At 64.9% G+C, this 115,343-nt stretch carries 110 protein-coding genes and 1 tRNA gene (1 of these 111 only partly in view); 93 read left to right on the top strand and 18 right to left on the bottom strand.

Annotated features, from left to right (window positions below):
* Positions 1–59 precede the first annotated feature (59 nt).
* The 14 genes from thrS to IWX81_RS03360 all read left to right on the top strand — a co-directional run bounded on the left by thrS (position 60) and on the right by IWX81_RS03360 (position 13,831).
* Positions 60–1,967 (top strand): threonine--tRNA ligase, encoded by a 1,908-nt coding sequence (gene thrS / locus IWX81_RS03425; protein ID WP_334593324.1) that lies wholly within the window; start codon positions 60–62, stop codon positions 1,965–1,967.
* Position 1,968: 1 nt separating this feature from the next.
* Positions 1,969–2,538 (top strand): HIT family protein, encoded by a 570-nt coding sequence (locus IWX81_RS03420; RefSeq protein WP_334592905.1) that lies wholly within the window; start codon positions 1,969–1,971, stop codon positions 2,536–2,538.
* A 77-nt stretch (positions 2,539–2,615) separates the two neighbouring features.
* Complete coding sequence (pdxS, locus tag IWX81_RS03415) at positions 2,616–3,530, top strand: pyridoxal 5'-phosphate synthase lyase subunit PdxS (RefSeq protein ID WP_199279839.1); 915 nt, start codon at positions 2,616–2,618, stop codon at positions 3,528–3,530.
* Entirely contained in the window at positions 3,520–4,119 is a 600-nt protein-coding gene (pdxT, locus tag IWX81_RS03410; protein WP_199279838.1) for a pyridoxal 5'-phosphate synthase glutaminase subunit PdxT, read from the top strand. The genes pdxS and pdxT overlap by 11 nt, the downstream gene beginning before the upstream one ends.
* A 33-nt stretch (positions 4,120–4,152) precedes the next feature.
* Positions 4,153–4,758: a hypothetical protein gene (locus IWX81_RS03405; RefSeq protein WP_199279837.1), complete on the top strand. Its 606-nt coding sequence runs from the start codon at positions 4,153–4,155 to the stop codon at positions 4,756–4,758.
* A 38-nt stretch (positions 4,759–4,796) separates the two neighbouring features.
* On the top strand, positions 4,797–5,555 hold the full coding sequence (locus tag IWX81_RS03400; RefSeq protein WP_199279836.1) for a YebC/PmpR family DNA-binding transcriptional regulator: 759 nt from the start codon (positions 4,797–4,799) through the stop codon (positions 5,553–5,555).
* Positions 5,556–5,579: 24 nt separating this feature from the next.
* Positions 5,580–6,143: a crossover junction endodeoxyribonuclease RuvC gene (gene ruvC, locus IWX81_RS03395; protein ID WP_199279835.1), complete on the top strand. Its 564-nt coding sequence runs from the start codon at positions 5,580–5,582 to the stop codon at positions 6,141–6,143.
* Positions 6,140–6,757, top strand: a complete 618-nt coding sequence (gene ruvA, locus IWX81_RS03390) for a Holliday junction branch migration protein RuvA (protein WP_199279834.1) — start codon at positions 6,140–6,142, stop codon at positions 6,755–6,757. The genes ruvC and ruvA overlap by 4 nt, the downstream gene beginning before the upstream one ends.
* Positions 6,754–7,791 (top strand): Holliday junction branch migration DNA helicase RuvB, encoded by a 1,038-nt coding sequence (gene ruvB, locus IWX81_RS03385; RefSeq protein ID WP_199279833.1) that lies wholly within the window; start codon positions 6,754–6,756, stop codon positions 7,789–7,791. The genes ruvA and ruvB overlap by 4 nt, the downstream gene beginning before the upstream one ends.
* 68 nt (positions 7,792–7,859) lie before the next feature.
* Positions 7,860–8,306, top strand: a complete 447-nt coding sequence (locus tag IWX81_RS03380; protein ID WP_199279832.1) for a preprotein translocase subunit YajC — start codon at positions 7,860–7,862, stop codon at positions 8,304–8,306.
* A 100-nt stretch (positions 8,307–8,406) separates the two neighbouring features.
* Entirely contained in the window at positions 8,407–10,170 is a 1,764-nt protein-coding gene (secD, locus tag IWX81_RS03375; RefSeq protein WP_199279831.1) for a protein translocase subunit SecD, read from the top strand.
* Complete coding sequence (gene secF, locus IWX81_RS03370) at positions 10,170–11,183, top strand: protein translocase subunit SecF (protein WP_199279830.1); 1,014 nt, start codon at positions 10,170–10,172, stop codon at positions 11,181–11,183. The genes secD and secF overlap by 1 nt, the downstream gene beginning before the upstream one ends.
* A gap of 4 nt (positions 11,184–11,187) precedes the next feature.
* Positions 11,188–11,544 (top strand): rhodanese-like domain-containing protein, encoded by a 357-nt coding sequence (locus tag IWX81_RS03365; protein ID WP_334592900.1) that lies wholly within the window; start codon positions 11,188–11,190, stop codon positions 11,542–11,544.
* A 37-nt stretch (positions 11,545–11,581) separates the two neighbouring features.
* Positions 11,582–13,831 carry a RelA/SpoT family protein gene (locus tag IWX81_RS03360; RefSeq protein WP_199279829.1) on the top strand — a complete coding sequence of 750 codons (2,250 nt, stop codon included), beginning with the start codon at positions 11,582–11,584 and terminating at the stop codon, positions 13,829–13,831.
* Here IWX81_RS03360 and IWX81_RS03355 read toward each other — a convergent pair.
* The 3 genes from IWX81_RS03355 to IWX81_RS03345 all read right to left on the bottom strand — a co-directional run bounded on the left by IWX81_RS03355 (position 13,818) and on the right by IWX81_RS03345 (position 16,595).
* Complete coding sequence (locus IWX81_RS03355) at positions 13,818–14,378, bottom strand: type IV toxin-antitoxin system AbiEi family antitoxin (protein ID WP_199279828.1); 561 nt, start codon at positions 14,376–14,378, stop codon at positions 13,818–13,820. The two genes, IWX81_RS03360 and IWX81_RS03355, sit on opposite strands and share 14 nt — an antisense overlap.
* Positions 14,379–14,463: 85 nt before the next feature.
* Complete coding sequence (locus IWX81_RS03350; RefSeq protein ID WP_199279827.1) at positions 14,464–15,696, bottom strand: DUF349 domain-containing protein; 1,233 nt, start codon at positions 15,694–15,696, stop codon at positions 14,464–14,466.
* Positions 15,697–15,794: 98 nt separating this feature from the next.
* Positions 15,795–16,595, bottom strand: coding sequence for a peptidylprolyl isomerase (locus IWX81_RS03345; protein WP_334592896.1), 801 nt, complete (start codon positions 16,593–16,595; stop codon positions 15,795–15,797).
* Positions 16,596–16,706: 111 nt separating this feature from the next.
* On the opposite strand from IWX81_RS03345, the gene IWX81_RS03340 reads away from it, so the two are divergent.
* From IWX81_RS03340 to IWX81_RS03260, 17 genes are all read left to right on the top strand, one after another.
* Positions 16,707–18,038 carry a replication-associated recombination protein A gene (locus IWX81_RS03340; RefSeq protein ID WP_199279825.1) on the top strand — a complete coding sequence of 444 codons (1,332 nt, stop codon included), beginning with the start codon at positions 16,707–16,709 and terminating at the stop codon, positions 18,036–18,038.
* 229 nt (positions 18,039–18,267) lie between these two features.
* Positions 18,268–18,897: a 30S ribosomal protein S4 gene (gene rpsD / locus IWX81_RS03335; RefSeq protein ID WP_334592893.1), complete on the top strand. Its 630-nt coding sequence runs from the start codon at positions 18,268–18,270 to the stop codon at positions 18,895–18,897.
* 90 nt (positions 18,898–18,987) lie between these two features.
* Positions 18,988–19,365, top strand: a complete 378-nt coding sequence (locus tag IWX81_RS03330; protein ID WP_199279824.1) for a DUF948 domain-containing protein — start codon at positions 18,988–18,990, stop codon at positions 19,363–19,365.
* Between the two features lie 47 nt (positions 19,366–19,412).
* On the top strand, positions 19,413–19,604 hold the full coding sequence (locus tag IWX81_RS03325) for a hypothetical protein (RefSeq protein WP_199279823.1): 192 nt from the start codon (positions 19,413–19,415) through the stop codon (positions 19,602–19,604).
* Between the two features lie 81 nt (positions 19,605–19,685).
* Positions 19,686–22,340 carry an alanine--tRNA ligase gene (gene alaS / locus IWX81_RS03320; protein WP_199279822.1) on the top strand — a complete coding sequence of 885 codons (2,655 nt, stop codon included), beginning with the start codon at positions 19,686–19,688 and terminating at the stop codon, positions 22,338–22,340.
* Entirely contained in the window at positions 22,340–22,801 is a 462-nt protein-coding gene (gene ruvX, locus IWX81_RS03315; RefSeq protein ID WP_199279821.1) for a Holliday junction resolvase RuvX, read from the top strand. The genes alaS and ruvX overlap by 1 nt, the downstream gene beginning before the upstream one ends.
* A gap of 4 nt (positions 22,802–22,805) precedes the next feature.
* Positions 22,806–24,179, top strand: a complete 1,374-nt coding sequence (mltG, locus tag IWX81_RS03310; protein ID WP_199279820.1) for an endolytic transglycosylase MltG — start codon at positions 22,806–22,808, stop codon at positions 24,177–24,179.
* Position 24,180: 1 nt separating this feature from the next.
* Positions 24,181–25,011 (top strand): shikimate dehydrogenase family protein, encoded by an 831-nt coding sequence (locus IWX81_RS03305; protein WP_334592887.1) that lies wholly within the window; start codon positions 24,181–24,183, stop codon positions 25,009–25,011.
* 37 nt (positions 25,012–25,048) lie between these two features.
* Positions 25,049–26,254: a chorismate synthase gene (aroC, locus tag IWX81_RS03300; RefSeq protein WP_199279818.1), complete on the top strand. Its 1,206-nt coding sequence runs from the start codon at positions 25,049–25,051 to the stop codon at positions 26,252–26,254.
* A 9-nt stretch (positions 26,255–26,263) separates the two neighbouring features.
* Entirely contained in the window at positions 26,264–26,779 is a 516-nt protein-coding gene (locus IWX81_RS03295; RefSeq protein WP_334592885.1) for a shikimate kinase, read from the top strand.
* Positions 26,776–27,849: a 3-dehydroquinate synthase gene (gene aroB, locus IWX81_RS03290; RefSeq protein WP_199279817.1), complete on the top strand. Its 1,074-nt coding sequence runs from the start codon at positions 26,776–26,778 to the stop codon at positions 27,847–27,849. The genes IWX81_RS03295 and aroB overlap by 4 nt, the downstream gene beginning before the upstream one ends.
* A gap of 40 nt (positions 27,850–27,889) precedes the next feature.
* Positions 27,890–28,345, top strand: a complete 456-nt coding sequence (locus tag IWX81_RS03285) for a type II 3-dehydroquinate dehydratase (RefSeq protein ID WP_199279816.1) — start codon at positions 27,890–27,892, stop codon at positions 28,343–28,345.
* Between the two features lie 106 nt (positions 28,346–28,451).
* Positions 28,452–29,015 carry an elongation factor P gene (gene efp, locus IWX81_RS03280; RefSeq protein ID WP_199280425.1) on the top strand — a complete coding sequence of 188 codons (564 nt, stop codon included), beginning with the start codon at positions 28,452–28,454 and terminating at the stop codon, positions 29,013–29,015.
* 30 nt (positions 29,016–29,045) lie between these two features.
* Positions 29,046–29,459 carry a transcription antitermination factor NusB gene (nusB, locus tag IWX81_RS03275; protein ID WP_199279815.1) on the top strand — a complete coding sequence of 138 codons (414 nt, stop codon included), beginning with the start codon at positions 29,046–29,048 and terminating at the stop codon, positions 29,457–29,459.
* A gap of 85 nt (positions 29,460–29,544) precedes the next feature.
* A complete protein-coding gene (locus tag IWX81_RS03270) occupies positions 29,545–30,381 on the top strand; it encodes an ABC transporter ATP-binding protein (protein WP_199279814.1) in 837 nt (278 codons plus the stop codon).
* 8 nt (positions 30,382–30,389) lie between these two features.
* Positions 30,390–31,430, top strand: a complete 1,041-nt coding sequence (locus IWX81_RS03265) for an aliphatic sulfonate ABC transporter substrate-binding protein (RefSeq protein WP_199279813.1) — start codon at positions 30,390–30,392, stop codon at positions 31,428–31,430.
* 58 nt (positions 31,431–31,488) lie between these two features.
* Positions 31,489–32,313, top strand: a complete 825-nt coding sequence (locus IWX81_RS03260; protein ID WP_442977626.1) for an ABC transporter permease — start codon at positions 31,489–31,491, stop codon at positions 32,311–32,313.
* A 30-nt stretch (positions 32,314–32,343) separates the two neighbouring features.
* Here IWX81_RS03260 and lysE read toward each other — a convergent pair whose 3' ends face one another.
* On the bottom strand, positions 32,344–32,949 hold the full coding sequence (lysE, locus tag IWX81_RS03255) for an L-lysine exporter (protein WP_199280423.1): 606 nt from the start codon (positions 32,947–32,949) through the stop codon (positions 32,344–32,346).
* Positions 32,950–33,023: 74 nt separating this feature from the next.
* Here lysE and IWX81_RS03250 point away from each other — a divergent pair, with 74 nt between their 5' ends.
* From IWX81_RS03250 to IWX81_RS03160, 19 genes are all read left to right on the top strand, one after another.
* Positions 33,024–33,908 (top strand): LysR family transcriptional regulator ArgP, encoded by an 885-nt coding sequence (locus IWX81_RS03250; RefSeq protein ID WP_199279812.1) that lies wholly within the window; start codon positions 33,024–33,026, stop codon positions 33,906–33,908.
* A 56-nt stretch (positions 33,909–33,964) separates the two neighbouring features.
* Entirely contained in the window at positions 33,965–34,492 is a 528-nt protein-coding gene (gene pyrR, locus IWX81_RS03245) for a bifunctional pyr operon transcriptional regulator/uracil phosphoribosyltransferase PyrR (RefSeq protein ID WP_199279811.1), read from the top strand.
* Complete coding sequence (locus IWX81_RS03240; protein ID WP_199279810.1) at positions 34,489–35,457, top strand: aspartate carbamoyltransferase catalytic subunit; 969 nt, start codon at positions 34,489–34,491, stop codon at positions 35,455–35,457. The genes pyrR and IWX81_RS03240 overlap by 4 nt, the downstream gene beginning before the upstream one ends.
* Positions 35,454–36,764, top strand: a complete 1,311-nt coding sequence (locus IWX81_RS03235; protein WP_199279809.1) for a dihydroorotase — start codon at positions 35,454–35,456, stop codon at positions 36,762–36,764. The genes IWX81_RS03240 and IWX81_RS03235 overlap by 4 nt, the downstream gene beginning before the upstream one ends.
* Positions 36,757–37,245: a PH-like domain-containing protein gene (locus IWX81_RS03230; RefSeq protein WP_199279808.1), complete on the top strand. Its 489-nt coding sequence runs from the start codon at positions 36,757–36,759 to the stop codon at positions 37,243–37,245. The genes IWX81_RS03235 and IWX81_RS03230 overlap by 8 nt, the downstream gene beginning before the upstream one ends.
* Positions 37,242–38,378 carry a glutamine-hydrolyzing carbamoyl-phosphate synthase small subunit gene (gene carA / locus IWX81_RS03225; RefSeq protein ID WP_199279807.1) on the top strand — a complete coding sequence of 379 codons (1,137 nt, stop codon included), beginning with the start codon at positions 37,242–37,244 and terminating at the stop codon, positions 38,376–38,378. Before IWX81_RS03230 ends, carA begins: the two co-directional genes overlap by 4 nt.
* On the top strand, positions 38,378–41,695 hold the full coding sequence (carB, locus tag IWX81_RS03220) for a carbamoyl-phosphate synthase large subunit (RefSeq protein WP_199279806.1): 3,318 nt from the start codon (positions 38,378–38,380) through the stop codon (positions 41,693–41,695). Before carA ends, carB begins: the two co-directional genes overlap by 1 nt.
* Positions 41,688–42,536, top strand: coding sequence for an orotidine-5'-phosphate decarboxylase (pyrF, locus tag IWX81_RS03215; protein ID WP_199279805.1), 849 nt, complete (start codon positions 41,688–41,690; stop codon positions 42,534–42,536). The genes carB and pyrF overlap by 8 nt, the downstream gene beginning before the upstream one ends.
* Entirely contained in the window at positions 42,533–43,441 is a 909-nt protein-coding gene (gmk, locus tag IWX81_RS03210; protein WP_199279804.1) for a guanylate kinase, read from the top strand. Before pyrF ends, gmk begins: the two co-directional genes overlap by 4 nt.
* Positions 43,442–43,481: 40 nt before the next feature.
* Positions 43,482–43,742, top strand: coding sequence for a DNA-directed RNA polymerase subunit omega (rpoZ, locus tag IWX81_RS03205; protein WP_199279803.1), 261 nt, complete (start codon positions 43,482–43,484; stop codon positions 43,740–43,742).
* A gap of 89 nt (positions 43,743–43,831) precedes the next feature.
* Positions 43,832–45,043, top strand: coding sequence for a bifunctional phosphopantothenoylcysteine decarboxylase/phosphopantothenate--cysteine ligase CoaBC (gene coaBC, locus IWX81_RS03200; protein ID WP_334592871.1), 1,212 nt, complete (start codon positions 43,832–43,834; stop codon positions 45,041–45,043).
* Between the two features lie 21 nt (positions 45,044–45,064).
* A complete protein-coding gene (gene metK, locus IWX81_RS03195; protein ID WP_199279802.1) occupies positions 45,065–46,261 on the top strand; it encodes a methionine adenosyltransferase in 1,197 nt (398 codons plus the stop codon).
* Between the two features lie 31 nt (positions 46,262–46,292).
* Positions 46,293–48,311 carry a primosomal protein N' gene (locus IWX81_RS03190; RefSeq protein ID WP_334592868.1) on the top strand — a complete coding sequence of 673 codons (2,019 nt, stop codon included), beginning with the start codon at positions 46,293–46,295 and terminating at the stop codon, positions 48,309–48,311.
* A gap of 43 nt (positions 48,312–48,354) precedes the next feature.
* Entirely contained in the window at positions 48,355–49,317 is a 963-nt protein-coding gene (gene fmt, locus IWX81_RS03185; protein ID WP_199279801.1) for a methionyl-tRNA formyltransferase, read from the top strand.
* A complete protein-coding gene (locus IWX81_RS03180; RefSeq protein ID WP_199279800.1) occupies positions 49,314–50,672 on the top strand; it encodes an RsmB/NOP family class I SAM-dependent RNA methyltransferase in 1,359 nt (452 codons plus the stop codon). The genes fmt and IWX81_RS03180 overlap by 4 nt, the downstream gene beginning before the upstream one ends.
* Before the next feature lie 204 nt (positions 50,673–50,876).
* A complete protein-coding gene (locus IWX81_RS03175) occupies positions 50,877–52,271 on the top strand; it encodes a hemolysin family protein (protein ID WP_199280420.1) in 1,395 nt (464 codons plus the stop codon).
* Positions 52,268–53,284 (top strand): CNNM domain-containing protein, encoded by a 1,017-nt coding sequence (locus tag IWX81_RS03170; RefSeq protein ID WP_199279799.1) that lies wholly within the window; start codon positions 52,268–52,270, stop codon positions 53,282–53,284. The genes IWX81_RS03175 and IWX81_RS03170 overlap by 4 nt, the downstream gene beginning before the upstream one ends.
* 18 nt (positions 53,285–53,302) lie before the next feature.
* Entirely contained in the window at positions 53,303–53,956 is a 654-nt protein-coding gene (rpe, locus tag IWX81_RS03165; protein ID WP_199279798.1) for a ribulose-phosphate 3-epimerase, read from the top strand.
* Positions 53,957–53,998: 42 nt separating this feature from the next.
* Positions 53,999–54,373 carry an FKBP-type peptidyl-prolyl cis-trans isomerase gene (locus IWX81_RS03160; protein ID WP_199279797.1) on the top strand — a complete coding sequence of 125 codons (375 nt, stop codon included), beginning with the start codon at positions 53,999–54,001 and terminating at the stop codon, positions 54,371–54,373.
* Between the two features lie 61 nt (positions 54,374–54,434).
* On the opposite strand, the gene IWX81_RS03155 is transcribed toward IWX81_RS03160, so the two are convergent.
* The 4 genes from IWX81_RS03155 to mobA are packed head-to-tail and all read right to left on the bottom strand — an operon-like array spanning position 54,435 to position 56,470.
* A complete protein-coding gene (locus IWX81_RS03155) occupies positions 54,435–55,097 on the bottom strand; it encodes a molybdopterin-binding protein (RefSeq protein ID WP_199279796.1) in 663 nt (220 codons plus the stop codon).
* Positions 55,067–55,612 (bottom strand): hypothetical protein, encoded by a 546-nt coding sequence (locus IWX81_RS03150; RefSeq protein ID WP_199279795.1) that lies wholly within the window; start codon positions 55,610–55,612, stop codon positions 55,067–55,069. Before IWX81_RS03150 ends, IWX81_RS03155 begins: the two co-directional genes overlap by 31 nt.
* Positions 55,609–55,893 (bottom strand): DUF6457 domain-containing protein, encoded by a 285-nt coding sequence (locus tag IWX81_RS03145; RefSeq protein WP_199279794.1) that lies wholly within the window; start codon positions 55,891–55,893, stop codon positions 55,609–55,611. Before IWX81_RS03145 ends, IWX81_RS03150 begins: the two co-directional genes overlap by 4 nt.
* Positions 55,886–56,470: a molybdenum cofactor guanylyltransferase gene (mobA, locus tag IWX81_RS03140; RefSeq protein ID WP_199279793.1), complete on the bottom strand. Its 585-nt coding sequence runs from the start codon at positions 56,468–56,470 to the stop codon at positions 55,886–55,888. The genes IWX81_RS03145 and mobA overlap by 8 nt, the downstream gene beginning before the upstream one ends.
* A gap of 86 nt (positions 56,471–56,556) precedes the next feature.
* Between mobA and fdhD the strand changes: the two genes are divergently transcribed.
* Both fdhD and IWX81_RS03130 read left to right on the top strand, forming a co-directional pair.
* Complete coding sequence (fdhD, locus tag IWX81_RS03135; RefSeq protein ID WP_199279792.1) at positions 56,557–57,432, top strand: formate dehydrogenase accessory sulfurtransferase FdhD; 876 nt, start codon at positions 56,557–56,559, stop codon at positions 57,430–57,432.
* Positions 57,429–59,747 (top strand): FdhF/YdeP family oxidoreductase, encoded by a 2,319-nt coding sequence (locus tag IWX81_RS03130; protein ID WP_334592860.1) that lies wholly within the window; start codon positions 57,429–57,431, stop codon positions 59,745–59,747. The genes fdhD and IWX81_RS03130 overlap by 4 nt, the downstream gene beginning before the upstream one ends.
* Positions 59,748–59,783: 36 nt before the next feature.
* On the opposite strand, the gene IWX81_RS03125 is transcribed toward IWX81_RS03130, so the two are convergent.
* Complete coding sequence (locus IWX81_RS03125; protein WP_199279791.1) at positions 59,784–60,317, bottom strand: GNAT family N-acetyltransferase; 534 nt, start codon at positions 60,315–60,317, stop codon at positions 59,784–59,786.
* Positions 60,318–60,376: 59 nt separating this feature from the next.
* Between IWX81_RS03125 and IWX81_RS03120 the strand changes: the two genes are divergently transcribed.
* From IWX81_RS03120 to IWX81_RS03045, 16 genes are all read left to right on the top strand, one after another.
* Positions 60,377–60,640, top strand: coding sequence for a phosphoribosyl-ATP diphosphatase (locus tag IWX81_RS03120; protein ID WP_199279790.1), 264 nt, complete (start codon positions 60,377–60,379; stop codon positions 60,638–60,640).
* Positions 60,641–60,680: 40 nt separating this feature from the next.
* Positions 60,681–61,520, top strand: coding sequence for an ATP phosphoribosyltransferase (gene hisG, locus IWX81_RS03115; protein WP_199279789.1), 840 nt, complete (start codon positions 60,681–60,683; stop codon positions 61,518–61,520).
* A complete protein-coding gene (gene hisF, locus IWX81_RS03110) occupies positions 61,517–62,269 on the top strand; it encodes an imidazole glycerol phosphate synthase subunit HisF (RefSeq protein WP_199279788.1) in 753 nt (250 codons plus the stop codon). Before hisG ends, hisF begins: the two co-directional genes overlap by 4 nt.
* Complete coding sequence (gene hisI / locus IWX81_RS03105; protein WP_199279787.1) at positions 62,266–62,640, top strand: phosphoribosyl-AMP cyclohydrolase; 375 nt, start codon at positions 62,266–62,268, stop codon at positions 62,638–62,640. The genes hisF and hisI overlap by 4 nt, the downstream gene beginning before the upstream one ends.
* Positions 62,633–64,156 carry an anthranilate synthase component I gene (locus tag IWX81_RS03100; RefSeq protein ID WP_199279786.1) on the top strand — a complete coding sequence of 508 codons (1,524 nt, stop codon included), beginning with the start codon at positions 62,633–62,635 and terminating at the stop codon, positions 64,154–64,156. Before hisI ends, IWX81_RS03100 begins: the two co-directional genes overlap by 8 nt.
* Positions 64,153–64,731 carry a Trp biosynthesis-associated membrane protein gene (locus IWX81_RS03095; protein ID WP_199279785.1) on the top strand — a complete coding sequence of 193 codons (579 nt, stop codon included), beginning with the start codon at positions 64,153–64,155 and terminating at the stop codon, positions 64,729–64,731. The genes IWX81_RS03100 and IWX81_RS03095 overlap by 4 nt, the downstream gene beginning before the upstream one ends.
* Before the next feature lie 72 nt (positions 64,732–64,803).
* Complete coding sequence (locus IWX81_RS03090; protein WP_199280418.1) at positions 64,804–65,034, top strand: DUF6704 family protein; 231 nt, start codon at positions 64,804–64,806, stop codon at positions 65,032–65,034.
* On the top strand, positions 65,034–65,807 hold the full coding sequence (trpC, locus tag IWX81_RS03085; protein ID WP_199279784.1) for an indole-3-glycerol phosphate synthase TrpC: 774 nt from the start codon (positions 65,034–65,036) through the stop codon (positions 65,805–65,807). The genes IWX81_RS03090 and trpC overlap by 1 nt, the downstream gene beginning before the upstream one ends.
* Positions 65,804–67,060 carry a tryptophan synthase subunit beta gene (gene trpB / locus IWX81_RS03080; RefSeq protein ID WP_199279783.1) on the top strand — a complete coding sequence of 419 codons (1,257 nt, stop codon included), beginning with the start codon at positions 65,804–65,806 and terminating at the stop codon, positions 67,058–67,060. The genes trpC and trpB overlap by 4 nt, the downstream gene beginning before the upstream one ends.
* Complete coding sequence (trpA, locus tag IWX81_RS03075; RefSeq protein ID WP_199279782.1) at positions 67,057–67,839, top strand: tryptophan synthase subunit alpha; 783 nt, start codon at positions 67,057–67,059, stop codon at positions 67,837–67,839. The genes trpB and trpA overlap by 4 nt, the downstream gene beginning before the upstream one ends.
* Before the next feature lie 86 nt (positions 67,840–67,925).
* Complete coding sequence (gene lgt, locus IWX81_RS03070; RefSeq protein ID WP_334592854.1) at positions 67,926–69,008, top strand: prolipoprotein diacylglyceryl transferase; 1,083 nt, start codon at positions 67,926–67,928, stop codon at positions 69,006–69,008.
* A gap of 87 nt (positions 69,009–69,095) precedes the next feature.
* Positions 69,096–73,670, top strand: a complete 4,575-nt coding sequence (gene gltB, locus IWX81_RS03065; RefSeq protein WP_199279781.1) for a glutamate synthase large subunit — start codon at positions 69,096–69,098, stop codon at positions 73,668–73,670.
* Positions 73,663–75,120, top strand: coding sequence for a glutamate synthase subunit beta (locus tag IWX81_RS03060; protein WP_199279780.1), 1,458 nt, complete (start codon positions 73,663–73,665; stop codon positions 75,118–75,120). Before gltB ends, IWX81_RS03060 begins: the two co-directional genes overlap by 8 nt.
* A gap of 55 nt (positions 75,121–75,175) precedes the next feature.
* Positions 75,176–76,630, top strand: a complete 1,455-nt coding sequence (pyk, locus tag IWX81_RS03055) for a pyruvate kinase (protein WP_199279779.1) — start codon at positions 75,176–75,178, stop codon at positions 76,628–76,630.
* 212 nt (positions 76,631–76,842) lie between these two features.
* Entirely contained in the window at positions 76,843–77,037 is a 195-nt protein-coding gene (locus IWX81_RS03050; protein WP_334593320.1) for a hypothetical protein, read from the top strand.
* Positions 77,034–77,903: a hypothetical protein gene (locus IWX81_RS03045; protein WP_199279777.1), complete on the top strand. Its 870-nt coding sequence runs from the start codon at positions 77,034–77,036 to the stop codon at positions 77,901–77,903. Before IWX81_RS03050 ends, IWX81_RS03045 begins: the two co-directional genes overlap by 4 nt.
* A 25-nt stretch (positions 77,904–77,928) precedes the next feature.
* Here the strand turns inward: IWX81_RS03045 and IWX81_RS03040 are convergent.
* A tRNA-Leu gene (locus IWX81_RS03040) sits at positions 77,929–78,011 on the bottom strand.
* 39 nt (positions 78,012–78,050) lie between these two features.
* On the opposite strand from IWX81_RS03040, the gene IWX81_RS03035 reads away from it, so the two are divergent.
* Positions 78,051–78,656, top strand: a complete 606-nt coding sequence (locus IWX81_RS03035) for an ANTAR domain-containing response regulator (protein WP_199279776.1) — start codon at positions 78,051–78,053, stop codon at positions 78,654–78,656.
* A 195-nt stretch (positions 78,657–78,851) separates the two neighbouring features.
* On the opposite strand, the gene IWX81_RS03030 is transcribed toward IWX81_RS03035, so the two are convergent.
* On the bottom strand, positions 78,852–79,244 hold the full coding sequence (locus IWX81_RS03030; RefSeq protein WP_442977625.1) for a hotdog fold thioesterase: 393 nt from the start codon (positions 79,242–79,244) through the stop codon (positions 78,852–78,854).
* Between the two features lie 85 nt (positions 79,245–79,329).
* Between IWX81_RS03030 and polA the strand changes: the two genes are divergently transcribed.
* From polA to rpsA, 12 genes are all read left to right on the top strand, one after another.
* The gene (gene polA / locus IWX81_RS03025) at positions 79,330–81,999 is read left to right on the top strand and encodes a DNA polymerase I (RefSeq protein ID WP_199279775.1); all 2,670 of its coding nucleotides are present in this window, start codon (positions 79,330–79,332) and stop codon (positions 81,997–81,999) included.
* Positions 82,000–82,145: 146 nt separating this feature from the next.
* Entirely contained in the window at positions 82,146–82,907 is a 762-nt protein-coding gene (locus IWX81_RS03020; protein WP_199279774.1) for a DeoR/GlpR family DNA-binding transcription regulator, read from the top strand.
* Positions 82,904–83,857, top strand: a complete 954-nt coding sequence (locus IWX81_RS03015; RefSeq protein WP_199279773.1) for a 1-phosphofructokinase family hexose kinase — start codon at positions 82,904–82,906, stop codon at positions 83,855–83,857. The genes IWX81_RS03020 and IWX81_RS03015 overlap by 4 nt, the downstream gene beginning before the upstream one ends.
* 46 nt (positions 83,858–83,903) lie before the next feature.
* Positions 83,904–85,163: a PTS transporter subunit EIIC gene (locus tag IWX81_RS03010; protein ID WP_199279772.1), complete on the top strand. Its 1,260-nt coding sequence runs from the start codon at positions 83,904–83,906 to the stop codon at positions 85,161–85,163.
* A gap of 31 nt (positions 85,164–85,194) precedes the next feature.
* Entirely contained in the window at positions 85,195–85,503 is a 309-nt protein-coding gene (locus IWX81_RS03005) for a PTS lactose transporter subunit IIB (RefSeq protein WP_199279771.1), read from the top strand.
* Positions 85,503–85,973 carry a PTS sugar transporter subunit IIA gene (locus tag IWX81_RS03000; RefSeq protein ID WP_199279770.1) on the top strand — a complete coding sequence of 157 codons (471 nt, stop codon included), beginning with the start codon at positions 85,503–85,505 and terminating at the stop codon, positions 85,971–85,973. The genes IWX81_RS03005 and IWX81_RS03000 overlap by 1 nt, the downstream gene beginning before the upstream one ends.
* Positions 85,970–87,010 (top strand): zinc-dependent dehydrogenase, encoded by a 1,041-nt coding sequence (locus IWX81_RS02995; protein ID WP_199279769.1) that lies wholly within the window; start codon positions 85,970–85,972, stop codon positions 87,008–87,010. Before IWX81_RS03000 ends, IWX81_RS02995 begins: the two co-directional genes overlap by 4 nt.
* Positions 87,011–87,018: 8 nt before the next feature.
* Positions 87,019–87,288, top strand: coding sequence for an HPr family phosphocarrier protein (locus tag IWX81_RS02990; protein ID WP_199279768.1), 270 nt, complete (start codon positions 87,019–87,021; stop codon positions 87,286–87,288).
* A gap of 36 nt (positions 87,289–87,324) precedes the next feature.
* Complete coding sequence (locus tag IWX81_RS02985) at positions 87,325–89,046, top strand: DUF885 domain-containing protein (protein ID WP_199279767.1); 1,722 nt, start codon at positions 87,325–87,327, stop codon at positions 89,044–89,046.
* Entirely contained in the window at positions 89,043–89,672 is a 630-nt protein-coding gene (locus IWX81_RS02980) for a DUF4166 domain-containing protein (RefSeq protein ID WP_199279766.1), read from the top strand. Before IWX81_RS02985 ends, IWX81_RS02980 begins: the two co-directional genes overlap by 4 nt.
* Positions 89,665–90,633: an epimerase gene (locus IWX81_RS02975; protein WP_199279765.1), complete on the top strand. Its 969-nt coding sequence runs from the start codon at positions 89,665–89,667 to the stop codon at positions 90,631–90,633. Before IWX81_RS02980 ends, IWX81_RS02975 begins: the two co-directional genes overlap by 8 nt.
* A 147-nt stretch (positions 90,634–90,780) precedes the next feature.
* A complete protein-coding gene (gene rpsA, locus IWX81_RS02970; protein WP_199279764.1) occupies positions 90,781–92,244 on the top strand; it encodes a 30S ribosomal protein S1 in 1,464 nt (487 codons plus the stop codon).
* A gap of 104 nt (positions 92,245–92,348) precedes the next feature.
* On the opposite strand, the gene IWX81_RS02965 is transcribed toward rpsA, so the two are convergent.
* On the bottom strand, positions 92,349–92,951 hold the full coding sequence (locus tag IWX81_RS02965) for a DUF4126 domain-containing protein (protein ID WP_199279763.1): 603 nt from the start codon (positions 92,949–92,951) through the stop codon (positions 92,349–92,351).
* 56 nt (positions 92,952–93,007) lie between these two features.
* Here IWX81_RS02965 and coaE point away from each other — a divergent pair, with 56 nt between their 5' ends.
* The 12 genes from coaE to IWX81_RS02905 all read left to right on the top strand — a co-directional run bounded on the left by coaE (position 93,008) and on the right by IWX81_RS02905 (position 107,237).
* The gene (gene coaE, locus IWX81_RS02960) at positions 93,008–93,625 is read left to right on the top strand and encodes a dephospho-CoA kinase (RefSeq protein ID WP_199279762.1); all 618 of its coding nucleotides are present in this window, start codon (positions 93,008–93,010) and stop codon (positions 93,623–93,625) included.
* A 31-nt stretch (positions 93,626–93,656) separates the two neighbouring features.
* Entirely contained in the window at positions 93,657–95,729 is a 2,073-nt protein-coding gene (gene uvrB / locus IWX81_RS02955) for an excinuclease ABC subunit UvrB (RefSeq protein ID WP_199279761.1), read from the top strand.
* 126 nt (positions 95,730–95,855) lie between these two features.
* Positions 95,856–98,738 (top strand): excinuclease ABC subunit UvrA, encoded by a 2,883-nt coding sequence (uvrA, locus tag IWX81_RS02950; RefSeq protein ID WP_199280415.1) that lies wholly within the window; start codon positions 95,856–95,858, stop codon positions 98,736–98,738.
* 27 nt (positions 98,739–98,765) lie between these two features.
* On the top strand, positions 98,766–100,649 hold the full coding sequence (uvrC, locus tag IWX81_RS02945; protein WP_199279760.1) for an excinuclease ABC subunit UvrC: 1,884 nt from the start codon (positions 98,766–98,768) through the stop codon (positions 100,647–100,649).
* Between the two features lie 26 nt (positions 100,650–100,675).
* Positions 100,676–101,551, top strand: coding sequence for an RNase adapter RapZ (gene rapZ / locus IWX81_RS02940; RefSeq protein ID WP_199279759.1), 876 nt, complete (start codon positions 100,676–100,678; stop codon positions 101,549–101,551).
* 51 nt (positions 101,552–101,602) lie between these two features.
* Positions 101,603–102,580 carry a DNA-binding protein WhiA gene (gene whiA / locus IWX81_RS02935; RefSeq protein ID WP_199279758.1) on the top strand — a complete coding sequence of 326 codons (978 nt, stop codon included), beginning with the start codon at positions 101,603–101,605 and terminating at the stop codon, positions 102,578–102,580.
* A 125-nt stretch (positions 102,581–102,705) separates the two neighbouring features.
* A complete protein-coding gene (locus IWX81_RS02930; protein ID WP_199279757.1) occupies positions 102,706–103,332 on the top strand; it encodes a superoxide dismutase in 627 nt (208 codons plus the stop codon).
* Between the two features lie 97 nt (positions 103,333–103,429).
* Entirely contained in the window at positions 103,430–104,437 is a 1,008-nt protein-coding gene (gene gap, locus IWX81_RS02925) for a type I glyceraldehyde-3-phosphate dehydrogenase (protein WP_199279756.1), read from the top strand.
* 14 nt (positions 104,438–104,451) lie between these two features.
* Entirely contained in the window at positions 104,452–105,669 is a 1,218-nt protein-coding gene (locus tag IWX81_RS02920) for a phosphoglycerate kinase (RefSeq protein ID WP_199279755.1), read from the top strand.
* Positions 105,657–106,454, top strand: coding sequence for a triose-phosphate isomerase (gene tpiA, locus IWX81_RS02915; protein WP_199279754.1), 798 nt, complete (start codon positions 105,657–105,659; stop codon positions 106,452–106,454). The genes IWX81_RS02920 and tpiA overlap by 13 nt, the downstream gene beginning before the upstream one ends.
* Before the next feature lie 98 nt (positions 106,455–106,552).
* On the top strand, positions 106,553–106,801 hold the full coding sequence (gene secG, locus IWX81_RS02910; protein WP_199279753.1) for a preprotein translocase subunit SecG: 249 nt from the start codon (positions 106,553–106,555) through the stop codon (positions 106,799–106,801).
* A 73-nt stretch (positions 106,802–106,874) separates the two neighbouring features.
* Positions 106,875–107,237: an RNA polymerase-binding protein RbpA gene (locus IWX81_RS02905; protein ID WP_199279752.1), complete on the top strand. Its 363-nt coding sequence runs from the start codon at positions 106,875–106,877 to the stop codon at positions 107,235–107,237.
* Between the two features lie 47 nt (positions 107,238–107,284).
* Here IWX81_RS02905 and pgl read toward each other — a convergent pair whose 3' ends face one another.
* The 6 genes in view from pgl to tkt are tightly spaced (at most 44 nt apart) and all read right to left on the bottom strand, a layout consistent with a single transcriptional unit that may run on beyond the window.
* Positions 107,285–108,091, bottom strand: a complete 807-nt coding sequence (pgl, locus tag IWX81_RS02900) for a 6-phosphogluconolactonase (RefSeq protein WP_199279751.1) — start codon at positions 108,089–108,091, stop codon at positions 107,285–107,287.
* Entirely contained in the window at positions 108,088–109,062 is a 975-nt protein-coding gene (locus IWX81_RS02895) for a glucose-6-phosphate dehydrogenase assembly protein OpcA (RefSeq protein ID WP_199279750.1), read from the bottom strand. Before IWX81_RS02895 ends, pgl begins: the two co-directional genes overlap by 4 nt.
* The gene (zwf, locus tag IWX81_RS02890; RefSeq protein WP_199279749.1) at positions 109,059–110,600 is read right to left on the bottom strand and encodes a glucose-6-phosphate dehydrogenase; all 1,542 of its coding nucleotides are present in this window, start codon (positions 110,598–110,600) and stop codon (positions 109,059–109,061) included. Before zwf ends, IWX81_RS02895 begins: the two co-directional genes overlap by 4 nt.
* Before the next feature lie 44 nt (positions 110,601–110,644).
* Complete coding sequence (locus tag IWX81_RS02885) at positions 110,645–112,243, bottom strand: glucose-6-phosphate isomerase (protein WP_199279748.1); 1,599 nt, start codon at positions 112,241–112,243, stop codon at positions 110,645–110,647.
* A complete protein-coding gene (gene tal, locus IWX81_RS02880; protein ID WP_199279747.1) occupies positions 112,240–113,352 on the bottom strand; it encodes a transaldolase in 1,113 nt (370 codons plus the stop codon). Before tal ends, IWX81_RS02885 begins: the two co-directional genes overlap by 4 nt.
* A 24-nt stretch (positions 113,353–113,376) precedes the next feature.
* Positions 113,377–115,343: the 3' portion of a transketolase gene (gene tkt, locus IWX81_RS02875; RefSeq protein ID WP_199279746.1), read on the bottom strand. 127 nt of this gene lie beyond the right edge of the window; 1,967 of the gene's 2,094 nt are visible here — the last part of the coding sequence; its start codon lies off the right edge, out of view; the stop codon is at positions 113,377–113,379.

Genomic DNA, 115,343 nt, shown 5'->3' with positions numbered 1-115,343 from the left:
ACTAAAGTTGTGGGGTGAGTACAGGATTCGAACTTTTCACCGACCGGTCCGTTGTCGCCATGCGCGTCAATGGTGAGTTGAAAGATCTCGCGGCGTCGACGAGCGAGACCGACACGGTCGAGCCGGTCACGATCGAATCGCCTGACGGTCTCGCCATCCTGCGCCACTCTGCTGCGCATGTCGCGGCTCAGGCCCTTCAGTCGATCAACCCCGAGGCGAAACTCGGAATCGGCCCGCCCGTGACCGACGGGTTCTACTACGACTTCGATGTCGCCGAACCTCTCACTCCCGACGACCTCAAGGCCGTCACGAAGGCCATGGACCGGATCATCCGCCAGGGCCAGCGCTTCCAGCGCCGGGTGGTGACGGAGGCCGAAGCTCGCGCAGAGCTCGCCGACGAGCCCTACAAGCTCGAGCTCATCGGGCTCAAGGGCGGCGACGCCGAAGACGGCCAGGATGGTGAATCCGTCGAGGTGGGCGGCGCCGAGCTGACCATGTACGACAACGTCGACGGCAAGACAGGCGAGGTCTACTGGAAAGACCTGTGCCGCGGGCCGCACCTTCCCAATACCCGCATGATCGGCAACGGCTGGGCGCTGACCCGCACCGCCGCCGCATACTGGCGCGGCTCGGAGAAGAACAAACAGCTCCAGCGCGTTTATGGCACGGCCTGGGCATCCAAAGACGACCTGCGCACCTACCAGGCTCGCCAGGAGGAGGCGCTCAAGCGCGACCACCGCAAGCTCGGTGCCGAGCTGGATCTCTTCTCGTTCCCCGAGGAGATCGGCTCGGGGCTGGCTGTGTTCCACCCGAAGGGCGGCATCATCCGGCGCGAGATGGAGGACTACTCCCGCAAGCGCCACGAGGAGGAGGGGTACGACTTCGTCTACACCCCGCACATCACGAAGTCCCAGCTCTTCGAGACCTCTGGGCACCTCGGCTGGTACGCCGACGGCATGTTCCCTCCCATGCACCTCGATGAGGCTCGCAACGATGAGGGGGAGATCACGCGCCAGGGCGCCGACTACTACCTCAAGCCCATGAACTGCCCGTTCCATATCCTCGTGTATCGCTCCAGCGCGCGCTCGTACCGCGATCTGCCGCTGCGGTTCTTCGAGTTCGGCACCGTGTATCGCAACGAGAAGTCCGGCGTCATCCACGGCCTCACTCGCGTTCGCGGCCTGACGATGGACGACGCCCACATCTTCACCACGAAGGAGAGGATGAAGGAGGAGCTCACCAACACGCTCAACTTCGTGCTCTCCCTGCTGCGCGACTACGGTCTCACCGACTTCTACCTCGAACTGTCGACCAAGGACCCGGAGAAGTACGTGGGTGACGACGCGATCTGGGACGAAGCGACAGACACCCTGCGTGAGGTGGCCACGGAATCCGGCCTCGAACTCGTGCCGGATCCCGGTGGAGCGGCGTTCTACGGCCCCAAGATCTCGGTCCAGGCAAGGGATGCCATCGGCCGCACCTGGCAGATGTCCACCGTGCAGCTCGACTTCAACCTCCCCGAACGTTTCGATCTCGAGTACACGGCCGCCGACGGATCCCGCCAGCGACCGGTCATGATCCACCGCGCGCTGTTCGGCTCGATAGAGCGGTTCTTCGGGGTGCTCACCGAGCACTACGCCGGCGCATTCCCGGTCTGGCTGTCGCCGGTCCAGGTCGTCGGAATCCCGGTGGCAGAGGCGTACGAGGAGTATCTCGGCGATGTCATCTCGCGATTGAAGGCAGCCGGAGTCCGGGCCGAGCTCGATGCGTCGAGCGAGCGGATGCAGAAAAAGATCCGCACCCACACCAAGCTGAAGGTGCCGTTCCAGCTCATCGCGGGCGAGGAGGATGCCGCGAACGGATCGGTGAGCTTCAGGTTCCGCGACGGAAGCCAGGAGAATGGCGTGCCGATCGCAGACGCTATCGCGCGCATCACGGAATCCATCGCCACTCGCGCGCAGGTCTAGCGTGAAGGACTACGACGGCACAGAGCTCGGAGAGGGCGAACCTGCGAGCGGATTCGCGGCCGTCCCTGACGCCTTCCAGCGGTTGTGGACGCCGTACCGGATGGCCTACATCTCGAGCAATTCTGAGCAGGCGCCGCAGCAGCACGATTGCCCCTTCTGCGAGGCTCCCGGTCTCGACGACGAGAAAGCCCTGATCGTGGCGCGCGGAACCCTCGCGTACGTGCTGTTGAACCTGTATCCATACAACACCGGGCATCTGCTCGTATGCCCCTACCGGCATGTCGCGACGTATGACGAAGCCACCCCGGAAGAAATCGCCGAGATCGGCGAACTCACGCAGATCGCCATGCGGGTCTTGAGGCACACGGCGAAAGTCGACGGCTTCAACATCGGCATGAACCAGGGCAGGATCGCGGGGGCCGGCATCGCGGAACACCTGCACCAGCACGTGGTGCCGAGATGGGCCCTCGACTCCAATTTCTTCCCCATCATCGCCGGAACGAAGGCCGTTCCGAGACTCCTCGGCGAAGTGCGGGCAGAGATCGCCGACGCCTGGCCGCAGCACGGCTGACGACCTCAGCCGAGCAAGCCACGGCATGTCCATTGGCCGCAGCCGCGGCATCCACTCCAGACGTAGAATTGACCATCATGACTAACAGCACAGCGGACGAATCAGGACAGGGCCAGCTCGGTACGAGCCGGGTCAAGCGTGGACTTGCAGAAATGCTCAAGGGTGGCGTCATTATGGACGTTGTCAACGCCGACCAGGCGAAGATCGCCGAAGACGCCGGGGCCGTCGCGGTTATGGCACTCGAGCGTGTTCCGGCAGACATCCGATCGCAGGGTGGAGTGGCTCGCATGAGCGACCCCGACCTGATCGACGGCATCATCGAGGCCGTGTCCATCCCGGTCATGGCGAAGGCGCGCATCGGCCATTTCGTCGAGGCGCAGATCCTGCAGTCGCTCAAGGTCGACTACATCGACGAGTCCGAGGTGCTGAGCCCCGCCGACTACGTGAACCACATCGACAAGTGGAACTTTTCCGTGCCCTTCGTCTGTGGCGCCACCAACCTCGGTGAGGCTCTCAGGCGCATCACCGAAGGCGCGGCGATGATCCGCTCGAAGGGCGAGGCCGGCACCGGTGACGTCTCCGAGGCGACCAAGCACATCCGCACCATCCTCGGCGAGATCCGCGCGCTCAAGGGCAAGTCGAAAGATGAGCTCTATGTCGCGGCGAAGGAGCTGCAGGCGCCGTACGACCTCGTGCGCGAAGTCGCCGAGGCCGGCAGGCTTCCCGTGGTGCTGTTCACCGCAGGGGGAGTCGCTACTCCCGCCGATGCCGCGATGATGATGCAGCTCGGCGCCGACGGTGTGTTCGTCGGATCCGGTGTCTTCAAGTCGGGCAATCCGGTCGAGCGAGCGGCTGCGATCGTCAAGGCGACCACGTTCTACGACGATGCCGACGTCATTGCGCAGGCATCACGTGGGCTCGGCGAGGCCATGGTCGGCATCAACGTGTCTGACCTGCCAGCTCCTCACCGCCTGTCTGAGCGTGGCTGGTAACACGAGCCCGACGGTCGGAGTTCTCGCTCTCCAGGGCGACTTCCGTGAGCACATCGCTGTGTTGCGGTCCCTCGGGGCCGCCGCGATCCCGGTGAAGCGACCTGAAGAACTCGAGCGGGTCGACGGGCTCGTCATCCCCGGGGGCGAGTCGAGCGTGATGGACAAGCTCAGCCGGATGTTCGGGCTGGCCGAACCGCTGAAAGCCGCCATGGCATCCGGTCTGCCGGTGTACGGCACGTGTGCCGGGCTGATCATGCTGGCCGACACCCTGCTCGACTCGATCAACGGACAGCAGACTCTCGGGGGTTTCGACCTCGTGGTTCGACGGAACGCCTTCGGTTCGCAGCTCGACTCCTTCGAGACCGACCTGGATGTGCCCGTGCTCGGCAAACCTCCGATGCATGCGGTCTTCATCCGGGCGCCCGTGGTGGAGTCGGTCGGCGCGAAGGCCACCGCACTCGCGTCACTCTCCGACGGACGCGTGGTGGCCGTGGAGCAGGAGAACCTGCTCGGCACGTCCTTTCATCCCGAGATGACGGGGGACACCCGGTTCCACCGGTATTTCCTCGACAAGGTCGCGGCCGCGTAGCTCGCACGACAGGTGCTGCGGGATCATGGGTGGATGAACCTCTACTCGGATTTTGCTCCCCAACGCTCCCGGCAGGTCGTCGGGGACGTGCTTGCGCTTCTCGCGATCGGAGCCTGGGCCTGGCTCGGCGTGACGGTGTTCCAGCTGGTCTCGAACCTGTCGACCTTCGGCGCGCAGATGGAGGCCGCTGGTGCGGGGTTTACAGAGACGATGGTCGACATCGGCAGCACCCTGGGGGGAATTCCGCTGATCGGTGGCGGAATCAGGGTGCCCTTCGATGGAGCGAGCGATGCCGGACAGTCTCTCCAGGACGCCGGGCAGAGCCAGCAGGTGGCGGTGTCGCAGCTCGCGACCGGCCTGGGGGTCGGGATCGCGGTTCTGCCGATCCTGATGATTCTCATCCTGTGGCTGGTTCCCCGGGTGCGGTTCGCCCGGAATTCCGCACACGCCCGGACGATGCTGGATGCCAGCGCCGGAGTCGATCTGCTCGCGCTTCGGGCGTTGGCCAACCAGAAGATCTCCGCGCTCTCGACTGTGAGCCCGAACGCGATGGAGGCCTGGCGCAGGGGGGATGAGACCGTGATGATGGCTCTCGCGCGGCTCGAACTGAAGTCGGCCGGGGTCAGGCTCGACCGGTAGGGGAGCCGTGCATCCGGTGCTTGGTTAGGATGTTGTTCATGTCAGGCCACTCCAAATGGGCAACCACCAAGCACCAGAAGGCGATCAAGGATTCGCGTCGTGCAAAGTCGTTCGCCAAACTCATCAAGAACATCGAAGTCGCGGCAAAGATGGGCGGGGCCGATCTTTCGGGTAACCCCACCCTCGTCGACGCCATCCAAAAGGCGAAGAAGACCTCGGTTCCGAACTCGAACATCGACTCGGCGGTCAAGCGTGGTTCGGGCCAGCTCGGCGACGCTGTCGACTACATGACGATCATGTACGAGGGGTACGGACCCGGTGGAGTCGCACTCCTGGTCGAATGTCTCACGGACAACAAGAACCGTGCGGCAGCCGACGTACGCACGCTCATGAACCGCAACGGCGGAAACCTCGCCGACCCCGGGAGCGTCGCGTACAACTTCACTCGCAAGGGCGTCATCTCCATCACGAAGGTCGATGGCGTCACGGAAGACGACATCCTCGTCGCCGTGCTCGATGCTGGTGCCGAAGAAGTCAATGACCGTGGCGAGGGATTCGAGGTCGTCACCGACACCGCGCACCTCGTCGCCGCCCGCGAGGCACTGCAGGCTGCAGGCATCGACTACGACTCGTCAGAGGCCGAGTTCGTGCCCAACCTCACCGTCGACGTCGACGCCGACATCGCGCGCAGGGTGATGAAGCTCATCGACGCCCTCGAAGATTCCGACGATGTGCAGAACATATATTCGAATTACGACGTGTCGCCCGAGGTTCAGGCCGAATTGGACGAAGACTAGGGGCATGACGTTTTCGGTGCCCGAATGAGAGTGCTGGGCATCGACCCCGGGTTGACCCGGTGTGGAGTGGGAGTGGTGGATGTCTCATCCACCCGATCGGTCAGGCTCGTCTACGTCGGGGTGATCGAGACCGCTCCCGACCTTGCGCTCGAGCGGCGACTGCTCGCGATCTCGACAGGCATCGCCTGGGTTCTCGACGAATTCGAACCTGACGCAGTCGGACTGGAACGGATGTTCGCGCAACACAACCTGCGCACGGTCATGGGCACGGCCCAGGCGAGCGGTGTCGCCCTTCAGGTGGCGGCGTCGCGTGGCCTCGCCGTCGGCCTGCACACTCCGAGCGAAGTGAAGGCAGCGATCACCGGATACGGTTCGGCCGATAAGAAGCAAGTGGGCGCGATGGTGGCGAGGGTGCTCGGACTGGATGCCGTGCCGAAGCCCGCGGACGCAGCGGATGCGCTGGCCATCGCCATCTGTCACGCGTGGAAGGGGCCGGCGATCCTGACCGGAAGCGCGACTCTCACACCGGCTCAGCGGGCCTGGCGGGATGCCGAAAAGTCGGCGACTGCTCGTAGGGTGACCTCATGATTTCGTCTCTTCGCGGCACTGTGCTGTCGGCGATGGGCACGACGGTGGTGATCGAGGTCGGCGGTGTCGGCCTCGCGCTGCACGTCACGCCCCAGTTCGCCCTCTCGCTGAGGGTCGGAGCCGAGACATCGGTGCGTACCGCGCTCATCGTGAGGGAAGACGATCTTTCGCTCTACGGATTCTCCGAGACGGATGAACTCGCGGCCTTCGACCTGCTTCGTGGCGTCACCGGGGTCGGCCCGAAGAGCGCGATGGGAGTGCTCGCGGCGATGGGCCCAGCCGAGATCGCGCAGGCCGTCTCGCTCGAGGACGACGCGGCATTCCGCAAGGTCTCCGGAATCGGACCCAAGACCGCGAAACTCATAGTCCTCTCGCTCGCCGGCAAGCTCGAGGGCATGGTGTCGACTCGCGCCGCTGCGTCGTCGAGGCCATCGACCGTCAGCCAGAGCGTGACTGTCGCCCTGGTCGGGCTGGGGTGGCCTGAGCGCGTCGCTGTCCAGGCGACCGAGGACGCGCTGGCCCAGGCCACCGAAACCGAGCGGCAGGTCGTGTCGGCGTTGCTGCGCCTTGCGCTGGCCAACCTCGGTCCGCAGTTGGCGGGATCGTCCGCATGACCGATCCACTCGTCTGGCTCGCGCCCGAATCTGAAGCTGAGGTCGCCTTCGAGGGAGCGCTTCGCCCGAAATCCCTCGCGGAGTTCGTCGGCCAGTCCAAAGTGCGCGGACAGCTGCAGTTGTTGCTGCAGGCGGCCGGGATGCAGAACCGCACCCCGGATCACATCCTGCTGGCGGGCCCGCCCGGGCTCGGCAAGACCACACTCGCGATGATCGTCGCCCACGAGAGCAACCGGCCCTTGCGCATGTCCAGCGGGCCGGCGATCCAGCATGCCGGCGATCTGGCGGCCGTGCTGTCTTCTCTCGTGCCCGGGGAAGTGCTGTTCATCGATGAGATCCACCGCATGGCTCGTTCGGCGGAAGAGATGTTGTACCTCGCGATGGAGGATTTCCGCATCGACATCATGGTGGGCAAGGGTGCCGGCGCGACATCCATTCCTCTCGATCTCGCGCCGTTCACCCTGGTCGGCGCGACCACGAGGTCGGGACTGCTGCCGAATCCGCTCAGGGACAGGTTCGGATTCACCGCGCACCTCGAGTTCTACGACACCGCCGAGCTCGAACTCGTGCTCGAACGCGCGGCTGCGCTGCTGGAGCTGGACATCGATAGAGCGGCTCTCGCCGAGATCGCGGGACGGTGCCGGGGGACCCCGCGCATCGCCAACCGGCTGCTGCGTCGGGTTCGGGACTATGCCCTCGTCAAGGGCTCAGGCGCGGGCATCGACGCCGTTCACGCTGCACTGAACCTCTACGACGTGGATGAACTCGGTCTCGACCGACTCGACCGTGCGGTCATGCAGACCGTGCTGACGAGGTTCGACGGGGGACCGGTCGGGCTCAACACCCTGGCCGTCTCCGTCGGTGAGGAATCAGAGACTGTGGAGTCCGTCGTCGAGCCATTCCTGGTGCGGATCGGCCTCCTGACGCGCACCCCGCGAGGGAGGGTCGCGACGAGGGCTGCCTGGAAGCACTTCGGTCTCACTCCCACCGTCGAACCGCTCACCAAAACTCCCCTCTTCGGGGATGACCTATAATTCTGGGGTGGCCTCTCAGGCAGTCTGTTTAGACTTGCCGGCCTACAGACTCCCTTGGGAAGGTAATCATGGATCCGTTGACTATCGGAATGCTCGCCATCCTGGCGGTACTCATCTTCTTTATGTTCCGCAACTCGCGTAAGCGCAAAGCGCAGATGGAAGAACTTCGCACCCAGATCGTTCCCGGCGCCGAGGTGATGACCAACTTCGGTCTTTACGGCACGCTCGTCTCCATCGATGAGACCACCAAGGTCGCGGAGCTCGAGGTCGCGCCCGGAAACATCGTGCGCGTGCACAGCCAGACCATCGCCAAGGTCGTCGGCGATGAGGCTGGCACCCCCGGTGAGCCCCGTTCCGTCGAGGAGGCCATGGCCATCGCGAACCGTGAGGCAGCCGAGCGTGATGGCGTCGTGCGCGACGACAGTTCCTCAGATCTGACCGAGCCGGAATTCGGCGAGCGTGTCGATGGCGATGCGAAGTCGTCGACTGAGTCGGCAAAGAAGGCCTCAGAGTAGGCACTACTCTTGGTGCTGGCCCGCGTCACAGGACGTGTGGCCAGCACCTTTTTGGGTGCCTGCACTGTTTGCGGGCCACAGAGAAAGCTGAGTTCCACTGGTGGCAAGATCTACTCCCGTGAAGAAAGCGTGGCGCTCACTCGCGTGGCTGCTCGCCATCACTGCGGGACTCACCGGCATCCTCGCTTACGGGGTCATCTTCGACAACGCGTCGTGGGCTCCGAAGCTCGCCCTCGACCTCGAGGGTGGAACGCAGATCACCCTCGCGCCGAAGCTGGGCGAAGGCCAGGCCTCTCCGTCCGGTGAGCAGCTCGACCAGGCCGTGGCGATCATCCGCCAGCGCATCGACGCCAGCGGCGTGTCTGAAGCCGAAATCGCCACCCAGGGTGCTGCGAACATCGTCGTCTCCATTCCGGGAACACCGGATCAGGAGACACTGCGTCGCATCGAGTCGTCGGCCAAGCTCGAATTCCGTCCCGTGATCTTCACCGATGTCGCCGCGTCGAGCGCTGTCGGATCTACGGAGACCCCGGCGCCCACGGATGGTGCGACTCCGACTCCGACCCCATCGCTCGCAACGACGTCGACCGCAGAGCCCACCGACGCCAGTGACCCGAACTGGGTGAGCCCGGCGCTGTTCGACGAGTACACGAACTTCGATTGCGCGACGCTCGACGTCGCCGAAACCAACGTCGCACCGGAGGACGAGCCGCTCATCACCTGCGAGGCGGCTCCCGACGGTACGTACACCTACAAGTACATCCTCGGCCCGGTGGAGGTCTCAGGAGACACGATCTCCGACGCATCAAGCGGCCTCATCTCGAACAGCCAGGGTGCCAGCACCGGCACCTGGGGCGTGTTCATCACGTTCAACGACCAGGGGACCGGCCAGTTCGCGACCGTCACCCAGCGCCTCAGCGGATTCGACCCGAACAGCGATTCCCGCAACAGGTTCGCCATCGTGCTCGATGGCAAGGTCATCTCGGCTCCCACGACCCAGGCGATTATCACGGATGGAAAGCCGCAGATCAGCGGATCGTTCACCCAGGAGAGCGCGAAAACGCTCGCCGACCAGCTGAAGTTCGGTGCGCTGCCGATCAGCTTCGTGGTTCAGTCGAACGAGACGATCTCGGCGACTCTCGGAGCGTCACAGCTCAACAGCGGGATCATCGCCGGCCTGATCGGCCTCATTCTCGTCGTCATCTACTCGCTGTTCCAGTACCGGCTCCTGGGCATGGTGACCGTCGCCTCGCTCGTCGTAGCCGGTGTGCTTACCTACCTCATGATCGCCATCCTGTCGTGGCGCCAGGGCTACCGGCTGTCACTCGCCGGGGTCGCAGGACTCATCGTGGCCATCGGATTTACGGCCGACTCGTTCATCGTCTACTTCGAGAGAATTCGAGACGAGTTGCGTGACGGCCGTGGCCTTCCCGGCGCCGTCGAAGCCGGATGGAAGCGTGCTCTGCGCACCATCTTCGCTGCCAAGGCCGTGAACCTGCTGTCTGCCGTCGTGCTGTTCATTCTCGCGGTCGGTAACGTCAGGGGCTTCGCGCTGACACTCGGGCTTACGACGATCATCGACGTGCTCATCGTCATCCTGTTCACCCACCCGATCCTGCAGCTGCTCGCCTCGACGAAGTTCTTCGCGAGCGGACACCCCCTTAGCGGGCTCGACCCGAATGCCCTCGGCGCGGTCTATCGCGGTCGTGCCCAGTTCAGGGCCCCCGTGCTTCCCGCAGCGAAGTCGGGAGCCGGCCGTGAGGCCGCGAAGCGCCAGACGATCGCCGAGCGCAAGGCCGCCGCCCTCACGGGAGCGGATACGCGCACGAATACCAAACCCAGCACCGATGGGAAGGATTCCTGATGGCCAGTTTCGCGAAATTCGGAAACGACCTCTACACGGGCGAGCGCTCGATCAACTTTGTCGGTCGCCGCAAGCTCTGGTACGCCATAGCCGGCGTCATGGTCCTGCTGTCTGTGCTGTTGCCGCTGGCTCGCGGCGGCTTCGTCTTCGGTATCGAGTTCAGGGGCGGCTCGGAGTTCCAGGTCGCTGGCGTTGCCGACCTCAACCAGGATGGCCCGCGGGCAGATGCCCAGACCCTCGCCGCCGATACCGTCACGGGAATCGATGCCGAGGCGTCGCCTCGAGTGTCCATCGTCGGAGCCGACTCGGTGCGAGTGCAGACCGAGCAGTTGCTTCCGGAGGAGTCCAACCAGGTACGTGATGCACTCGCAACGGCGTTCGACGTCGACGTCACAAGCGTGACCGCGTCATTCATCGGCCCATCATGGGGTGCGGATATCACCGGTTCGGCCATCCGCGCACTTATCGTGTTCCTCGCGCTGGCAGCCATCCTGATGGCCCTCTACTTCCGGACATGGAAGATGTCAGTCGCGGCGATCGCGGCACTGGTGCATGACATCGTCATCACCGCCGGCGTCTACGGGGCCCTGGGCTTTGAGATCACACCGTCTGCCGTGATCGGATTCCTGACGATCCTCGGCTTCTCGCTCTATGACACCGTGGTGGTCTTCGACAAGATCCGCGAGAACACCACGGAGGACGCCAACTCGTCTCCGCGAACCTTCGCCGGCTCGGTGAACCTCGCGGTCAACCAGACGCTGGTGAGGTCGATCAACACCGGTGTGGTTGCGGCGCTGCCCGTCGCGGCCATCCTGTTCATCGGTGCCGTGGTGCTGGGTGCAGGGACTCTCAAGGACATCGCGCTGTCACTGTTCATCGGAATCATCGTGGGAACGTATTCCACGATCTTCATCGCCGCCCCGATCTATTCGCAGTTGCGTGAAAACGAGCCAGCGATTCTCGCCCACAGCAAGAAGCTCGAGGCTTCCAGGCTCGCAGCGAGCGAGAAGTAGCATCGTGAGCACTTCGGACTCAACCGAACTGCCCGGTGTCTCTGTCGAAGAGGCCATGAAGGAACTCTCCGAGGGTGTCGTTCTCGTCGATGTGCGTGAACAGGATGAATGGGATGCCGGGCATGCGCCCGGGGCCATCTTCCTTCCGCTCTCTGCCCTGCAGGAGCGCGTGACCGAGCTTCCCGTCGACACCAGGTTGCTGATCGTCTGTCACAGCGGCGGGCGTTCGCTGCGGGCGACGGGGTTCCTGCGCGCGCAGGGGCTCGATGCCGTGAACGTCGAGGGCGGAATGTCAGCCTGGAGCGCGGTGGGTGGCCAGATCGTCGTCGATTCGCACACAGCGAACGCGGACGAAGACTGAACCGCAGCGGCTTAGAGTTGCAGCAGGAGGTGGTCGTGTGACCGAGACAACGCAGAACACCGCCTCGCTGCGCACTCTGCTTCCCCGCATCTTCTCCCGGGCGCAGCCCACGGGTGCCGTCGACCGGCTTATCAAGACAGTCCGGGCGCACCATCCCAAAGCCGATATCGCGCTTCTCGAGCGCGCGTATGCGGCTGCGGAAAAGGCGCACCGTGGCCAGAAGCGTAAGAGCGGTGAGCCGTACATCACGCATCCGGTCGCTGTCGCGCAGATCCTGGCCGAGTTGGGGATCGGATCGAAGACCCTCGCCGCGGCGCTGCTCCATGACACCGTCGAGGATACCGAGTACAGCCTCGAGCAACTCCGCGAAGATTTCGGCGACGAGATCGCCATGCTCGTGGACGGGGTCACCAAGCTCGACAAGCTGAAATACGGCGACAGCGCGCAGGCCGAGACGGTCCGCAAGATGATCGTCGCGATGTCGAAAGACATCAGGGTGCTCGTGATCAAGCTCGCCGACCGTCTTCACAATGCGCGGACCTGGGGGTTTGTCGAGCAGTCGTCAGCGACTCGCAAGGCCAAAGAGACCCTCGAGATCTATGCGCCGCTCGCACACAGGCTCGGAATCCAGGCCATCAAGCTCGAGCTCGAAGACCTCTCTTTTGCCGTGCTGTATCCGAAGCTGTATGTCGAGATCGAGAGTCTCGTGCGCCAGCGCACCCCGCAGCGCGAGGGGTTCGTCCAGGAGGTCATCATTGCGGTCAAGGACGACCTCAAGGCCTCGAAGATCAAGGGCACCGTCGCCGGTCGACCCAAGCAGTACTACTCCATCTACCAGAAGATGATCGTGAGGGGCCGCGAGTTCGACGAGATCTACGACCTCGTCGGCATCCGTATCCTCGTCAACTCGGTGCGCGACTGCTATGCCGTGCTTGGTTCGATCCACGCGAGGTGGACGCCGATCCCCGGGCGTTTCAAGGATTACATCGCCACCCCGAAGTTCAATCTCTATCAGTCGCTTCACACAACAGTGATCGGCCCCCAGGGAAAGCCTGTCGAGCTGCAGATCCGCACTCCCGAAATGCACCAGCGGGCAGAGTTCGGTGTGGCCGCGCACTGGAAGTACAAGGCGCGCGTCAACGGCAGGGGCGACGGCGCAGGCGGGCATGACGACGCCGACATGGCGTGGTTGGCCCACATCAGCGACTGGCAGGCCGAAACCGAAGATCCGGGGGAGTTCCTCGACTCCCTCCGGTTCGAGATCGGTGCCAAAGAGGTCTACGTCTTCACGCCCCAGGGAAAGGTGATCGGATTGCCCGCGGGGGCGACTCCCGTGGACTTCGCGTACGCCGTACACACCGAAGTGGGCCACCGCACAATGGGGGCCAAGGTCAACGGCCGACTCGTTCCGCTCGAGAGCGAACTCAACAGCGGAGACTCCGTCGAGGTCTTCACCTCCAAGAATCCGGATGCCGCTCCGAGCCAGGACTGGCTCAGTTTCGTCAAGAGCACCCGAGCGCGCAATAAGATCCGTGCCTGGTTCACCAAGGAGCGCAGGGACGAGGCGATCGAACAGGGCAAGGATGCCATCGCCCGCGCCATGCGCAAGCAGAACCTGCCCCTGCAGAAGCTCATGAGCCAGGATTCGTTCGCCGAGGTCGCCTCCCAGATGCGCTACGAGGATGTCACTGCGCTGTACGCGGCCGTCGGCGAAGGCCACATCTCCACACAATCGGTGATCGAGAAGGTCCTGGCCTCGCTACACGCAGAGTCGGAGACAGACGACGCCGAGATCGAGTTCGCGCCGAAGGGCCGCACCCGGTCGACGAAGAACAGCGATTCCGGTGTTCTCGTGCGCGGCGCTCCGGACATCCTGGTCAAGCTCGCCAAATGCTGCACCCCGGTGCCGGGAGACGAGGTGGTGGGCTTCGTGACCCGAGGCGCCGGAGTCTCTGTGCACCGCACGGACTGTAACAACGTGAGCTCACTCATGCTGGAGCCTGAGCGCATGATCGACGTCGAATGGGCGCCGAGCTCGAAGTCACTCTTCCTGGTGCAGATCCAGATCGAGGCTCTCGACCGATCAGGGCTGCTGTCCGATGTCACTCGCGTTCTCACGGAGAACCACGTGAACATCCTGTCGGCGACGGTATCGACCTCGAGCGAGCGACTGGCGCTCAGCCGCTTCGTCTTCGAGATGGGTGACACGACGCACCTCGACCGGGTACTGAACGCCGTGCGCAGGATCGACGGCGTCTACGACGTCTATCGCGTCAGCAACGGCTGAGTCGCTGCAGGGCGCGCCGTTTGCCCGGAAGGTTTCTGCGACGGGTGATGTCTTGCTCGCAGCGTTCGAAACCGATGCCTGCTTGATTCATCAGTCTCGATACGGTGCTGGCGTCTGATCCTTCGAAGTCGTCGCTGAATCGTGCGAGATCGATGATGGTGCGAAGGGGAGTCGTCACCCGGAATCCACCGACTGTGGCGATCTCCTGGCCGCTGATCACGACTTCGCGCACGGAAACGGCCCGGGGGAGATCCCTGCCACCGCGCGAGTCGCTCACGACGCACAACTGCTGGTGAACGGGCGCGACATCCCGCGCTCCCCAGATCCACGCCGCCGACCGCTGCTCAGCGATCAGGCGATAGTCGGCGCCCCTCGACGTCGCGGCTACCGCGTGCACGGCCCGGGCGCGGTGGCTGGACTGCTCGATCTCGTCCACCGGGGCGAAGCCGTCCCCGATGCGGAAGAGTTGCCCGTCCAGTCGTGCCGCCCACAGTTCAGCGGCGGGAAGGTCTGACTCTGAGAGCACGGACGGCAGGCGCTGCGGCATCCAGCCATCGTCCACCGCCCGACCGCCGCGACACACTAACGATCACCATCTGTGGGCGGAGTGCCCCTGTGTAATCCGGACGCCGCTACCTGGCGATCGCGCCGAGCCACGCCTTGCGGGCGTCCAGTGCTTCCTGGGCCGTCGCGATGGCCCGCTTGTCGCCCGTCGCTTTCGCATCGTCGAGCTCCCGTTTGAGCTTGGCGATGGCATCGTTGAGCTGGCCGAGGAACCCGGACTCGCGCTCTTTGCGTTCGGGGTTGTTCTTCTGCCAGTGGTCCTCGTCGAGTTTACGCACCGCGTTCTCGACCTTGCGGAGTCGATCCTCGATGGTCTTGACCTTGTCGCGCGGGACCTTCCCGATCTTGTCCCATTTTGTTTGGATGCGAAGCAGCGCGTCTTTCGCTTTCGTGCGATCGGTCTCGGTGAGCAGCGGCTCGGCCTCGACCAGCAGCGCTTCCTTCACCTCGAGATTCGCTGTGAACTCGACATTGTCCTGGGCGTCGATCTCGCTCTTCGCGGAGTAGAGAGCGTCGCCAGCCTCCTTGAACTGCGCCCAAAGAGCGTCGTCGAATTTCTTGCCGGCGCGACCAGCAGCCTTCCACTGATCGAGGAGGGTGCGATAGGTGGGAATGCCCTCGGCACCCTTGCCGACGAGGGCTTCTGCCTTCTCGACGAGAGCCTGCTTGGCGGCTTTCGCGTCCTTGTGCACGCTGTCGAGCTCGGCGAAGAACGCCTTGCGATGTGTGTCGATGGTCGCGCGGGCGGCCCGGAATCGTTTCCACAGTTCGTTGGCTTCGTTCTTGGGGAGCCGTGGGCCGTCGGCCTGGTGCTTCTGCCAGCGGGCGAAGATCTCGTCCATCGACGCCGTGACCTGCTTCCACTGCGCCTTGGCTGGATCCTGTGCGGCAAGAGTCTCAGCCTCGACGACGAGACTTTCCCTCTCCACGAGTGCGGCTGCCACAACGGCCTTCGACTCTTCTGTCTGCTTCTCGGTCAGCTCGGTGACGGTGCCGCCGAGAGCTTCGATGCGCGACTGGAGCGCTGCCAGGTTTCCCACGGCGTTCGCTGTGGCGATGGTGGCGGCGAGAGCCTTGACGGCCTTCGAGACGTCGCTGGCGGGAGCGCCACGCTTCACGCGCTGCTCGAGCAGGGTTACCTGTCCGGCGAGTTCGCTGAACTTGCGCTGGAAGTAAGCCAGGGCCTCTTCCGGAGTGCCGTCGGGGTATTGGCCTACCGCGCGCTCACCCGTCGCTTCGCGAACGAAAACGGTACCGGTCTCGTCGACGCGGCCCCATGGAGCCTGATCGTCTGTTGCCACGTGAATCACCCTTGCAGTTCGTTCTGGATGGCCGGACACATTCGTGCCCCGCCCAGCGGCTCAAGCCTATGGCACCCCGGGAATCGCCCGCAGCGGTGTTATTGGATCGTGAAGGCTGTGATGGATGTCGGGACCACTGGTGCACCGTCGGCGGCACCGTCCGCGACTCCGGCATCAGCGATCGACGTCACGAACTGGTCGAGGCCGCTCGTGACGGATCCGACGATGGTGTAGCCACCGACGGAATCGTCCGGCAGCGTGGCATCCGCATAGACGATGAAGAACTGGCGACCGTTGCTGTAGGCATTGTCTCCGGCGCGAGCCATGGCAATGGTGCCGGCGGGGTAGATCCCGCCGGGCGCGGTGTTCTCGAGCGGTCCGAAGCTGTAGGTGGCGTCTGTCGCTCCCGTGCCGTCGGCAGACCCGCACTGCAGGAGGCCCGCCGTGGGGCTCGAGACGAGGCGGTGGCAGGACTTTCCCACGTAGTAGCCCGACGCCGCGTCGGTCACCAGTGACGCGACAGCCTGGGGCGCGAGGGCGCCGTCGAGCGAGACTCCCAGCTCGACATCGTTGAGGGTGAGATTCCCGGTCCAGGTCCGGCCTTCGGCGACGGCGGGGTCGGGCACGTCTCCGACGTTCTGCCCCTCAGGAGCAGGGGTTGCCGTGTCGGTCGGTGTCGCGGTGGGAACCGGTGTTGCCGTGCCCGGTCCGCCGTTGAAGTAGAAGATCTGCGCACCGGCGACGAGAGCCACAACGGCGAGCACCCCGATGATGGCAACGAGATTGTCACGGGAGCGTCGCTTGCGACCATTCTCGAAAACGGTCTGCCGTGCGTTGTACAGCCGCAGGCGCTCACGGGCCTCGCGGGCCGCGCGATCGGTGCTCTTATTCTGTGCCACGACTGACTCCTTTGTGGGCAAGACCCTGATTCGGCGCGGAGCCGCCGTCGGCCCGCCCCAGAGAACTTTACGATATTCATCCCCGTCGGTTGCCACGGTTAGCATTGACCAATGGATAGTGGCCCCGGTCTACGCAGCGGTGCCACACCTCTCGCGGTGCGCATGAGGCCCATGAGCCTCGATGAGGTCGCCGGGCAGCGTCATCTGCTCACTCCGGGTTCGCCGCTCGTGAGCCTCGCCTCCGACAAATCCGGGGAGCAGGGTTCGGTCTCGATCATCCTGTGGGGCCCGCCGGGCACGGGGAAGACCACGCTCGCCAAGGCCATCGCCCACAGCTCCGGTCGCAAGTTCGTCGAGCTGTCCGCGGTGACCGCCGGGGTGCGCGACGTCAGGCAGGTCATGGAGGAGGCCCTGTCGAGCCGGGACCTCTACGGACTGACCACCGTGTTGTTCCTCGACGAGATCCACCGCTTCACCAAGGCGCAGCAGGATGCACTGCTGCCCGGCGTCGAGAACGGCTGGGTCATCCTCATCGCCGCCACGACCGAGAATCCGTCGTTCTCGGTCATCTCCCCGCTCCTGTCCCGGTCGCTGCTGCTGACTCTCAAGCAACTCGACGAGACCGATCTCGGTGAACTCATCGACCGCGCCGTGGTGGATCCGCGCGGCCTCGACGGTGCCGTGGAACTGGCAGCGGAGGCCCGCGCGAGCATCATCCGGCTGTCCTCGGGCGATGCGCGACGCGCGCTGACCGCTCTCGAAGCCTCAGCCCTCGCCGCGAGTGCCTCGCACACAGCCCAGGGCAAGCCCGTCGTCACGACCGAGATCGTCGCCATGGCCGTCGACCGTGCGCTCCTGAGGTACGACCGCCAGGGGGACGAGCACTACGACGTGATCAGCGCCTTCATCAAGTCGGTGCGCGGTTCGGACGTCGATGCGGCACTGCACTACCTCGCCCGCATGATCGAGGCGGGGGAGGACCCCAGGTTCATCGCGCGCAGGGTCATCATCTCGGCCGCCGAAGACATCGGCATGGCGGACCCGCAGGCACTGCTCATAGCCATGGCCGCGGCAGACGCCGTGCAGCTGATCGGGATGCCGGAAGGGCGCATTCCGCTGGCCGAGGCTGTGGTCTACCTCGCGACAGCGCCGAAGTCGAATGCCGCCTACATGGCGCTGGATGCCGCGATCGCCGACGTGCGCGCCGGCAAGATCGGTCGCGTGCCCAAGCCGCTGCGCGATGCCCACTATCCTGGCGCGAAGCGGCTGGGGCACGGCAAGGGCTACAAATATTCGCACGATTCCGACTTCGGAGTGGTGCAGCAGCAGTACCTCCCTGACGAGCTCAAGGGCACCGATTACTACCAGCCCACGAACAACGGCAACGAACGCGACGTGGCTGCCCGGCTCGAGAAGCTCCGCGGGATCATTCGCGGCTCATGAGCCTCACTACATAGCTTCAGCGCGCGTGGTACTCTTATCTCTGCTCAAGACCTGATCTCTGCGCGCGGCTGCAACGAGATCGCTGGTCGAGGAACAACGGTCTGTAGCCGACCGGGTTCCGCAGGGCAATTCCCTCTACTTTCACGGCGTGCTTTTCGGGCACATGTTTTGCGTGCGCATGCGTGCGCGCGAGCAACCGTTTCCACTATTCACTGACAGTAAGGAACCCGTGTCTACTAAGTCACGTACCCGCAGCAAGACCCGTCTCTCGCGTGCCCTCGGCATCGCGCTGACCCCGAAGGCCGCCAAGTACCTCGAGAAGCGTCCGTACGCTCCGGGTGAGCACGGCCGCACCAAGCGCAAGCAGGACAGCGACTACGCCGTCCGTCTTCGCGAGAAGCAGCGCCTGCGTGCCCAGTACGGCATCCGTGAGGCTCAGCTCAAGATCCAGTTCGAAGAGGCGCGCAAGGCCGCCGGCCTGACCGGTGAGAACCTGGTCGAGCAGCTCGAGATGCGTCTCGACGCGATCCTCGTCCGCTCAGCCATCGCCCGCACCACGGCGCAGTCGCGCCAGATGGTCGTGCACCGCCACATCCTCGTCGACGGCCAGCTCGTCGACCGCCCGTCGTTCCGTGTCAAGCCGGGACAGCTCGTTCACGTGAAGGCACGCAGCGAAGGCATGGAGATCTTCCAGGTCGCCGCCGCCGGTGGACACGTCGACGTGCTCCCCAAGACCCCCGAGTACCTCGAGGTCGAGATTGACAAACTGCAGGCGCGCCTCGTGCGTCGCCCGAAGCGCGCAGAGGTCCCCGTGACCTGTGAAGTCCAGCTCGTCGTGGAGTACTACGCGGCTCGCTAACGCTGAGTGGTTCGGCAACTCTGAGCAGTTACTGTGGAAGCGGGTCATCTCAGGATGGCCCGCTTCTGACGTTAACGAAGGGGATCTGTCATGACTGGTGGAGACATTGTCGGGCTCATCGCGGCCGGAGTGTTCGCGATCCTGGTTGGCCTGTTCGCCATTCCGCTGATCAAGCTGGGTCGGGTATTCGACGAGACGAGTGCAGCGATCCGCAGCGCTAGCGACAACATCACCCCGATCCTCGAAGAGGCGACGACGACGATCAGCGAGACGAATAAGCAGATCGCTCGCGTCGACTCGATCACCGGCAGTGTCGATGAGGCGACGAAAAACCTGTCGTCGCTCGTCGCGCTGTTCGCCGCGAGCGTCGGTGGCCCGCTGATCAGGGTCGCGAGTTTCTCTGCAGGCGTTCGCGCGGCACTCGGCGGCTCACGGTCGCGCGCTGGCCGTGAGGCGTCGAAGAACTAAACTGTGAATCCACAGCACCGCTCGACCCCTCTCGCCCAAGGAGCACAATGAAGAATCTCGTTCTCGTAGTCGTCGGCGTCGCGATCGGATTCCTCGTTGCGCACACTGTGTCGAGGACTCCGCAGGGCCAGCGTTTCTTCGATGACGTCGATTCGCACGCTCGCGAGTTCGGCAGTGCAGTGGTCGACGGGTACAAGTCACGCGAGGCCGAATTGCGTGCCGCTGTCGACGCATCCTGACCCCAGCTCTCCACCGAAGCCGCTGAATCGCTGCGGCCCCATCGTGGGGCACTGCCGCACACCTACTGACCGGGAACTTCTATGTACACCGCTGACATCCAGAGCCGCTGGCTGAACTTCTTCGGGGACCGTGGGCACACCATCGTTCCCTCGGCCTCGCTGGTCAGCGATGACCCGACGCTGCTCTTCACCGTCGCAGGAATGGTGCCGTTCGTTCCGTACCTGACCGGGCTGGTTCCCGCACCGTACCCTCGCGCCACGAGTGTGCAGAAATGCATCAGGACGCTCGACATCGAGGAGGTCGGAAAGACTCCTCGGCACGGCACGTTCTTCCAGATGAACGGCAACTTCTCGTTCGGCGACTACTTCAAGGAGCAGGCGATCGAATACGCCTGGGAGCTGCTGACGAACACCGAACCCAACGGAGGATTCGGCTTCGACGAGAAGGACCTGTGGGTCACCGTCTACAAGGACGATGACGATGCCGTGAACTTCTGGAAGAAGACGGCCGGTCTGCCTGACGAGCGCATCCAGCGACTCGACATGGACACCAACTACTGGTCGACCGGGCAGCCGGGACCGGCGGGGCCCTGTTCGGAGATCTTCTTCGACCGCGGTCCCCAGTATGGAATCGACGGCGGACCGGCCACCGACGACGACCGCTATGTCGAGATCTGGAACCTCGTCTTCATGCAGTACCTCCGCGGCGACGGCAGCGGCAAGAACTTCGAGATCCTCGGTGAGCTTCCCAGCCAGAACATCGACACCGGCATGGGCATGGAACGCGTCGCATTCATCAAGCAGGGCGTCGAGAACATGTACGAGATCGACCAGGTGCGCCCCGTGCTCGACAGGGCGGCCGAGTTGTCGGGTCGCCGGTACGGTGCGAGCCACGATGATGACGTCAGGATGCGCGTCATCGCCGACCACGTACGCTCCAGCCTGATGCTGATGTCGGATGGCGTCACACCGGCGAATGAGGGTCGCGGCTACATCCTGCGCCGACTTCTCAGGCGCACCGTGCGATCGATGCGACTGCTCGGCGTCGAAGACCCGACCTTCGCCGAACTGTTCCCGGCGTCGCGGGACGCCATGAAGGCGCAGTATCCCGAGGTGTCCGCCGACTTCGACAGGATCTCCCGACTCGCCCTCGCCGAGGAAGAAACCTTCCTGCGCACTCTCGCGAGCGGCACGACGATCCTGGATGTCGCTGTCGCGCGCACCCAGCAGGCCGGAGCCGCGCAACTGCCCACCGACACGGCGTTCCTCCTGCACGACACGTACGGCTTCCCGATCGACCTGACGCTGGAGATCGCGGACGAAGCCGGACTCTCGATCGACCGCGCTGGATTCGACGCGCTCATGAACCACCAGCGAACCCTGGCCAAGGCCGATGCCAAGTCGAAGAAGCAGCACCTCGCCGACCTCTCGGTCTACAGCGCCTTCCGTGCCCAGGGGGAGACGACCTTCACGGGGTACGACTACCTCGACACCGAGTCGAGCGTGCTCGGACTGATCGTGGATGGGGCCTCCGTGATGAGCGCCACCGCGGGCCAGATCGCCGAGGTGATCCTCGGCGAGACCTCGCTGTATCCGGAATCCGGCGGCCAGGAGGCCGACTCCGGCACGATCGTCGGCAACGGCTTCGAACTCGAGGTGCTCGATGTGCAGCGCCCTGTAAAGGGGCTCGTCAGCCATAAGGTGCAGGTCACGTCCGGCGAGGTCGGGGTGGGGGATGCCGCGACCAGCGTCGTCGACCCCGAGTGGCGCCGCGGCGCAACCCAGGCCCACTCGGCAACCCACCTCATCCACGCCGCCCTTCGACAGATCCTCGGGCCGCAGGCGCACCAGTCCGGTTCGTACAACAAATCGGGCTACATGAGACTCGACTTCTCCTGGAACTCCGCGTTGTCCACGGCGACGAAGAGCGAGATCGAAGAGGTCGCCAACAACGCCGTGCGCGACAACCTCGAGGTGACGACGCGCATCCTTCCCATCGACGAAGCGAAAGCCCTCGGTGCGATGGCGCTGTTCAGCGAAAAATACGGCGATACCGTGCGCGTCGTGGAGATCGGCGGCCCATGGTCGCTCGAACTCTGTGCGGGAACCCACGTGTCGCGGTCGGCCGAGGTCGGCCTCATCAATCTCATTGGCGAATCGTCGGTCGGGTCATCCAACCGTCGCATCGAATCGCTCGTCGGTCTGGACGCCTTCCGTGACCTCGCTGCCGAGCGCGCCATAGTCTCCGAACTGACTTCGTCGCTCAAGACGCCGCGCGAGCAGCTGCCGCAGCGCATCAGCGCTCTCGTTGCCGAGTTGAAGGCAGCCGAGAAGAAGATCGCGGAGTTCGAGGCTGGCCAGCTGTCCCAGCGGATTCCCGCGATCGTAGCCAATGCCAGCACGCGCGGCGAGATTGCCCTTGTCGCGGAGAACGTGGGCAGCGTCCCCTCGGGCGACGACCTGCGTTCACTCGTCATGGGCGTGCGGGAGCGGCTCGGCTCCGGTGCCGCCGTCGTAGCGCTGGCGGCGGATGTCGCAGGAAAGCCCGCCGTGATCGTGGCCACCAATGAGGCGTCGCGCTCACTCGGCCTCAAGGCCGGGGCGATGGCGAAGGTCGCCGCCGGAGTGCTCGGCGGCGGTGGCGGTGGGAAAGACGATCTTGCCCAGGGCGGCGGTTCCGACCTCGCGGCCCTCGGAGCTGCCCTCGAGGCGATCACCGCGGCAGTGTCGCGATAGTGCGAACCGGCGTGCGGCTCGGCGTCGATGTGGGGAAGGTCCGCATCGGCGTGGCCCGCAGCGACCTGCACGGAATGCTGGCGACTCCGGTCGAGACAGTTCAGCGTGGCCGCGGCGACCTGGTTCGCATCGCTCAGCTGGCTGCCGAGATCGATGCGTTCGAGATCGTGGTCGGGTTGCCGATCGCGCTGTCCGGGCGGGACACACCGTCCACCGATGATGCGAGGGAATTCGCCGCGCAGATTGCTCGAGAACTTGCGATTCCGGTGCGCATGGTCGACGAGCGGCTCTCCACGGTGTCGGCGAATTCGGCCCTGCGGGCCTCGGGCAGAAACGCGAAGAACTCTCGCTCGGTGGTCGATCAGGTTGCCGCCGTTATAATTTTGCAACATGCCCTCGACTTCGAGCGCGCGGCTGGTTCACCCCCCGGTCTCATCGTCGACACCCCCGAAGGATCATAGAACCATGGCAGACGAGCCGAGCTGGGACGAGATCTTCACGCAGCGGGCGACAGGGGCGACCCCGGCAACACCGCCGAAGGCGTCAGAGCCCGAGCCGACGGAGCTCGATTCCTTTGCCCAGCTCTTCGGAGCGCCCGCGTCACAGGATGCACCGGTAGCGGCAGCCGCACCCGCGGCGGCGACCGAGCCGGCTCCGGGCAGCCGACGGGCGGCTCGAGTGCGTGAGCAGTCGTCAGGTGGCGACGGCTCAGGGTCAGGCGATCGCCCTCGCGGCGGAGGCCGTGGCGACCGCCCCAAAAAACGCAACCTGCTCTGGCTGAAGATCCTGCTCCCGATCGTGCTCGTTCTCGGTGCCGGTGGTGCCGTGGCTGCCTACGGCTGGTTCACCTACAACGAGCAGGTGCGTGAGCTTCTCGGAATTCCGCTGCCCACAGACTTTGACGGCTCTGGCAATGGCGAGGAAGCCATCGTCACGGTCCGGTCAGGGGATATCGGTTCGGATGTCGCGCGGGAACTGCACGAGGCCGGCGTCACGATGACCTACGACGCGGTCTACGACTACCTCGTCGAGAACCCCGACGTCGGTTTCCTGCCGGGAAACTGGCGGCTGCAGAAGATGATGAGCGCTGAGACCGCTGTTGCGGCGCTGCAGGACACCGCCAATAAGGTGACGGACAAGCTGCTGCTCCGGGAGGGGATCTCACTGGAGACCTCGCTCGAGGTCATCGCCGAGACGACCGGACTTCCTCTCGAGGAGGTGACGGCCGCCGCGGCCGACCCTCAGGCGTACGGGCTTCCCGAGCAGGCGCCGTCGCTCGAGGGCTACCTATTCCCGGCTACCTACGAGCTGCAGGGCGGAGAAACCGCCCAGCAGATACTCCAGATCCTCGTCGACACCACCGTCGGCAGGCTGGATGCCGCGGGGGTCGCCCCCGAAAACCGCTACACCACGCTCATCATGGCCTCGATCATCCAGCGCGAAGCCGGTGCCAACCCCGACGACTTCTACAAGATCTCCCGGGTCTTCCAGAACCGCATCGAACAGAGCATCAACCTGCAGTCCGACGCGACTGTCGCCTACGGCACCGGACGATTCGATTCGGTCTGGACCGAGCCGGAGGAGCGGGCAGATCCCTCGAACCTCTACAACACCTACGCGAACCCCGGCCTGCCGGTCGGCCCGATCGGCCTCCCCGGAGACCTCGCGATCGACGCAGCGCTGAATCCAGTCGATGGGCCCTGGTTGTTCTTCGTTCCGATCAACCTCGCCACGGGCGAAACCGTGTTCTCCGAGACGGCGGACGAGCACCAGGCGGCGGTCGACCGGCTGTTCGCGTGGTGTGACGAGAGCGCAGAGAACGCCACATACTGTGAGTGAGGTGGCCCGCCACCGGCTCGCGGTGCTGGGCTCGCCCATCTCGCATTCGTTGTCGCCCGCGATCCACCGGGCCGCATACGCGGTTCTGGGTCTGGACTGGAGCTACGGTTCGGCGGATGTCATGGGGGAGTCGCTCGCCGTCTACATCGGGTCCCGCGACTCGAGCTGGCGCGGCCTCTCGCTCACGATGCCGCTCAAGCGTGACGTGCTCCCGCTGCTGGATTCACGCGACGAACTGGTCGACGTGGTCGGAGCCGCCAACACCCTGCTCTGGACGGCCGACGGCTCAGTGCGCGGATTCAACACCGACGTGTACGGCGTCGAGCGCTCGTTCCGGGATGTCGGGGTGGATGCCCTGGCCCTCGTCCACGTGCTGGGCGCGGGCGCGACCGCAGCCTCCGTCATCGCCGGAGTCGCAAGGCTCGGCGCGACCGAAGTGCAGGTGCTCGCCCGGACGCCTGCGAAGGCGGAGTCTCTCGTCGCGCTGGGGCGGGTGCTCGGGGTCGCGGTGACCGTGGTGCCCTGGGGCGAGCGGCTGACCGGGCATCCGGATGCCGTCATCAGCACGGTGCCCGGCGGGGAGAGCCTGCCGGAGTTCTCACTCGACGTGCGTAGCTCAGCATTGCTGTTCGACGTCGCCTACGATCCATGGCCGAGCGACCTCGCGCGGACATGGACCGACGCGGGCGGTGCCGTGATCTCCGGACTGGACCTGCTGGTGAACCAGGCCGTGGGCCAGATCCGGATCTTCGTGGCCGGCGACCCCGCGGTCGAGCTCGAGAAGGAACGCGCAGTGATCGGCGCCATGCGGGCCGCCACAGTCGCTCACTGAGTGCCGAGCTGCTCCCGCGCTATGGGAGGATTGGCACATGCTGCGTTGGTTGACGGCTGGTGAGTCGCACGGTCCCGAACTCGTCGCCATACTCGAGGGACTTCCCGCTGGTGTTCCCGTGAGCCCCGAGGCGATCCAGGCGGATATGCACCGCCGGTCACTCGGTTACGGCCGTGGCGCCCGCATGAAATTCGAGCAGGATGAGCTGTCGATCAGTGGCGGCATCCGGTTCGGTACGAGCATGGGCAGCCCGATCGCCCTGCGCATCGGCAACACCGAATGGCCCCGCTGGGTCGACGTCATGAGCGCAGTGCCGGTGGACCTGGACGCGCTGCCGAAGGGACGGGGAGCCGCCCTGACCCGGCCGCGACCCGGCCACGCCGACCTCGTCGGCATGCAGAAATACGACTTCCCCGAAGCGCGCAACGTGCTGGAGCGTGCGAGCGCGAGGGAGACCGCGGCGCGCGTGGCTCTCGGTGCGGTCGCCAGGTCTTTTCTCTCCGAGCTCGGAATCCGGATCCTCAGCCACACGCTCGCGATCGGCACGGTTCGGGTTCCCGACGGCTCACCTCTGCCGGGCGCGGGCGACGTTGCCACGCTCGACGCCGACCCTCTGCGCTGCTTCGACCCCGAGACATCCGCCGCCATGGTCGTCGAGGTCGACAGGGCCCATGATGATGGTGACACCCTCGGCGGGGTCGTCGAGGTTCTCGCCTTCGGACTGCCGCCCGGGCTCGGTTCGTACACGCACTGGGACCGCAGGCTCGACTCGCAGCTCGCTGCCGCGATCATGGGCATCCAGGCGATCAAGGGCGTCGAGATCGGCGATGGATTCGAGACGTCGCGTCGTCGCGGTTCAGAAGCCCACGACGAACTGATCATCGGGCCTGACGGCATCACGAGGCTCAGCGATCGCGCCGGCGGTACGGAGGGCGGTATGAGCACAGGAACGCTCCTGCGGGTCAGGGCGGCGATGAAGCCCATCTCGACGGTTCCGCACGCCCTCAGGACGGTGGATGTCGCCACCGGAGCCGCGGCCGAAGCCCACCACCAGCGATCCGATGTCTGCGCGGTGCCAGCCTCGGGCGTCGTCGCCGAAGCCATGGTGGCTCTCGTGCTCGCGAATTCCGTGCTCGAGAAGTTCGGCGGCGACTCGGTCGGAGAGACCAAACGCAACCTCGACGCGTACCTCGCCGCCATTCCCGAGAACCTCGCGACGGCGACCTCCTCTCACAGTGAGTGACCTCTCATCGTGACTGACGGGGCCGCGGGCGCCGCCGTCGTGCTGATCGGCGCGCCCGGAGCGGGCAAGACGCGCACCGGCAAACGTCTGGCACGACTGCTGAACGTGCCGTTCATCGACACCGATAGGCGGATAGTCGAGCGGCACGGCACCATCGCCGAGATCTTCGCCGAGCATGGCGAGTCTCATTTCCGTTCGGTGGAGCGCGATGTCGTGGCCGAAGCACTGACTGAAAGAGCGGTGGTGACCCTGGGCGGGGGAGCCGTTCTCGATCCGAGAACCCAGGCCGATCTCGCCCAGTATCCGGTTGCGCAACTGACCGTCTCAGCGAAAGCCGTCGAGGCCCGCATCTCTGGCGGCAAACGCCCTCTCCTTGCCGACGGTATCGGTGCCTGGCAGGCACTCGTCGACGCCAGGCAGCCGATCTACGACAGGCTTTCCGGCTTCAGCGTCGACACCTCCAGCCAGCCGCTCGACCGCGTGGCCCGGCAGATTTTCCACTGGCTTGAAAGGCAACAGTCATGACTTCCACCGTCATCCCCGTCAAAGGCACAGACCCCTACGACGTGATCATCGGCAACGGGACGCTCGCCACGATCGCCGAGCACCTCGGATCCCGCGTGTCCAAGGTGCTGATCGTGCATCCGTCCACTCTCGGCGCGCGTGCCAACGCCCTTCGCGAGTCGCTGTCAGACCGCTATGAGGTGCTGCTGGCGGAGGTGCCTGATGCCGAGGATGCGAAGCGCGTCGAGGTCGCCGCCTTCTGCTGGGGCATCATGGGCCAGACCGACTTCACGCGCACCGACGCTGTCATCGGCTTCGGGGGAGGCGCAACGACAGACCTCGCCGGCTTCGTCGCGGCGACCTGGCTCCGCGGCGTGAAACTCATCCAGTGCCCGACGAGTGTCGCCGGGATGGTGGATGCGGCCGTCGGTGGCAAGACCGGCATCAACACGGCCGAGGGCAAGAACCTGGTCGGCTCGTTCTACGCACCCGCAGCGGTGATCGCCGACTTCGACGTGCTCGACGACCTTCCGCGCAACGAGATCCTCGCCGGATTCGCCGAGATCGTGAAGTGCGGATTCATCGGTGAACCCGAGATCCTCGACATCATCGAAGCGGATGTGGATCTGGTCACCGACCCGCACAGCGCCGAGTTCCGCCGCGTCGTCGAACTGTCGATCGGCCTGAAGGCCAGGGTCGTCGGCGAGGACTTCAAGGAGTCGGGGCTCAGGGAGATCCTGAACTACGGTCACACGCTGGGCCACGCCATCGAGCACGCCGAGCGGTACCGCTGGCGCCATGGCGCGGCCATCAGCGTCGGAATGGTGTTCGCCGCAGAGCTGGGCCGTCTCGCCGGTTCGCTCTCCGATGCCGTCGTCGATCGCCACCGCTCCATCCTCGAGTCGCTCACCCTGCCGATCGACTATTCGCTCGGTCGCTGGAACACGCTTCTCGCGACCATGCAGCGCGATAAGAAGGCGAGGGCCGGGATGATCCGGTTCATCGTGCTCGACGACGTGGGAAAGCCCTCGGTGCTCGCCGGGCCCGATGAAGCGATGCTGTACGCGGCCTACCAGGAAGTGGGCGTGTGAGCCGACTGCGGCGGGACTGTCGATCGATACACTCGAACCCGTGACCACAGTCCTCGTTCTCAACGGCCCCAACCTCGGCAGGCTCGGCACTCGGGAACCCGATGTGTACGGCAGTGGCACGCTCGACGATCTCAGGGCGCGACTCGAGTCTGAGGCATCCACAGGGGCATCCGCAGGGCTCACCATCGACCTGCGACAGACTGATGACGAAGCGACCCTGATCGGCTGGCTGCACGAGGCCGTGGATACCTCGAGCCCCGTCATCCTGAATCCCGCCGCCTTCACGCACTACTCCTACGCACTCAGCGATGCGGCGAAGCTCGTCACCTCGGCGGGGCTCATCCTCGTCGAAGTGCACCTCAGCAATCCGCACGCGCGGGAGCAGTTCAGGCACACGAGCGTGATCTCTGCGGTGGCCACGGGCGTGATCGCCGGATTCGGTTTCGACTCGTACAGCCTTGCGCTGAGCCTCGTCCGCTCCCGCCTCGTTCGCTAGAGGCGCCCCCAACACGTAGAATCGATGGTCGGTCTCGACCAGCATCGGGATGTCGGCCAACACGGACATCCCGACCAACACTGTCACCAACGAATGGAACATTCCCATGGCCTCTACCGCTGACATCAGGAACGGCGTCGTTCTCAACATGGACGGCCAGCTGTGGACCGTCATCGACTTCCAGCACGTCAAGCCCGGCAAGGGTGGCGCCTTCGTGCGCACCAAGGTCAAGAACGTCATGAGCGGCAAAGTCGTCGACCGCACGTTCAACGCCGGAGCGAAGATCGAGACCGAGGTCGTCGACCGCGCCGACTTCCAGTACCTGTACAAGGACGGCGAGAACTACGTCTTCATGGACATCGGCAACTACGACCAGATCACGCTGTCGCCCGCCAACGTCGGTGACGCGGCGAACTTCATGCTCGAGAACCAGAACGTGACCATCGCCCTGCACAACGGCGACCCGCTCTACGTCGAGCTGCCGGCATCCGTCACGCTGGAGATCACCTACACGGAGCCGGGCCTCCAGGGCGATCGTTCGACGGGTGGCACGAAGCCCGCGACAGTCGAGACCGGCTACCAGATCCAGGTACCGCTGTTCCTCGAACAGGGCACCAGGGTCAAGGTCGACACGCGCGACGGCTCGTACCTCGGTCGCGTCAATGACTGACATGCTCACGACACCGGAGGCGGCGGCCTGATGGGCGCTCGCACCAAGTCGCGCAAGCGTGCCCTCGACGTGCTCTACGGAGCCGACGTTCGCGAAGAATCGATCAACACCGTGCTGGCCGCCGAGCAGGCGCGAGCCGAGGGAGACACGAAGCGTGCATCCTCGTGGGCCTATGCCCGCGACATCGTCATCGGCATCACCGAGCACGGCGACGAGATCGACGAGCTCATCGAGACGAACGCCCAGGACTGGACTCTCGCGCGAATGCCGGCGGTCGACCGGGCACTGTTGCGCATCGGTGTCTGGGAAATCCTCTACAACACCGAAGTGCCCGACAGCGTCGCGATCTCAGAAGCCGTCGAGTCGGCGAAACTGCACAGCACAGACGACTCTGCGGGCTTCGTGAACGGGCTATTGGGCCGCATCGCCGCCAGCCGGAGCTGATCGTTCTGGCCGTTGCGCGCCCGAGCATGACGCAACGTTACGTCCGGGTTGTGGGGTGCCTGGCCCCAGCCCCTAACCTGCAGGGGTGACCTCAGCCCCAGCCACCCCCCACAGCAGTGCCGCCGCGCTCTCGGTGTCTCTCGTCGATGTGGAGCGCACCTTCCCCGGTGCGACATCGAAGGATGCGCCGCGCCGGGTGCTGCGGGAGGTCTCGCTCGAGATCGCCGCTGGCGACATCGTGGCGCTCATCGGCGCCTCGGGGAGCGGCAAGTCGACGCTGCTGCGCCAGGTCGGCGGGCTCGATGTTCCCGACAGCGGAACCGTCAGCATCGGGGGCACCGCCCTCAGCGGCATCGACCAGCGATCGGCCATCGCCTTCCAGGAACCACGGCTGCTTCCCTGGCGCTCGATCGAAGCCAATGTCGATCTCGGCCTCCCTCAGGCCACCCCGCGAAGCGAACGGCGGGAGAGGGTCGCCCAGCTTCTCGAGCTCGTGCAGTTGACGGATGCCGCGGCCCTCCGCCCGCGTCAGATCTCCGGCGGCATGGCCCAGCGCGCATCCCTCGCCCGTGCCCTCGCCCGTGGACCGGGAGTGCTGCTGCTCGACGAGCCGTTCGGCGCACTCGACGCGCTGACCCGGCTCACCATGCAGGACCTGCTGCTGGATATCCACGCGGCGGAACCCGCCACCATCCTGTTCGTCACCCATGACGTCGAGGAGGCGCTGTATCTCGCCGACCGCGTCGTGCTGCTCGGCGCCGAGCCCGGCTATGCGAGCAACTCCGGAGCGGTCATCCGTTCCGTCATCACCGTCCCGGGAACCCGACCGCGCGATCGCGGCGATTCATCCCTGGCGCACCTGCGTGCCGAGCTCCTGGAGGGGCTCGGCGTGTCAACCCACCACCCCGTCCACACATTCTGAGGAACACCATGAGCACGAAGAAGTTTCTGCCCCTGATCGCTATTGCCGCAACTGTAGCCATCGCCCTGTCGGCCTGCGCCGGTGAGGGTTCGGGCGTCGTCGCCGAGCCGGAGCCCGCGAGCACCCTCCCCGGGGAGTGGAGCGCCGATGTGCTGAACATCGACTTCGCCACCTACAACCCGCTCAGCCTGATCATCAAAGACCAGGGCTGGCTCGAGGATGCCACCGACGGCAAGGTCGCGATCAACTGGGTGCAGTCCGCCGGGTCGAACAAGGCCAACGAGGCACTGCGTGCCGGCGCCATCGACGTGGGGTCGACCGCGGGATCGGCGGCACTGCTCGCCCGCTCCAACGGATCACCGATCCAGACCATCGACATCTACTCGCAGCCGAACTGGGCGGCGATCCTGGTCCCCGCAGGCTCGACCATCACCGAGGTCTCCGAACTGAAGGGGAAGTCGATCGCCGCGACGAAAGGCACCGATCCCTACTTCTTCCTCCTGCAGGCGCTCGGTGAGGCCGGACTGACGCTGAACGACGTGACTGTGCAGAACCTGCAGCACGCCGACGGTAAAGCGGCTCTCGAGTCCGGTGCCGTCGACGCGTGGTCGGGACTGGATCCGCTGCTCTCGACGAGCGTCGCGACCGCCGGTTCGAAGATCATCTACGACAACATCGATTTCAACAGCTACGGGTTCCTGAACGCGACAGAGAGCTTCCTCGCGGCCTCGCCTGACCTCGCCCAGCTCGTCGTCGACGCCTACGAGAAGGCTCGTGAGTACGCCATCGCCAACCCGGAGGAGACGGCGGGAATCCTCGCCTCCGTGGCCGGGATCGACCCCGCTATCGCCACTTCGGTGATCACCGATCGGACCAACCTCGAGGTCGACCCGACGCCGGGGAAGAAGCAGAAGGATGTGCTCGCGGTCATCGGGCCGATCTTCGTCGAATCGGGAGACGTCGCGAGCCAGGATCTCATCGACTCCGCCCTCGACTCGCTCTTCAATACCGAGTTCATCGACCAGTCGGACCCGTCGGTCATTGGCTGACAACACCTTCCAGCGCAACCTCGCAGCCGACTCCGCCACGGAGCCGGCTGCGAGCCTTGTGCACTACGGTTCCGCGTACGGATACTCGGCCGCCGGCACGGCGACCGGCCAGAGACGACGGGGTGACCGTACGTCGAGGCCGTGGATGATCGCCCTCGGCTTCCTGCTGCCGGTGCTGCTGCTCGGCGGCTGGCAGTTCATCTCGGCCACGGGGCTCGTGCCCGCGTACCGGCTTCCCTCCCCGGCCAGCGTGTGGCTCGCGGCCATCGACCTCGCCGCGCGTGGTCAACTGGGCCCGTTCGTGGGTATCTCCGTGCAGCGCGTCGTGATTGGCTTCCTTGCCGGTGCCAGCATCGGCCTGGTCGTCGGATCGTTCGTGGGACTGTCGAGGGTCGCCAGCGCAGTGCTCGCCCCGACCATCGGGGCCTTCAGGGCTGTGCCATCGCTCGCCTGGGTGCCGCTGCTCATCCTGTACCTGGGAATCAACGAAGACTCGAAAGTCACCCTGATCGCCATCGGGGCACTGTTCCCGGTGTACACGACGGTGGCCGGGGCGCTCCGTCACGTGGATCCGCAGCTCGTCGAGCTCGGTCGCGCCTACGGGCTGGGACGGTTCCAGCTGCTGCGGCAGGTGCAGCTTCCCGCCGTCGTTCCGAGCATCGTCTCCGGGCTCAGGCTTGCACTCGCGCAGTCGTGGCTGTTTCTCGTCGCGGCCGAGCTGATCGCGGCATCCATGGGCCTCGGATTCCTGCTCAGCGATTCGGCGAACAATGGCAGACTCGATCGCACCTTCCTGGCGATCGTGCTGCTGGCCGTGCTCGGCAAGACGACGGATGCCCTGATCGGCCTGCTGGAGAGGTACCTGCTCAAGCGCTGGGCCTGATTGCACTACTGATCGAGCTGCGCGGTGGTGTTACTGCGGCAACGCGAGTCGCACGGCGAGCACGAGCATGACCACGGCGATGCCGAGATCGAGGATGCGCCACGCCATCGGCTTGGCGAAGAATCCCCTCAGCAGCCGGGCGCCGAAGCCGAGCGCGGTGAACCACACGAGGCTCGCGAGAATCGCCCCGCCCGCGAACCACCACCGGCCCTCCGGCCCGTGAGCAGTGGACAGCGACCCGAGCAAAAGCACGGTGTCGAGGTAGACGTGCGGATTCAGCCAGGTCAGGGCCAGGACCGTCGCGACCGCCGCCGTGCGGGTGATCGTGTCGCTCGTGCCGACCACGAGGGCGCTCGGACGGATGGCCCTGCGAGCGGCGAAAATCGCGTAGCCGACCAGGAAGGCAACGCCGGCCCACCGGATGATCTCGAGTACGACAGGTGCAGCGGTGACGAGCGTTCCGATCCCGGCAACGCCGAGCGCGATGAGGATCGCGTCAGACAGGGCGCACACGAGCACTATCGGCAGGACATGCTCACGCCGGATTCCCTGTCGGAGCACGAACGCATTCTGGGCGCCGATGGCGATAATAAGCGCAGCGCCAGAGAAGAAGCCGGCAACGGCGGCGGAGAAGATCACCCCCAGAATCTATTGCCTGCCGCTAAATTAGACCAACTAATGGTTCTTAGGCACCATTAGAATTCTTCAGTATGGAGCTCCCTACCGACCAACTCAAAGCGCTCACGGCAGTCATCGACGGTGGCAGTTTCGAGGCGGCAGCCCGATCACTGTCGATCACCGCCTCGGCCGTGAGCCAGCGGATCAAAGCACTCGAGAGCGACGTCGGCCGGGTGCTCGTGGTCAGGTCGAAACCGGTGAGGCTCACGCACTCCGGCACCATCGTCATGCGAATGGCGCGGCAGGTCGACCTGTTGGGTGTCGAGACGGCTGCGGCGCTCGAATCCGGAAATCAGGTGGCGACCACGATTCCGATCGTGGTCAACGCGGATTCCCTCGCCACGTGGTTCCTGGATGCCGTCGCCTCCGTCGAGGGCGTCATTTTCGACATCACGAGAGAAGACCAGGCACACTCCACGGCGCTGTTGCGGGAAGGCACAGTGATGGCGGCCGTCACCTCCGTCAGCGAGCCCGTGCAGGGATGCATCTCGACTCGCGTGGGCGGCATGACCTACCGCGCCACGGCCAGTTCGGACTTCGCCAGGATCTGGGACTGCGACGGGCCGGTTGCAACCTCGCTGGCTGACGCGCCGATGATCGCCTTCGATCGGAAAGACACGCTGCAGCACGAGTACCTGCTCTCTCGCGGAGTGGATCCCCATGTGCCGCCACGCCACTACGTGCCCGGATCCGCCGATTTCCTGAGGGCCGTGACCCTCGGCCTCGGCTGGGGGATGCTCCCCGATGAGCAGGCGGCCGACCTCGTGGCATCCGGAGCCCTCGTCGTGCTCGGGGGATCACCCATCGAGGTGCCGCTGTACTGGCAACAGTGGTCGTTCGACTCCAGTGCGCTGGCCGAGGTCGCGGTCGCGGTCGCCGCGGGCGCGCCGGGTCGGGCCGGGGGAAGCGCGCTATAGTGGGCGAAACAGACATCCTTTAAGTTCCGTCCAGAGAGACGGGGAAGGAGGTCAGAATGACTGCACGCCACGTGCTGCAGCAGGCTGATATCACCCGTGCGTTGACTCGCATCTCCCACGAGATCCTTGAGTCCAATCGGGGATCGGACGGTCTCGTCATTCTGGGTATCCCCACGCGCGGGGTCACGCTCGCCGCCAGAGTGGGCGGAATCCTGAACGGCATCGAGCCCGGCAGCGTGAGCGTCGGATCGCTCGACGTGACCATGTATCGCGACGATCTCGCAAAGAACCCAACACGAGCACCCAGCCCGACGACCATCCCGGCTGGCGGTATCGACGGCAAGACCGTCGTGCTCGTGGACGATGTGCTCTATTCAGGGCGGACAATCCGCTCGGCCCTCGATGCGCTGAGCGACCTCGGTCGACCCCGCACAGTCAGGCTTGCTGTGCTCGTCGACCGCGGCCACCGCGAGCTTCCGATCAGGGCCGACTTCGTGGGCAAGAACCTGCCAACGTCCACCTCGGAGCGCATCATGGTGCGGCTGGCCGAGATCGACGGCGTCGATGAGGTGTCGATCGAATGAGACACCTGCTGTCGACGAAAGACCTGTCCCGCGACGAGGCCGTCGCGATCCTGGACATCGCCGAGGACATGGCGGATGTCGCGAATCGTGAGGTGAAGAAGCTCCCGACCCTGCGGGGCAAGACCGTCGTCAACCTCTTCTTCGAAGATTCCACGCGCACGCGGGTGTCGTTCGAAGTCGCGGCCAAGCGCCTCAGCGCTGACGTCATCAACTTCAGTGCGAAAGGCTCGAGCGTGTCGAAGGGCGAGAGCCTGAAAGACACCGCCCAGACGCTCGCCGCGATGGGGGCGGATGCCGTGGTCATCCGGCACGGGGCATCCGGGGCTCCCAGGGTGCTGGCAGACAGCGGCTGGATCGACGCCGGCATCGTCAATGCGGGCGACGGCACCCACGAGCATCCGACGCAGGCACTGCTCGACGCGTTCACGATCCGCAAGCGGCTGCACGGATATGCTTCGCGCGGCAAGGCGCTCGACGGAGTGACGGTGGCCATCGTGGGCGACATCCTGCACTCACGGGTCGCACGATCGAACCTCTGGCTGCTCTCGACTCTCGGCGCGAGCGTGCAGCTCGTCGCCCCGGCGACCCTGCTGCCCGTCAGCACGGCGGGCTGGCCGGCCACCGTCACCTTCGATCTCGACGCAGCGGTGGATGCCGCACCGGACGTGGTGATGATGCTGCGCATCCAGGCCGAGCGTATGAGTGCGGCATTCTTCCCGAATGCGAGGGAGTACAGCCGCCAGTGGGGGCTGGACGACGAACGGGTCGCCCGTCTTCCTGCGGCTAGCATGGTGATGCACCCGGGGCCCATGAATCGCGGGCTCGAGATCTCTTCCGGCGCCGCCGACTCTGTGCAATCGACTGTGCTCGAGCAGGTCGCCAACGGGGTATCGATAAGGATGGCCGTGCTGTACCACCTGCTTTCTGGAACCGCGCCGTCACAAGCGCAGGAGGCCCGCACATGAGCATCAGGATTATCGGAGCACAGTTGCCCGACGGAACCTCGGCGGACCTGTTCGTCGAGAACGGGATATTCGTCGACGAAGCGCAGACGGGCTCGCACACGATCGACGCAGCCGGGCTCATCGCACTGCCCGGGCTCGTCGATCTGCACACGCACCTCAGGGAGCCGGGATTCGAGCAGAGCGAAACCGTGCTCACCGGTTCCCGTGCGGCGGCGATCGGTGGATTCACCGCGGTCTTCGCGATGGCCAACACGCTGCCGGTTCAGGACACCGCGAGCGTCGTCGAACAGGTGCAGTCTCTCGGCCAGCAGCACGGCTACGTGACAGTCCGCCCGATCGGTGCCGTCTCGGCCGGACTCGCGGGGGAGCAGCTCGCCGAGATCGGCGCGATGGCGCAGTCGCGCGCACAGGTCCGTGTGTTCTCCGATGACGGACACTGCGTCCACGACGCGCTGCTCATGCGTCGCGCCCTCGAGTACGTCACGACGTTCGGCGGCGTCGTGGCCCAGCACGCCCAGGATCCGAGACTTACCCTCGGCGCCCAGATGAACGAGGGCGCCCTCTCCAGCGAGCTCGGCCTGGCCGGCTGGCCTGCCGTTGCCGAGGAGTCGATCATCGCCCGTGACGTGCTTCTCGCACAGCATGTCGGTGCGCGACTGCACGTATGTCACGTCTCGACTGCGGGATCGGTCGACGTCATCCGCTGGGCGAAAGCCAGGGGAGTGGATGTCACGGCCGAGGTCACACCGCACCACCTGCTGCTCACCGAAGAGCTGGCGCGCAGCTACGATTCACGATTCAAGGTCAACCCGCCGCTGAGGCGGGACGAAGACGTACTGGCCCTGAGGGAAGCTCTCGCCGATGGCACCATCGACATCGTCGCCACCGATCATGCCCCGCATCCCGTCGAGGCCAAGGACTGTGCCTGGGACGAGGCGGCCAACGGCATGGTCGGGCTGGAGTCAGCCTTGAGCGTCGTGCACGCGGCGGTCGTGCAGGGTGGGCTGCTCGACTGGTCGGATGTCGCACGGGTCCTGTCGTCGAAGCCCGCCGAGATCGGTCGGCTCGACGGTTACGACGCGGCATTCTCCGTGGGGAGCCCTGCGAACCTCACGCTGTACGACCCCGCAGCCTCCCGCACTTTCGCCACGAGCGACCTGCGCGGCAAGGGCGTCAACTCCCCATACCTCGGTCGCCAGCTTCCCGGCCGGGTCATGACGACCATCCACGACGGCTACCTCACGGTCGCCGCCGGCGAGCTCGTCGATGCCGACACCGTATCCAGAAGCGGTGGTGCTCGTGGATAGGACGATCCTGCAGGCCATCGTCGTGGTCTTCCTCGCTCTCCTGCTGTTGCTCATGGTGCTCGGGTGGATGGCCCGCCGCCGTCGGCAGCGCGACATCGTGCCGCTGCAGCAGGCTCCCGCAGACCTCGGCACCGTCCTCACGACTCTCGACGGGAAGTACGTCGCAACGACCGCGAGCGGCGATCCCCTCGACCGCATCGCCGTACACGGGCTCGGGTTCCGCAGCAATGTGACAGCGGTCGTGGCTGCGAGCGGCATCCTGTTGCAATTGCCGGGCAAGGACCTGTTCATCCCGCTCGCTGATCTGCATGACGTCCGCAGGGCCACCTGGACCATCGACCGGGTCGTCGAAAAAGATGGCCTGCACCTCATCGAGTGGATGCTCGGTGACAGGGTCGTCGACAGTTACCTGCGCATGGCGCAGCCCACGGAATTCGAGCAGGCCGTCAAGAACCTGCTCGCCGAAAGGAATCCATCGTGAGTATAGATCCAGCAGTCCTGGTGCTCGAGGACGGCACTCGTTATCCGGGTCGAGCCTACGGCGCGACAGGTCGCACCCTCGGGGAAGTGGTCTTCGCGACCGGCATGACCGGCTACGAAGAGACGCTGACCGACCCGAGTTACGCGGGACAGATCGTCGTGATGACCGCGCCGCACATCGGCAACACGGGTGTCAACGGCGAAGACATGGAGTCGTCCCGCATCTGGGTGTCCGGATACGTGGTGCGCGATCCCAGTCGCGTCGTCTCCAACTACCGGGCGACGGGGTCGCTGGACGACCAGCTGGTCGCCGAAGCCGTGGTCGGAATCAGCGGGATCGACACGAGGGCGGTCACGAGGCGGCTTCGCGACGCGGGTTCGATGCGTGGCGGAATCTTCTCGGGAACCGATGCCGCACTCGACCCTGAATCCCAGCTCGCCATCGTGCGCGAGGCCGGGCTGATGTCCGGTCAGAATCTCTCCGCCCGGGTCTCGACCGAGGTCGCCTACGTCGTGGCATCGACGGCTGGCAGCATCGGTCGACTCGCCGTGCTCGACCTCGGGGTGAAGACCTCGACCGTCAACTACCTCGTCGCGCGCGGCTTCGACGTGCACGTGCTTCCCCAGTCGATCTCGATCGACGACCTTCTCGCGATCGACCCCGTGGCGGTGTTCTACTCGAACGGGCCCGGCGACCCCGCGGCATCCGACGACCATGTCGCCCTGCTCCAGGCTGTGCTGAAGCACGGCCTGCCGTTCTTCGGGATCTGCTTCGGCAACCAGCTTCTGGGTCGGGCGCTGGGGTTCGGCACCTACAAACTGCCCTTCGGTCACCGCGGCATCAACCAGCCCGTGATCGACGTGGCCACCGGCCGCACCGAGATCACCAGTCATAATCACGGGTTCGCCGTAGATGCCCCGATCGGGGTGATCTCGGACAGCCCCGCCGGTTTCGGTCGCGTCGAGGTCAGCCACGTCAACCTCAACGACAATGTCGTCGAGGGCCTCAACGCCCTCGACATCCCGGCCTTCTCCGTGCAGTACCACCCCGAGGCCGCGGCCGGCCCGCACGATGCCAACTATCTCTTCGATCGCTTCCGGGACATGGTCCTGAAGAGCAAGGACGGCAAGTAATGCCCAAGCGTTCCGATATCAACTCCGTCCTGGTGATCGGCTCCGGCCCGATCGTCATCGGCCAGGCGGCAGAGTTCGACTACTCGGGCACCCAGGCCTGCCGCGTGCTGCGAGAGGAGGGCGTGCGCGTCATCCTGGTCAACTCGAACCCGGCGACGATCATGACCGATCCCGATTTCGCCGACGCGACCTACATCGAGCCCATCACCTGGGAGGTCATCGAGACCATCATCGCGAAGGAGAAGCCTGATGCGATCCTGCCGACACTGGGTGGACAGACCGCGCTGAACGCCGCGATCGACCTGCATAAGCATGGGATCCTGGAGAAGTACGGCGTCGAGCTGATTGGCGCGAACTTCGAAGCGATCAACAAGGGCGAGGATCGCCAGATCTTCAAGCAGCTCGTGCTGGATTCCGGCGCGGACGTCGCGAAGAGCTACATCGCGCACACCGTCGCCGAGGCCGTCGACTTCGCCGAGGATCTCGGCTACCCGCTCGTCATCCGCCCCAGTTTCACGATGGGCGGGCTGGGCTCGGGATTCGCGTACGACCGTGGGGAGCTCATCCGCATGGTCACCGACGGACTGCACCAGAGCCCGACCACGGAGGTGCTGCTCGAGGAGTCGATCCTCGGGTGGAAGGAATACGAGCTCGAGCTCATGCGCGACACCGCGGACAACACCGTGGTCGTGTGTTCCATCGAGAACGTCGACCCCGTGGGCGTGCACACCGGAGACTCGATCACCGTGGCCCCCGCGCTCACTCTCACCGACCGTGAGTACCAGAACCTCCGCGACATCGGCATCGACATCATCCGCGCCGTCGGCGTCGATACCGGCGGATGCAACATCCAGTTCGCCATCGATCCTTCCAACGGTCGCGTGATCGTCATCGAGATGAACCCCCGTGTCTCGCGTTCGAGCGCCCTGGCATCCAAGGCCACGGGATTCCCGATCGCCAAGATCGCGGCGAAGCTGGCAATCGGCTACCGCCTCGACGAGATCCCCAACGACATCACGAAAGTCACGCCCGCATCCTTCGAGCCGACCCTCGACTATGTCGTGGTCAAGGTCCCACGATTCGCGTTCGAGAAGTTCCCGGCCGCCGATGTGCGACTGACCACGACGATGAAATCGGTCGGCGAGGCGATGGCTATCGGCCGCAACTACTCGACGGCCCTGCAGAAGGCGCTGCGATCGCTCGAGAAGCGGGGGAGCAGCTTCCACTGGGAGGGCGAACCCGGCGATAAGGCCGAACTGCTCGCCGTGTCATCCATCCCGACCGACGGCCGCATCGTCACGGTGCAGCAGGCCATGCGGGCGGGTGCGACGACGGCCGAAGTCTTCGACGCCACCGCGATCGACCCGTGGTTCATCGACCAGATCGCGCTGATCAACGAGGTCGCCGCAGACATCGCCGGTGCCGAGTCCCTCGACGAGGCGGTGCTGAGACTCGCGAAGGATCACGGCTTCAGCGACGTGCAGATCGCGCAATTGCGCGGGATTGCCGAGTCCGAGGTGCGGCAGCAGCGCTGGCAGCTGAACGTGCGCCCGGTCTTCAAGACCGTGGACACCTGCGCCGGCGAATTCCCGGCTCTCACGCCGTACCACTACTCGAGCTACGACCTCGAGACCGAGGTGACCCCGAGCGATCGACGCAAGGTCATCATCCTGGGTTCGGGCCCGAATCGCATCGGGCAGGGCATCGAGTTCGACTACTCCTGCGTGCACGCGTCATTCGCGCTGTCCGATGCCGGCTTCGAGACCATCATGATCAACTGCAACCCCGAGACGGTCTCGACCGACTACGACACGAGCGACAGGCTCTATTTCGAGCCGCTGACCCTCGAGGACGTGCTGGAGATCATCCACGCGGAGTCGCAGTCCGGCGAGCTCGTCGGCGTCGTCGTGCAGCTCGGCGGGCAGACCGCGCTGGGACTGGCGCAGGGCCTGAAGGATGCCGGTGTACCGATCCTCGGCACCACGCCGGAAGCCATCGACCTCGCCGAAGAGCGCGGGCTGTTCTCGAGAATCCTGTCCGATGCCGGCCTCATCGCCCCGAAGAACGGGACGGCCACGAATCGTGACGAGGCGATCACCATCGCGGAAGACATCGGATATCCGGTGCTCGTGCGCCCATCGCACGTGCTCGGCGGCCGCGGCATGGAGATCGTCTACGACACAGAGTCGATGGCCGACTACTTCGAACGTGTGAAGGACCAGGCGATCATCGCCCCCGGTTCCCCGCTGCTCGTCGACAGGTTCCTCGACGACGCCATCGAGATCGACATCGACGCGCTCTACGACGGCACCGAGCTCTACATCGGCGGCATCATGGAGCACATCGAGGAGGCGGGCATCCACTCCGGCGACTCAGCGTGCACCCTGCCGCCCGTGACGCTCGGGCGTGACGTGATCGACCGGGTCCGCGAAGCAACACGCGGGATCGCTGCCGGAATCGGCGTTCGCGGGCTCATCAACGTGCAGTTCGCCATCGGCCAGGGGATCCTGTACGTGCTCGAGGCGAACCCCAGGGCATCCAGGACGGTCCCGTTCGTCTCGAAGGCTCTCGGCATACCGCTCGCGAAGGCCGCGGCGCTGATCATGGTCGGCCGCGATATCCGCTCGCTGGTTGCCGACGGCATGCTGCCGGCACAGGACGGCTCGATCGTGCCGATGGATGCCCCGGTGTCGGTCAAGGAGGCGGTGTTGCCGTTCAAGCGCTTCCGCACGGTCGAGGGCCACGTCGTCGACTCGGTGCTGGGCCCGGAGATGCGCTCGACCGGCGAGGTCATGGGCATCGATTCGAACTTCCCCAAAGCGTTCGCGAAGAGCCAGGAGGCCGCCTATGGCGGACTGCCCTCGAGCGGAGCGGTCTTCGTGTCTGTCGCCGACCGCGACAAGCGCGCCATCGTGCTGCCTGTGCTCCGGCTCAGCCAGCTCGGCTTCAAGATCCTTGCCACCGAGGGCACGGCCGAGGTTCTCGCCCGCAATGGCATCGAGGCCAGGGTCGTGCGCAAGTACTTCATGGGCCAGGAGGTCGTCGACGGCGAGCCGTCGATCGTCGAGCTCATCAACCAGGGCGAGGTCGACGTGGTCATCAACACGCCGAGCGGTCGAAGCGCGAGAGCGGACGGATACGAGATCCGCACGGCCACGGTAGCCGCCGATAAGCCGCTCTTCACGACGATCGCCCAGCTCGGTGCGGCCGTCGCGTCATTCGAAGCGATCCGCGATGGATTCGACGTCAGGTCGCTGCAGGACTACGCGATCGATCGCGCAGAGCGATTGGCGCGGTCGGAAGCAGCACATGCTTAGTTTCGGGGAGCGACTGGACGCTGTCTTCACCGCGAAGGGTCGGTTGTGCCTCGGCATCGACCCGCACGCGTATCTCCTCGACGCCTGGGGCCTGCCGGATTCCGCCGATGGTGCCCGTGAATTCGGGCTCAGGTGCGTGGATGTCGCGGCAGGAGTCGTCGGAATCGTGAAGCCGCAGGTGGCGTTCTTCGAGCGTTTCGGCTCAGCGGGTTTCGTGGCGCTCGAGGCCGTGCTCGCCGCGGCACGTGGAGCTGAGTTGCTCGTGATCGCCGACGCCAAACGCGGCGATGTCGGTTCTACCGTCGCCGCTTACGGCGCGGCCTGGCTCACCCCGGGTTCTCCCCTCGAAGCCGACGCGATGACCCTCTCCGCCTATCAGGGCGTCGGCTCGCTCGCCGACGTCGTCGATCTCGCCCACACGGGCGGCAAGGGACTCTTCGTGCTCGCAGCTACGTCGAATCCCGAATCCGTCGACACTCAGACCGCGGTCCTGGACCGCGGTGAGCATCACGGTCGAACGGTCGCTGCGGGTATCGTCGATGAGGTGCAGTCTCTCAATTCTTCGGCGCAGGGTCTCGGCTCGATCGGAGTCGTGATCGGGGCCACTGTGCGGTCCGCTGACTACGGCATCGAGGCATCCAGTCTCTCGAACACGCCTGTGCTCGCCCCCGGCTTCGGTGAGCAGGGCGCGCTTCTCACCGACCTTCCCGCCCTGTTCGGTTCAGTCTCCGGCAATGTCATCGCCAACCTGGGGCGCAGTGTGTTGCGCGCCGGCCCCGACGGTGCTCGCGCCGAGCTCGTCGGCCAGGCAGAGGTTCTCATCGCCGGAGCAGGGCGATGACACCGAGACCGGCACCACCCGAGGTGGACAGGGCCGCGGCCGGTCGGGCAGCCATCGCCGCACGACGTGCCCGTGCCGCGGTCAAGCAGTCCATCGCCTCGAAAGAGAAGACCGCTCTCGCGGTCGCGCAGTCCGCCTGGGCGGATCCGGACAGCCCCGAGGCGACTCTTCGTGTGACCGAACTCCTCACAAGCGTGCCGACGCTCGGCCCTGCGCGAGTGGGCCGGGTGATGGCCGAGCTCGAAATTTCCGACAAGAAGCGGGTCGGCGGCCTTGGTATCCGCCAGCGAAGCAGACTTCGCGACTACCTCGTGTCCCGCCAGGGTGCCGAGCCCAGCCGACTCATCGTGCTTGCCGGGCCGACCGCGGTGGGCAAGGGCACCGTGTCTGCGCACATCCGGGAGAATTATCCAGACGTCATGCTGAGTGTGTCGGCGACGACGCGCACGCCACGCCCGGGCGAGATCGATGGCGTGCACTACTACTTCGTCGACGATGAGGAGTTCGATCGAAAGATCGCGGACGGCGAGTTGCTCGAGTGGGCGGTTGTGCACAATTCGTACCGTTACGGCACGCCGCGACCTCCCATCGATGAGGCGTTGGCCGCCGGAAAGCGGGTCATGCTCGAGATCGACCTGCAGGGCGCCCGCCAGGTCAGGGCCGTGATGCCGGAGGCACTTCTCGTGTTCCTGCTCCCGCCGACCTGGGAGGAACTGGTGCGGAGGCTCATCGGTCGTGGCACCGAAAAACCCGAGGAACAGCAGCGCAGACTCGATACCGCGAGGGTCGAATTGGCAGCGCAGGATGAGTTCGACGCGAAAGTCGTGAACCGAGAAGTCAGCCAGGCGGCTCAGGAAGTCGTAGAATTGATGGATGCGCCCATCGGCGCCCCGATTTCCCGCTGACTTCCGCGGCTACTCATCACTACTAACGCAAGGAGCCTTCATGGTTGACAAGCACTCAGGCATCATCGACCCGCCGATCGACGAACTGCTCTCGAAGGTCGACTCGAAGTACCAGTTGGTCATCTTCGCGTCGAAGCGCGCCCGCCAGATCAACGACTACTACGCCGACCTGCACGAGGGAAGCCTCTTCGACAACGTCGGACCGCTCGTCGACTCGACCATCGAAGACAAGCCTCTCTCGGTCGCGCTTCACGAGATCAACGAAGACAAGCTCGAGCTCAAGCGCCTGAGCTCAGAGTAACCACCGCCGACTGTCCGTTGTCGGTGTCGGAGATCGGGTCTGTGCCCGCTGGTAATACTGTGCCCGCTAGTACCGTGCCCGCTAACCCCGTGCCCTCTGACGCCGTGCCGAGGCGGCTCAACGTCGTCGTCGGCATCACCGGTGGCATCGCGGCGTATAAGGCCGTCGGAATCGTCAGGGCCTTCGTGCTGGCCGGTCATGACGTGCACGTCGTCGCGACAGAGAACGCCCTGAGATTCGTCGGCAGGCCCACGCTCGAGGCGATCAGCAGGAACCTCGTCCACTCAGACCTTTACGACGGAGTGGCCGAGGTCAGGCACGTCGCCATCGGCCAGGCTGCCGAGCTCATCGTCGTCGCTCCGGCGACGGCGAATTCCATAGCGAAGCTCGCGGGTGGTTTCGCCGACGACCTGCTCGGCAACACGATCCTGGCAAGCACCGCGCCCATCGTCATCGCCCCGGCCATGCATACCGAGATGTGGCAGAACCCGGCGACCGTTGCGAACGTGCAACTACTGAGGGACCGGGGAGTCACCGTCGTCGGGCCCGCGGTCGGCCAGCTCACCGGTGCGGATTCCGGCCCGGGTCGGATGTCGGAAGTCGACGACATCGTGGCAGCCGCGCTGTCGACGGTGACGCCCCAGGACCTGAAGGGCCGCCGCATCCTCGTCACCGCCGGTGGCACGAGGGAGCCGCTGGATCCCGTGCGGTTCATCGGCAACCGCTCGAGCGGTCGGCAGGGCGTCGCGATCGCCACCGCGGCAGCCGCCAGGGGGGCCGAGGTCACGCTCATCGCCGCGAACCTCGAGGTGGGGCATCCGCCGTCCATCCACGTCATCGCAGTGAGCACCACAGCAGAACTCGCCACGGCCGTTAGTTCAGCTGCCACTGAGAACGACGTCGTCATCATGGCTGCCGCCGTCGCCGACTACCGGCCGGAGCGGGTCGCAGAGTCGAAGATCAAAAAAGACAGCCAGGGAGACGTGCTCGACCTTCGGCTGATCCGCAATCCCGACATCCTGATGTCACTGGCCGAGCACAGGATCCCCGGGCAGTTGATCGTCGGATTCGCCGCCGAGACAGAACCGGACGACACGGCACTGCTCGCCATCGGTCGGGAGAAGATCGCCAGGAAAGGCTCTGACCTTCTCGTGATCAACAGGGTCGGCTGGACCGAGGGATTCGCTTCGGCCGATAACTCGGTCTCCGTTCTCGATGCAACGGGGGCCGTCGTGACCGCCACGAACGGAACCAAGCTGTCTGTGGCGAACCGTATCCTTGACCTCGTGTCCGCTCGCTAATCACCCCTGGAGTTTTGCAGTATGAGTTCACCGTTGCGCCTGTTCACGTCTGAGTCCGTCACAGAGGGTCATCCCGATAAGATCTGCGACCAGATCAGCGACAGCATCCTCGATGCGCTGCTGACCGTCGACAGGAATGCCCGCGTTGCGGTCGAGACCCTCGTCACGACCGGTCTTGTGCATGTTGCCGGTGAGGTGACGACGACCGGATACGTGGACATCCCGTCCATCGTGCGCAAGCGGATCTCCGACATCGGCTACATCTCCTCCGACGTGTGGTTCGACGGCCGTTCGTGCGGCGTCTCCGTGTCGATCGGGGGCCAGTCTCCCGATATCGCCCAGGGAGTCGACAACGCGATCGAAAGCCGCGAGCAGTCGAGCGAAGACGATGGTGACGTGCAAGGCGCGGGCGACCAGGGCCTGATGTTCGGCTACGCCACCAACGAGACTCCGGAGCTGATGCCGATTCCGATCTGGCTCGCGCACCGCATGGCGGAGAAGCTCGCGGCGGTGCGCCACGACGGCGCCGTCGACTACCTGCGGCCCGACGGCAAGACCCAGGTGACCGTCGGCTACGACGGAGTCGTGCCGCGCAGTGTCGATACCGTCGTACTCTCGACCCAGCATTCGCCCGATGTCTCGACCGAGCGGCTGCGCCGCGAGATCGAAGAACTCGTCGTGCGGCCCGTGCTCGCGACCTCGAACCTCGATTCGTCCAACCTCCGTGTGCTCATCAACCCCACGGGTCGATTCGAGATCGGTGGTCCGCAGGGTGACGCCGGGCTTACCGGTCGCAAGATCATTGTCGACACTTACGGAGGCGCTGCCCGCCACGGCGGGGGAGCATTCAGCGGAAAAGACCCGTCGAAGGTCGACCGCTCAGCTGCGTATGCGATGCGCTGGGTAGCCAAGAATGCGGTCGCTGCCGGTCTTGCCGATCGCCTCGAGGTTCAGGTGGCCTACGCCATCGGCAAGGCCTCCCCGGTGGGACTGTATGTCGAGACTTTCGGCACAGCGCACGTCGACGAAGATCGCATCATCGAGGCGATCAACAGTGTCTTCGACCTCAGGCCCGGTGCGATCATCCGGGATCTCGATCTGCTCCGCCCCATTTACGCAGCGACAGCCACCTACGGACACTTCGGTCGCGAATTGCCGGAGTTCACCTGGGAGCGCACGGATCGGGTCGACGCACTGCGCGCTGCCAGCGGACTGTAGTGCCAGCGGGCTTCAGTGACGGCGCAGTTCAGTGACTGAGGCGCTCGGCGCCGATCCGCCCGCCACCCCGGGTAGATCCGTCGCGAAAGTGCTGATCGACTCTCCGCTGCCACAGCTCGACCGACTCTTCGACTACGGCATTCCCGACGCCGTGGCCGACGCCGCAGTACCGGGAGTGCGCGTGCGGGTGCCCCTGCGCTCGGCGGGCCGCGTCGCGGACGGCATCATCGTCGAGCTAGCGCCCCGGGGCGAATACACGGGCACCCTCAGCGAACTGGATTCCGTGGTCTCCCCGATCAGGGTGCTCGCTCCGGAGGTGTGGGCGCTCGCGCGGAAAGCCGCAGACCGCGCGGCGGGCTCAGCGACAGACATCGTCAGGCTTGCCGTGCCTAAACGGCAGGTTCGCGTGGAGACCGCTTTTCTCGCCGCGGAGCAGCCCCCTGCACCAGCAATGCGTCCCACTATTCCGATCGAGTCGTATGGCCCGGGAGTGCTGGAGGCAGCCATCGCCGGCAACGAGCGACTGGCGGTAGATGCCGTTCCGCTGGTCCGCGAGGTGCATCCTGCCGATGCCGAGTCCACGTGGGTCGGGGGATGGGCCGTCACGATGGCCGCGGTGGCCGCCGCCACCATCGCGGGCGGCAGGAGCGCCATCCTGGCCGTACCCGATTATCGCGACCAGGAGCAATTGCTCGCGGCTCTGCTTGCGACCCTGCCAGCCTCCCTGGTCGTCAGGCTCGACGCGCGGCAGTCCAATCCCGATCGGTACCGGGCATTCCTGAGTTGTCTCGGTGACGATCCGAAGGTCATCATCGGAAACCGCTCGGTGATCTACGCGCCGGCACGCACCCTGGGCCTCATCGCACTCTGGGATGACGGGGATCCGCTCCACAGCGAACCACTCAGCCCCTACGTGCACGCCAGGGATGCCGCACTGGTGCGGCAGGAGCAGCAGTCCTGCTCGCTCATGTTCTTCGGCCACTCCCGCAGCACCGAGGTCGAGAGGCTCGTCGAGATCGGCTGGTTGAGATCGGTCTCGCCGCGGCCCCTGCAGTTGCCGAAGGTCATCCCCACGGCCCAGCAGTCCTCCGAGGATCGACTGGCGGCCCAGGCGCGCATTCCATCCTCGGCGTGGAAGATCGCACGCACCGCGCTCGAATCGGGTCCGGTGCTGGTCCAGGTGGCGCGCCCCGGCTATGCGCCGAGGCTCACGTGCGCCGATTGCCAGCAGACGGCGCGCTGCCTGCGGTGCGAGGGGCCGCTCTTGCAGAAGACGGCGCGATCGGTGCCGGCCTGTGCCTGGTGCGGGGCACTCGCCGCGAACTGGAAGTGCCAGCACTGCGAGGGCGAGAAGCTCAGGTTCGTCGGCGTTGGCACCATCCGCACGGCAGAGGACCTCGGCCGTGCGTTCCCCGGAATCCGCATCATCGTCGCCGACGGCGAGCACCAGGTGCAGTCCGTGAGCTCGGCTCCCGCGCTCGTGATCGCGACCCGAGGCGCCGAACCGATCGCCGCGGGTGGATACCGAGCTGTGTTGCTGCTGGACGGTGAGCGCATGGTCGCGCGCGAGAGCCTGAGGGTCGGAGAGGACTGCCTGCGCTGGTGGTCCAATGCTGTAGCGCTGGCGGCCGGGGGAGCGCCATCGGTGCTCGTCGGGGTCGGGGGCGCCCTCGCATCCACTCTCGTCACCTGGCGACACGCCGACTATGCGCGCGCCGAGCTCGCCGACCGACGCAGTCTGCGCTTCCCACCCGCGATCAGGGTGGCGACGGTCACGGGAACGGTGGAAGCCGTCGAGGCAGCGGTCGTGGCATCCGGAGTCTCGGGAATGGACGTGCTCGGCCCCGTCGACCTCGAACCACCGCTGGTGCGCACCATCCTCAGGTTCGATTACGCGCAGGGAACGGATGTCGCGGCCGCCCTGCGGTCCGAGCTCATAAGATCGGCGACCTCCCGCCGCAAGCGCCCGGGCTCCCGGCAGGGCTATGCCCCCGCCGCGCCGAGCCTCCGCATCCGCCTGGACGACGTGGAGCCCTTCCTCGACTCCTGAGCTGTGGCACCACCCTCCCGCGATTCGCGAGAGAATTGGCGGGATGTCTTCTTCACTGTCACCCTCCCTCCGCATCGTCTTCGCCGGCAGTCCGGCCGCGGCCGTGCCGAGTCTCTCGCTCCTGTCCGACTCATCCCACGATGTCGTGTCCGTCATCACCAGGGCCGATTCACCTCAGGGTCGGCGCGGCGTGCTGACCGCGACCCCTGTTGCGGTCGAAGCCGAGAGGCTCGGCATTCCCGTCATCAGGGCGAATCGGCTGGCGGGGGAGGCTACGGAGCTCGTGCAGCAGCTCCAGCCCGACCTCGGAGTGATCGTCGCCTACGGAGGCCTCGTCAGGGAGCCGCTGCTCTCGACCCCGCGGCTCGGCTGGATCAACCTGCACTTCTCCCTGCTGCCGCGCTGGCGTGGCGCCGCTCCGGTGCAACGCGCGATCATGGCCGGCGACGACGTCACGGGTGCCACGGTGTTCCAGCTCGTTCCCGAGCTCGACGCCGGTGACATCTACGGCAGGATGACCGCCACCATCGGTGCGAACCAGACCGCAGGGCACCTCCTCGAGTCGCTCTCCGATTCCGGTGCCGAGTTGCTGCTCGGGGTCGTCGACGCGCTTGCCGACGGTTCGGCCCGCGGAGAGGTGCAACTCGGCGATGTCACCCTCGCCCCCAAACTCGCTCTCGCTGACGGCGACATCGACTGGAACCAGCCGGCCTCGGCGGTGCATGCGGTCATCAGGGGTGTCACTCCCGAGCCCGGTGCCTTCACCACCGTGGATGGGGTGCGGCTCAAACTGCTCGACGTCGCCATCGCGAGGGACGCAGCTCGACGTGACCCCGGTGTCATCGATCTCGTCGGGTCCACCGTGATCATCGGCACGCAAACGGACCCGCTGCAGCTCGTGACGGTGCATCCCGCGGGTCGCAAGTCGATGGATGCGTCATCGTGGTGGCGGGGTCGCGATGGCGCGCCCGTCCTCGCCCGGACCTCAACGGAGACATCATCGTGAGCCAGCCCCAGCCCGCCCGCCGCATCGCCCTCGACGTGATCATGGCCGTGCGCGACTCAGACGCGTATGCCAACCTGCTGCTTCCCGTGCGCCTGGGCCGAGCGAAGCTGTCTGAAGCAGATGCCGGTCTCGCCACCGAACTCACCTACGGCACCCTGCGCATGCAGGGCTACTACGACCGCGTCATCGCGATGGTGGCTCGACGCGGCACCGACAGGATCGATCCTGCCGTGCTCGACGTCCTGCGGCTCGCCTGCCACCAGTTGCTCTCGATGCGGGTGGCCCAGCACGCGGCGGTCGACGAGTCGGTCGAACTCGCCAAAACCGTGGGCTCCAACTCCGCTGTCGGGTTCGTCAACGGGGTACTGCGCACCATCACCCGCACCGACGCCGACACCTGGCGCGAGAGGGTGGTGGCCGAGGCAGGATCGGGAGAAGAGGCCCTGGCATTCGAGTATTCGCATCCGCTCTGGGTGACACGTGCCTTCAGGCAGGTGCTCGTAGCGGAGGGTCGCGAGGCCGAACTCGAGAGCGCCCTCGCGGCAGACAACGTCGCACCTCGGGTGTCGATCGCTGCACTTCCGCAGGAGTCGACGGTCGAAGAACTGGATGCCTATCCCGCCGCCTTCTCGCCGGTCGGGGCAATTCTCGACCATGGTGATCCGCTCAACCTTCCCGCCGTGCGGGAGGGTCGCGCGCGCGTGCAGGACGAAGGATCCCAGCTCGCGGCGCTCACCCTCAGCCGGGCACGCCCGGTGCGGGCGGGGGAGCAATGGCTCGACCTCTGCGCCGGGCCCGGCGGGAAAGCCGCGCTGCTCGCCGCCGAGGCTCTCGCCGGTGGCGCCATCCTGACCGCCAACGAACTCGTTCCCGCGCGGGCCGAACTAGTGCGCAAAGCCCTCGCCGTGTTCGAGGCTCCCCCCGAGGTCTGGGAGCTCGACGGCACCGAGATCGGAGCGTTGTACCCTGCCGCGTTCGACCGCATTCTGCTGGATGCCCCATGCACCGGGCTCGGAGCACTCCGTCGCCGTCCCGAAGCCCGCTGGCGCAAGCAGCCGAGCGATGTGGCGGGACTCGGCAACCTGCAGGCGAAGCTGCTGAAGTCGGCGATTGCCGCGCTCAAGCCAGGCGGCCTTCTCGCGTACGTCACCTGCTCTCCGCACGCGGCGGAGACGAAAGCGATAGTCACTTCGGTGCTGCGCAAGGCGGTCGACATGGAGCGGATGGATACGCCAGCCGTGCTGCAGTCGATTGTCAAGGAGCCGCTCGACCTGCCGTCTGCCACCCATGTGCAGCTGTGGCCGCATCGCCACGGTACCGACGGCATGTTCATCCAGTTGCTGTCGAAGGCGTAGAAGGGCGCGCGCGCAACGCCAGCGACCTGCCAACTCTCAGGAGAGTTGGCTACAGTGTGCCGACAGGTCGTCTCGACGTATAGGAAAGGCGCTGACCCAGACCGTGGATCACTTAGCCGTGGCCTTCAGGGCCCACGACACCAGTAAGACCCTTCCCGCACGCGTCATGCTCACCTCACGTGCCGTTATTACGGTGACGGCGTGGTGATCGAAGCGATTGTGCTCCTGCTCATCGGCATCGTGGTGGTGCTGGCGATCATCGCCGTGAACGGCTACTTCGTCGCGCAGGAGTTCGCCTACATGTCAGTGGACAGAAACCGGCTCGGTGCCCAGGCCGCCGCGGGCGATGCTGCCGCGGCGCGCGCTCTCACCGTGACGAAGCGCACGTCGTTCATGCTGTCCGGAGCTCAACTCGGCATCACCGTCACAGGACTGCTGGTGGGGTTCGTCGCCGAGCCGCTCATCGGGGAATCCATCGGCACGCTCCTGGGTGGTGTCGGCATTCCCTCAGCCGTCAGCATCACCGCGGGTACCGTGCTCGCGCTCGTCATCGCGACGGTGGTGCAGATGATCTTCGGTGAGCTATATCCGAAGAATCTCGCGATCGCGAGCCCTGAGCCGTTGGCGCGCAGGCTCGCCAGGTCGACAACCATCTACCTCACGGTCTTCGGTTGGCTGATCGCGGTGTTCGACGTGGCCGCGAACGCATTGCTGCGCCTGCTGCGGATCGAACCGGTTCACGACGTCGACTCGAGTGCGACGGCCGAGGATCTGGAGCGCATAGTCTCGGATTCCCGGGACAGCGGGGATCTCTCCGCAGAACTGTCGTTGATGCTCGACCGCATCCTCGAATTCCCCGAACAGGATGTCGAGCATGCCATGATCCCGAGGTCACTCGTGAACACGGTCCGCCCCGAAACGACGATCGGGGAGGTGCGCTCCATGATGGCCCTGGCTCACACCCGCTATCCCGTCGTCGACGACGAGAGCCAGCCCCTCGGAGTCGTCCAGCTTGCGGATGTGCTCGGAACGTCAGTTCCTCTCGATTCACCGGTCACGGTGCTCATGCGCCCAGCGGTCGTGTTGCCGACCCTCATGAAGTTGCCAGAGGCTCTCACCGAGATACTGCGTACCCGAAACGAGCTGGCCTGCGTGATCGATGAATACGGTGGATTCGCGGGGATCGTGACCCTGGAGGATCTCGCCGAGGAAGTCGTCGGTGAGATCACCGACGAGCATGACCTTGACGCGGCGCCATCGGTGGCACCCGAGGGTGACCTGGTGTGGCGCATGGACGGCGACGTGCATGTCGATGAGGCGCAGCGAGCCATAGGCTTCGACCTGCCTGACGGAGATTTCGAGACCCTCGCGGGGCTCGTCATCGCCGAGCGCGGCGGACTGCCGGAGGTGGGGGAGATGATTCGTATCCCGCTGTCCGATGATCCCGCCGACCTCGTGCACGATGACGAAGTGCATCGTTGGCTCCACATCGACGTGCTCGAGGTTGAGCGCCATGTCCCGAGCCTGCTGCGGGTCGCCCTCGAGATACAGACGGGATCCGTTGCCGAGGGTGACACGACACGGGAGGTCGACCGATGAGTAACGGTGTCGTCGTAGCGATCATCACTATCGCTCTCATCGCGCTCAGCGCCTTCTTCGTCATCATCGAGTTCGCCCTGCTGGGTGCGCGTCGTCATCGCCTGGAAGCGACAGCCGCCGCCGATCGCTCGGCGCGCGCCGCTTTACGCGGGGTCAATGAACTGACTCTCATGCTCGCGGGGGCCCAATTGGGGATCACGGCGTGCACGTTCGCTCTGGGAGCCGTGACGAAACCAGCCCTGGACGGCTGGCTCGGTCCGATCTTTGCCGGCTGGGGGCTTCCCGAATGGAGCTCCGTCGCGCTCGCGTTCGCCCTGTCGCTGTTGATCGTGACGTTCCTGCACCTCGTCGTGGGCGAGATGGCACCGAAATCCTGGGCGATCGCGCATCCGGAAACAGCAGCAAAACTCATCGGAATTCCGTCACGGATCTTCATCTGGCCCTTTCGGCCGCTGCTGCACTGGGTCAATGGCATCGCGAACAGGCTGGTGAGCGCGTCCGGGGTGGTTCCCGTCGAGAGCGCGGCCGTCGGTGGCCAGAATGCCGAGACCATCCGGCACCTGGTCGAGCTGTCTGCGCAGACCGGTGCACTCGAACCGTCATTCCGTCGCCACCTCGATGGTGCACTCGAACTCGAGACACTCATGTTGCACGAGCTGGTCGATTCACGCCTCCGCCCGACCATGGTGGGACAGGATGCCACAGTGGCCGATGTGCAGCGCGCGGCCTCGACATCCGGACACATGCGGATCCTCGTGGGCGACCCCGCGCTGGACACCCCGCGCGTCATCCACGTGCGCGACACGATTCTCGAGCAGGCGGAGGCGCGTGCCGCACCGCTCGCGCGTCCTGCGCTGGTTCTCGCCGGGTCCACTCCCGTCTATGAGTCGATCGCTCGCATGCGGGCCACCAGCCAGCAGCTTGCCGTGGTGATGGACGACGAACGGTTCCTCGGAGTGGTCACCCTGTCTGATGTGCTGCCACGACTGCTTCCGCAGGGCCAGGAGAGCTGACCTCGCTAGGCTCGCAGCATGGTCCGCATCAACCCCAGCATTCTCGCCGCCGACTTCGCCAACCTCGAGCGGGATGTCGCCTCGATTTCGAATGCCGACCTCGTGCACGTCGACGTGATGGACAACCATTTCGTGCCCAACCTGACGTTCGGCCTGCAAATGGTCGGGCGGCTGCAGGAGGTCTCGGCGCGGCCCCTCGATGTCCACCTGATGATCGACGACCCGGATCGCTGGGCGCCCGGCTATGCCGAAACCGGCGCGTTCTCTGTCACGTTCCACGCGGAGGCGGCACAGGATGCCACGGCCCTCGCCCGGCGGCTGCGGGAGATCGGCGCCAGGGCCGGGATCGCGCTGAAGCCCGGCACCCCGGTGGAGCCGTACCTCGAGCTACTGCCCGAGTTCGACCAGGTCCTGGTGATGACGGTGGAGCCCGGATTCGGCGGACAGAGTTTCATGGAGTCGACCATGCCCAAGCTGCAGGCGCTGCGCGCGGCCGTGGGCGAGCGTGATATCTGGCTCCAGGTAGACGGTGGCATCGACGAGGACACCATCTCGATTGCCGCAGAAGCCGGCGCCGATACCTTTGTCGCTGGATCCGCGGTGTTCAGGTCGGACGACCCTGCCGCTCGTATCGACCTGTTGCGTTCGCTCGCGGCGCAGCATTCCCACTAGCGTGCGGGCGCCGCGGCATCCGGCATCTGCTTAGCTAGTCCCATGACAGATTCACCGAGAACCAAGCCAGAAGTCGAGTTCTATGAGGGCCCCGAGCCCACCGACCTCGTGATCATCGACATCGAGGAGGGCACCGGCGCCGAGGCGCAGGCCGGCTCGACCGTCGACGTGCACTACCTGGGCGTCGACTTCGAGAGCGGCGAGGAGTTCGACTCGAGCTGGAGCCGCGGCCAGTCGATCAACTTCCCCCTCGCTTCCCTCATCAAGGGATGGCAGGAGGGCATCCCCGGCATGAAGGTCGGCGGTCGCCGCCAGCTCATCGCGCCGCCGCACCTCGCGTACGGCCCCGCCGGCGGGGGACATCGGCTCTCGGGCCGCACCCTGACCTTCGTCATCGACCTGCTGGGCGTCAAGTAGTTGCTAAGACATCAGCGCGGGAGCTGCCGGTATCGTGCCGGCGGCTCCCGCGCTTCGTCGTTCAGCGAGACCAGGGCAGGCGCAGAGCCTCGAGCTCGTCTCCTGCCGATGCGCCCTCCGGCGGCACGATCAGCACGCCGTCGGCCGCTGCGAGTCCGCGCATCATCGCGGAGCCCGTCCACGCTGTCGGTGTCGCGAGGCCTTCGCTCACCGAGTATGGAAGAAGCCTGGTCGCTGCGGGGCTGCCCGAGACGTCGGTCGCCAGCCCGATTCGATGCGTGGATGCCTCTGACCACCCGGAGAGCGCGGCGAGCACGGGGGCGCCGAGACTGAACAGTCCCATCATGGCCGCGAGCGGATTGCCCGCGAGGCTGAGCACGAGCTGACCGCTCGGAAGTATCGCGAGCATCGTCGGCCCGCCGGGCCGCATCGCCAGGGCCGGGATCACGACCCTCGCGTCCAGCCGATGGAGGGACCGCCTCAGGTGGTCGGCGCTCGAGTGTCCGGTACCTCCGGTGGTGATCACCAGGCGCGCCTCGGCGGCTGCCGTCGAGAGGGCGGCGACCGTGGCATCCTCATCGTCACTGACGCTCGAGATCGAGGCCACGACACCGCCGAGCATGGCGACCAGCGCCGGAAGCTGCGGGCCGAAGCTGTCGCGCACCGATCCCGCCGCGGGTACTCCGGTCGCGGTCACCTCATCCCCGGTGGTGAGAATCGCCACGGCGGGTCGCGGTGGACACTCACTTCGTCGAGTCCGCAGGCCGCCGCGAGCGCGACGTGCGCCGGGTTGATCACTGCGCCGGCCTCGACCACGATCTCGCCCTGCGTGGCTTCGGTCGCGGGCAGGCGCACGTGCTGGCCCTGCCGCGGCTCGTCGTGCTTCGCGTGATCGTTGAGGTGGAGTGCGGCTCCGATCACCTCGCCGTGTTCGCTTCGTAGCACTCCCCGGACTCCGTCGGGGAGCTGCTGGCCCGTGACCACCGGCCACGCCATACCCGGTGTGACGCTTCCGGTCGGTGCGAGCATCCAGGGTCCATCCCCGACGACGGCCCAGCCGTCCATGGCTGACGAGGCGAAGTGCGGGATTGCCTGCTGCGCCGCCACAGCGCCAGCGAGCACGAGACCGATCGATTCCGCGAGGCCGACGACGGCAACGCCGGGACCGGATGCCGCAGCGGCGGCCACCCGTCTGGCCTCATGCCACTCGATGCCGGGCCCGCTCGCTCCGCCGCTCATTCGCGCCGGCTCGAGCCGCGCTCGGCCGCGAGGCGGCGCACGGTCTGCACAGCCTCGGCCAGCGCGACCTCCGACCCGCTCCCGGCCCGGCCGGCCACGTAGCCGAGCAGGTACGTCGTGAGCGGTGCGGCGGGGCGAAGCACGGAGTGGGCGGCGGTTCCCGCGATTCCGAGAATCTCGTCGATGTCGACGGGAGCGTCAGCGACCCCGAGTTCCCGAGCGAGTTCGTCGGCCCATTCGGCGAGGGTGCGCTGGGTCTGTTCCTCGTCACGGTCAGTCATGGTGATCTCCGGTTCGGTGGGGGATGTCGAAAAGGGCTGCATCAGCCCAGGTGTCGATATCGGTGGATGCGCCACCGGGAACCTGCACTCGGATGGTGTCGAGTCCCGCGATGAGCGCCCGCACCGATATGCCAGAGACAGCCGCGTGCCGCGCTGCACCGTGGAGAGCTTCACGGCGGTAGCACGCGAGCAGATACTGGCGGCGCCCGTCGTCATCCACTGCGAGCACGCCGTCACCGGCGGCCGTCGCGAGCAACAGCGGCACGGCACGTGCCACGAACGGCATGTCGCAGGCGAGCACCACGACCCACTCCGCGAGGGGGCCGGTGGCTGCGTCGAGCCCCGCTGCGATCGCGGCAGCGGGCCCGCCGAAGGCCGGAGTCTCCCGGGTGACGATGGTGGCGGGGGAGAGTTCTGCCGTGCCGGGTTCACCGACGAGCACGACCTGCCGGGCATCCTGCACCGCGTCGATGGTGCGCTGCAGCAGTGTCGAGCCGTCGAACTCCAGCTCGGATTTGGGATGCCCGTCGAGCCTGCTCGACCTGCCACCGGCGAGAACCACGGCGTCGAAAAGCATGCTCTCACTCTAGGAGTTTTCTGCCGATGCAGCCGGGCCGCGGGGATTCGGTTCCGGCATCACGCTGACAGTGCTAGGCATAGAGCATGGGCAGAATCACCGCACGCCGCAGGGTAACCAGGATCACGGTCGGCCGCGAGCCGGTGCCGCGAGACGATGTTTTGGCGGTCGAGGAGCCACTGGAGATTAGGGTGGCTGGCACGGCGCTGAGCATCACCATGCGCACGCCCGGACACGATTTCGACCTGGCCGCGGGCTTTCTCGTCTCTGAGGGCGTGATCTCCCGGGGCGACCAGCTCGGCGCCATCCGCTATTGCGCCGGGGCGACGGCGGATGGGCACAACACCTACAACGTGCTCGATGTGAGCCTCGCGCCCGGCGTTCCGAAGCCCGATCCGAGTCTCGAGCGCAACTTCTACATGACCAGTTCCTGTGGACTGTGCGGCAAGGCGAGCATCGATGCCGTGCGCACCCTCTCCACCTGGCCGGTCGACCACGATCACGTCTCGGTGACTCCCGAGTTCCTCGTCGCGCTGCCTGAGCGGTTGCGCGCCGGTCAGGACGTCTTCGAGAAGACCGGCGGTCTTCACGCCGCAGCGCTCTTCGACACGGTCACCGGCGAGTTGCTCGTGCTGCGCGAAGATGTCGGCAGGCATAACGCGGTGGACAAAGTGATCGGCTGGGCCGTGAAGGAAGACAGGCTGCCGCTGCGGAGAACGGTGCTGATGGTCTCTGGCCGGGCCAGTTTCGAGCTGACGCAGAAGGCGTCGATGGCGGGCATCCCCATCATGGCCGCCGTATCTGCCCCCTCGTCGCTCGCGATCGAACTCGCCTCGGAGCTCGGTATGACCGTGGTCGGATTCCTGAGGGGCGACTCCATGGTCGTGTACTCGGGCGAGGCACGCATCGCAGCAGATGCATCCAGCGAAACATCGAACAGAGAGAGCGTGGCAGCACAGTGAGCATTCGTGAAACCGGCGAGACCGGTGCCTACCCCGATCTCGAAATCGGACATCGGGAGACCTGGGCGGTCGGCATCCCCGCGATCCTGAAGTCGATGGGTCCTGCCCTCAGAGACATGGGACCGGTGCGCACAGCGCAACTGATGACCTCCATGAATCAGAAGGGCGGGTTCGACTGCATGAGCTGCGCCTGGCCCGATCCGGATCACCGCAGCCCCGCCGAGTTCTGCGAGAACGGCGCTAAGGCAGTCACGTGGGAGGCCACCCCCGTCACGGTGCCGAGGAGCTTCTTCGCCGAGAACTCAATCGACGACATGCTCGGCATCTCGGAATACGAGCTCGGCCTGCTGGGCCGGCTGACCGAGCCGATGTACCGGGCGAAGGGCGCGAGCCACTACGTGCGGGTCACCTGGGATAACGCGTTCTCCATCGTCGCCGATAAGCTCAGCGGCCTCGCCAGCCCGGACGAAGCGACGTTCTACACCAGCGGACGCACGGCCAATGAGACGGCCTTCGCCTACCAGCTCTTCGTTCGAGCGTTCGGCACCAACAACCTGCCTGACTGCTCGAACATGTGCCACGAGTCCACGAGTCTCGCCCTCAATGCGGTGATCGGCGTCGGAAAGTCGACCATCGCCTACGAGGACTTCGCCAGGAGCGACCTGATCATCGTCATGGGCCAGAACCCCGGCACGAACCATCCCCGGATGCTCACGGCACTGGAGGAGGCCAAGCGCAACGGCGCCACGATCATCGGGGTGAATCCGCTGCCGGAGGCCGGACTCATCCGCTACAAGAACCCGCAGAAGGTGCGGGGGATCGTCGGGCACGGCACCGAGCTGGCAGACCAGTTCCTGCAGATCCGCTCCGGTGGAGACATGGCGTTGATGCAGGCCACCTCGAAGCGCGTTCTCGATGCCGAGGCCGCCGCACCGGGCACCGTGCTCGATCACGCCTTCCTGGCCGACCACAGCGTCGGGCTCGAGGAGTTCAGCGCGCACATCGCGAAACTCGACGACGCTGCAGTCCTGGCGGCGACGGGGCTCACCACCGACGAGCTCGACGAATTCGCGGCCCGCTATCTCGCGGCCGACCGCGTCATCATCACCTGGGCGATGGGCCTCACGCAGCAGAAGAAGTCGGTGGAGACGCTCAAGGAGCTCATCAACCTGCTGTTACTGAGGGGCAACATCGGCAAGCCGGGCGCGGGAGCATCTCCGATCCGCGGCCACAGCAACGTGCAGGGCGACCGCACCATGGGCATCTGGGAGCAGATGAGTGACACCTTCATCGACGCACTCGGCAAGGAATTTTCGTTCGAACCACCGCGTGAGCACGGAGCCGACTCCGTGGCGACAGTCGAAGGGCTGCGCGACGGGGCCATCAAGGTGTTCTTCGCGCTCGGTGGCAACTTCGTCAGCGCCATCTCGGATACCGCGGTGGCCGAGGCGGCCATGCGCGGCGCCGAGATGACGGTGCAGGTGTCGACCAAGCTCAATCGCTCCCACGCTGTCATCGGTGATGAAGCGCTCATTCTCCCGACCCTCGGCCGCACCGAGATCGACCTGCAGGCCACGGGCCCGCAGTTCCTCTCGGTCGAAGACAGCGTCTGTGCCGTGCACGCGACCCACGGCAGGGTCGCCCCGGTGGCCCCCGGGTTGCTGTCGGAGGTCGCGATCGTGTCGAGGCTCGCGCAGGCCACCATCGGCGACAGGTACGGCATCGACTGGGTGGGGTTCGAACGGGACTACGACATCATTCGGGATCACATCTCGAGGGTCGTTCCCGGGTTCGAATCGTTCAACGACGACGTGCGGCGAAAGGGCGGATTCATCCTTCCCAACGGCCCCAGGGACGAACGACGATTCGACACAGCCGTGGGAAAGGCCATGATCACGGTCAACGAGCTGGAGCACCTCGAGCGGCCCGCCGGCAGACTCATCCTGCAGTCCATGCGATCCCACGACCAGTTCAACACCACGATCTACAGCCTCAACGACCGCTATCGCGGAGTGAAGAACGGCCGTGATGTCGTCTTCGTGAATCCGGATGACCTCACCGAACTCGGCCTCAGCGACGGGCAGCGCGTCGACATCGTCAGCGAATGGCCCGGAGAGCCGGATCGCGAACTGCGCAACGTCCGCGTGGTGTCGTACCCGACGGCGAAAGGATGCGCGGCGGCCTACTACCCCGAGGCCAACGTGCTCGTTCCACTGGCGAGCTCGGCCGACGAAAGCAAGACGCCGGTCTCGAAAGCGATCATCGTAAGGCTGGAGCCGGCACGGGTCGGTTCCGGGGCAGAGACTCCGGTGTGATGGTGATGGTGAGGGGCTTCAATCGTCGTCAGTAGGTCAGTGCTCGTCACCATCGAGCAGGAGGAAGCGGCCATGCGTCTTCACCATTCGGAACCGTTCGAACACCACTCCGTCGACCACGATGGTCGCATCTGCAGAAAATCCCCACCGCTTCATCACACCGGAACCCCGGCGGCTCACGGGCAGCATCGCCGTGATCGAGTTGATCTTCGGCGGGCAGGCGACGGGATCCTCGACGATGGCAGCCAGGATAACGCCACCCCATCCCCAAAAGTGTGGGCGGAGCACGAGAGCGAGATCGGCCTCACCGTCTTCATCCTGGAGTCCACACCATCCAGCGAACTCGTCATCGACATACAGCGCCACGGGACCATAGCCGTGGAGTTGCCAATTCGCTTCCTTTCCTTCGACCCAGTCTGCGCAACCCTCGGCGGTGAACGCGCCGCGGGCCAAAGGCATGTGTCGGAGAACCCGGGGGTCGTTGTTGAGCTCCACCAGGTCTGCCGTGAGCGCTTCGGGCAATCGCGAGAACCGAACGCGTGCGTTGTTCGATGTCGATTCCGGGCTCACCGTGCAAGATTAGCAAGGGGTCGTCGGGGCGTGAGAGCCGTCACTAGTACCCTTGGATGGTGAAGAACTTCGATCAACTGTTCGCTGAGCTGAGCGAGAAGTCAGTGTCGCGCCCTGAGGGCTCCGGCACGGTCGCCGAACTCGATGCCGGCGTGCACGCCATCGGCAAGAAGATCGTCGAGGAAGCCGCCGAGGTGTGGATGGCCGCCGAGTACCAGAGCGACGAAGAGACGGCCGAAGAGATCTCGCAACTGCTCTACCACCTTCAGGTCCTGATGATCGCAAAAGGCCTCACCCCGGCGGATGTCTGGCGACACTTGTAGCCGGCATCGCCTCCACACCCACTTCGATCGAAAGACCACCATGTTGAGAATTGCCATCCCGAACAAGGGATCGCTGAGCGAGACCGCTGCCGACATGCTCGCCGAGGCCGGCTACACGGGTCGTCGTGACCCGAGGGCCCTGAGCGTGCGCGACGAGCGCAACGACGTCGAGTTCTTCTACCTCCGCCCCCGCGACATCGCGACCTATGTGGGCTCCGGCGCCCTCGACGTCGGCATTACGGGCCGCGACCTGCTGCTCGATTCCCGCAGCCCCGCGCGCGAGATCACCACCCTCGACTTCGGCGCCTCCACCTTCAGGTTCGCCGCGGCGCCCGGCCGCTTCACCGACCTCGCCGGTCTCGAGGGACAGCGGGTGGCAACGAGCTACCCCGCCCTCGTCGGCGACTTCCTGGCACGACAGGGCGTGCAGGTCACCATCGTGTCACTCGACGGCGCCGTCGAATCCGCCGTCAAACTCGGGGTCGCGGATGCCGTCGCCGACGTGGTCTCGACCGGATCCACGTTGAGGGCCCAGGGCCTCGAGATCTTCGGACCGGTCATCCTCGACTCGACGGCTGTGCTCATCAGCGCCCAGGACGGACTTCCGGGGATCACCACGCTGCAGCGCCGGTTGCAGGGAGTGCTCGTCGCGAGACAGTACGTGCTCATGGACTACGACGTGAGGCTCGAGCACCTCGAGCGGGCCACTGCCGTGACTCCCGGGCTCGAGAGCCCGACGATCTCGCCGATGCAGGATCCGGAGTGGGTGGCCGTGCGAGCGATGGTTCCCCGTGCCGACACCAACCAGGTGATGGATGCCCTCTACGAGGTCGGGGCTCGCGCCATCCTCGTCAGTTCCATTCACGCCGCACGCATATGACGGTCGCGGTGCGGGTCATCGCCTGCCTGGACGTTTCTGCCGGCCGGGTCGTCAAGGGCGTTAATTTTCTCGACCTGAGGGATGCCGGTGACCCCGTCGAGCTCGCCCGCACCTATTACGAGCAGGGCGCAGACGAGATCACGTTCCTCGACGTCACGGCCACCGTCGATGCGCGCGCGACCATGTACGACGTCGTGCGGGCGACGGCAGAGCAGGTCTTCATCCCGCTGACCGTCGGCGGGGGAGTGCGGACCGCCGACGATGTCGCGAGGTTGCAGGCTCACGGTGCCGACAAGATCGGTGTCAACAGCGCCGCGATCGCACGACCGGAGCTTCTGGGCGAGATCGCCGACAGGTTCGGCGCGCAGGCTCTCGTGCTCTCCCTCGATGTGAAACGCAGTGGCGGACGGTTCGTCGTCACCACGCACGGCGGCCGCACAGAGACCAGTCTCGATGCCCTCGAGTGGGCTCGTGAAGCGATCGAGCGTGGTGCCGGCGAGCTGCTCGTCAATTCGATCGACGCCGACGGCACGAAACGCGGATTCGACCTCGAGCTGATCACGGCCATGCGTGAGATCAGCAGCGTCCCCGTCATCGCGAGCGGAGGCGCCGGGGCGCTTGAGCACTTCGCGCCCGCGATCGCTGCCGGCGCAGACGCTGTGCTCGCGGCATCCGTGTTCCACAATGGTGAATTGACGGTGGGCGAGATCAAGCACGCCCTCCACGGATCCGGGATGGTTGTGCGATGAGCGAATTGACCTCAGAGACGGTCGGCGCCGTGATCGAGCGTGCGACATTCGATCGTGACGGACTCCTGCCCGCCATCATCCAGCAGTGGGACAGCCGCGAGGTCCTCATGCTCGGCTATATGAACGCCGAAGCGCTGCGCCGAACTCTCACCGAGGGTCGGGTCACATTCTGGAGCCGCAGCCGAAGCGAGTTCTGGCGCAAGGGTGACACGAGTGGCAACGCGCAATTCGTGCGCGGGGCTGCGCTGGATTGCGACGCGGACACCCTCCTCGTCATGGTCGACCAGCACGGCCCGGCCTGCCACACCGGTGCACACGCCTGCTTCGACGTCGATCCGCTCGAACCCGCGGTAGGAGCACCCGATGCATAACTCGACGACGGCCGAAGACTTCACGCTCAGGCTGGAGGCTGGCCATCGCGTCGTTCCCGTGATCCGGGAGATTTTCGCCGACGGTGAGACGCCGGTGGGTGTCTATCGCAAGCTGGCCGAGGGAAAGCCGGGCACCTTCCTGCTCGAATCCGCCGAGCAGGGCGGAATCTGGTCGAGGTTCTCGTTCGTGGGTGTCTCGAGTTTCGGGGTGCTGACCCAGGATGGCGATTCGGCCACGTGGCTGGACTACGGCCTGCCCGTGGAGCGTGCGCTCGGAGCCGAGCACCCGACCGAGCCGCTCGCTGCGCTCGGACACCTCTATGAGCGCTGGAACACGCCGAAGGTCGACGGTCACCCGCCCCTGACGGGTGGACTCGTCGGATTCATCGGCTGGGAAGCGGTGCGTCAGCTCGAGCACCTGCCGAACATCCCGCCCGCCGAGTTCTCCGTCCCCGGGCAGGCGATGAGCTTCGTCTCCGAGCTCGTCGTGCTCGACCACCGGTTCGGTACCGTCATGCTCATCGCCGCCGCCCTCAATGACGGCACAGTCGAGCGTGACGTGCTGTGGGGCGACGCGCAGCGTCGACTCGACGCCATGCAGCACGCCATCTCGCAACCCACGAGTGCCTGGCTCGCCGACGTAGACCTGTCGATCGTGCCAGAACCGACTTCGCGCACCGAGCCTGCCGACTATCTCGCCGCGATCACGAGGTCGAAGACGTACATCAGGGACGGTGACGTCTTCCAGGTGGTCATTTCGCAGCGATTCGACCTGGAGGTGACAGCAGAGCCGATCGACGTGTACCGGGTGCTCCGCACGCTGAACCCGTCGCCATATATGTACCTGCTCACCCTGGTGGGGACCGACGGCGAACCGTATTCGATCGTCGGGGCAAGCCCTGAAGCGCTCGTCAAAGTGTCGGGCGAGCGGGTCTACATGCATCCGATTGCCGGATCCCGGCCGCGTGGGGACACCCCTGAGCGCGACAGCGAGCTGGCCGACGAGTTGCTGGCCGATCGTAAGGAGCAGGCCGAACATCTCATGCTCGTGGACCTGGCCCGGAACGATCTCCAGAAGGTCTGCACTCCCGGGACCGTAGAGGTCACCGAGTTCATGCAGGTGGAGCGATTCAGCCACATCATGCACCTGGTGTCATCGGTCGAAGGCGATCTGACCGCTGAAGCGAACTCCATCGATGTGTTCCGCGCGACGTTCCCCGCCGGAACACTCTCTGGTGCACCGAAGCCGAGGGCGCTGGAGATCATCGACGAGCTGGAGCCGGCGCAGCGCGGCGTGTACGGGGGAGTCGTCGGGTATTTCGACTTCGCCGGCGACGCGGATCTTGCGATCGCCATCCGCACCGCGACGATCGTGGGAGGCGTCGCTCACGTGCAGGCGGGTGCGGGGCTCGTTGCCGACTCCGACCCGGCCGCCGAAGACCAGGAGGCCCACAACAAAGCGGCTGCCCCGCTGCGGGCCGTCGCCGTGGCGAATGCGATGCGGCGCATCCCGTGACCTCCGCTCGCGCCAGGCTGCTACTCATCGTCGCCGGGGCGGCCCTGGGAGGCCTGCTCCTGCTGAGCTGGACCCAGTCGTGGTTCTCTCTCGTCCTCGAGGGTGGGCAACCGCTGGATGTCGACGGCCAGTCCGCCGCTCCCGGGTTGTCTGCACTCGGGCTGGCGTGCCTCGCGCTCGCTGGCGCACTGGCGATCGCGGGCCGAGTGCTCAGGATCGTGTTGGGCGTCGTCGAATCGCTCATCGGTGTCGTCGTGCTCGTCACGGCCATCTCTGCGATAGCAGCGCCGGTCGCTGCCTCGTCACCCGCCATCACCGAGGCCACCGCCGTCAGCGGCCCGGAGTCCATCGCCGCGATCGTCACATCAGTATCGATCGCGGCCTGGCCGTGGCTTGCCGTTCTGGCCGGCGCGCTCGTCGTGGTGAACGGCGCAGCCGTGGCCATCCTCTCGCCGCGCTGGCCCGGACCCAGCCGCAAATACGACGCGGTCGATGCCACCCCGGCCGACGACACCACGACGCCCCTCGGCGCCTGGGATTCGCTGAGTGGCGGCTCGGATCCCACGACCCGCTGACCGCGTCCGCGACCGCGGCGACCCCGGTCATCCGGCTAGAATTGACTACGTACCTCTAGGAAATGGAGCATGATGAGCATCGAGTCTGAGCCCGGCCACGGAAACTCACCGGCGGCCTGGACGGCCGTCATCATCATGCTGGTCGCGTTCGCGATCGGCACCCTCGCATTCTGGCTTAACATCGCATGGCTCGTCTTCGCATCGGCCGGCCTGTTGGTTGTCGGTGCGCTGACCGGTCTCGTCCTGGCACGACTCGGCTACGGGGTCGGTGGGGATAAGCTCACCCCGACTCCCCACGCCTAGTGCTAGCCGATCTGGTCGCAGGGGCTCTCGCCGACGCCGCGGTTCGCCGCTCGCTCCGCAGCCTCGCCGACCTCGAAGCCGAAGCCACGAGCCGCGCCCCCGCGCTCGATGTGCTCGAGGCGCTCGCGCCGCGAGACACGGTGCACATCATCGCCGAGATCAAGCGGGCGAGCCCGTCCCGCGGTGCTCTCGCCGAGATCCCCGATCCTGCGTCGCTCGCCGAGGCATACCAACTGGGCGGAGCCAGCGCGATCAGCGTGCTGACGGAGGGTCGCAAGTTCGGTGGATCCCTGGCCGACCTCGAAGCCGTCCGCGCAGTCACATCGCTTCCCGTCCTGCGTAAGGACTTCATCGCCGAGCCGTACCAGGTGCTGGAGGCGAGGGCTGCGGGCGCGGACCTCGTGTTGCTGATCGTGGCAGCACTCGACCAGCCGACGTTGTCGAGCCTCTTCAGGCTCGTCAATGAGCTGGGGATGACTCCTCTCGTCGAGGCACATTCGGCCGAAGAAGTCGACCGAGCGCTCGATCTCGGTGCAGACATCGTGGGCGTCAATGCGCGCGACCTCAGCACGTTCGAGCTCGACCAGGATCTCTTCGGTTCACTCGCGGACATGATCCCGAGCGGCGTGATCCGGGTCGCTGAATCCGCCGTCAAGCATCCTGCCGATGTCGCCCACTACCGCAGGGCCGGCGCCGATGTGGTGCTCGTGGGCGAAGCTCTTGTCACCCACGGTGACCCCGCACACACTCTCAGGGAGTTTTTGGCATCATGAACCTTCGCGATGAACTAGGCCCGTATTTCGGCGAATTCGGCGGACGGTTCGTCCCCGAATCGCTCATCGCCGCTCTGGACGATCTGGATGCCGCATACACGGCCGCGAAGGCGGATCCGTCCTTCGCCGCCGAGCTCACCGAGCTCCACAAGACCTACAGCGGCCGACCGTCGATCATCACGGAGGTACCGAGGTTCGCGGAGCACGCCGGCGGTGCTCGCATCATCCTGAAGCGTGAAGACCTCAACCACACGGGGTCGCACAAGATCAACAACGTGCTCGGCCAGGCGCTGCTCACCAAGCGCATCGGTAAGTCGCGGGTGATCGCCGAGACGGGAGCCGGGCAACACGGCGTCGCCACGGCCACGGCAGCCGCGCTCTTCGGGCTCGAGTGTGTCGTCTACATGGGGGAGGTCGATACCGAGCGCCAGGCCCTGAACGTCGCCAGGATGAGGCTGCTCGGAGCCGAGGTCATTCCGGTGACCACAGGCTCGCGCACCCTGAAAGACGCCATCAACGAGGCCTACCGGGAGTGGGTCACGAGCGTCGACACCACCAACTACATCTTCGGCACCGTGGCGGGCCCGCATCCGTTCCCGACCATGGTCAGGGACTTCCAGAAGATCATCGGCGAAGAAGCCAAGCGCCAGGTGCTCGAACTGACGGGAAAGCTTCCGGATGCTGTCACCGCCTGTGTCGGTGGCGGCAGCAACGCGATGGGTATCTTCCACGCGTTCCTCGACGACCCGGATGTCGCGCTCTATGGCTACGAGGCTGCCGGCGATGGGCACCTCACCGAACGTCACGCCGCCACGATCTCGCGCGGCCGCCCCGGTGTGCTGCACGGCGCACACAGCTACATGCTCCAGGATGCCGACGGTCAGACTGTGGAGTCCCACTCGATCTCCGCCGGCCTGGACTACCCCGGAATCGGCCCCGAGCACTCATGGCTCCACGACATCGGAAGGGCCACCTACCTTCCCGTGACCGACGACGAGGCCATGCAGGCGCTGCGGCTGCTCAGCAGGACCGAAGGCATCATCCCCGCGATCGAGTCCGCGCACGCCCTCGCTGGCACGCTCGAACTGGGGAAGCAGCTGGGTCCGGATGCCGTCATCCTCGTGAACCTCAGCGGTCGCGGCGATAAAGACATGGAGACCGCCGCGAAGTACTTCGACATCCTCGACACCGCGGCTCTCGTCGCCGAAGACGCCGCGTCCCTCGAATCCGCAGCCCCTGGGGTCGAGCGATGAGCACTGTCGAATCGACGATCGCCGCTCGCAAGGCCGCGGGATCCGGTGCACTCATCGGTTACCTGCCTGCGGGCTTCCCCGACCTGCAGTCGAGCATCGACGCCGCGGTCGCCCTCGTGGAGAACGGTGTCGACATCATCGAGCTCGGTATCCCGTATACCGATCCGGTGATGGATGGCCTGGTCATCCAGGAGGCGACACAACAGGCGCTGGAGAACGGCTTCAAGCTCGAGCACGCCTTCGAGGCAGTCTCGGCGATCACCGACCGGGTGTCGGCGCCAGTTCTCGTCATGACCTACTTCAACCCTGTGCTGCAGTACGGAGTCGAACGCTTTGCCGACGACCTCGTTGCTGCGGGTGGTGCCGGGCTCATCACTCCGGACCTCACCGCTGACAACGCGACGTCATGGCTGACGGCAGCCGAGCGCGCCGATCTCGATCACGTATTCCTGGCCGCCCCCTCGTCCTCCGGCGCGAGGCTCAGGCTCGCCGTGGAGAAGAGTCGCGGCTTCGTCTACGCCGTATCCACGATGGGCATCACGGGTGCGCGAGCGGATGTCGACAGCGCTGCGCGCAGTCTCGTGTCGCGCCTTCGCGAGGCTGGCTCGACGAGTGCCTGTGTCGGGGTGGGTATCTCGACTGCCGACCAGGTGCGCGAAGTACTCGACTACGCCGACGGTGCCATCGTCGGGTCGGTACTCGTGAAGGCGCTGGCCGACGGCGGAGTGCCAGCCGTTGCCCGAACCGCTGCAGCATTGTCAACGGGTACGCTTGCGTAGTTCGGAACGGCTCCCGTAGCCCTCGACTGCTTCAGCGCTCAGTTGACTCAGCTTCACCTCAGTCTCATCTCAGAAAGGCGACCGGTATGCCACTTATGCCGCTCAGCATTCCCAGCCCGCCCGAAGAGTGGCAGATCCCGATCACGATTCCGATCGGGTGGCTGCACGGCCTGATTCCGGCCATCGGTGAGACCCAGGTCATCGCGATCCACACCTATGCGCTCTGCATTCTCGCCGGCATCATTGCCGCGACGGTCCTGGTCAACAGCAGGCTCACGAGGCGCGGTGTCGAATCCGGGGTCGTTCTCGATGTGATCATCTGGGCCGTGCCGCTCGGTCTCGTCGGCGCTCGTGCCTATCACGTGCTGACGCATCCGGCAGATTATTTCTATGACGGTGCGGACCCGTGGGAGGTCGTCCGCATCTGGAACGGCGGAAACGCCCTCTTCGGTTCCCTGATCGGTGGTGCTGTCGGAGCATGGATCGGGTGCAGGCTGGCGGGGATCCGTTTCTGGACCTTCGCCGACGCCCTGGCTCCCGCGATGCTGCTCGCCCAGGCACTCGGCCGACTCGGCAACTACTTCAACCACGAACTCTTCGGCCAGCCGACCGACCTTCCCTGGGGTCTCGAGGTCGAGTCCACGAACCCCGCATTCCCGGTCGGGCTCGCCGAGGGCACGCTCTTCCATCCCACCTTCCTGTACGAGATGATCTGGAACGTCGTCGGCATCGTCTTCCTGCTGACGATGGAACGCCGATTCAGGCTCGTGACGAAGACTGTCGGCGGGCTGAAGCTTCCCGTTCCGGTGGGCGACGCGGTCACCCGACTGCAGTGGGGCAAAGTCTGGGCCCTCTACATGATCTGGTACGGCGTCGGTCGTGCCTGGTTCGAGTCGATAAGGGTCGATCCGAGTGAGGTCTTCTTCGGGATCCGTACGAATGTGTGGGGTGCGATCATTGCGATCGTGCTCGGAATCGCACTGTTCCTGTACCAGTCGCGCCGCCACCCCGGCGTCGAGCCGAGCCCGTACGTCCCGGGTCACGAGGGCAGAGGGGGAGGTGCTGTAGACTCGACAGAGACCTACTCAGACACTGACGAACCCGGCGATGAAGCCCTCGCAGAGTCTGACTCGCTCGCCACAAGCGGCACTGGTACGACTCGTCCCTAACATCCCGGGCGATCTTTCCCTTAGGGCCGCCGATGTCCCCCACCGCAAGTCAAGTTGTGTTCAGGCACATTCGTGAGGACGGTTGCCATGGCGGTCACGCCAGCTTTCGAGCGTTTCAGTTCAATACCCAGCGCGACGGGTCTCTACGACCCTCGGCGTGAACGGGATGCCTGCGGGCTCGCGATGGTCGCAACGCTGCGGGGCACCGCCGGGCACGACATCATCGATACAGCTCTCAGCGCGCTCAGAAACCTCGAACACCGGGGCGCCGTGGGTTCTGATGCTGGCACCGGCGATGGCGCCGGAATCGTCACCCAGATTCCCGACGAGTTCCTGCGCGCGGTGGCAGGATTCGAGCTTCCCGAGGTCGGCCGCTACATCGTCGGAATGGCGTTCCTGCCCACAGACGAGGTCGAGCGAGAGTCGATCAGATCCGCTATCGCGACGCTGGCGGAGGACGAGAACCTCAGCGTGCTGGGCTGGCGCGAGGTTCCTGTCGAGCCCGACAACCTCGGCAACCTCGCCCGCGAGGCCATGCCGTCATTCGAGCAGGTGTTCCTCCAGTCCACCCGCACCGACGACGCCGGACCCGTGGGTGGTATGGATCTCGAGCGCCAGGCATTCAGGCTGCGCAAGCGGGCCGAGCACGAACTCCATGCCTACTTCCCGTCGCTGTCGTCCCGCACCCTCGTCTACAAGGGCATGGTGACGACCCTCCAGCTCGAGCCGTTCTACCCGGACCTGTCCGACGAGCGATTCGCGTCGAAGCTGGCGCTGGTGCACTCGCGGTATTCGACGAACACATTCCCGTCCTGGCCGCTGGCCCAGCCGTTCAGGATGATCGCCCACAACGGCGAGATCAACACGGTGCAGGGCAACCGCAACTGGATGCGCGCCCGACAGTCACAGCTCGAGAGCGATGTGCTCGGCGACATCCGGTCGATCCTCCCCATCAACACCGATGGCGCGAGCGACTCCGCATCGTTCGACGAGGTCGTGGAACTGCTGAACCTCGCGGGGCGTTCGCTGCCGCACGCCATGATGATGATGGTGCCAGAGGCCTATGAGAACCAGACGGATGTCGATCCAGCCCGCCGCGCGTTCTACGAGTACCACTCCATGCTCATGGAGCCCTGGGACGGCCCTGCCGCTCTCGTCTTCACCGACGGATCGCTTGTGGGGGCCACCCTCGACCGCAACGGGCTGCGCCCCGGGCGTTACCTCGTCACCGACGAGGGTCTCGTCGTGCTGGCGAGCGAGATCGGCGTGCTCGACATCGAGCCGAGCCGCGTCGTGCGCAAGGGTCGGCTTCGCCCGGGCAAGATGTTCCTCGTCGACACCGAGCAGGGTCGCATCATCGAGGACGACGAAATCAAGGCAGAGCTCGCCGCAGCCGAGCCGTGGGCCGAATGGCTCGAGTCCGGTCGGATCGCGCTGAAGGATCTCCCACAGCGCGAGCACATCGTGCACACCCCGGCATCGGTGATCCGGCGCCAGCGCACCTTCGGTTACACCGAAGAAGAGCTGCGCATCCTGATCACGCCCATGGCGCAGAACGCCGCAGAGCCTCTCGGCGCGATGGGCTCGGACACCCCGATCGCGGTGCTGTCGGATCGGCCGCGGCTGCTGTTCGACTACTTCACCCAGCAGTTCGCGCAGGTGACCAACCCCCCGCTCGACTCGATTCGGGAAGAAGTCGTCACCTCGATGAAATCGGGCCTGGGGCCGGAGCGCAACCTCCTGACGGCTACTCCGGAGCACGCCAAGCAGATCTCGCTCGACTTCCCGGTAATCGACAACGACGAACTGGCGAAGATCCAGCATTTCGAGACCTCGAGCGGTCGGCGTCCGACCGTCACCCTGCGCGCCCTCTACCGCGTCGACAAGGGCGAGAAGGCCATGGAGAAGCGGCTCGCAAAGCTCTGCTCCGAGGTGGATGAGGCTATCCGCAGCGGGGCCCAGTTCATCGTGATCTCCGACCGCGACTCGAACAAGGATCTCGCACCGATCCCGTCACTGCTGTCCCTGGCGGCAGTGCACCACCACCTGATCCGCGAAGAGAATCGCATGAAGGTCGGGCTCATCGTCGAGGCCGGGGACGTTCGTGAGGTTCATCACGTCGCTCTCCTCGTGGGATACGGTGCGTCGGCGATCAACCCGTACCTAGCCATGGAAACAGCAGAAGAGCTCGTGCGCAGCGGGATGATCCAGGGGCTGACGACAGAGAAAGCTGTCGGCAACCTGATCAAGGGTCTCGGCAAAGGCGTGCTGAAGATCATGTCGAAGATGGGAATCTCCGTCGTCGGCTCCTACGCGGGAGCACAGGCCTTCGAGGCCGTCGGTCTCGGGCAGGCCTTCGTCGACCAGTACTTCACCGGCACATCGACACTGCTCGGCGGGGTGGGAATCGACGTGATCGCTGCGGAGAGCGCCGCCCGGCACGCTGCGGCATACCCGGAAGACGGGGCCACGAGCCCGCACGAGCGGCTCACCACTGGCGGCGAGTACCAGTGGCGTCGCGAGGGCCCGCCACATCTCTTCAACCCCGAGACGGTATTCAGACTTCAGCATGCCACGCGGTCCCGCCGGTACGACATCTTCCGCGAATACACGAAGCTCGTCGACGACCAGGCCGAGAACCTGATGACACTGCGCGGACTCTTCTCGATCAAGGAAGGCGTCCGGCCTGTCGTCCCCATCGACGAGGTGGAGCCCGTCGAGTCGATCGTCAAGCGCTTCAACACCGGTGCGATGAGCTACGGATCCATCAGCCAGGAAGCGCACGAGACCATGGCGATCGCCATGAACCAGCTCGGCGGCAGGTCCAACACGGGTGAGGGCGGAGAGGACGTCGAACGGCTCCTCGACCCCGAGCGTCGCAGTGCGATCAAGCAAGTCGCCTCCGGCCGGTTCGGTGTCACGAGCATGTATCTCACGCACGCCACAGACATCCAGATCAAGATGGCCCAGGGTGCAAAGCCCGGCGAGGGCGGCCAGCTGCCCGCCAACAAGGTCTATCCGTGGATCGCGCGGACCCGGCACGGCACCGCGGGAGTGGGGCTCATCTCGCCGCCGCCGCATCACGACATCTACTCGATCGAAGATCTCAAGCAGTTGATCTTCGACCTCAAGCGCGCCAACCCTGCGGCCCGGGTGCACGTCAAGCTCGTGAGCCAGTCCGGGATCGGTGCTGTAGCCGCCGGAGTCACGAAGGCTCTCGCCGACGTCGTGCTGGTATCCGGTCACGACGGTGGCACGGGCGCGAGCCCGCTGAACTCCCTCAAGCACGCGGGAACGCCGTGGGAGATCGGGCTGGCTGAGACGCAGCAGACCCTCATGCTCAACGGCATGCGTGACCGCGTCGTCGTGCAGGTCGACGGCCAGATGAAGACCGGTCGCGACGTCATCATCGGCGCGCTGCTCGGAGCCGAGGAATACGGATTCGCGACAGCTCCACTCGTGGTCTCTGGCTGCATCCTGATGCGGGTCTGTCACCTCGACACGTGCCCCGTGGGCGTCGCCACCCAGAACCCCGAGCTCCGGGCGCGCTTCACCGGCAAGCCGGAGTTCATCGTCAATTTCTTCGAGTTCCTGGCGCAGGAGGTACGCGAGTACCTGTCCGCTCTCGGATTCCGCAGTCTCGACGAGGCGATCGGTCACAGCGAACTGCTGGATGCCGCTCGCGCCGTCGAGCACTGGAAGGCCGATGGTCTCGACCTGAGCCCGGTGTTCGCCGGACCGGACTTCAGCGAGGACGAGCCACGGATCAACCGCGTAAGCCAGGATCACGAGCTCGAGAAGCACTTCGATCGCCAGCTGATCAGGCTCAGCGCCGACGCACTCGACCACGGCACACCCGTCGTCATCGAATTGCCCATCCGGAACACCGAACGCGCCGTGGGTACGATGCTCGGTCACGAAGTGACGGTGCGGCACGGCGAGAACGGCCTGCCCAACGGCACCATCGAGGTGCGCCTGACGGGGACCGCAGGCCAGTCGCTCGGGGCGTTCATGCCCGCGGGCATCTCCCTGCGCCTCGAGGGCGACAGCAACGACTATGTCGGTAAGGGGCTGTGCGGCGGGCAGATCGTCATCCGGCCGAGCGCGTCGAGCACGTTCCCCGCAGAGCAGAATGTGATCGCCGGCAACGTGATCGGCTACGGCGCCACGCAGGGCAGCATGTTCCTGCGCGGTATCGTGGGCGAACGGTTCCTGGTGCGAAACTCGGGAGCCACGGCGGTCGTCGAGGGTGTGGGAGACCATGCCCTGGAGTACATGACCGGTGGACTGGCCGTCATTCTCGGCGAGACAGGCCGCAACCTCGGCGCGGGAATGTCGGGTGGAACGGCGTATATCTACGACCTGGCGACCGAGCGCGTCAACGCGGATTCGCTGCGCACCGGCGAGCTCACCCTCGTGCCGCTCGGCAGCGCCGACGTGGAGATCCTGAGTGACCTGCTCCAGCGACACCTCGACGAGACGGGCTCAGCGGTCGCCGAGGCGATGCTGGCCGATCTGGATGCCGCGATCGACCGTTTCACCAAAGTTCTGCCGCGCGACTACGCTGCGGTACTGCAGACACGCCAGACGGCGATCGACGAGGGGCTCGACCCCGACGGCGATGTGACCTGGGCTCGAATCATGGAGGTGACCGGTGGCTGATCCCAAGGGATTCCTGAAGGTACAGCAGCGGGAGACTGCCAAACGCCGCCCCGTGGCGTTGCGGCTCATGGACTGGAAAGAAGTCTACGAGCAGCAGGATTCCTCCGAACTCAAGCGCCAGGCCGGCCGCTGCATGGATTGCGGCATCCCGTTCTGTCACCAGGGCTGCCCCCTCGGCAACCTGATCCCCGAATGGAACGACCTCACGTGGCGCGGAGAGGGTGCCCAGGCGATCGAACGCCTGCACGCGACCAATAACTTCCCAGAGTTCACAGGCAGGCTGTGCCCGGCTCCCTGCGAGAGTTCGTGCGTGCTGGGGATCAATCAGCCCGCTGTGACCATCAAGCAGGTCGAGGTCTCCATCATCGACCAGGCCTTCGCCAATGGGCTCGTCACCCCGCGTCCACCGGAACGGCTCACCGGCAAGACCGTCGCCGTCGTCGGTTCCGGACCCGCCGGTCTCGCTGCCGCCCAGCAGCTGACCAGGGCCGGTCACACCGTTGCCGTCTACGAGCGGGACGACCGCATCGGAGGGTTGCTGCGGTACGGCATCCCCGATTTCAAGATGGAGAAGAAGCACATCGAGCTTCGGATCTCCCAGATGCAGGCCGAGGGGACCCGTTTCCGGGCCGGAGTCGAGATCGGTGTCGACATCAGCTGGAGCGACCTGAAGTCCCGGTATGACGCGGTCATCGTCGCGACGGGCGCTACCGTGCCCCGTGATCTCCCCGTTCCAGGCCGGGACCTCATGGGAGTGCATTTCGCCATGGAATACCTCGTGCAGGCGAATAAGGTCGGCGCTGGCGACACCGTGTCCGAGCAGATTACGGCAGAGGGAAAGCACGTCGTCGTGCTCGGTGGTGGAGATACCGGAGCCGACTGCATCGGAACGTCGCACCGCCAGCGCGCCCTGTCCGTGACGAACCTTGCCATCGGCATCCAGCCGCCCGGTGAGCGCCCCGAGCACCAGCCGTGGCCGATGGCACCGACTCTGTTCGAAGTGTCGAGCGCCCATGAAGAGGGCGGCGAGCGTGTCTACCTCGCGTCCACCGTCGAATTCCTGTCGAACGACGCAGGGGAGGTCAGGGCGATCCGGGTTGCCGAAACCGAGTACATCGACGGTCGTCGCGTTCCGAAGTCGGGCACGGAGCGGGAGATCCCGGCAGACCTGGTTCTTCTCGCGCTGGGTTTCACCGGTCCTGAGTCCGGTTCCATCGATGCCCAGTTGCCCGTGCCTTTCGACAGCAAGGGCAACATCGAGCGCGACGGAATGTACGAGACCAGCGAGGCCGGCGTGTTCGTCGCCGGTGACGCCGGCCGCGGCCAGTCGCTCATCGTCTGGGCCATCGCCGAGGGCCGGGCAGCGGCATCCGCCGTCGATCGTTACCTTGAAGGTGACACACTGTTGCCGTTCCCGGTCAAACCGACCGACCACGGCCTCGCAATCTGACCATCCACCACCACCACCACCACCACCACCACTGCAGTACCCACAGAAGGAAGTTATGAGACGAGCTAAAATCGTCGCGACGCTCGGCCCAGCCACGTCGAGCTACGAGAACATCAGGGCCATCATCGATGCAGGTGTCGATGTCGCCCGCATGAACCTCAGTCACGGCTCATACGCCGTGCACGAAGAGGTCTACGCGAATGTGCGGAAGGCCGCCGAAGACTCCGGGCGCGCCGTCGCCGTCATGGTCGACCTCCAGGGTCCGAAGATCCGCCTGGGCAAGTTCGAGGCTGGCCCCTACGACCTCGCTGTCGGTGACATCTTCAAGATCACCACTGAGGACGTCGTGGGAACCAGGGAGCTGTCCGGCACGACCTTCAAGGGTCTTCCGGATGACGTGTCGCCCGGTGACTTCCTGCTGATCGACGATGGCAAGGTCAAGGTCAGGGTGACCGCGGTCGACGGACCCGTCGTCACGACCGAGGTCGTCGTCGGCGGATTCGTATCGAACAACAAGGGAATCAACCTCCCCGGTGTCGCCGTCAACGTCCCCGCACTCTCCGAGAAAGACGAAGACGATCTGCGCTGGGGCCTCAAGCTCGGTGCAGACCTCATCGCCCTCTCATTCGTGCGTAACGCCGACGACATCATCCGCGTGCACGAGATCATGGCGGAGGAGGGTCGCAAGATCCCGGTCATTGCGAAGATCGAGAAGCCCCAGGCTGTCGATCATCTCGAGGCCATCATCGACGCGTTCGACGCCATCATGGTCGCCCGCGGTGACCTGGGCGTCGAGCTGCCGCTCGAAGCCGTGCCGATCGTGCAGAAGCGCACTGTCGAGTTGGCGCGCCGCATGGCCAAGCCGGTCATCGTCGCGACCCAGATGCTCGAGTCGATGATCTCATCGCCGGTCCCCACTCGCGCCGAAACCTCCGACGTCGCCAACGCCATCCTCGATGGTGCCGACGCTGTCATGTTGTCGGGCGAGACGAGCGTCGGGGAGTACCCGGTCGTCACGGTGCAGACCATGGCTCGCATCGTGGAGTCCACCGAAGAGCACGGGCTGGAACGGATCCCTGAGCTGGGAACGAAACCTCGCACCCAGGGCGGGGCGATCACCCTCGCTGCGGCGGAGGTGGCCGACTTCGTCGATGCCAGGTATGTCTGTGTCTTTACGGAATCCGGCGATTCAGCCCGCCGGATGTCCCGGCTGAGGTTCCGCGTGCCGATGAAGGCGTTCACGCCCGATCCGGCCATCAGGCGCCGCATGTCGCTCATCTGGGGCATCGAGTCGTTCGTGGTGGAGCGCGTGACGCACACTGACGCGATGTACAGGCAGGTCGACGAAGTGCTGCTCGGTGAGGGTCTCGCTGACGTCGGTGACAAGGTCGTGGTCATCTCGGGTTCCCCTCCCGGAATTTCCGGATCCACGAACGACCTGCGGGTACACGTCATCGGCGATGCCGTCAACGCGGCGGCCCCGGTCTGGGAAAACGACGAAGACGACTGATAGTTTCCTGAACACATCGTCTCGGCGGTGCAAATAGCTTTACGCGGGCGCTCTTTCCTCTACAGAATGAACCAAGGGGGAAGAGCGTCCTTCGTTTCGCAGGGCGGGTCTCCCACAACCGGAGGGAATCCATCGTGTCCGAAACAGGGTCGACATCATCCACACCCAGTTCGAGTGGGCCCGAGGGCCGCACCATCCAGGACTGGACCGACATGGGCCGCGAAATGTGGTCATATCTCACCGGTCGCGGAGCGGCAGTAAACTACGAGCTCATCGACATGACGGTCGAGGTTCCCCGTGACATCGGCCCCGATGCACCGAGGGCCACCTGGAAGTTCAACGGCACACTCCGTGTCACCACCAACGATTCCGAGGGTGGCGGGGCTGCCCCCTCGAGCGGGCGATGACTCCCACCCGCCAGCCCAGGGTCACGCTCGACATCGACCTCACGTTCTCGGTCGAAACCGACACAGAGCTGGTCTCAGGCACGGTCCGGGCATCCGGGAGCACTGTAACGGTCTTCGTCGATAATCCGGCAGCGTTCCTGGCTGGCGGGTCCACGCTCCGGGGAGGGATTCCGGAGATCGTCGACAGCCTCGCCGATGAGGGCGTGACGGTGACAGTGGAGGGGCCCAAAGGAGTCGTGGCGTCGATCGGCGCCGTTCGACCGTCCGTACTGTCCCGGCTTGCCTCTGGCTCGACTCACGTCCGCCTCGGGGGAATCCCTGCGCTGATGGATGCCCTGCGGCGGTCGTCCGGATCGCCGGGAATCCCGATGCCTCCATCCACGGTGTTCCCGTTGGTTCCGACCATCAGTCGGCGAGTGAAGCGGCGCGTTACCACCACCCACTACCTGCGGGGGAGCGGGCGACCGCGCCTGATCTTCGTGGTCGGTTCGGAGGTGTGGGACGGCAAGCCTCCCCGCGAATTCGCACTGCTGGATGGCACCACCGTGATCGGATCGGGGGCGGGGGCCGACCTGCGACTCGAGGGACTGGCCCTTCGCCACGCCGAGATCCGACACGACGAGAACGACGACTACGTCTATCACCTGCTCACGCCGCCACCGGCGGGGGAGTTGATCGGTGACGTGCGGGAACTGACCCCCAAAGGTCGCATCCTGCGCACGGGCGCCCGGATCGAGCTCGGACAGTGGCGGATGGGATTCTTCCGCGAGGAGTTCGCGGATCACGGTCGACCATACGGTGGCCGGATCGGGGGAGAACTCGCCCGCCAGAAGCGCCAGCCGGGACCCCGCGGGGAGAGGGCATGACGGCGGCAACCGTCGATCTCCGTTGTGCCGGATGCGGGACTTGAACCCGCACGTCCTTACGAACAAAGCATTTTGAGTGCTCCGCGTCTGCCATTCCGCCAATCCGGCGCACAACAACGCTCAAAAGAATACCGTAGGGTGATATCCGTGACTGACCAGGACTCCACAACTTCAACTCCCAGGAGGGTGGTCGTCGCTGAAGACGAGTCCCTCATCCGCATGGATATCGTCGAGATCCTCAGGGACAACGGTTTCGAGGTCGTCGGCGAGGCAGCCGACGGTGAGACCGCGGTGGCACTCGCCACCGAGTTGCGACCCGATCTCGTCATCATGGATGTCAAGATGCCGCAACTCGATGGAATCTCCGCCGCAGAACGCCTCAGTAAGAACCACATCGCGCCCGTGGTGCTCCTGACGGCGTTCAGCCAGAAGGAGCTCGTGGAGCGGGCCTCGGAGGCGGGAGCCCTCGCCTATGTGGTGAAACCGTTCACTCCGAGCGACCTCCTGCCGGCGATCGAGATCGCGCTGAGCCGTTACACACAGATCATCACCCTCGAAGCCGAGGTCGCCGACCTCGTGGAGCGCTTCGAGACCCGCAAGCTCGTCGACAGGGCCAAGGGCCTTCTCAACGAGAAAATGGGTCTCTCAGAGCCCGAGGCGTTCCGCTGGATCCAGAAGGCCTCCATGGACCGCAGGCTCACCATGCACGACGTGGCCCAGGCCATCATCGAGCAGCTCTCAGCCAAGAAGTAGCTTCCCGCTTCTGACGACGCGTCCCGGCACGTCGTCACCCTGCCTCGAAACTCCAGTTTCGACGGCTCGTCGCCGAAAGCTCGCAACAACTGGAGTTTCGGCGCCCTGAGGCGACCCGCTACCGAAGCGGCCGCATCCTGATCTCGCGAACATGTTCGGATGCGGGGTCCCGAGTCGAGCTCTGTCGGCGTACGGTCAGCGGTCCCGCAGGAAGTTGGTCATGCGGACCGTCGACAGCCGACGACCCTCATCGTCGGTCATGACGATCTCGTGGGTTGCGAGGTTGCGACCGAGGGAGAGTGCAGTGCAGGTGCCAGTCACCCAGCCTGTGGTGACTGATCGGCTGTGCGACGCGTTGATCTCGATCCCCACGGCGAAGCGTCCAGCACCAGCGTGGATAGCGGATGAGATCGATCCGAGGGATTCCGCGAGCACGACGTGCGCACCGCCGTGCAGCAGGCCGATAACCTGCGTGTTGCCATCGACGGGCATTCTCGCGACCGACAACGCCGCTGACAGTTCCAGGTATTCGACGCCCATCTTCACCGATAACTCGCCACCATTGGTCCGTTCGATGATCTCCCGCATCACCGGATCGATGTCGTCGGGAAGCTTGGTCATAATGGTCATCCAGTCCATCCGAGCTGTCGGATGCCGCGGCTAGGCTGGGCACGTGTCGGACATCGAAAAGCCTACCCTCCTCATAATCGACGGTCACTCGCTCGCGTTCAGGGCGTTTTACGCGTTGCCTGTCGACAGTTTCCAGAACAGGGAGGGACAGCACACCAACGCGATCCATGGCTTCCTGTCGATGCTGATCGTGCTGCTGCAGAACGAGAAACCGACGCACCTTGCCGTCGCTTTCGACATCTCCCGCTACTCCTTCCGCACGAGGGAGTACCCGGAATACAAGGGCACGAGAGGCGAGACCCCTCCGGAGTTCGTAGGGCAGATCCCCCTGCTCGAGGAGGCGCTGAAGGCCATGGGGATCGTCACGATCTCGAAAGAGGATTACGAAGCAGACGACATCCTCGCGACCCTGGCGACCCAGGGCGCGGCTGAGGGCTACCGGGTCCTCGTCGTCTCGGGCGACCGCGACGCGATCCAGATGGTGACCCCGAACGTCACGCTGCTCTATCCGAATGCGCGCGGAGTCTCCGAGCTGAAGCGCTACGATCGCGACGCCGTCGTCGAACGGTACGGGATCGAACCCGAGCAGTATCCGGATGTCGCCGCCCTCGTGGGGGAGACCTCAGACAACCTGATCGGTATCGACAAGGTGGGCGAAAAGACCGCGGTCAAATGGATCACCGCTTACGGCAGCCTCGACGAGGTACTCGCCCACGCCGACGAGATCAAGGGCGTCGTCGGCGAGAAGTTGCGCGAGCAGAAGGACCGGGCCGTCCGCAACCGCAAACTCAACCATCTGCTGACCGACGTCGAGCTTCCGGTCGGCCCTACGCAACTGCTTCGCGCTCCGATCAACGTGCCAGCGGTGAGGGAGGTATTCGACAAACTCCAGTTCAAGACGCTTCTTGATCGCGTGCTCAAAATCGCCGGGGCCGAGAACGCCGACGGCACGGCGGACGAGCTCACGGCCAGCGCGCCGTCGAACTCGGTCCCGGTCATCCACACCATGGTCGACGAAGAGCTCGGAAAGTGGATTGCCACCGTGTCGAAGGCAGGAACCCTGCCGCTCGGTCTCCAGGTGGAGACCCAGGACGGGACCGTGACCGGTTTCGGACTCGCTGCCCGTACCGAAACGGCCTTCGTGCCCTGGGCTGCGGGCCGTCCGGATTACACGGCCCTCGAGTCATGGCTCGCCAGCGATGCGCCGAAGCACATGCACGGGTCGAAGGCGCAGCTGAAGATACTGAGGAACGCGGGGCTCGAACTCGAGGGGATCACCTTCGACACGATGCTGGCCGCCTGGCTCATCAAGCCGGGCAGCAAGCCCGAGTCGCTCGAGACCCAGGTGTACGACCACCTGGGCGAGACGCTGCAGCAGTCCGATCCCAACCAGTTGGTGCCGGAGACCGAGGCAGCCAGCCCCGCTACCCAGGCCTGGTACGTGCTGAGGGTCGCAGAATACCTCGCTGACAAGCTCGAGCCGGGTTCGCGCACGGTTCTGGACACCATCGAACTTCCGCTTGTGCCGGCGCTCGCGACGATGGAGCGCACCGGCATCACGATCAATCGTGGGATTCTCGGCGACCTGACTGCCGAACTGGGAGCGAAAGCGGCCGATGCCGCCGCGAAGGCGTACGCCGAGATCGGACGGGAGATCAACCTCGGCAGCCCCAAGCAATTGCAGGAGGTGTTGTTCGACCAACTGGGAATGCCCAAGACCCGCTCCAACAAGACGGGGTTCTCAACCGATGCCGCGAGTCTCGCCGATCTCCAGGAGCAAGCGCCGCATCCGTTCCTCGACCTCCTGCTCCAGCATCGTGACGCTACGAAGCTCATGCAGATCATCACCGGCATCGATAAAGCGGTGGATGCCGGCGGTCGGGTCCACACGACGTATGAGCAGGCCGGCTCCAGCACCGGTCGCATCGCTTCGAACGACCCGAACCTGCAGAACGTTCCGGTCAAGACCGAGGTGGGTCGCCGCATCCGCTCGGCGTTCGAGTCCGGCGCGGAATTCGACACGCTGCTCACCGCCGACTATTCGCAGATCGAGATGCGGATCATGGCTCACCTCTCGGGTGATGAGGGGCTGATCCTGGCGTTCAACGAGGGGGAGGACCTGCACCGCTTCGTCGGCGCGCGCATTTTCGGAGTCGATCCCGCCGACGTAACGCCGGTCATGCGTACCAAGGTGAAGGCGATGTCGTACGGGCTGGCCTACGGGCTCAGCGCGTTCGGGCTGAGCAAACAGCTGCGCATCGAGACCTCGGAAGCGAAGGAACTCATGACTGACTACTTCGCGAGGTTCGGGGCCGTGCGCGAGTATCTCCAGAATGTGGTGGAGCAGGCGCGCGCAGACGGCTACACGACGACAATCTACGGGCGCCGGCGGCCGTTCGGCGACCTCTCGTCGTCGAACCGGGTATTGCGGGAGAACGCGGCACGGCAGGCACTCAACTCTCCGATCCAGGGGACTGCCGCCGACATCCTGAAACTCGCGATGATCCGTATCGATGCGGATCTTACGGAGCAGGACCTGACGTCGAGGATGCTACTCCAGGTGCACGACGAACTGGTCTTCGAGGTCGCCGCCGGCGAGCTCGAGACGGTCACCGGCATCGTGCGCGCCAGGATGGAGGGCGCCGCAGATCTCCGGGTGCCACTCGATGTGCAGATCGGTACCGGCCCGAACTGGGATGCTGCCGCCCACTGATTGAGTCGCCTGGTCAGGGTGACGTCGGCAGGATGACTCTCCCGGGCAATTCGCCGCGGGTCGCGGTTGACATCCGGACATAAACGGACTTATATAAACCCAGAACCACATTTGGTTTGTCCGGATCGTTCGACAACGAGGTCAGTGTGTACGCACCCGAACGTCACCAACAGATCATGGACACCGCGCGTGCCCACGGTCGGGTGGATGTTGCCGGCCTCGCACGGGACCTCGCCGTCACTCCGGAAACCGTACGTCGCGACCTGACGGCCCTGGAACGCAGGGGAGTGCTCCGGAGAGTGCACGGCGGTGCGATTCCGGTCGAACGCCTCGGCAGCGAGCCCGGCATTCCCGACCGCGAGAGTTACTACGCCATCGAGAAGGAGCGCATCGCGCGGGCCGCACTCGATGAGCTGCCCGACGGAGGGTCGATCATCCTCGACGCCGGTACCACGACGGTGCGGCTGGCCGAACTGCTTCCCCTCGATCGCGAACTCACGGTCGTGACCCACTCGATCCCGGTCGCCAGCATCCTGGTGAACCGATCCAATGTGACTCTCCACCTGCTGGGCGGAGTCGTTCGCGGACGCACTCTGGCAGCCGTGGGGGACTGGACCCGCACGCAGATCGCCGACGTCTTCGCCGACGTCGCGTTCATGGGAACGAACGGTCTGAGCGTGGATCGCGGTCTCACCACTCCTGATCTCGCCGAGGCAAGCGTCAAGCGGGCTCTCATCGATGCATCCCGCCGCACCGTGGTGCTCGCGGACCACACCAAGTTCGGTCGTGAGGATTTCGCCCGCGTCGCGCCGCTCAGCGTGATCGACACCGTGATCAGCGACCTGGGTCTCGACGTCGAGCTCGCCGACGACATCGAGAATGCCGGACCGAGGGTGGTGATGGTGTGATCGTCAGCCTGACTCTCAATCCCAGCCTCGATCGCACGATCATTGTCGACAGGCTCGTTCCTGGCGCGGTTCTGCGCACGGGCGAACCCACGCTCGAGCCCGGAGGCAAGGGAGTCAACGTCACCAGGGCGCTGACCTCCAACCGCATCCCGAGCGTCGCCGTGCTGCCCGTCGGCGGACGCGAGGGGGCGGAACTCCAGGATCTTCTGGACGCGGCCCGCGTCGATTTCCGGGCACTGGCGGTGGCAGGTCGGACACGATCGAATATCTCCGTCGTCGATCACGACGGCGCTGTCACCAAGCTCAACGAGCCGGGTTCGGCCCTCCTCGATCACGAAGTGGCTGAATTGGCCGATCTCGTGGCGGAGTGTGTATCGGCAGGCGACTGGGTCGTCATGAGCGGCAGCGTTCCTCCGGGGTTTACGGGGAGGCAGTTGGGCGGATTGATGTCACGACTGACCGACCTCGGCATCCATCTCGCCGTCGACACCAGCGGCGATGCACTGTTAGCAGCGGTAGATGCGCAGCCTCGGCTAATCAAGCCGAACCGCGATGAGCTCGAGGAGATTGCTGGCACGAGTCTCGACTGCATCTCTGACGTCATTGCGGCCGCGACCGACGTGCGTAACCGGGGCGTCGAACTGGTCCTCGTGAGCCTGGGTGCTGACGGCGCGGTTCTCGTGGGGCCGACGGGAGTGCTCGTGGGCACCTCGCGGGTCGAACATCCTCGCAGTACCGTCGGGGCCGGGGACTGCTTCCTGGCAGGCTTTCTCTCCAAATTTTCCGTCGATGAGACGGATGTCGATGCGGCCATGCTCGAGGCACTCGCCTGGGGTGCCGCTGCAACGGCCCTGCCCGGAACCGCGATGCCGGCCAGCGATGCCATCGACTTCACCAACGTCCAGCTGGTGTGGCAGCCAGACCTGGATCGGCCGCTCCTGGCCAGCTGATGTTCTGCCGTCCATTCCCCTATCCCGTACAAAGGAGTACCCGCTCATGAGCGATTTCACCCCAACGCCCACCGGTACCGGTGCGCGCGCACGAGTCCAACGAGGAGGTGCATTCCTCGCCGGTATGGTGATGCCGAACCTCGGCGCCTTCATCGCGTTCGGCCTCATCACCGCACTGTTCATCCCGACGGGATGGATCAACCTCATCGCGGGCCGTGTGGTCGATGGCGAGTCCGTTGACCCGCTGCTGATCACGACACAGATCACCACGGTTGTCGGGCCGCTGATCAACATCCTCATCCCGATCCTGATCGGCTACACCGGTGGAAAGATGATCCACGGAACCCGCGGCGCGGTTGTCGGCGCTGTGGCTACCATCGGCGCAATGCTCGCTCCGGTCGCTCTGAAGCTCGCTCCTTCCGCATTGAACGGTGCAGAAGCGGCGACCCCGCCTACCAATATTTCGGAAATCGGTTCGGCGATCCTGGCGGCGCTCGTCATCGGGCCCATTGCCGGTCTTGCGATGAAGGGATGGGACCGTTTCATCGACGGCAAAGTCCGTGGCGGATTCGAGATGCTCGTCGACAACTTCTCCGCTGGCATCATCGGTGGGGTTTTCGCGGTCATCGGCCTCTACGTCATCGGCCCGCTCACGTTCCTGATCAGCCAGGGACTGGGTCTCGCTGTCAACGCGCTCGTTGAAGCACGACTGCTCCCGCTCGTGTCGATCATCATCGAGCCGGCGAAGGTGCTGTTCCTGAACAACGCTCTAAACCACGGCGTGCTCACGCCGATCGGCGCAGCCCAGGCTGGCGAGACCGGCCAGTCGATCATGTTCATGCTCGAGTCGAACCCCGGCCCCGGCCTCGGTATCCTCACGGCCATGCTCCTCTTCGGCCCGCGCGCCATCCGCCCGACCGTTCCGGCCGCCATGGTCGTGCACTTCCTCGGGGGAATCCACGAGATCTACTTCCCGTACGTCCTCATGAAGCCGATCCTCGTGATCGCCGCCATTCTCGGTGGAGCAGCCGGCGTCATGTGGGAAGTCATCTTCAACCTGGGCCTTGTCGCCCCGGCATCTCCTGGCAGCATCTTTGCCTGGATCCTGGTGTCGCCGCCCGACAAGCTCGCGCTGAACATGGTCGGTATCGTGATTGCTGCCGCAGTCGCTGCCATCGCCGGTTCGTTCCTTCTCGGATTCGGACGTAAGGAAAGTGCAACGGATGCTGCGATCGATCTCGAAGCAGCCAGGGAATCCAGCGCCGAAAACAAGCGTGCCGGCACAACCGCGCCGACTTCGGCGTAGCCTCAAAAAGACACGATAAAAGGAGTAAGACATGGCAACCATCGACGGATCAAGCATCAAAAAGCTGATCGTTGCATGCGACGCGGGGATGGGCAGCAGCGTCATGCTCGCCTCGACGCTCAAGAAGCAACTTGCGAAGAGTGGGATCACTGTCGAGCACTCGCCAGTGGCCAACATTCCCAGCGACGCCGATGTCGTCGTCACCCAGACTGGATTGGCCGACCGGGCCCGGGGCGTCGTCCCCAATATCCCGGTTGTGCCCTTCCAGCTCTTCCTGGGTGACCCGAAGATCGCCAAGCTCGTGAAGGCGATCCAGAACGGCGAGACGGTGGAACTCTGATGTCAGCCGAGAGCACTCCTCTCTCAGAACTGCTTGCGGAGGCGTCGATCACCCTCGATGCCTCCGCGAGCAGTCGCGACGACGCTATCCGCCAGGCCGGTGCAGGCCTCATGGCGGTGGGCGCGATCGATGAGTCGTACATCGACGCCATGATCGATCGTGAAAACTCGGTCTCGACGTTCATGGGCGAGGGAGTCGCTATTCCTCACGGAACTCTTGCAGCGAAGGATTCAGTGAAGTCGGACGCGCTGTCGCTCGTCCGATTCCCTGACGGCGTCGACTGGGACGGCAACGATGTCCGACTCGCTTTCGGTATCGCCGCGAAGGGCAACGGGCATATCGCCCTGCTGTCTCAGCTGGCGACCGTGCTGATGGATCCGGAAAAGGCAGCCGCGCTCCGCGCGGCCACCACGACCGAGCAGGTCTACGCGCTTTTGGAGTCCGAGGACGAGGACGACGAGAACACGTGAAGGTAGCGAGGTTCTACGCCCCGGGTGACATCCGCCTCGAGGACGCCGACGAGCCACAGGTGTCGGCGGGCGAGGTCAAGATCCGGGTGCGCAATTGCTCGACGTGTGGAACCGACGTCAAGATCTCGACGTCGGGCCATCCGAATATGAGTGCGCCCCAGATCATGGGTCATGAAATCGCGGGCGAGATCGTTGATGTCGGCGCTGGTGTCGACGGCTGGTCGGCGGGCGATCGCGTGCAGGTCATCGCCGCCATCCCGGACGGAAGCTGCGACGATTGTCTCGCCGGTCACGAGACCATCTGTCCCCACCAGCTCTCGATGGGCTATCAGTTCCCCGGTGGTTTCGCCGAGTTCATGATCGTGCCCCGCGAAGTGTTGGCGGTTGATGGGCTGAACCGGATTCCGGACGGACTGGGGTTCGCCGAGGCCTCCCTCGCCGAACCGCTCGCCTGCGTTCTCAACGGCCAGGAGCTGGCGCGGGTGGGGGCTGGCGACACGGTGGTGGTCATGGGATCTGGTCCGATCGGCTGCCTGCACGTTCGACTCGCGAGGTCGCGCGGCGCGGGCCGGGTCATCCTCATCGACATCAACGCGGCACGACTCGCCGAGGCCGCGGTGATCGTGAAGCCGGACCTGACTATCGTCTCGAGCGAAACCGATCCGGTCGAGGCGGTTCTGGCGGCGACGGATGGTCGTGGAGCAGACGTCGTGATCACGGCGGCGGCGTCGGGTGCGGCACAGGAGCAGGGGCTTCGGATGCTGGCGAGACGGGGTCGATTGAGCCTGTTCGGCGGCCTCCCTAGAGACCGTCCCACGATCACCGTCGACTCGAACCTCGTGCATTACCGCGAACTGACGATCGTCGGCGTCAATGGATCCAGCCCCGCTCATAACAAGCGGGCACTTCAGCTCATCGCCTCCGGCGACGTCGTGGTCAGCGACCTGATCACCCACACACTTCCCCTTGACAGGCTTCTCGACGCGATCGATATCGTGGCGAGAGGCGAAGCAATCAAAGTAACCATCGAACCGTAGGAGCAGTCATGGCAGAGAAAACAGTCACAGTAGCGTCGAGCGTCGGACTGCACGCCCGTCCGGCATCTCTTTTCGCCCAGGCCGCGGCCAAGGTCGGCGTCCCCGTGCAGTTGTCGTCGGCCGCGGGCAAGAGCGTCAATGCTGCGAGCATCCTCGGTGTGCTGTCGCTAGGTATAGGTCACGGCGAAAAGGTCACCCTCACCGCTGAGGGCGAAGGGGCAGAGGCTGCCCTCGACACCCTCGCAGCACTGCTGAACACCGATCTCGACAAGGAGTAACTACTCCAGGGGGTCGGTCGTGAGTAGTCTCGAATCATGACAGATTCTCCAGCAGACTCACGTCCGACCACCCCCGGTGCGCGCCCACAGACCGAGATCGACCGCATCGCGGAGCAATGGGTCGTCACCATGGCCGAGCTCGATCCGTCCATCGCGACGTGGATCGGTATGCCCGGAAAACTCGACGAGTACGAGGACCTGTCTCCCGCCGGTCACGGCAAGTACATCGACGAAGCGAAGAAGGTTCTTTCCCAGCTGGATGCAGCGACCGAGGTCGATGACGTCGACTGGGTGACCAGGACCGACCTCAGCAGCTCGATCCGCCTCGACATCGAGTCCAGTGATGCCGGGCTGTGGATGCGCGACGTGAACGTCATCGCGAGCCCCGCCCAGGGCATCCGGGACATCCTGGACCTGATGCCCACCGATACGGAGCAGAACTGGGTGGATATCACCGGTCGCCTCACCAACCTTCCCGTCGCCATCGAGGGATACATCGAGACGCTCAGGCTCGGCATCGAGAACGGGGTCACCCCCGCGAAGCGCCAGGTGCGTGAGGTCATCGACCAGGCTCGCAAACATGCGGCGGCTGATGGCTTCTTCCATGGCTTCGCCGCGGGAGCGACCCTTGGAGGCGCCGATCGGCTGCCGGAGTCCCTCGCCGCGGATCTCGGACGGGGAGCAGCAGTCTCCGCGGCCGCGTACGATGCGCTGGCCGACTTTTTGACCGACGAACTCCTGCCCGCTGCGCAGGAGCAGGACGCTGTGGGTCACGAGATCTATGCCCTGCAATCCCGGCACTTTCTCGGCGCCACCATCGACCTCGATGAAACCTATGAGTGGGGCATCGAAGAACTCGCCCGCATGGTCGACGAACAGGAATCCATCGCGCACGAGATCAAGCCCGGCGCGTCGGTGCTCGAAGCCATCGAGATCCTCGATGGGGACGTCTCTCGCAAGCTGCACGGCACGAAAGCGCTCCAGGAGTGGATGCAGCAACTCAGCGATAACGCTGTCGAAGAGCTGTCACGCAGCCACTTCGACATCCCGGATCCCGTCAAGCGACTCGAGTGCATGATCGCCCCCACCCAGGAGGGAGGCATCTACTACACCAGCCCGAGCGACGACTTCTCGAGAGCAGGTCGGATGTGGTGGTCAGTTCCCGAGGGTGTTACCGAGTTCGACACCTGGCGCGAGACCACCACGGTGTATCACGAGGGGGTTCCCGGCCATCACCTGCAGCTGGGCCAGGCCGTCTACAACCGCGCCAGGCTCAACACCTGGCGCCGCCAGCTGGCCGGCACCTCGGGTCACGCAGAGGGCTGGGCTCTGTACGCGGAACGGCTCATGCAGGATCTCGGGTACCTCGACGACCCCGGTGACAGGCTCGGAATGCTCGACGGCCAGCGGATGCGCGCCGCGAGGGTTGTGCTCGACATCGGTGTGCACCTCGGCAAGCCGCGACTCGACGGCACTGGCGTGTGGGACTGGGACTATGCGCTCGACTTCATGGGCAAGAACGTGAACATGAACGAACAGTTCGTGCGTTTCGAGGTCAACCGGTACTTCGGATGGCCGGGGCAGGCGCCCGCATACAAGGTAGGACAGCGCATCTGGGAGCAGATCCGTGACCAGTACAAGGCCGCGGAGGGGGAATCCTTCGACATCAAGGAGTTCCACCGCAAGGCACTCGACATCGGGGGAGTGGGGCTCGACACGCTTCGTGCGGCACTCAGCACGCCCGCAGGGGAGCGGTGAGCCGCCTCTCACCCTGGGAGCGAGTGCTCGGCAGCGAGATCGCCGAACTGGATCCGCCACTCCGGAGGTATTTCGGTGCCATTCCGCCGGGGAGCGTGGGGCGCGCGAGCGGTACCTTCGACACCGTCGGAACACCACGCCGCTGGCTCTGGCCTGTTCTGGCCCTGCTGGCCATGGATGGCGTGATGTTCCCTGTGTGGGAGCGATCCGTTGTGTTCTCCGTGGAGAACAGGTCCACCGAACATGGGTCGATCGTGGCGCGACGGACATTCCACTTCGACTCGGGCGACCGGGTCATGGTCGATGAGATCGGCGTGACGAGGAACGGGCTGGTCGATCGACTGGGTCGCCTCGGTGTGGTGACGGCGAGATTGACAGCAGAAGTCGAGGATGGCCGGCTGGAGCTGCGCTCGACTCTCGCGGCCCTGCGACTCGGTCCCGTCCGGCTGTCGCTGGGTCCACTCTCTCCGAGAGTGACCCTGGTCGAGCGGGCGATGGGTGGCCTGCAGCACGTGTCACTGATTCTCGATGCGCCATGGCTCGGGCGACTCTACGAATACAGGGGTTCGTTTACTTACGAGATCGAACCCGACGAGATACGGCCCGACGGGACAGAACATGGCTGAACGTATCGTCATCGCAGGGGCATCCGGGTTCATCGGCACTTATCTGGCCGATCGCTATCGCACACAGGGCGCCACCGTCAGCCTCATCGGCCGTCGCGGCGCCGATGCGCGATGGGGTGACACGGCCGCCATAACCGGTCTCATCGATGGCGCCTCGGTGCTGATCAATATGGCCGGCAAGAGCGTGAACTGCCGCTACACCGACGAGAATCGCGCTGAGATCATGCGATCGCGTGTCGAGACCACGCGCGAGCTGTCTGACGCGATCACCCGCTGTGTCGTTCCCCCGCCCCTCTGGATCAACTCATCGACGGCCACCATCTACCGACATGCGGAGGATCGGGCCATGACCGAGAGTACCGGCGAGATCGGCACGGGTTTCTCGGTGGGAATCGCGACGGCGTGGGAACGGGAGCTGATGGCTGCGGAGCTGCCGGGGACGCGTCGCGTCGCGCTGAGGATGGCGATCGTGCTCGGTGACGGCAGCGCGCTTGTACCGTTGATCCGGTTGGCCAGGTTCGGCCTCGGTGGGGCCCAACTCGACGGTCGGTGGTTCAGCACAAAGGCACGACAGGCCGCGGGAACGTTCCACGAATTCAGGGCCAAGGGTGGCAAACAGAAATTCAGCTGGATCCACATCGAGGATGTGTACGGCATCATCGAGTTCATCAGGGCCGACGAGAAGCTGAGCGGGCCTGTCAATGCCAGCGCACCACATCCCACAGACAACGTCTCGATGATGGCGACCCTGCGCCGGGTGCTCGGTGTCGGGATCGGCATCCCTGCGCCACGATTCCTGCTCGAGATCGGCACCGCACTGATCGGGACCGAGACCGAGCTCGTGCTCAAGAGCCGCTGGGTGGTGCCGGAGACGGTGCTCGACGCCGGCTACAGGTTCGAGCATCCTGAACTGGAGCCAGCACTGCGGCAGATCATCTCCGGGCGAGCGACACGGCATTAGCGACAAGAAACTGTCGGGTGGCACCGCAGACCCAGTCGCGATAGGCTGGAATGTCGCATTCGCGGCAATAATCCGCATGCCCTGGCTATTTCTCTACTGCACCACGAGCCAGCGGCCCAATCCAGTCCATACCGGAGCAACTACTACATGACAATCGTAACGACCGACAAGGCACCCAAGCAGGTCGCCATCAATGACATCGGATCTGCTGAAGACTTTCTCGCCGCGGTCGAAAAGACGCTGAAGTTTTTCAACGACGGAGACCTCATCGAGGGAACCGTCGTCAAGATCGACCGTGACGAGGTTCTCCTCGACGTCGGTTACAAGACCGAGGGTGTCATCCCCTCCCGCGAACTCTCGATCAAGCACGACGTGGACCCGACTGAGGTCGTCCAGGTCGGCGACACCGTCGAAGCACTCGTTCTCCAGAAGGAGGACAAAGAGGGCCGCCTCATCCTCTCCAAGAAGCGCGCGCAGTACGAGCGTGCGTGGGGCGATGTCGAGAAGATCAAGGAAGCCGATGGCGTCGTGACCGGTTCGGTCATCGAGGTCGTCAAGGGTGGACTTATCGTCGACATCGGACTCCGTGGATTCCTGCCGGCGTCGCTGATCGAGCTGCGCCGCGTCCGCGACCTCACGCCGTACCTCGGCCAGGAGATCGAGGCCAAGATCCTCGAACTCGACAAGAACCGCAACAACGTTGTGCTTTCGCGTCGCGCCCTCCTCGAGCAGACCCAGAGCGAGAGCCGTACGACCTTCCTCAACAACCTCGCCAAGGGCCAGGTTCGCAAGGGTGTCGTCTCCTCGATCGTCAACTTCGGTGCGTTCGTCGACCTCGGCGGAGTGGACGGACTCGTTCACGTGTCCGAGCTGTCGTGGAAGCACATCGAGCACGCCTCAGAGGTTGTCGAGGTTGGCCAGGAAGTCACAGTCGAGATCCTCGAGGTCGACCTCGAGCGCGAGCGCGTGTCGCTGTCGCTCAAGGCCACCCAGGAAGACCCGTGGCAGGTCTTCGCTCGCACGCACGCAATCGGCCAGGTTGCTCCCGGAAGGGTCACGAAGCTCGTCCCCTTCGGCGCGTTCGTTCGCGTTGCCGAAGGCATCGAGGGCCTCGTGCACATCTCCGAGCTGTCGGGCAAGCACGTCGAGCTCGCCGAGCAGGTCGTGTCGGTCAACGACGAGGTCTTCGTCAAGGTCATCGACATCGACCTCGAGCGTCGCCGCATTTCGCTGTCGCTCAAGCAGGCGAACGATGGCGTCGACCCCGAGGGCACAGAGTTCGACCCGGCACTCTACGGAATGCTCACCGAGTACGACGACCAGGGCAACTACAAGTACCCGGATGGTTTCGACCCGGAGACCAACGAGTGGAAAGAGGGCTTCGAGACCCAACGCGAGAAGTGGGAGCAGGACTACGCTGCAGCCCAGGAGCGTTGGGAGCAGCACAAGAAGCAGGTTGCCGCCGCCGCCCTCCAGGAGGACATGCCCAACACGGGCGTTCCCGCCGGGGCATCATCGTTCGGAAGCGACGAGACGCCTGCTGGCGCCGGAACGCTCGCCGACGACGAGGCGCTTGCCGCTCTTCGCGAGAAGCTGAGCAACAACTCCTAATCGAGTAGCCCACCAGGGCGCACCACGAATGGCCGGTCTCCTCGGAGGCCGGCCATTCGTCGTTTCGCGGCGTCCGAACTGGTGCCCAGGCCGGACGCTGCGCGCTAGATGCGTATGGCGCGGGACTCGGCTCGGCGACGTCGGGATCGCCTGAAGAGTGCGACGAATCCCACGAGAAGCCCGCCGAGCGCCGCGATCACGAGCACCGGCATCAGCAGGGCAAGCATGCTCAGGATGACGCTGCTCACGTCCTCGAGGGTGCTCACCACGGGTGCGGCGACTCCCGCGGTGGCCGCGTTCATTGCGGGCCTGACGACCATCTTCGTCGCGTGGACGGCGAGCGCGAGGAGGATTCCCGTGGCAATGGGAACCCACGCATTCGAACTGAAGAAGGTAGCGGGATCGGTGACGACCGTGGTTTCCGACGTAGACCCCGTGCCGAAGGCTATTCCACCCGCCGCTGGACGGACGATGGTCTGGATCCAGTCGTTGATCGAGTCGACCACGGGGATCTTGTCAGCGACGATCTCGATGACCAGCAGCACGGCGAGAATCACGAGTACCCAGTCGTTGGAGAGCCAGGCCCAGGCTGGAGGCAATTGCACGACCTCGATGAAGCGGCCGGCGAGTCCGAGGATGAGCAGCGGGATGTAGGCGTTGAGGCCCGCCGCAACAGCTAATCCGGTTCCCGTCAGGATCTCGAACATGAGCACCAACCCTCCACAGCAGACGTTATCAGTCCAGCCGCCGATAGCATGGGGTCGTGTATCTGATGGGGCTTACCGGGGGAATAGCATCCGGAAAATCCGTCGTCGCCCGACGGCTTGCCGAACACGGCGCCGTGGTCGTGGATGCCGACCAGGTTGCGCGTGAGGTGGTCGAGCCGGGCACTCCGGGCCTCGCCGCCATCGCCGCGGAGTTCGGTGACGATGTGATCGGCACTGACGGGTCGCTCGACCGCGCTGCTCTCGGCGCGCTGATCTTCGGTGACCCGGGAAAGCGTGCCATCCTCAATGGAATAACCCATCCAGCGGTCTACGCCGCTTCCCAGCAGCAGTTCGCCGCAGCAGCGGCCGCAGACCCTGGAGCGATCGTCGTCTACGACGTGCCGTTGCTGGCAGAAGGTACGCGGGCCGGGGACTTCGACCTCGTCGTCGTCGTCCAGGCCAGTGCAGAGACACGGACCCATCGCATGATCGAACTGCGGGGTTACTCCCGCGAGGACGCGCTCAGGCGAATCGGTGCGCAGGCATCGGATGCCGAGCGGCTGGCCATCGCAGATGTCGTCATCGACAGCAACGGAACGCTCGAAGAGACGATGGCGCAGGCGGATCGACTGTGGGCTGACGTCACCTCTTCCGCCGAGAGCAAACATCGGTAGGGATGTCGGTAGCCGTGCCTAAGCTTGAAGCATGGAACCCACACGCTCGGTGCGACCGTTCGAGGTCGTCAGCGAGTACATCCCGAGCGGCGACCAGCCGCAGGCGATCGCTGAACTCGCGCAGAGAATCAACGCTGGCGAGACCGACGTCGTGCTCCTCGGTGCCACAGGCACGGGCAAGTCGGCAACCACGGCCTGGCTGATAGAGCAGGTACAGCGACCCACCCTCGTGTTGTCGCACAATAAGACGCTCGCGGCCCAGCTCGCGAACGAATTCCGCGACCTGATGCCGAACAATGCCGTCGAGTACTTCGTGTCGTACTACGACTACTACCAGCCAGAGGCGTACATCCCGCAGACAGATACCTTCATCGAGAAGGACTCGTCGATCAACGCCGAAGTCGAGAGGCTGCGGCACTCGACGACGAACTCGCTGCTCAGTCGCCGCGACGTCGTGGTCGTGTCCACAGTGTCGTGCATCTATGGCCTGGGCGCGGCCGAGTCGTACCTCGAGGCCATGGTCGCGCTGCAGGTGGGCCAGAAGATCGACAGGGAGACGCTCATCCGGCGCTTCGTCTCGATGCAGTACCAGCGCAACGACTACGACTTCTCGCGCGGCACGTTCAGGGTGCGAGGCGACACCATCGAGATCATCCCGGTGTACGAAGAGCTCGCGATCCGCATCGAGATGTTCGGCAACGAGATCGAGGCGATCTATGCGCTGCATCCGCTCACCGGCGATGTCGTCAGGACGATGGATGCCGTCTCGGTCTTCCCCGGTACCCACTACGCGGCCAGCCCCGCCACCATCCAGCGCGCCATCGTGACGATCCAGGAGGAGCTCGCCGAACGCCTGCAGGAATTCGAGCGCCAGGGCAAGCTGCTCGAGGCGCAGCGGTTGCGAATGCGCACCACCTTCGACATCGAGATGATGGAGCAGATCGGATTCTGCAACGGCATCGAGAACTACTCGAGGCATATGGATGGTCGGCAGCCCGGCGAAGCGCCGCACTGCCTCCTCGACTATTTCGCGGAAGACTTCCTCGTCGTCATCGACGAATCCCACGTCACTGTGCCGCAGATCGGTGCGATGTACGAGGGGGATGCCTCCCGCAAACGCACTCTCGTCGAGCACGGTTTCAGGCTCCCGAGTGCCATGGACAATCGCCCGCTCAAATGGGAAGAATTCCTGAACCGGGTGGGCCAAAAGGTCTACCTCTCTGCGACACCGGGCAAGTACGAAATGGGCATCACGGATTCGGTGGTCGAGCAGGTCATCCGTCCGACCGGTCTCGTCGACCCGCAGATTCTCGTCAAACCCTCGAAGGGCCAGATCGATGACCTGCTCGAGCAGATTCGGTTGAGGGTCGACAGGAATGAGCGTGTGCTCGTCACTACCCTCACGAAAAAGATGGCCGAGGAGCTCACCGAGTTCCTCGGGGAGCACGGAGTCAGGGTCCGATACCTGCACTCCGATGTCGACACGCTCCGTCGCGTCGAGCTTCTGACCGAGTTGCGGCAGGGTGTGTATGACGTCCTCGTCGGCATCAACCTGCTCCGAGAAGGACTCGACCTGCCAGAGGTGTCTCTCGTCGCCATCCTCGATGCGGACAAGGAGGGGTTCCTGCGGTCGGGGACGTCCCTCATCCAGACCATCGGTCGAGCCGCCCGCAACGTCTCCGGTGAAGTGCACATGTATGCAGACCGCATCACCGATTCGATGGCCAAGGCCATCGATGAGACTACGCGTCGTCGCGACAAGCAGATCGCGTACAACCTCGAGAGAGGCATCGATCCTCAGCCCCTGCGCAAGAAGATCGCCGACATCACCGATCAGATCATGCGAGAGGCGAGCGATACCGCTGCGGTCCTCGCGGGCAAATCCGATTCGAGCCGTAAGCGCGCACCTACGCCGAATCTCAAGCGTGAGGGTCGTGCCGCGGCCGGTGGCAATGACCTCGAGAAGATCATCTTCGAACTCAACGAGCAGATGCTCCAGGCCGCCGGCGAGCTCAAGTTCGAGCTCGCGGGGAGGTTGCGCGACGAGATCCAGGACCTGAAAAAAGAACTGCGCCAGATGGAGCAGGCGGGCCACCTGACCTAGGCCGTCGCCGCAGCGAGCCCCGTGGAACGCCGTCAACCCCCATCGCCGTCACAGTCCGATGTCGGTGGCATCCGTAGAATGTAGAGAGTGTCAATTACTGAAATCGAAGAGCTTGATGAGAGCACGATGCTCGGTGCCACCGAGGCAAAGGGCGCGCCCAACGGCACGCTGAGCGTCCGCGGAGCGCGGGTGCACAACCTGCAGAACGTCGACCTCGAGATCCCGCGCGATTCGCTCGTGGTGTTCACAGGCCTGTCGGGTTCCGGCAAGTCGAGCCTCGCCTTCGACACGATCTTCGCCGAGGGGCAGCGCCGATACGTCGAGTCCCTCTCCGCCTACGCGCGGCAGTTTCTCGGCCAGGTCGACCGCCCGGATGTCGACTTCATCGAGGGGCTGAGCCCCGCGGTATCCATCGACCAGAAGTCCACCAACCGCAACCCCCGGTCGACGGTCGGAACCATCACCGAGATCTACGACTACATGCGACTGCTGTGGGCCAGAATCGGCGTTCCACACTGCCCCGAATGCGGGGAGCTCATTTCCCGGCAAAGCGTGCAGCAGATTGCCGACCAGCTGATGACCCTCGAGTCCGGCACGCGATACCAGATCGTGAGCCCGATCATCTCCCAGAAAAAGGGGGAGTTCGTCGACCTGTTCACCGAACTCGCGTCGACGGGATACTCGCGAGCTCTCGTCGACGGAGAGCAGATCCAGCTCAGCGATCCGCCGAAGCTCAAAAAGCAGTACAAGCACGACATCTCGGTCGTGGTCGACAGGCTCGTCGCCGGCGACGACATCCTCACCCGTCTTACCGACTCACTCGAAACCGCCCTTCGGCTCACCGACGGACTCGTCACGATCAACTATGTCGATCTCGAGGGCGACGGTGCCTGGCGCACCTTCTCCGAAAAGTTGTCGTGCCCGAATAACCACCCGCTGCAGCTCACGGAAATCGAGCCGCGCACGTTCTCGTTCAACGCGCCGTTCGGTGCCTGCCCGGAATGTTCAGGACTCGGCACCAGGATGTCCGTCGACGCAGACCTGTTGATCGCCGGAGACAGCGTAAGCCTCGCCGAAGGTGCCATCCTGCCCTGGACCAGCGCGGGCAAGGGGCTCTTCAACTATTTCGAGAAGTTGCTCGTCGGTCTCTCCCAGGATCTCGACTTCTCCCTGAACACCCCCTGGGGCGAACTGCCGGCGGAGACCCGCGAAGCGATCCTCCGAGGAAACAACTTCGAGGTCACGGTCAGGTGGAAGAACCGCTTCGGTCGTGAGATGAAGTACTCGACGGGCTTCGAGGGCGTCATCCCGTACATGGAGCGCAAGTATCTCGAGGCCGAAACCGACAGCCAGCGCCAGCGGGTTGCCGATTATCTCCGCGAAATCCCGTGCCCGGTCTGCGACGGCAAGCGCCTCAAGCCGGAAGTGCTCGCGGTGACCGTCGACGGTGTGAGCATCTCGGACATCTGCGAACTGAGCCTGCTCAACGCCTATGAGTTCATGAAGAACCTGCAGTTGTCTGCCAGGGACGCGAAGATCGCAGCTCAGGTGCTCCGCGAGATCCGCCTGCGGCTCGAGTTCCTGATCGAAGTGGGGCTCAGCTATCTCAACCTGATGCGCGCCGCGGCCACCCTCAGCGGTGGGGAAGCGCAGCGCATCCGTCTTGCAACCCAGATCGGTTCAGGGCTGACCGGCGTGCTGTATGTACTGGATGAGCCGAGCATCGGCCTTCACCAGCGCGACAACCGAAGGCTCATCGAGACGCTCGTCAAGCTGAAGAACCTCGGTAACACCCTCATCGTCGTAGAACACGATGAAGACACCATCAGAACCGCTGACTGGATCGTCGACATCGGTCCCGGCGCCGGCGAGCATGGCGGAATGGTCGTGCACTCGGGTTCGTACGAGGGGCTGCTAGCGAATCGCGAATCGATCACGGGGGACTACCTCGCAGGCCGCAGGTCCATCGAGACGCCGAAGAAGCGCAGGAAGATCGACAAGTCCCGCCAGGTCATCGTCGAAGGAGCCAGGGCTAACAACCTCAGAAACGTCACAGTCGCCTTCCCCCTCGGAGTACTGACCGCGGTCACAGGCGTCAGCGGGTCGGGCAAGTCGAGCCTGGTCAACGACATCCTGTACAAGGTTCTCGCCAACCAACTCAACGGTGCACGGCAGATCGCCGGTAAGCACACGAGGGTCACGGGCCTCGACAACCTCGACAAGGTCGTGCACGTCGACCAGGCACCGATCGGCCGTACGCCGCGATCGAACCCCGCAACGTATACGGGGGTGTTCGACAAGATCCGCACGCTGTTCTCCGAGACCGCCGATGCCAAGGCGCGGGGTTACCTTCCCGGCCGGTTCAGCTTCAACGTCAAGGGTGGCCGGTGCGAGAACTGCTCCGGTGACGGAACGATCAAGATCGAGATGAACTTCCTACCGGACGTCTACGTGGCGTGCGAGGTGTGCGGGGGAGCGAGGTACAACCGGGAGACCCTCGCTGTCAGGTACAAGAACAAGAACATCGCCGAAGTGCTCGATATGTCGATCAGCGAGGCTGCCGAGTTCTTCGAGGCGATCTCGTCCATCCACCGGTACCTCAGAACTCTGGAAGAGGTCGGGCTGGGTTATGTGCGGCTGGGCCAGAGTGCGACCACCCTGTCCGGAGGGGAGGCTCAGCGCGTGAAGCTCGCGACAGAACTTCAGCGACGTTCGATGGGGCGAAGCATCTACGTGCTGGACGAGCCGACCACCGGGCTCCATTTCGAGGATGTACGCAAGCTATTGATGGTGCTCAACGGGCTGGTCGACAAGGGCAATACGGTGATCGTCATCGAGCACAACCTCGACGTGATCAAGTCGGCGGACTGGTTGATCGACCTGGGTCCAGAGGGTGGCGCAGGTGGCGGCGAGGTGCTCTCGATCGGAACGCCGGAACAACTCGCGAAAGTGGAGGGCAGCCACACCGGCATGTTCCTCAAGGAGATGCTGGAAGGCAGTCGTGCTTAGTCCCTCCGGGGCCTGAGCGCGGTCGTCATGGCCACCACGGTCAGCTGGCGCCCCAAGGCCGGAGAGATACCCCAGCAACCCGGCGTGTACCGGTTCAGGGATGCCTCGTCGCGGGTGTTGTACGTCGGTAAGGCGAAGAACCTGCGGGCCAGGCTGAGCAACTATTTCGCCCCACTGAACTCGCTGCACGAACGCACGCGAAGGATGGTGCTGACGGCCTCGTCAGTGGAGTGGACAGTGGTCGGCAACGACTTCGAAGCGCTCCAACTCGAGTTCACCTGGATCAAGGAGTTCGATCCGCCGTTCAACGTGCAGTACAAGGACGATAAGTCCTACCCCTATTTGGCGATTACCCTCGGCGATCCCGTGCCTCGGGTGATGGTCACCCGCAATCGCTCCATCCCCAACGCTCGTTATTTCGGACCGTACAGCCGCGCGTGGGCGATCCGGGAAACCGTCGACATCATGCTCAAGGCGTTCCCGATGCGCAGTTGTTCTGAGACGACATTCAAACGGGCCCAGCAGACCGGACGACCGTGCCTGCTCGGAGACATCGGCAAGTGCGCCGCTCCCTGCGTGGGCCGCGTGACGCTCGAGGAACATAAGTCGATCTCACTGGATTTCGCGAGCTTCATGGGCGGGAACGACTCGAGGTACGTCACCACCATCACGAAGCGCATGAAAGAAGCGTCGGCGGCGATGGACTACGAATCTGCGGCTCGATACCGTGACCAGATCGGTGCGATGGAAACCGCCCTCGCGAAGAATGCCGTGGTGCTGGATGACGGGGTCGACGCCGATCTCTTCGGTATCGCACACGACGAACTCGCCGCGGCAGTGCAGCAGTTCATTGTGCGCGGAGGCCGCATCCGGGGTGTTCGAGGCTGGGTCGTCGATAAGGAGCTCGATGTCGAGCTGCCCGACCTCGTCGAATCGGTGCTCCAGAATGCCTACGAAGACGCCGTCCCTCCGCGAGACGTGTTCGTGCCGGCGCTTCCGGACGATGCTGCAGCGCTCGAGCGCTGGCTGGGGGAGTTGCGGGGCCCCGGATCCCGCGTGAAGATCGGTGTCGCGCGACGCGGGGACAAGGCGACGCTGTCGCAGACCGTGACCCAGAATGCGCAGAACGCCCTCATCCTCTATAAGACCCGACGCAGCGGTGACTTCGTGGCGCGGTCACAGGCGCTGGCCGACATCCAGGAAGCGCTTGGTATGGCGGATGCCCCGCTGCGCATGGAGTGCTACGACGTCTCGCACCTCAGCGGCACCAACATCGTCGCGTCGATGGTGGTCTTCGAAGACGGATTGCCTCGAAAAGACCAGTACAGGCGCTTCAGTATTCCCGAGTCGACCGACGACACCGAGTCGATCTACCAGACGCTGTCGAGGCGACTGGCGTACCTCAAAGAGCCAGAGAGCAGTCCTGTTGTCGAGGCCCTCGAGGACGCGGATGGCGTGGAGACGAAACGAAAGAAGTTTGCGTACCCACCCCAGCTTCTGATCGTGGATGGTGGGCAGCCACAGGTTGCCGCAGCGCAGAGGGCGCTCGATGATGCCGGCATCACGGGCATCCAGTTGTGCGGAATCGCGAAGCGACTGGAAGAGATCTGGCTGCCGGATTCGGATTTCCCGGTCATCCTTCCCCGCAACAGCGATGCGCTGTTCCTCATCCAGCGCATTCGCGACGAAGCCCACAGGTTCGCGATCAGCTACCAGAGGCAGAAGCGGCGAAACGATATCCAGTCCGTGCTCGCTGAGATTCCCGGTCTCGGTCCGGCACGAGTGCGCGAGATCCTGAAGCATTTCGGCTCGGTAGCGAAGCTGAAAGAAGCCGATGTGGACGAGGTGGCGCTCGTCAAAGGAATCGGCCCAGCGCTGGCAGCGATCGTGGTCGAGCGGCTCCAGTCGTGACGACCTGCCGCTAGTCTTGGTTCACGATGCCCCCCGCGCTTGATCACCAGGAGATGCTCATTGTCACCGGTATGTCCGGTGCAGGTCGATCGACTGTCGCCAATGCCCTGGAAGATCTGGGGTGGTACGTCGTTGATAATCTCCCTCCCCAGATGTTGGTGCCGCTGGCCGAACTCGCTCAGAAGGCCGGGGACTCCCTTCCTCGGATCGCAGCGGTCGTCGACGTTCGAGGCGGCCGACTGTTCGCCGATGCTCTCGATGCCTTCGAATCCCTACGTGACAGCATCGTCATGCGCGTGCTGTTCCTGGATGCCACGGATGCCGCACTCGTGCGTCGCTTCGAGCAGGTGCGGCGGCCGCACCCGTTGCAGGGGGATGGCACTCCGCTGGACGGAATCGCGGCAGAGCGTGAGCGGATGGCGGAACTCCGGTCCACCAGCGACATCGTCATCGACACATCCGAACTTAATATCCACCAGCTCACCACGATCATCGCCGAGCGATTCTCCACGGCCGACACTGCCGGACTGATGATCACTGTCGAGAGCTTCGGCTACAAGTACGGCCTCCCGGCTGACGCGGATCTTGTCGCGGACTGCCGGTTCCTGCCGAACCCTTTCTGGATTCCCGCACTGAAGACGCTCAATGGCCAGGACGCCGACGTGCGAGAATATGTTCTCGCGCAAGAAGGAGCGGCGGATTTCGTCGCCAACTACGCGAAAGCGATGGAACCGGTGTTTGCCGGTTTCCAACGCGAAAACAAACGGCATGCCACGATCGCCATCGGCTGCACCGGCGGCAAGCACCGCTCAGTCGCGGTTGCGGAAGAGCTCGCGGGGTTACTGAGAGGCTTCCCCGGGGTAGTCGTCAACGTCAAACATCGCGACCTCGGGCGCGAGTGACCAGGCCGCAACATCATCATGTTGCGAGCCCCATGAACGAAGGAGAAACCTGTGGCATTGACCGCCGAGGTTAAGGATGAACTGACCGGCATCACGTCGGGAAAGACGACGGTGCGTGCCGCCGAGTTGGCGACCATCCTGCGATTTTCCGGAGGATTGCACATGATCTCCGGGCGGATTGCCGTCGAGTCCGAGCTCGAGACAGAGCAATTGGCGAGGCGCGTCCGCAAAGACATTGCCGAGTTGTACGGTGTCCGATCCGACGCATCGGTGGTCTCGGCATCCGGAACCCGTCGTACCAGCCACTACCTGGTGAGGGTTCTCGACGGTGGGGAGACCCTGGCCCGTCAGACCGGGCTGCTCGACGCCCGCCGACGCCCGATCCGCGGACTGCCCAATCGCCTCACGACCGGCAGCATCGAAGAATTGTCGGCTGTCTGGCGCGGTGCGTTCCTGGCAGCGGGAAGCCTCACCGACCCCGGGCGCTCCGCGGCCCTCGAAGTGACCTGCCCGGGGAATGAAGCGGCCATGGCTCTCGTCGGCGCAGCGGGCCGGCTGAAGATCTCTGCGAAAGCTCGAGAGGTTCGCGGAGTCCATCGCGTCGTCATCCGCGATGGCGAGGCGATCAGCGCGATGCTCGTGCTCATGGGTGCAGACAAGAGCGTCGCGAACTGGAACGAGCTGAGGCAGCGTCGCGAGGTCAGGGCTACCGCGAACCGGCTTGTGAACTTCGACGACGCAAACCTGAGGCGATCGGCACAGGCTGCCGTGGCCGCGTGCGCGCGAGTCGAGAGGGCACTCGAGATCCTCGCGGACGACGTCCCGTTCCACCTTCAGTACGCGGGCCAGCTCCGGCTCAGGTTCCGCGACTCGAGTCTCGACGAGTTAGGTCACCACGCCGATCCGCCGATGACGAAGGATGCCGTTGCCGGCCGGATCCGCCGACTGCTCGCCATGGCCGATAAGAGGGCCTCCGATCTGGGCATTCCCGGTACAGATGCCAATCTGCCGCCGGACCTGGACGAGTAGTTTTCGATTACATCGCGCTCCGGGGAAACATCTGAAGGGGTGCATGGTTGACGTGAGTAGACTGGAAATGTCACCCCAACTCGATGTCGAATCGATTTTCGGGGCCTATTTGCTAGGAGATAACGTTGGCTGAATACACCCTTCCTGAACTCGCATATGACTACTCTGCGCTCGCGCCGAGCATCAGCGGTGCGATCATGGAGCTTCACCACAGCAAGCACCACCAGGCGTACGTCACTGGGGCTAACGCTGCACTCGCAGGGCTTGCTGCCGCCCGGGATTCCGGAGATCTCGCGAATGTGAACAAGCTCGAGAAAGACCTTTCCTTCAACCTCGGTGGTCATGTCAACCACTCGATCTTCTGGACGAACTTGTCACCGGACGGCGGCGACAAGCCCACCGGCGACCTCGCCAGCGCGATCGACGACCACTTCGGCTCGTTCGATAAGTTCACCGCACACTTCACCGCAACGGCCATGGGCGTCCAGGGTTCGGGATGGGCAGTGCTCGCCTGGGACTCGCTCGGCGAGAATCTCATCATCGTCCAGTTCTTCGACCAGCAGGGCAACCTGCCCGCTGGCATCGTCCCACTGCTGATGTTGGATGTCTGGGAGCACGCTTACTACCTGGACTACAAGAACGTGCGCGCCGATTACGTCAAGGCGTTCTGGAACATCGCTGACTGGGCCAACGTCCAGCAGCGCTTTACCGCGGCGCGCGAAAAGACCAACGGGCTGCTGCTACTGTCATAGCGGCATCGTGGCCGGGTGCTTTTGCACCCGGCCACACCTCATTCACCATCCACCACAAGCACGAAGCGTCCCAGACGCATGAGCAACAGGAGCATCAGTGACCGTCAAGATTGGCATCAACGGATTCGGCCGCATCGGCCGTAACTTCCTTCGCGCGGCTCTCGCCAAGGGAAGCGACATCGAGATTGTTGCGGTCAACGACCTCGACAATCCAGCGGCACTGGCACACCTGCTCAAGTACGACACCGTCGGCGGCCGCCTCGATGCCACCGTCGAGGTCGACGGCGACACGATCCTCGTCAACGGCAAGCCCATCAAGGTTCTTGCCGAGCGTGACCCTGCTGCTCTCCCCTGGGGAGAGCTCGGAGTCGACATCGTCATCGAGTCCACCGGTCGATTCACCAAGTCCGATGACGCGCGCAAGCACATCACCGCTGGCGCGAAGAAGGTCATCGTCTCGGCTCCCGCGTCGGGTTCGGATGTCGCGACGATCGTCCTGGGCGTCAACGAGAACACGTATGACGCGGCAGTCCACGACATCATTTCCAACGCATCGTGCACCACGAACTGCCTCGCACCGCTCGCGAAGGTGTTCATGGAGAACTTCGGCATCGAGCGCGGTCTCATGACCACGGTTCACGCGTACACCGCCGACCAGAACCTGCAGGACGGCCCACACGGCGACCTCCGTCGCGCCCGCGCCGCTGCCGCCAACATCATCCCGACCTCGACCGGTGCTGCCAAGGCACTCGGCATGGTCATCCCTGAGCTCGTCGGGAAGCTCGACGGATACGCCCTGCGCGTTCCCGTGATCACCGGCTCGATCACCGACCTCACGATCACGGCATCACGACCGGTCACCGTCGATGAGGTCAACGCTGCGTACAAGGCTGCCGCCGAGGGTCCCCTCAAGGGAATCCTGAAGTACACGGAAGACGAGATCGTCTCGAGCGACATCGTCGGCGACCCGCACTCGTCGATCTTCGACGCCGGCCTCACGAAGGTCATCGGCGACCAGGTCAAGGTCGCGTCCTGGTACGACAACGAGTGGGGATACTCCAACCGCCTCGTCGACGTCACCGAGTTCGTCGGCTCCAGCCTCTAAACATTCCACGCCCGATGTCTTTGCGAACGATTGACTCGCTGGGCGACCTCAAGGGAAGGAACGTTCTGGTCCGTTGTGACCTGAACGTTCCCTTGAAGGACGGCCAGATCACTGACGATGGACGCATCCGCGCGTCCCTGCCGACCCTCAACAGGTTGATCCAGGCCGGAGCACGGGTTGTCATCCTGTCCCACCTTGGTCGACCGGACGGGGAGCCGAACGCGAAGTTCAGTCTTGCGCCTGTCGCACAGAGGCTGTCGGAGTTGCTCGGCAAGCCTGTCGTCTTCGCGGCCGACACCGTCGGCTCCGCGGCACAGGATTCCGTCAGCGGCCTCGAGGACGGCGGCGTCGTGCTGCTGGAGAATCTCCGGTTCAACGCACAGGAGACCAGCAAGGATGCGGCGGAGCGCACTGAGTTCGCGTCGCAGCTCGCTTCGCTAGGCTCTGCATTCGTGTCCGATGGGTTCGGCGTCGTGCATCGCAAGCAGGCGAGTGTCTACGAACTCGCAGCCGCTCTTCCGAGTGCTGCAGGCCTGCTCATCGAGCAGGAGCTCGACGTTCTTGAACGATTGACTGTTACGCCGGAGAAACCGTACACGGTGGTTCTCGGCGGGTCGAAGGTCTCGGACAAGCTGGCCGTCATCGGGGCATTGCTGCCCAAGGTCGACAGGCTCCTGATCGGCGGTGGCATGCTCTTCACCTTCCTGGTGGCGCAGGGACATAGGGTCGGTGCGAGTCTTCTCGAAGCCGACCAGGTGGATGCCGTGACGGGGTATCTGGCCGAAGCCGAGAGACTGGGCGTGGAGATCATCCTCCCGACCGACATCGTCGTGGCATCCGGGTTCAGCGCGGATGCAGATCACGTCGTTACGTCGGCCGATGCCATCGAGGACACGGCGTTCGGTGCTGCCGGGCTTGGACTCGACATCGGTCCTGAGACTGCTGATCGGTTCGCACAGGCGATTTCGGATTCGAAAACTGTGTTCTGGAACGGCCCCATGGGCGTCTTCGAACTCGCACCCTTTGCCGCGGGCACCAAAGCCGTGGCATCAGCCCTGACGACATTCGACGGCTTCGGCGTTGTCGGTGGCGGAGACTCCGCGGCCGCCGTGCGCGCCCTCGGATTCGACGATGACCAGTTCGGTCACATTTCAACTGGCGGCGGCGCCAGCCTCGAGTTCCTCGAAGGCAAGTCGCTTCCCGGCCTGGAGGTTCTTGGATGGCAAAAGTAGCGCGTGTTCCCCTCATCGCAGGGAACTGGAAGCTCAATCTCGATCACCTCCAGGCGATTGCATTCGTGCAGAAGCTGGATTGGACGCTGAAGGATGCCCGCCACGAGTACGGCCTTGCCGGCTCAGAGGTTGCTGTGTTCCCGCCGTTCACCGATCTGCGTTCCGTGCAGAATCTCGTTGCCGCAGACAAGCTGAGCATCGTCTTCGGAGGCCAGGACCTCTCCGAGCATGATTCTGGTGCGTACACCGGGGAGATCTCAGGAGCCTTTCTCAAGGCGCTCGACTGCACCTACGTCATCATCGGTCATTCCGAGCGCCGCACCCTGCACCAGGAGTCCGACGAGCAGCTGGGCCGCAAGGTCGCTGCTGCGCTGAAGAGTGGCCTCGTTCCCGTGCTCTGCGTGGGTGAAACCGCCGAGGATCTCGAGACCCATGGTCCCAGCGCCGTTCCTGTCGCACAATTGCGAGCAGCACTGGCCGGGATCTCAGGAAGCCCCGACCTCGTCGTGGCGTACGAGCCTGTCTGGGCCATCGGTTCGGGACAGGCAGCCACGCCCGAGCAGGCTGAGCAGGTGGCGGCGACGCTGCGCGCGACGCTGGCCGAATTGCTCGGTGACGAGGTGGCCGACGCCACTCGCATCCTGTACGGCGGCTCGGTCAAATCCACCAACATTGCCGGATTCATGCGCCAGCCCAACGTGGACGGTGCCCTGGTAGGCGGTGCGAGCCTCGATGTGACCGAATTCGCCAGCATCGCGCGCTTCCAAAAGCACGTCGGAACCTGAGTAGCCCGGAATCAGCGGCGCGCAATTGTCGCCCCGCGCAGATATCCGGCCGCCGCGTTGTCGGCTAGAGTAGTCGAGGCTTTCGAAAGGTTTTATTCGTGGAAATTCTTCAAGTTGCGCTTCAGGTCGTTCTCGGCCTGACGAGCCTTTTGCTCACCCTGCTCATCCTGCTACACCGCGGGCGAGGAGGCGGGCTCTCCGACATGTTCGGCGGAGGAGTCACGTCGAACCTCGGCGCTTCCGGCGTTGCCGAGCGCAACCTGAACCGCATCACCGTCATTCTTGGCGTGATCTGGATCAGCAGCATCGTGTTCCTCGGACTCATCACCAAGTTCGACGGGTCTTAGGCGCAACAGCATGGGTCGTGGCCGTCAGGCTCGCGGCCAGCACCAACCACAGTAGATCGACATTAGGGGCATCGTGGCATCAGGCGGAAGTGCAATTCGAGGATCTCGCGTGGGCGCGGGCCCCATGGGTGAGCAGGATCGTGGATTCCACGCCGAGCGCATCCAGGTCTCATACTGGGACGAGATGGGTAATGAGACAGTTCGCAACTTTGCTGCGAACCTCCCCGAGGATGAGATCCCCGAGACGATCGATTCGCCGACGACCGGGCTCCCCGCCGGCCGTGACAAGGAGAATCCTCCGTCGGTAGCCAAGCTCGAGCCGTACAAGACACACCTCGCATACGTCAAGGAACGCCGTAGCGAAGAAGAGGCAGCCCAGCTTCTCGAAGAAGCGCTGGTTCAGCTCCGTGCACGTCGTGGGACTCTCACGAAGTAGCACGCTCGCCCCGCATCTCGGGACAGGCTCCCTCGCTTGAGTATGACCTAGAGCACGAGGCCGTGGTCGTCCGCGCCGGTCCAGAACTGGCCAGGAGCGATCAGGTGCTCCGGCACCTGGGCGGCGGCATCAGCGTCGACGAAGAACAGGGTTTTCCGTCGACCTTCGACTCCGGCCGCCGGTACCTCGTTGACGCTTGCGCCGGCCAGGGTCAGTCCGAGCGCCGAGGCTTTGTCGGCCCCCGCCACCACGAGCCAGACCCGCGCTGACGAGTTGATCGTAGGCAGCGTCAGAGACAGTCGTTCCGGCGGTGGCTTCGGCGATTTGCGTACGGAGATGACGGTCTTTTCCCGCTCCCGTACGCCGCCGCGTTCGGGGAAGAGCGAGGCGATGTGACCGTCGGGTCCCATGCCGAGAAAGGTGATGTCGAAATGCGGCATGGACGCGTTGTCGGGGGAGTGGGCAGCGATCTCAGCCGCGTAGGCATCTGACGCCTCATCCAGTTCCAGGCCACTGTCCGACGCCGCGAACGGATGAACTCGATCGGGATCCAGCGGCACGTGGTCAAGGAGCGCGATTCGAGCCTGCGTGTCGTTGCGTTCAGGATCGCCTGCCGGGAGCCATCGTTCATCGCCCCACCAGACATTGACCCGGCTCCAGTCCACTGTGTCGCGCGCGGGGGATGAATTGATGGCCGACAGCACCGCAGAACCCATGGTGCCACCGGTCAGGACGACTGATGCCTCGTCGAACTCGGAAATCAGGTCGGCGGCTTTGCTGATGAATCGTGCGGCAACCGCTGCCGCCAGGGACGCTTTGTCCGGATGCACGATGACCCTGCGCTCGTTGCTCATGCGTGTGCTCCTGTGCCTGTTGGCGACGTGCCCGGCTTTCCGAGTTGGCCGACGCCGCGTTTGACAACGTCGCCGAAGAGTTCGTCGGGGTCAAGCCTGCGAAGTTCTTCAGCGAGGCAGTCGCGGAGGCTTCGTCGGGGGAGGGAGATGTCGTGCGTCGGCTGGTTCGGCTGCACGAGGGTCGCGACATTCGCCATCGTACGTTCGAGCCCGATGTCGCCGGATTCCCGCGTCAGGGTGACGCCCTGGATTCCGCTGCTGCCGTGCGACTTGCTGCTCACGGTGAGCGTGACCTCGACCTCAAGCTGCAACTGCAGCCACGCGGCGAGGAGCACGGTCGAAGGAGAGTCGGCTGCGCCATGCACTTCGACGGCTGTCACAGGCTGGTAGGGCGGCTGGTCGAGTACGGCAGCCAGCTGCGCACGCCAGAGGGTCAGCCTCGTCCACGCGAAGTCGGTGTCCCCTGGCTGGTACGACGACGAGATGACCGTGATGGCGTCGAGCGGATTCGAGGAGGCAGCGGCGTCGGTGATCCGGCGTTGCGCAATTCGACCGATCGCGGACTCGGACACGACCTCAGGAGCGTTCCCCGGCCACCATGCGACTACGGGAGCGTCTGGCAGCAGCAGGCCTGTCACGAGGCTCTCCTGGTCGATCGCGGCATCGCCATAGGCTTTGACCACGACGACTTCGCTCGCCCCGGCGTCGCCACCGACGCGGATCTGGGCGTCGACACGAGCATCGCCGTCGTTGTGGCCGTTGCCCTGATCCGTGGAGACGACGATGACGCGCATGGGATGTTCACGCGACGCATCATTCGCGGCCTCGATCGCCTCCTCTTCTTCACCGAGCGTGGTGCTGATGACAAGCGTCAGGACACGCCCGAGAGCGACCGCACCACCCTCCTCCCTGATCTTGACGAGAGTCTTCGAGATCTTGCTCGAGGTTGTGTTGGGAAGGTCAACGATCATGGTCGTCTCCAGGTGCGGCCGTCACGGGCCATCAATTCGTCGGCGGATGATGGGCCCCAGGTGCCCGGCCTGTACTGTTCAGGCTGCCCCTGGGTCGCCCAGAACTCCTCGATCGGATCGAGGATCTTCCAACTGAGTTCGACCTCCTGGTGCCGGGGAAATAGGGGCGGGTCGCCGAGGAGCACGTCGAGAATCAGTCGCTCGTAGGCTTCGGGGCTCGCCTCGGTGAACGCGTGACCGTATCCGAAGTCCATGGTCACGTCACGGACCTGCATGCCGGCACCCGGCACCTTCGAGCCGAACCTGATGGTCACGCCTTCGTCTGGCTGCACCCGGATGACGAGGGCGTTCTGGCCGAGCGCGGATGTCTGGCTCTCGGCGAACAGGTACTGCGGGGCACGTTTGAACACCACGGCGATCTCGGTGACGCGTCGACCCAGCCGTTTTCCGGTGCGCAGGTAGAACGGCACACCGGCCCAGCGACGGGTGTCGATATCGAGTCGGATCGCGGCAAAGGTCTCCGTGGTGGATTCGGGGTTCATCCCGTCTTCCTCGAGAAAGCCGACGACCTTCTCGCCACCTGACCATCCACCCGTGTACTGCCCGCGAGCCGTGTGCTTGCCGATGTCTTCCGGGATCCGGACGGCGGAGAGCACCTTCTCCTTCTCAGCCCTGAGGTCCGCAGCATGGAAGGAGACAGGCTCCTCCATCGCCGTGAGCGCCAGCAACTGGAGAAGGTGGTTCTGGATGACATCGCGGGCGGCGCCGATTCCGTCGTAGTATCCCGCACGGCCGCCGACGCCGACATCCTCCGCCATGGTGATCTGCACGTGATCCACGTAGTTCGCATTCCAGATGGGTTCGTACAGCTGGTTGGCGAAACGCAGCGCCAGGATGTTCTGGACCGTCTCTTTGCCGAGGTAGTGGTCGATGCGGAAGACGCTGTCGGGCGGGAAGACCGATTCGACGACCGAGTTCAGCTCGCGGGCTGTCTTGAGATCGCTGCCGAACGGTTTTTCGATGACGACGCGACGCCATTCGCCATTCTTCTGCTCAGCCAGGCCCGAGTCCCGCAGCCGCTCGGTGACCTCGGGGAACGACTTCGGCGGGATCGACAGGTAGAACGCATGGTTGCCCATGGTGCCCCGATCCCTGTCCAGCGCCTCGATCGTCTCTGTGAGCCGGGCGAATGCCTCGGCATCATCGAATTCACCTTGCACGAACCTGATGCCTTGCGCGAGCTGGGTCCAGACATCCTCATCGAAGGGGGTGCGAGCATACTGCTTGACCGCGTCGTACACGACCTTCGCGAAGTCCTGGTCTTCCCAGTCCCGACGAGCGAATCCGACGAGGGCGAACCCGGGAGGAAGGAGTCCGCGGTTCGCAAGGTCGTACACGGCCGGCATGAGCTTCTTGCGCGACAGGTCCCCGGTGACGCCGAAGATCACGAGACCACTGGGGCCAGCGATCCGATTGAGTCGTCGATCGGACAGCAACCTCAACGGGTTGAAGTCGGCTGTGATGTTCACGGGCGACATTGTGCTCCTAAGGTGCTTGGTACCAGTGCCAGCGGCCTGAGCCGTTAGCCGAGTGCGCTGATGATGACGGGCAGCGACTCTGCTGGGCTGGCGAGGGTGAGGCTGAGCACGGGACGTCCGTGGTCGGCGAGCACGCTCGCGTCACCGTCGGCCTGTGCCCGAATGAGCTGGCCGAAGGTGAATGGACGATCGGGAATCTGCAGATCGGCCTGTTCAGCACTGGTGATCTGGAGGAACACCCCCACCGCAGGTCCACCCTTATGGAACTGCCCGGTCGAGTGGAGGAATCTCGGACCCCAGCCGAAGGTGACGGGGCGACCGGACCGCTTCGCGATCGCGTCACGCAGTGTCACGAGCTCGGGGTACGCGACACGGTCCACGTAGGCCTGGATTGCCACATATCCGTCTGACGGCAGGGACTCGACGAGCTTGTCGATGGCGCCGGAGAGATCACTGACACCGTCGACGACCGCCGACGTTCCGCGGACCTCGATGTCGCCGACCACGAAGGCAGGAGCCGCCGGGGACGAGGGGTTATCGATCAGGGCGCGGGTGGCGATCTTCGCCGATTCAACATCGGGCTGGTCGAAGGGGTTGATTCCGAGGAGTCGACCGGCAATCGCCGTCGCGTACTCCCAGACGAGGATCTGGGCACCGAGGCTTCCGGCGATCTCGATCTCTCCGTCCGCCACCTCTTTGGTGTCGTCCCAGTCGCCCACGAGCCGCACCACCTGCAGGTCAGCCAGGCCCGCGCTGAGTTCGGGGGAGTCGACGTCGAGCACGACGGGAAGGATGCCCTTGCCGAGCTTGCCCGTCGACTCGGCGATGAGCTGTTCTGCCCAGTCTCCGAAGCCGCGGATGTGGGTGCCATCGGTGACGATTCCGAGCTTGTCTTTGAGGGGTACGGTTCCCGCGATCGCGGCAGCGAGGACGAGGCCGGGGTTGTCGGGATGGTCGACTGCGAGTTCCAGCATGACGGCTTCCGACTCATCGAGCAGCTCGTCCAGATCGACCCCGGCGAGGCCGGAAGGAACGAGGCCGAAGGCGGTCAGGGCCGAATAACGGCCACCGACCGTGGGGTCGGCATTGAAGACGCGGTATCCGGCTTCGCGGGCCGCCCCGTCGAGCGGTGAGCCCGGGTCGGTCACGATGACGATGCGCTGAAGCGGGTCGATTCCCGCGTCGGTGAAGAACTGCTCGTAGATTCGCTTCTGGCTGTCTGTCTCGAGGGTCGAACCGGACTTCGAGGAGATCACCACGGCCGTTGTCGCAAGACGGTCGTGCAGTGCTGCCATGACCTGGCCGGGATCGGTCGAATCCAGCACCGTGAGCTCGACGCCGTATGTGCTGGTGATGACCTCGGGAGCCAGGGACGATCCACCCATCCCGCCGAGCACGATGTGATTCACGCCGGCCGAACGAAGGGCATCGCGCAGCTCGTAGATCTCCGGGATCAGGGGGCGAGAGACGGATACCGCCTGTACCCAGCCGAGTCGCTTCGACGACTCGTCTTCTGCGTCAGCACCCCACAGCGAAGCGTCTCCTCCGGTGAGCCTGCTCGCGACGAGATCGCTGACAAGCTGCGGTACGAGTCGCTCGACGGCCTCGGCCGCCGCTCCGGATACGGCGATCCTGACGCTCACTTCGCGGTCTCCAGGGCTGCTGCGACGGTGTCGAGCAGCTCGTTCCACGACACGATGAACTTCTCCACGCCCTCCTTTTCGAGCAGCGCGGTCACCTCGTCATAAGAAATTCCGAGCGCGGCCAGAGCATCGAGCGTGATGTTCGCCTTGGAGTAGTTGTGGGTCACGTTGTCGCCGGTGATGACGCCGTGATCGAACGTGGCCTCGAGCGTCTTCTCTGGCATCGTGTTGACGGTTTCGCCGACAGCCAGCTCGGTCACGTAGAGCGTGTCCGGGAGGCTGGGGTCCTTGACGCCGGTGGATGCCCACAGCGGTCGCTGCTTATTAGCCCCGGCAGCGAGCAGAACCCGGGCGCGCTCTGAACTGAACTCCTGCTCATAGACCTGGTAAGCAAGTCTCGCGTTGGCGATTCCGGCCTTGCTCTTCAGGGACCTGGCGTCATCGGTGCCCAGGGCATCGAGCCGCTTGTCGATCTCGGTGTCGACGCGGGATACGAAGAACGAGGCAACTGAATGGATGGTCGACAGGTCGTGACCTGCTGCCCTCGCCTGCTCGAGCCCGGTGAGGTACGCGTTGATGACCTCGCGGTGACGCGAGAGGCTGAAGATGAGCGTGACGTTGACGCTGATGCCTGCGCCGATCGTGGCCGTGATGGCCTCGAGACCCTCGACGGTGGCGGGGATCTTGATCATGGCGTTCGGACGGTCGACCTTGGCCCACAGTTCCTGGGCCTGCTGGATCGTGCCCGCCGCGTCATGCGCGAGTCCGGGTTCGACCTCGATGGACACGCGTCCATCCTGGCCACCCGTGGAGTCGTACACCGGACGGAAGATGTCGCTCGCGGCCGCCACGTCGTCAGTCGTGATCTCGAAGACCGCCTCGGTGACGGTCTTTCCCGCGGCGGCGAGCTCGGCGACCTGGGCGTCGTATGCCTCGCCCTTGGCCAAGGCCGTCGCGAAGATCGTGGGGTTGGTGGTGACGCCGACGACATTGCGCTCGGCGATCAGCTTCTGGAGTCCGCCCGAATTGATGCGCTCACGAGAGAGGTCGTCGAGCCAGATGCTGACTCCCACTGACGAAAGGGCTGTGGTGGGTGTTTCGGTGCTCATAATGCTTTCTCCTTTACCGGGGGCCTAGACGGCCGCCAGCGATTCCTTGGCTGCGGCCACGGCGGCCTCGGTGGTGATCCCGAACTCACGGAACAGGGTCTTGTAGTCGGCCGACGCGCCGAAATGCTCGATCGATACGCTACGGCCGGCATCTCCGACGTATCCACGCCAGGTCGAAGCGACCCCGGCTTCGATCGAGACGCGAGCCTTCACCGCGGCGGGGAAGACGGATTCGCGATACGCGGCATCCTGTTCCTCGAACCACTCGAGGCTCGGCACCGAGACGACGCGCGCATTCACGCCGTCGGCTTTGAGCACCTCGCGGGCTTCGACCGCAATCTGGACTTCGGATCCGGTCGCCATCAGGATGACGTCGGGCGTGCCGCCCGGAGCCTCGACGAGAACGTATGCGCCCCGTGCGACGTGCTTGGCCGAGGCGAAGGTCTCGCCGTGTGCGACGTCGTCGCCGCGCTCGAACACCGGGATGTTCTGGCGGGTCAGGGCGATACCGGCGGGTCCCTTGCGACGCTCGAGGATCGTCTTCCACGCCCATGCCGTCTCGTTCGCATCGCCGGGTCGCACGACATCCAGGTCGGGGATGGCGCGGAGCGAAGCAAGTTGCTCGATCGGCTGGTGGGTCGGGCCATCCTCGCCGAGCGCCACGGAGTCGTGGGTCCAGACGTAGATCGCCGGCGATTTCATCAGGGCCGCGAGTCGCACGGCCGGGCGCATGTAGTCGCTGAAGATCAGGAACGTTCCGCCATAGGGCCGCGTGTTTCCGTGGAGGACGATTCCGTTGAGGATCGACCCCATCGCGTGCTCACGGATGCCGAAGTGAAGGGTGCGGCCATAGGGATTACCGGTCCACTCGTGAGTGGAGTGCTCGCTCGGAATGAACGAGGTCGCTCCGTCGATCGTGGTGTTGTTGGACTCGGCCAGATCGGCCGAACCACCCCACAGTTCGGGGATGATGGCACCGAGTGCGCTGAGTACCTTGCCGCTGGCGGCACGGGTCGACACATCCTTGCCAGATTCGAATACGGGGAGGGCTTCTTCGACACCCTCCGGGAGGTCTCCGGAGAGGATACGGTCGAGCAGAACCTTCTTGTCAGGGTTCGCTGTGGCCCACTCTTCGAACTGTACATTCCACTCATCGTGGGCTGCCTTGCCGCGGTCGATGGCCTTGCGGGTGTGCTCGATGACCTCGGGGGCGACCTGGAAGGTCTGCTCAGGATCGAAGCCGAGCACCTCCTTGACCGCGGCGAGCTCGTCGCTTCCCAGGGCCGATCCATGGATCTTTCCGGTGTTCTGCTTCTTCGGGCTCGGCCAGCCAATGATGGTCTTCAGGATGATGAGCGACGGCTTGTCCGTCACGCCCTGTGCTGCTTCGATGGCGGCGTTCAGCTCGACGACGTCTTCTTCGTAGACGCCGGTCTTCTTCCAGTCGACGACCTGCACGTGCCAGTGGTATGCCTCGTAGCGAGCCCGGACATCCTCGGTGAAGGCGATGTTGGTGTCGTCTTCGATCGAGATCTGGTTCGAGTCGTAGATGCCGATGAGGTTGCCCAGTTGCTGGTGACCGGCCAGCGATGAGGCCTCGCTCGAGACACCTTCCTGGAGGTCGCCGTCGCCGGCGATGAAGTAGACGAAGTGATCGAAGGGGCTGGTGCCGGCATCGGCATCGGGATCGAAGAGACCACGCTCGAACCTGCTCGCATAGGCGAAACCGACCGCCGAAGCGATGCCCTGCCCGAGCGGACCCGTGGTGATTTCGACTCCATCGGTATGGCCGTACTCCGGGTGACCCGGAGTCTTCGAACCCCAGGTGCGCAGTGACTTCAGGTCATCGAGCTCGAGACCATAACCGCCGAAGTAAAGCTGTACGTACTGTGTGAGCGAGCTGTGGCCGACCGAGAGGATGAAGCGGTCACGGCCGATCCACTCGTTGTCTTTCGGGTCGCGGCGCATGACCTTCTGGAAGAGCAGGTACG

The sequence above is a fragment of the Salinibacterium sp. CAN_S4 genome, assembly GCF_015752305.1.
In the GTDB taxonomy this organism is placed as follows: Bacteria; Actinomycetota; Actinomycetes; order Actinomycetales; family Microbacteriaceae; genus Rhodoglobus.
The sequence above is the reverse complement of the archived record's forward strand: the minus strand, read 5'-3'. Positions and strand labels throughout refer to the sequence as shown.

What these genes read in the sequence shown, in the direction of transcription:
- thrS (WP_334593324.1), top strand. Translation starts at nt 60, where the DNA reads ATGCGCGTCAATGGTGAGTTGAAAGATCTCGCGGCGTCGACGAGCGAG.
- pdxS (WP_199279839.1), top strand. Translation starts at nt 2,616, where the DNA reads ATGACTAACAGCACAGCGGACGAATCAGGACAGGGCCAGCTCGGTACG.
- IWX81_RS03405 (WP_199279837.1), top strand. Translation starts at nt 4,153, where the DNA reads ATGAACCTCTACTCGGATTTTGCTCCCCAACGCTCCCGGCAGGTCGTC.
- IWX81_RS03400 (WP_199279836.1), top strand. Translation starts at nt 4,797, where the DNA reads ATGTCAGGCCACTCCAAATGGGCAACCACCAAGCACCAGAAGGCGATC.
- ruvC (WP_199279835.1), top strand. Translation starts at nt 5,580, where the DNA reads ATGAGAGTGCTGGGCATCGACCCCGGGTTGACCCGGTGTGGAGTGGGA.
- ruvA (WP_199279834.1), top strand. Translation starts at nt 6,140, where the DNA reads ATGATTTCGTCTCTTCGCGGCACTGTGCTGTCGGCGATGGGCACGACG.
- ruvB (WP_199279833.1), top strand. Translation starts at nt 6,754, where the DNA reads ATGACCGATCCACTCGTCTGGCTCGCGCCCGAATCTGAAGCTGAGGTC.
- IWX81_RS03380 (WP_199279832.1), top strand. Translation starts at nt 7,860, where the DNA reads ATGGATCCGTTGACTATCGGAATGCTCGCCATCCTGGCGGTACTCATC.
- secF (WP_199279830.1), top strand. Translation starts at nt 10,170, where the DNA reads ATGGCCAGTTTCGCGAAATTCGGAAACGACCTCTACACGGGCGAGCGC.
- IWX81_RS03355 (WP_199279828.1), bottom strand. Translation starts at nt 14,378, where the DNA reads ATGCCGCAGCGCCTGCCGTCCGTGCTCTCAGAGTCAGACCTTCCCGCC.
- IWX81_RS03340 (WP_199279825.1), top strand. Translation starts at nt 16,707, where the DNA reads ATGGATAGTGGCCCCGGTCTACGCAGCGGTGCCACACCTCTCGCGGTG.
- IWX81_RS03330 (WP_199279824.1), top strand. Translation starts at nt 18,988, where the DNA reads ATGACTGGTGGAGACATTGTCGGGCTCATCGCGGCCGGAGTGTTCGCG.
- IWX81_RS03325 (WP_199279823.1), top strand. Translation starts at nt 19,413, where the DNA reads ATGAAGAATCTCGTTCTCGTAGTCGTCGGCGTCGCGATCGGATTCCTC.
- alaS (WP_199279822.1), top strand. Translation starts at nt 19,686, where the DNA reads ATGTACACCGCTGACATCCAGAGCCGCTGGCTGAACTTCTTCGGGGAC.
- mltG (WP_199279820.1), top strand. Translation starts at nt 22,806, where the DNA reads ATGGCAGACGAGCCGAGCTGGGACGAGATCTTCACGCAGCGGGCGACA.
- aroC (WP_199279818.1), top strand. Translation starts at nt 25,049, where the DNA reads ATGCTGCGTTGGTTGACGGCTGGTGAGTCGCACGGTCCCGAACTCGTC.
- aroB (WP_199279817.1), top strand. Translation starts at nt 26,776, where the DNA reads ATGACTTCCACCGTCATCCCCGTCAAAGGCACAGACCCCTACGACGTG.
- efp (WP_199280425.1), top strand. Translation starts at nt 28,452, where the DNA reads ATGGCCTCTACCGCTGACATCAGGAACGGCGTCGTTCTCAACATGGAC.
- nusB (WP_199279815.1), top strand. Translation starts at nt 29,046, where the DNA reads ATGGGCGCTCGCACCAAGTCGCGCAAGCGTGCCCTCGACGTGCTCTAC.
- IWX81_RS03265 (WP_199279813.1), top strand. Translation starts at nt 30,390, where the DNA reads ATGAGCACGAAGAAGTTTCTGCCCCTGATCGCTATTGCCGCAACTGTA.
- IWX81_RS03250 (WP_199279812.1), top strand. Translation starts at nt 33,024, where the DNA reads ATGGAGCTCCCTACCGACCAACTCAAAGCGCTCACGGCAGTCATCGAC.
- pyrR (WP_199279811.1), top strand. Translation starts at nt 33,965, where the DNA reads ATGACTGCACGCCACGTGCTGCAGCAGGCTGATATCACCCGTGCGTTG.
- IWX81_RS03240 (WP_199279810.1), top strand. Translation starts at nt 34,489, where the DNA reads ATGAGACACCTGCTGTCGACGAAAGACCTGTCCCGCGACGAGGCCGTC.
- IWX81_RS03235 (WP_199279809.1), top strand. Translation starts at nt 35,454, where the DNA reads ATGAGCATCAGGATTATCGGAGCACAGTTGCCCGACGGAACCTCGGCG.
- carB (WP_199279806.1), top strand. Translation starts at nt 38,378, where the DNA reads ATGCCCAAGCGTTCCGATATCAACTCCGTCCTGGTGATCGGCTCCGGC.
- pyrF (WP_199279805.1), top strand. Translation starts at nt 41,688, where the DNA reads ATGCTTAGTTTCGGGGAGCGACTGGACGCTGTCTTCACCGCGAAGGGT.
- gmk (WP_199279804.1), top strand. Translation starts at nt 42,533, where the DNA reads ATGACACCGAGACCGGCACCACCCGAGGTGGACAGGGCCGCGGCCGGT.
- rpoZ (WP_199279803.1), top strand. Translation starts at nt 43,482, where the DNA reads ATGGTTGACAAGCACTCAGGCATCATCGACCCGCCGATCGACGAACTG.
- metK (WP_199279802.1), top strand. Translation starts at nt 45,065, where the DNA reads ATGAGTTCACCGTTGCGCCTGTTCACGTCTGAGTCCGTCACAGAGGGT.
- fmt (WP_199279801.1), top strand. Translation starts at nt 48,355, where the DNA reads ATGTCTTCTTCACTGTCACCCTCCCTCCGCATCGTCTTCGCCGGCAGT.
- IWX81_RS03170 (WP_199279799.1), top strand. Translation starts at nt 52,268, where the DNA reads ATGAGTAACGGTGTCGTCGTAGCGATCATCACTATCGCTCTCATCGCG.
- rpe (WP_199279798.1), top strand. Translation starts at nt 53,303, where the DNA reads ATGGTCCGCATCAACCCCAGCATTCTCGCCGCCGACTTCGCCAACCTC.
- IWX81_RS03160 (WP_199279797.1), top strand. Translation starts at nt 53,999, where the DNA reads ATGACAGATTCACCGAGAACCAAGCCAGAAGTCGAGTTCTATGAGGGC.
- IWX81_RS03150 (WP_199279795.1), bottom strand. Translation starts at nt 55,612, where the DNA reads ATGAGCGGCGGAGCGAGCGGGCCCGGCATCGAGTGGCATGAGGCCAGA.
- IWX81_RS03145 (WP_199279794.1), bottom strand. Translation starts at nt 55,893, where the DNA reads ATGACTGACCGTGACGAGGAACAGACCCAGCGCACCCTCGCCGAATGG.
- mobA (WP_199279793.1), bottom strand. Translation starts at nt 56,470, where the DNA reads ATGCTTTTCGACGCCGTGGTTCTCGCCGGTGGCAGGTCGAGCAGGCTC.
- fdhD (WP_199279792.1), top strand. Translation starts at nt 56,557, where the DNA reads ATGGGCAGAATCACCGCACGCCGCAGGGTAACCAGGATCACGGTCGGC.
- hisG (WP_199279789.1), top strand. Translation starts at nt 60,681, where the DNA reads ATGTTGAGAATTGCCATCCCGAACAAGGGATCGCTGAGCGAGACCGCT.
- hisF (WP_199279788.1), top strand. Translation starts at nt 61,517, where the DNA reads ATGACGGTCGCGGTGCGGGTCATCGCCTGCCTGGACGTTTCTGCCGGC.
- hisI (WP_199279787.1), top strand. Translation starts at nt 62,266, where the DNA reads ATGAGCGAATTGACCTCAGAGACGGTCGGCGCCGTGATCGAGCGTGCG.
- IWX81_RS03100 (WP_199279786.1), top strand. Translation starts at nt 62,633, where the DNA reads ATGCATAACTCGACGACGGCCGAAGACTTCACGCTCAGGCTGGAGGCT.
- IWX81_RS03090 (WP_199280418.1), top strand. Translation starts at nt 64,804, where the DNA reads ATGAGCATCGAGTCTGAGCCCGGCCACGGAAACTCACCGGCGGCCTGG.
- trpB (WP_199279783.1), top strand. Translation starts at nt 65,804, where the DNA reads ATGAACCTTCGCGATGAACTAGGCCCGTATTTCGGCGAATTCGGCGGA.
- trpA (WP_199279782.1), top strand. Translation starts at nt 67,057, where the DNA reads ATGAGCACTGTCGAATCGACGATCGCCGCTCGCAAGGCCGCGGGATCC.
- lgt (WP_334592854.1), top strand. Translation starts at nt 67,926, where the DNA reads ATGCCACTTATGCCGCTCAGCATTCCCAGCCCGCCCGAAGAGTGGCAG.
- gltB (WP_199279781.1), top strand. Translation starts at nt 69,096, where the DNA reads ATGGCGGTCACGCCAGCTTTCGAGCGTTTCAGTTCAATACCCAGCGCG.
- pyk (WP_199279779.1), top strand. Translation starts at nt 75,176, where the DNA reads ATGAGACGAGCTAAAATCGTCGCGACGCTCGGCCCAGCCACGTCGAGC.
- IWX81_RS03050 (WP_334593320.1), top strand. Translation starts at nt 76,843, where the DNA reads ATGGGCCGCGAAATGTGGTCATATCTCACCGGTCGCGGAGCGGCAGTA.
- IWX81_RS03045 (WP_199279777.1), top strand. Translation starts at nt 77,034, where the DNA reads ATGACTCCCACCCGCCAGCCCAGGGTCACGCTCGACATCGACCTCACG.
- IWX81_RS03030 (WP_442977625.1), bottom strand. Translation starts at nt 79,244, where the DNA reads ATGCGGGAGATCATCGAACGGACCAATGGTGGCGAGTTATCGGTGAAG.
- IWX81_RS03010 (WP_199279772.1), top strand. Translation starts at nt 83,904, where the DNA reads ATGAGCGATTTCACCCCAACGCCCACCGGTACCGGTGCGCGCGCACGA.
- IWX81_RS03005 (WP_199279771.1), top strand. Translation starts at nt 85,195, where the DNA reads ATGGCAACCATCGACGGATCAAGCATCAAAAAGCTGATCGTTGCATGC.
- IWX81_RS03000 (WP_199279770.1), top strand. Translation starts at nt 85,503, where the DNA reads ATGTCAGCCGAGAGCACTCCTCTCTCAGAACTGCTTGCGGAGGCGTCG.
- IWX81_RS02990 (WP_199279768.1), top strand. Translation starts at nt 87,019, where the DNA reads ATGGCAGAGAAAACAGTCACAGTAGCGTCGAGCGTCGGACTGCACGCC.
- IWX81_RS02985 (WP_199279767.1), top strand. Translation starts at nt 87,325, where the DNA reads ATGACAGATTCTCCAGCAGACTCACGTCCGACCACCCCCGGTGCGCGC.
- IWX81_RS02975 (WP_199279765.1), top strand. Translation starts at nt 89,665, where the DNA reads ATGGCTGAACGTATCGTCATCGCAGGGGCATCCGGGTTCATCGGCACT.
- rpsA (WP_199279764.1), top strand. Translation starts at nt 90,781, where the DNA reads ATGACAATCGTAACGACCGACAAGGCACCCAAGCAGGTCGCCATCAAT.
- IWX81_RS02965 (WP_199279763.1), bottom strand. Translation starts at nt 92,951, where the DNA reads ATGTTCGAGATCCTGACGGGAACCGGATTAGCTGTTGCGGCGGGCCTC.
- uvrB (WP_199279761.1), top strand. Translation starts at nt 93,657, where the DNA reads ATGGAACCCACACGCTCGGTGCGACCGTTCGAGGTCGTCAGCGAGTAC.
- uvrA (WP_199280415.1), top strand. Translation starts at nt 95,856, where the DNA reads ATGCTCGGTGCCACCGAGGCAAAGGGCGCGCCCAACGGCACGCTGAGC.
- uvrC (WP_199279760.1), top strand. Translation starts at nt 98,766, where the DNA reads ATGGCCACCACGGTCAGCTGGCGCCCCAAGGCCGGAGAGATACCCCAG.
- rapZ (WP_199279759.1), top strand. Translation starts at nt 100,676, where the DNA reads ATGCCCCCCGCGCTTGATCACCAGGAGATGCTCATTGTCACCGGTATG.
- IWX81_RS02920 (WP_199279755.1), top strand. Translation starts at nt 104,452, where the DNA reads ATGTCTTTGCGAACGATTGACTCGCTGGGCGACCTCAAGGGAAGGAAC.
- tpiA (WP_199279754.1), top strand. Translation starts at nt 105,657, where the DNA reads ATGGCAAAAGTAGCGCGTGTTCCCCTCATCGCAGGGAACTGGAAGCTC.
- pgl (WP_199279751.1), bottom strand. Translation starts at nt 108,091, where the DNA reads ATGAGCAACGAGCGCAGGGTCATCGTGCATCCGGACAAAGCGTCCCTG.
- IWX81_RS02895 (WP_199279750.1), bottom strand. Translation starts at nt 109,062, where the DNA reads ATGATCGTTGACCTTCCCAACACAACCTCGAGCAAGATCTCGAAGACT.
- zwf (WP_199279749.1), bottom strand. Translation starts at nt 110,600, where the DNA reads ATGTCGCCCGTGAACATCACAGCCGACTTCAACCCGTTGAGGTTGCTG.
- tal (WP_199279747.1), bottom strand. Translation starts at nt 113,352, where the DNA reads ATGAGCACCGAAACACCCACCACAGCCCTTTCGTCAGTGGGAGTCAGC.